The 109340-nt window shown below is 70.5% G+C and carries 125 protein-coding genes, 2 tRNA genes and 2 pseudogenes (2 of these 129 running past the window's edge); 85 read left to right on the top strand and 44 right to left on the bottom strand.

Features of this window, described 5'->3' with window-relative positions; translation table 11 throughout:
- The 3 genes in view from ABTX18_RS21365 to ABTX18_RS21355 are tightly spaced (at most 1 nt apart) and all read right to left on the bottom strand, a layout consistent with a single transcriptional unit that may run on beyond the window.
- Window positions 1–513, bottom strand: partial view of an energy-coupling factor ABC transporter ATP-binding protein gene (locus tag ABTX18_RS21365; RefSeq protein ID WP_352124291.1) — the 5' portion only. 267 nt of this gene lie to the left of the window's left edge; the window shows 513 of its 780 coding nt (coding positions 1–513); its start codon is at window positions 511–513; its stop codon lies off the left edge, out of view.
- A complete protein-coding gene (gene cbiQ / locus ABTX18_RS21360; protein ID WP_352124290.1) occupies window positions 510–1271 on the bottom strand; it encodes a cobalt ECF transporter T component CbiQ in 762 nt (253 codons plus the stop codon). Before cbiQ ends, ABTX18_RS21365 begins: the two co-directional genes overlap by 4 nt.
- 1 nt (window position 1272) lies before the next feature.
- Entirely contained in the window at window positions 1273–2340 is a 1068-nt protein-coding gene (locus tag ABTX18_RS21355) for an energy-coupling factor ABC transporter permease (protein ID WP_352124289.1), read from the bottom strand.
- Window positions 2341–2532: 192 nt separating this feature from the next.
- Between ABTX18_RS21355 and ABTX18_RS21350 the strand changes: the two genes are divergently transcribed.
- Window positions 2533–2883, top strand: coding sequence for an SsgA family sporulation/cell division regulator (locus tag ABTX18_RS21350; RefSeq protein ID WP_352124288.1), 351 nt, complete (start codon window positions 2533–2535; stop codon window positions 2881–2883).
- Window positions 2884–3091: 208 nt separating this feature from the next.
- Here the strand turns inward: ABTX18_RS21350 and ABTX18_RS21345 are convergent, their stop codons facing one another.
- Both ABTX18_RS21345 and ABTX18_RS21340 read right to left on the bottom strand, forming a co-directional pair.
- Window positions 3092–5326, bottom strand: a complete 2235-nt coding sequence (locus ABTX18_RS21345) for an MMPL family transporter (RefSeq protein ID WP_352124287.1) — start codon at window positions 5324–5326, stop codon at window positions 3092–3094.
- A gap of 127 nt (window positions 5327–5453) precedes the next feature.
- Window positions 5454–6026, bottom strand: a complete 573-nt coding sequence (locus ABTX18_RS21340; RefSeq protein ID WP_352124286.1) for a TetR/AcrR family transcriptional regulator — start codon at window positions 6024–6026, stop codon at window positions 5454–5456.
- 170 nt (window positions 6027–6196) lie between these two features.
- On the opposite strand from ABTX18_RS21340, the gene ABTX18_RS21335 reads away from it, so the two are divergent.
- Complete coding sequence (locus tag ABTX18_RS21335) at window positions 6197–9484, top strand: S41 family peptidase (protein WP_352124285.1); 3288 nt, start codon at window positions 6197–6199, stop codon at window positions 9482–9484.
- Window positions 9485–9833: 349 nt separating this feature from the next.
- On the opposite strand, the gene ABTX18_RS21330 is transcribed toward ABTX18_RS21335, so the two are convergent.
- Window positions 9834–10700, bottom strand: coding sequence for a DUF1963 domain-containing protein (locus tag ABTX18_RS21330; protein ID WP_352124284.1), 867 nt, complete (start codon window positions 10698–10700; stop codon window positions 9834–9836).
- Window positions 10701–11237: 537 nt separating this feature from the next.
- On the opposite strand from ABTX18_RS21330, the gene ABTX18_RS21325 reads away from it, so the two are divergent.
- The 5 genes from ABTX18_RS21325 (at window position 11238) to hemC (ending at window position 15800) form a co-directional block, all read left to right on the top strand.
- Window positions 11238–12239, top strand: coding sequence for a MarR family transcriptional regulator (locus tag ABTX18_RS21325; protein ID WP_352124283.1), 1002 nt, complete (start codon window positions 11238–11240; stop codon window positions 12237–12239).
- Between the two features lie 114 nt (window positions 12240–12353).
- Window positions 12354–12881, top strand: a complete 528-nt coding sequence (locus ABTX18_RS21320; RefSeq protein ID WP_352124282.1) for a DUF6584 family protein — start codon at window positions 12354–12356, stop codon at window positions 12879–12881.
- 416 nt (window positions 12882–13297) lie between these two features.
- Window positions 13298–14281, top strand: a complete 984-nt coding sequence (locus tag ABTX18_RS21315; RefSeq protein WP_352124281.1) for a porphobilinogen synthase — start codon at window positions 13298–13300, stop codon at window positions 14279–14281.
- Entirely contained in the window at window positions 14274–14849 is a 576-nt protein-coding gene (locus ABTX18_RS21310) for an O-methyltransferase (RefSeq protein ID WP_352124280.1), read from the top strand. The genes ABTX18_RS21315 and ABTX18_RS21310 overlap by 8 nt, the downstream gene beginning before the upstream one ends.
- Window positions 14850–14867: 18 nt before the next feature.
- The gene (gene hemC, locus ABTX18_RS21305) at window positions 14868–15800 is read left to right on the top strand and encodes a hydroxymethylbilane synthase (RefSeq protein ID WP_352124279.1); all 933 of its coding nucleotides are present in this window, start codon (window positions 14868–14870) and stop codon (window positions 15798–15800) included.
- A 66-nt stretch (window positions 15801–15866) separates the two neighbouring features.
- Here the strand turns inward: hemC and ABTX18_RS21300 are convergent.
- A pseudogene (locus tag ABTX18_RS21300) lies at window positions 15867–16193 on the bottom strand (ATP-binding protein); the annotation flags it as partial.
- 14 nt (window positions 16194–16207) lie between these two features.
- Window positions 16208–16426, bottom strand: a complete 219-nt coding sequence (locus tag ABTX18_RS21295; RefSeq protein WP_352124278.1) for a hypothetical protein — start codon at window positions 16424–16426, stop codon at window positions 16208–16210.
- Window positions 16427–16606: 180 nt separating this feature from the next.
- On the opposite strand from ABTX18_RS21295, the gene ABTX18_RS21290 reads away from it, so the two are divergent.
- Window positions 16607–17398 (top strand): helix-turn-helix domain-containing protein, encoded by a 792-nt coding sequence (locus tag ABTX18_RS21290; protein WP_352124277.1) that lies wholly within the window; start codon window positions 16607–16609, stop codon window positions 17396–17398.
- Entirely contained in the window at window positions 17379–17651 is a 273-nt protein-coding gene (locus ABTX18_RS21285; RefSeq protein ID WP_352124276.1) for a DUF397 domain-containing protein, read from the top strand. The genes ABTX18_RS21290 and ABTX18_RS21285 overlap by 20 nt, the downstream gene beginning before the upstream one ends.
- A 24-nt stretch (window positions 17652–17675) precedes the next feature.
- Here the strand turns inward: ABTX18_RS21285 and ABTX18_RS21280 are convergent, their stop codons facing one another.
- The 5 genes from ABTX18_RS21280 to ABTX18_RS21260 form a co-directional block, all read right to left on the bottom strand.
- A complete protein-coding gene (locus ABTX18_RS21280; protein WP_352124275.1) occupies window positions 17676–18326 on the bottom strand; it encodes a hypothetical protein in 651 nt (216 codons plus the stop codon).
- A 216-nt stretch (window positions 18327–18542) separates the two neighbouring features.
- Window positions 18543–18755, bottom strand: coding sequence for a hypothetical protein (locus ABTX18_RS21275; RefSeq protein ID WP_352124274.1), 213 nt, complete (start codon window positions 18753–18755; stop codon window positions 18543–18545).
- 86 nt (window positions 18756–18841) lie between these two features.
- Complete coding sequence (locus tag ABTX18_RS21270; protein WP_352124273.1) at window positions 18842–19750, bottom strand: SDR family oxidoreductase; 909 nt, start codon at window positions 19748–19750, stop codon at window positions 18842–18844.
- Entirely contained in the window at window positions 19747–20673 is a 927-nt protein-coding gene (locus ABTX18_RS21265; RefSeq protein WP_352124272.1) for an alpha/beta fold hydrolase, read from the bottom strand. The genes ABTX18_RS21270 and ABTX18_RS21265 overlap by 4 nt, the downstream gene beginning before the upstream one ends.
- Window positions 20670–22199, bottom strand: a complete 1530-nt coding sequence (locus ABTX18_RS21260; RefSeq protein WP_352124271.1) for a flavin-containing monooxygenase — start codon at window positions 22197–22199, stop codon at window positions 20670–20672. The genes ABTX18_RS21265 and ABTX18_RS21260 overlap by 4 nt, the downstream gene beginning before the upstream one ends.
- A 199-nt stretch (window positions 22200–22398) precedes the next feature.
- Between ABTX18_RS21260 and ABTX18_RS21255 the strand changes: the two genes are divergently transcribed.
- Window positions 22399–23040, top strand: a complete 642-nt coding sequence (locus ABTX18_RS21255) for a MerR family transcriptional regulator (protein ID WP_352124456.1) — start codon at window positions 22399–22401, stop codon at window positions 23038–23040.
- 6 nt (window positions 23041–23046) lie between these two features.
- On the opposite strand, the gene ABTX18_RS21250 is transcribed toward ABTX18_RS21255, so the two are convergent.
- The 4 genes from ABTX18_RS21250 to ABTX18_RS21235 are packed head-to-tail and all read right to left on the bottom strand — an operon-like array spanning window position 23047 to window position 26141.
- Complete coding sequence (locus tag ABTX18_RS21250) at window positions 23047–23862, bottom strand: exodeoxyribonuclease III (RefSeq protein ID WP_352124270.1); 816 nt, start codon at window positions 23860–23862, stop codon at window positions 23047–23049.
- Window positions 23863–23898: 36 nt separating this feature from the next.
- Window positions 23899–25530 (bottom strand): recombinase family protein, encoded by a 1632-nt coding sequence (locus ABTX18_RS21245; protein WP_352124269.1) that lies wholly within the window; start codon window positions 25528–25530, stop codon window positions 23899–23901.
- Complete coding sequence (locus ABTX18_RS21240) at window positions 25527–25730, bottom strand: hypothetical protein (RefSeq protein ID WP_352124268.1); 204 nt, start codon at window positions 25728–25730, stop codon at window positions 25527–25529. Before ABTX18_RS21240 ends, ABTX18_RS21245 begins: the two co-directional genes overlap by 4 nt.
- A gap of 15 nt (window positions 25731–25745) precedes the next feature.
- A complete protein-coding gene (locus ABTX18_RS21235; protein ID WP_352124267.1) occupies window positions 25746–26141 on the bottom strand; it encodes a helix-turn-helix domain-containing protein in 396 nt (131 codons plus the stop codon).
- Window positions 26142–26410: 269 nt separating this feature from the next.
- Between ABTX18_RS21235 and ABTX18_RS21230 the strand changes: the two genes are divergently transcribed.
- The 50 genes from ABTX18_RS21230 (at window position 26411) to ABTX18_RS20985 (ending at window position 61650) form a co-directional block, all read left to right on the top strand.
- Window positions 26411–26620, top strand: coding sequence for an XRE family transcriptional regulator (locus tag ABTX18_RS21230; protein ID WP_352124266.1), 210 nt, complete (start codon window positions 26411–26413; stop codon window positions 26618–26620).
- Window positions 26617–26811, top strand: a complete 195-nt coding sequence (locus tag ABTX18_RS21225; RefSeq protein WP_352124265.1) for a hypothetical protein — start codon at window positions 26617–26619, stop codon at window positions 26809–26811. Before ABTX18_RS21230 ends, ABTX18_RS21225 begins: the two co-directional genes overlap by 4 nt.
- Window positions 26812–26877: 66 nt before the next feature.
- Window positions 26878–27267, top strand: a complete 390-nt coding sequence (locus tag ABTX18_RS21220) for a hypothetical protein (protein ID WP_352124264.1) — start codon at window positions 26878–26880, stop codon at window positions 27265–27267.
- Window positions 27264–27641: a hypothetical protein gene (locus tag ABTX18_RS21215; RefSeq protein WP_352124263.1), complete on the top strand. Its 378-nt coding sequence runs from the start codon at window positions 27264–27266 to the stop codon at window positions 27639–27641. Before ABTX18_RS21220 ends, ABTX18_RS21215 begins: the two co-directional genes overlap by 4 nt.
- Window positions 27638–28726 carry an ERF family protein gene (locus ABTX18_RS21210; protein WP_352124262.1) on the top strand — a complete coding sequence of 363 codons (1089 nt, stop codon included), beginning with the start codon at window positions 27638–27640 and terminating at the stop codon, window positions 28724–28726. Before ABTX18_RS21215 ends, ABTX18_RS21210 begins: the two co-directional genes overlap by 4 nt.
- Window positions 28723–29484 (top strand): hypothetical protein, encoded by a 762-nt coding sequence (locus tag ABTX18_RS21205; protein ID WP_352124261.1) that lies wholly within the window; start codon window positions 28723–28725, stop codon window positions 29482–29484. The genes ABTX18_RS21210 and ABTX18_RS21205 overlap by 4 nt, the downstream gene beginning before the upstream one ends.
- A 54-nt stretch (window positions 29485–29538) precedes the next feature.
- Window positions 29539–29931 (top strand): hypothetical protein, encoded by a 393-nt coding sequence (locus ABTX18_RS21200; RefSeq protein ID WP_352124260.1) that lies wholly within the window; start codon window positions 29539–29541, stop codon window positions 29929–29931.
- Window positions 29928–30230, top strand: a complete 303-nt coding sequence (locus ABTX18_RS21195; RefSeq protein ID WP_352124259.1) for a WhiB family transcriptional regulator — start codon at window positions 29928–29930, stop codon at window positions 30228–30230. Before ABTX18_RS21200 ends, ABTX18_RS21195 begins: the two co-directional genes overlap by 4 nt.
- Window positions 30231–30450: 220 nt before the next feature.
- Entirely contained in the window at window positions 30451–31047 is a 597-nt protein-coding gene (locus ABTX18_RS21190; protein ID WP_352124258.1) for a hypothetical protein, read from the top strand.
- Between the two features lie 78 nt (window positions 31048–31125).
- Window positions 31126–32055, top strand: a complete 930-nt coding sequence (locus tag ABTX18_RS21185; protein ID WP_352124257.1) for a mucin-2 — start codon at window positions 31126–31128, stop codon at window positions 32053–32055.
- Window positions 32052–32741, top strand: coding sequence for a zinc finger domain-containing protein (locus tag ABTX18_RS21180; protein ID WP_352124256.1), 690 nt, complete (start codon window positions 32052–32054; stop codon window positions 32739–32741). Before ABTX18_RS21185 ends, ABTX18_RS21180 begins: the two co-directional genes overlap by 4 nt.
- Window positions 32738–33220, top strand: coding sequence for a hypothetical protein (locus tag ABTX18_RS21175; protein WP_352124255.1), 483 nt, complete (start codon window positions 32738–32740; stop codon window positions 33218–33220). The genes ABTX18_RS21180 and ABTX18_RS21175 overlap by 4 nt, the downstream gene beginning before the upstream one ends.
- Complete coding sequence (locus ABTX18_RS21170) at window positions 33217–33378, top strand: hypothetical protein (RefSeq protein WP_352124254.1); 162 nt, start codon at window positions 33217–33219, stop codon at window positions 33376–33378. The genes ABTX18_RS21175 and ABTX18_RS21170 overlap by 4 nt, the downstream gene beginning before the upstream one ends.
- A gap of 124 nt (window positions 33379–33502) precedes the next feature.
- Window positions 33503–33970: an HNH endonuclease signature motif containing protein gene (locus ABTX18_RS21165; RefSeq protein WP_352124253.1), complete on the top strand. Its 468-nt coding sequence runs from the start codon at window positions 33503–33505 to the stop codon at window positions 33968–33970.
- On the top strand, window positions 33970–34485 hold the full coding sequence (locus ABTX18_RS21160) for a single-stranded DNA-binding protein (protein ID WP_352124252.1): 516 nt from the start codon (window positions 33970–33972) through the stop codon (window positions 34483–34485). Before ABTX18_RS21165 ends, ABTX18_RS21160 begins: the two co-directional genes overlap by 1 nt.
- Window positions 34486–34575: 90 nt before the next feature.
- Window positions 34576–35544, top strand: coding sequence for a hypothetical protein (locus tag ABTX18_RS21155; RefSeq protein ID WP_352124251.1), 969 nt, complete (start codon window positions 34576–34578; stop codon window positions 35542–35544).
- 262 nt (window positions 35545–35806) lie between these two features.
- On the top strand, window positions 35807–35968 hold the full coding sequence (locus ABTX18_RS21150; protein WP_352124250.1) for a hypothetical protein: 162 nt from the start codon (window positions 35807–35809) through the stop codon (window positions 35966–35968).
- A complete protein-coding gene (locus tag ABTX18_RS21145) occupies window positions 35965–36114 on the top strand; it encodes a hypothetical protein (RefSeq protein WP_352124249.1) in 150 nt (49 codons plus the stop codon). Before ABTX18_RS21150 ends, ABTX18_RS21145 begins: the two co-directional genes overlap by 4 nt.
- A gap of 49 nt (window positions 36115–36163) precedes the next feature.
- Window positions 36164–36313 (top strand): hypothetical protein, encoded by a 150-nt coding sequence (locus ABTX18_RS21140; protein ID WP_352124248.1) that lies wholly within the window; start codon window positions 36164–36166, stop codon window positions 36311–36313.
- Window positions 36313–36801: a hypothetical protein gene (locus ABTX18_RS21135; RefSeq protein ID WP_352124247.1), complete on the top strand. Its 489-nt coding sequence runs from the start codon at window positions 36313–36315 to the stop codon at window positions 36799–36801. Before ABTX18_RS21140 ends, ABTX18_RS21135 begins: the two co-directional genes overlap by 1 nt.
- Entirely contained in the window at window positions 36801–37334 is a 534-nt protein-coding gene (locus ABTX18_RS21130; RefSeq protein WP_352124246.1) for a hypothetical protein, read from the top strand. The genes ABTX18_RS21135 and ABTX18_RS21130 overlap by 1 nt, the downstream gene beginning before the upstream one ends.
- Complete coding sequence (locus ABTX18_RS21125) at window positions 37331–38704, top strand: hypothetical protein (RefSeq protein WP_352124245.1); 1374 nt, start codon at window positions 37331–37333, stop codon at window positions 38702–38704. The genes ABTX18_RS21130 and ABTX18_RS21125 overlap by 4 nt, the downstream gene beginning before the upstream one ends.
- 2 nt (window positions 38705–38706) lie before the next feature.
- Window positions 38707–39549, top strand: a complete 843-nt coding sequence (locus tag ABTX18_RS21120; RefSeq protein ID WP_352124244.1) for a hypothetical protein — start codon at window positions 38707–38709, stop codon at window positions 39547–39549.
- Between the two features lie 146 nt (window positions 39550–39695).
- Window positions 39696–40427 (top strand): hypothetical protein, encoded by a 732-nt coding sequence (locus tag ABTX18_RS21115; protein WP_352124243.1) that lies wholly within the window; start codon window positions 39696–39698, stop codon window positions 40425–40427.
- A gap of 60 nt (window positions 40428–40487) precedes the next feature.
- On the top strand, window positions 40488–41183 hold the full coding sequence (locus ABTX18_RS21110) for a hypothetical protein (protein WP_352124242.1): 696 nt from the start codon (window positions 40488–40490) through the stop codon (window positions 41181–41183).
- A 77-nt stretch (window positions 41184–41260) separates the two neighbouring features.
- Window positions 41261–41626, top strand: coding sequence for a hypothetical protein (locus tag ABTX18_RS21105; RefSeq protein ID WP_352124241.1), 366 nt, complete (start codon window positions 41261–41263; stop codon window positions 41624–41626).
- 150 nt (window positions 41627–41776) lie between these two features.
- Entirely contained in the window at window positions 41777–42166 is a 390-nt protein-coding gene (locus ABTX18_RS21100) for a DUF732 domain-containing protein (protein WP_352124240.1), read from the top strand.
- A 136-nt stretch (window positions 42167–42302) separates the two neighbouring features.
- Window positions 42303–42518, top strand: a complete 216-nt coding sequence (locus tag ABTX18_RS35845) for an Acb2/Tad1 domain-containing protein (protein ID WP_503061188.1) — start codon at window positions 42303–42305, stop codon at window positions 42516–42518.
- Window positions 42519–42619: 101 nt separating this feature from the next.
- Window positions 42620–43081 carry a helix-turn-helix domain-containing protein gene (locus ABTX18_RS21090; protein WP_503061178.1) on the top strand — a complete coding sequence of 154 codons (462 nt, stop codon included), beginning with the start codon at window positions 42620–42622 and terminating at the stop codon, window positions 43079–43081.
- A gap of 3 nt (window positions 43082–43084) precedes the next feature.
- A complete protein-coding gene (locus ABTX18_RS21085) occupies window positions 43085–44341 on the top strand; it encodes a PBSX family phage terminase large subunit (protein ID WP_352124237.1) in 1257 nt (418 codons plus the stop codon).
- Window positions 44338–44541, top strand: coding sequence for a hypothetical protein (locus ABTX18_RS21080; protein WP_352124236.1), 204 nt, complete (start codon window positions 44338–44340; stop codon window positions 44539–44541). Before ABTX18_RS21085 ends, ABTX18_RS21080 begins: the two co-directional genes overlap by 4 nt.
- Window positions 44538–44759 carry a hypothetical protein gene (locus tag ABTX18_RS21075; RefSeq protein ID WP_352124235.1) on the top strand — a complete coding sequence of 74 codons (222 nt, stop codon included), beginning with the start codon at window positions 44538–44540 and terminating at the stop codon, window positions 44757–44759. The genes ABTX18_RS21080 and ABTX18_RS21075 overlap by 4 nt, the downstream gene beginning before the upstream one ends.
- A complete protein-coding gene (locus tag ABTX18_RS21070) occupies window positions 44756–46255 on the top strand; it encodes a phage capsid protein (RefSeq protein ID WP_352124234.1) in 1500 nt (499 codons plus the stop codon). The genes ABTX18_RS21075 and ABTX18_RS21070 overlap by 4 nt, the downstream gene beginning before the upstream one ends.
- A gap of 11 nt (window positions 46256–46266) precedes the next feature.
- Window positions 46267–48105, top strand: coding sequence for a phage minor capsid protein (locus ABTX18_RS21065; protein WP_352124233.1), 1839 nt, complete (start codon window positions 46267–46269; stop codon window positions 48103–48105).
- A gap of 4 nt (window positions 48106–48109) precedes the next feature.
- Window positions 48110–48280 carry an Rmf/CrpP fold protein gene (locus tag ABTX18_RS21060; RefSeq protein ID WP_352124232.1) on the top strand — a complete coding sequence of 57 codons (171 nt, stop codon included), beginning with the start codon at window positions 48110–48112 and terminating at the stop codon, window positions 48278–48280.
- Window positions 48281–48384: 104 nt separating this feature from the next.
- On the top strand, window positions 48385–49149 hold the full coding sequence (locus ABTX18_RS21055; RefSeq protein ID WP_352124231.1) for a hypothetical protein: 765 nt from the start codon (window positions 48385–48387) through the stop codon (window positions 49147–49149).
- Between the two features lie 21 nt (window positions 49150–49170).
- Entirely contained in the window at window positions 49171–50175 is a 1005-nt protein-coding gene (locus ABTX18_RS21050; RefSeq protein ID WP_352124230.1) for a major capsid protein, read from the top strand.
- 8 nt (window positions 50176–50183) lie between these two features.
- Window positions 50184–50405 carry a hypothetical protein gene (locus ABTX18_RS21045; protein WP_352124229.1) on the top strand — a complete coding sequence of 74 codons (222 nt, stop codon included), beginning with the start codon at window positions 50184–50186 and terminating at the stop codon, window positions 50403–50405.
- 6 nt (window positions 50406–50411) lie between these two features.
- A complete protein-coding gene (locus tag ABTX18_RS21040; protein ID WP_352124228.1) occupies window positions 50412–50801 on the top strand; it encodes a hypothetical protein in 390 nt (129 codons plus the stop codon).
- Entirely contained in the window at window positions 50798–51115 is a 318-nt protein-coding gene (locus ABTX18_RS21035) for a hypothetical protein (protein ID WP_352124227.1), read from the top strand. The genes ABTX18_RS21040 and ABTX18_RS21035 overlap by 4 nt, the downstream gene beginning before the upstream one ends.
- Window positions 51112–51462, top strand: coding sequence for a hypothetical protein (locus ABTX18_RS21030; RefSeq protein ID WP_352124226.1), 351 nt, complete (start codon window positions 51112–51114; stop codon window positions 51460–51462). Before ABTX18_RS21035 ends, ABTX18_RS21030 begins: the two co-directional genes overlap by 4 nt.
- A complete protein-coding gene (locus ABTX18_RS21025; protein ID WP_352124225.1) occupies window positions 51459–51890 on the top strand; it encodes a minor capsid protein in 432 nt (143 codons plus the stop codon). The genes ABTX18_RS21030 and ABTX18_RS21025 overlap by 4 nt, the downstream gene beginning before the upstream one ends.
- 10 nt (window positions 51891–51900) lie before the next feature.
- On the top strand, window positions 51901–52389 hold the full coding sequence (locus ABTX18_RS21020) for a phage tail tube protein (RefSeq protein ID WP_352124224.1): 489 nt from the start codon (window positions 51901–51903) through the stop codon (window positions 52387–52389).
- The gene (locus tag ABTX18_RS21015) at window positions 52389–52904 is read left to right on the top strand and encodes a DUF7426 family protein (RefSeq protein WP_352124223.1); all 516 of its coding nucleotides are present in this window, start codon (window positions 52389–52391) and stop codon (window positions 52902–52904) included. The genes ABTX18_RS21020 and ABTX18_RS21015 overlap by 1 nt, the downstream gene beginning before the upstream one ends.
- A gap of 199 nt (window positions 52905–53103) precedes the next feature.
- A complete protein-coding gene (locus ABTX18_RS21010; RefSeq protein WP_352124222.1) occupies window positions 53104–56325 on the top strand; it encodes a phage tail tape measure protein in 3222 nt (1073 codons plus the stop codon).
- A gap of 12 nt (window positions 56326–56337) precedes the next feature.
- A complete protein-coding gene (locus ABTX18_RS21005) occupies window positions 56338–59691 on the top strand; it encodes a hypothetical protein (protein ID WP_352124221.1) in 3354 nt (1117 codons plus the stop codon).
- Between the two features lie 12 nt (window positions 59692–59703).
- The gene (locus ABTX18_RS21000) at window positions 59704–60153 is read left to right on the top strand and encodes a hypothetical protein (RefSeq protein ID WP_352124220.1); all 450 of its coding nucleotides are present in this window, start codon (window positions 59704–59706) and stop codon (window positions 60151–60153) included.
- Between the two features lie 71 nt (window positions 60154–60224).
- Complete coding sequence (locus ABTX18_RS20995) at window positions 60225–61157, top strand: peptidoglycan recognition protein family protein (RefSeq protein ID WP_352124219.1); 933 nt, start codon at window positions 60225–60227, stop codon at window positions 61155–61157.
- A gap of 5 nt (window positions 61158–61162) precedes the next feature.
- Window positions 61163–61390, top strand: a complete 228-nt coding sequence (locus ABTX18_RS20990; RefSeq protein ID WP_352124218.1) for a hypothetical protein — start codon at window positions 61163–61165, stop codon at window positions 61388–61390.
- Entirely contained in the window at window positions 61387–61650 is a 264-nt protein-coding gene (locus ABTX18_RS20985; protein WP_352124217.1) for a hypothetical protein, read from the top strand. Before ABTX18_RS20990 ends, ABTX18_RS20985 begins: the two co-directional genes overlap by 4 nt.
- Before the next feature lie 56 nt (window positions 61651–61706).
- Here the strand turns inward: ABTX18_RS20985 and ABTX18_RS20980 are convergent, their stop codons facing one another.
- Window positions 61707–61907 carry a DUF397 domain-containing protein gene (locus ABTX18_RS20980; protein ID WP_352124216.1) on the bottom strand — a complete coding sequence of 67 codons (201 nt, stop codon included), beginning with the start codon at window positions 61905–61907 and terminating at the stop codon, window positions 61707–61709.
- Window positions 61904–62761: a helix-turn-helix domain-containing protein gene (locus tag ABTX18_RS20975; RefSeq protein ID WP_352124215.1), complete on the bottom strand. Its 858-nt coding sequence runs from the start codon at window positions 62759–62761 to the stop codon at window positions 61904–61906. The genes ABTX18_RS20980 and ABTX18_RS20975 overlap by 4 nt, the downstream gene beginning before the upstream one ends.
- Before the next feature lie 280 nt (window positions 62762–63041).
- Here ABTX18_RS20975 and ABTX18_RS20970 point away from each other — a divergent pair, with 280 nt between their 5' ends.
- The 3 genes from ABTX18_RS20970 to ABTX18_RS20960 all read left to right on the top strand — a co-directional run bounded on the left by ABTX18_RS20970 (window position 63042) and on the right by ABTX18_RS20960 (window position 64266).
- Window positions 63042–63425, top strand: coding sequence for an ATP-binding protein (locus tag ABTX18_RS20970; protein ID WP_352124214.1), 384 nt, complete (start codon window positions 63042–63044; stop codon window positions 63423–63425).
- On the top strand, window positions 63422–63580 hold the full coding sequence (locus ABTX18_RS20965) for a hypothetical protein (protein WP_352124213.1): 159 nt from the start codon (window positions 63422–63424) through the stop codon (window positions 63578–63580). The genes ABTX18_RS20970 and ABTX18_RS20965 overlap by 4 nt, the downstream gene beginning before the upstream one ends.
- Before the next feature lie 203 nt (window positions 63581–63783).
- A complete protein-coding gene (locus tag ABTX18_RS20960; protein WP_352124212.1) occupies window positions 63784–64266 on the top strand; it encodes a GNAT family N-acetyltransferase in 483 nt (160 codons plus the stop codon).
- Here ABTX18_RS20960 and ABTX18_RS20955 read toward each other — a convergent pair.
- From ABTX18_RS20955 to ABTX18_RS20945, 3 genes are all read right to left on the bottom strand, one after another.
- Window positions 64263–65090: an alpha/beta fold hydrolase gene (locus tag ABTX18_RS20955; protein WP_503061177.1), complete on the bottom strand. Its 828-nt coding sequence runs from the start codon at window positions 65088–65090 to the stop codon at window positions 64263–64265. The two genes, ABTX18_RS20960 and ABTX18_RS20955, sit on opposite strands and share 4 nt — an antisense overlap.
- Window positions 65087–65887, bottom strand: a complete 801-nt coding sequence (locus ABTX18_RS20950; protein ID WP_352124211.1) for an SAM-dependent methyltransferase — start codon at window positions 65885–65887, stop codon at window positions 65087–65089. The genes ABTX18_RS20955 and ABTX18_RS20950 overlap by 4 nt, the downstream gene beginning before the upstream one ends.
- 244 nt (window positions 65888–66131) lie before the next feature.
- The gene (locus ABTX18_RS20945) at window positions 66132–67565 is read right to left on the bottom strand and encodes an MFS transporter (protein WP_352124210.1); all 1434 of its coding nucleotides are present in this window, start codon (window positions 67563–67565) and stop codon (window positions 66132–66134) included.
- A 90-nt stretch (window positions 67566–67655) separates the two neighbouring features.
- Here ABTX18_RS20945 and ABTX18_RS20940 point away from each other — a divergent pair, with 90 nt between their 5' ends.
- Window positions 67656–68609 carry a LysR family transcriptional regulator gene (locus ABTX18_RS20940; RefSeq protein WP_352124209.1) on the top strand — a complete coding sequence of 318 codons (954 nt, stop codon included), beginning with the start codon at window positions 67656–67658 and terminating at the stop codon, window positions 68607–68609.
- Between the two features lie 83 nt (window positions 68610–68692).
- Here ABTX18_RS20940 and ABTX18_RS20935 read toward each other — a convergent pair whose 3' ends face one another.
- Window positions 68693–69310 carry a DUF2867 domain-containing protein gene (locus ABTX18_RS20935; RefSeq protein ID WP_352124208.1) on the bottom strand — a complete coding sequence of 206 codons (618 nt, stop codon included), beginning with the start codon at window positions 69308–69310 and terminating at the stop codon, window positions 68693–68695.
- Window positions 69311–69414: 104 nt separating this feature from the next.
- On the opposite strand from ABTX18_RS20935, the gene ABTX18_RS20930 reads away from it, so the two are divergent.
- Window positions 69415–69972: a TetR/AcrR family transcriptional regulator gene (locus tag ABTX18_RS20930; RefSeq protein WP_352124207.1), complete on the top strand. Its 558-nt coding sequence runs from the start codon at window positions 69415–69417 to the stop codon at window positions 69970–69972.
- A 135-nt stretch (window positions 69973–70107) separates the two neighbouring features.
- Here the strand turns inward: ABTX18_RS20930 and ABTX18_RS20925 are convergent.
- From ABTX18_RS20925 to galU, 7 genes are all read right to left on the bottom strand, one after another.
- Window positions 70108–70181, bottom strand: a tRNA-Ala gene (locus ABTX18_RS20925).
- Window positions 70182–70278: 97 nt separating this feature from the next.
- Window positions 70279–71448, bottom strand: a complete 1170-nt coding sequence (gene sepX / locus ABTX18_RS20920; RefSeq protein WP_352124206.1) for a divisome protein SepX/GlpR — start codon at window positions 71446–71448, stop codon at window positions 70279–70281.
- 163 nt (window positions 71449–71611) lie between these two features.
- Entirely contained in the window at window positions 71612–72229 is a 618-nt protein-coding gene (locus tag ABTX18_RS20915) for a GNAT family N-acetyltransferase (protein ID WP_352124205.1), read from the bottom strand.
- 17 nt (window positions 72230–72246) lie between these two features.
- A complete protein-coding gene (locus tag ABTX18_RS20910) occupies window positions 72247–72765 on the bottom strand; it encodes a MogA/MoaB family molybdenum cofactor biosynthesis protein (protein WP_352124204.1) in 519 nt (172 codons plus the stop codon).
- Window positions 72762–73268 carry a cyclic pyranopterin monophosphate synthase MoaC gene (gene moaC / locus ABTX18_RS20905; protein ID WP_352124203.1) on the bottom strand — a complete coding sequence of 169 codons (507 nt, stop codon included), beginning with the start codon at window positions 73266–73268 and terminating at the stop codon, window positions 72762–72764. Before moaC ends, ABTX18_RS20910 begins: the two co-directional genes overlap by 4 nt.
- Before the next feature lie 123 nt (window positions 73269–73391).
- Window positions 73392–74702, bottom strand: coding sequence for a molybdotransferase-like divisome protein Glp (gene glp / locus ABTX18_RS20900; RefSeq protein WP_352124202.1), 1311 nt, complete (start codon window positions 74700–74702; stop codon window positions 73392–73394).
- A gap of 4 nt (window positions 74703–74706) precedes the next feature.
- A complete protein-coding gene (gene galU, locus ABTX18_RS20895; RefSeq protein ID WP_352124201.1) occupies window positions 74707–75609 on the bottom strand; it encodes a UTP--glucose-1-phosphate uridylyltransferase GalU in 903 nt (300 codons plus the stop codon).
- 107 nt (window positions 75610–75716) lie between these two features.
- Between galU and ABTX18_RS20890 the strand changes: the two genes are divergently transcribed.
- Complete coding sequence (locus tag ABTX18_RS20890; protein ID WP_352124200.1) at window positions 75717–76301, top strand: 5-formyltetrahydrofolate cyclo-ligase; 585 nt, start codon at window positions 75717–75719, stop codon at window positions 76299–76301.
- A 5-nt stretch (window positions 76302–76306) separates the two neighbouring features.
- Here the strand turns inward: ABTX18_RS20890 and ABTX18_RS20885 are convergent, their stop codons facing one another.
- Window positions 76307–79057 carry a penicillin acylase family protein gene (locus tag ABTX18_RS20885; RefSeq protein WP_352124199.1) on the bottom strand — a complete coding sequence of 917 codons (2751 nt, stop codon included), beginning with the start codon at window positions 79055–79057 and terminating at the stop codon, window positions 76307–76309.
- Window positions 79058–79333: 276 nt separating this feature from the next.
- Between ABTX18_RS20885 and ABTX18_RS20880 the strand changes: the two genes are divergently transcribed.
- The 5 genes from ABTX18_RS20880 (at window position 79334) to ABTX18_RS20860 (ending at window position 84791) form a co-directional block, all read left to right on the top strand.
- Window positions 79334–80881 (top strand): potassium/proton antiporter, encoded by a 1548-nt coding sequence (locus ABTX18_RS20880; protein WP_352124198.1) that lies wholly within the window; start codon window positions 79334–79336, stop codon window positions 80879–80881.
- Window positions 80882–81197: 316 nt separating this feature from the next.
- Window positions 81198–82484, top strand: coding sequence for an MFS transporter (locus ABTX18_RS20875; RefSeq protein ID WP_352124197.1), 1287 nt, complete (start codon window positions 81198–81200; stop codon window positions 82482–82484).
- A gap of 203 nt (window positions 82485–82687) precedes the next feature.
- Window positions 82688–83047 carry an FmdB family zinc ribbon protein gene (locus ABTX18_RS20870; protein ID WP_352124196.1) on the top strand — a complete coding sequence of 120 codons (360 nt, stop codon included), beginning with the start codon at window positions 82688–82690 and terminating at the stop codon, window positions 83045–83047.
- A gap of 115 nt (window positions 83048–83162) precedes the next feature.
- Window positions 83163–83996, top strand: coding sequence for an S-methyl-5'-thioadenosine phosphorylase (locus ABTX18_RS20865; protein ID WP_352124195.1), 834 nt, complete (start codon window positions 83163–83165; stop codon window positions 83994–83996).
- A gap of 318 nt (window positions 83997–84314) precedes the next feature.
- Window positions 84315–84791, top strand: a complete 477-nt coding sequence (locus tag ABTX18_RS20860) for a hypothetical protein (RefSeq protein ID WP_503061176.1) — start codon at window positions 84315–84317, stop codon at window positions 84789–84791.
- A gap of 45 nt (window positions 84792–84836) precedes the next feature.
- Here the strand turns inward: ABTX18_RS20860 and ABTX18_RS20855 are convergent, their stop codons facing one another.
- From ABTX18_RS20855 to ABTX18_RS20830, 6 genes are all read right to left on the bottom strand, one after another.
- Complete coding sequence (locus ABTX18_RS20855) at window positions 84837–85046, bottom strand: hypothetical protein (RefSeq protein ID WP_352124193.1); 210 nt, start codon at window positions 85044–85046, stop codon at window positions 84837–84839.
- An 82-nt stretch (window positions 85047–85128) separates the two neighbouring features.
- The gene (locus tag ABTX18_RS20850; protein ID WP_352124192.1) at window positions 85129–85506 is read right to left on the bottom strand and encodes a hypothetical protein; all 378 of its coding nucleotides are present in this window, start codon (window positions 85504–85506) and stop codon (window positions 85129–85131) included.
- Window positions 85503–86342, bottom strand: a complete 840-nt coding sequence (locus tag ABTX18_RS20845; RefSeq protein ID WP_352124191.1) for a Rieske (2Fe-2S) protein — start codon at window positions 86340–86342, stop codon at window positions 85503–85505. The genes ABTX18_RS20850 and ABTX18_RS20845 overlap by 4 nt, the downstream gene beginning before the upstream one ends.
- Window positions 86339–86941: a 4Fe-4S dicluster domain-containing protein gene (locus tag ABTX18_RS20840; protein ID WP_352124190.1), complete on the bottom strand. Its 603-nt coding sequence runs from the start codon at window positions 86939–86941 to the stop codon at window positions 86339–86341. Before ABTX18_RS20840 ends, ABTX18_RS20845 begins: the two co-directional genes overlap by 4 nt.
- 7 nt (window positions 86942–86948) lie before the next feature.
- A complete protein-coding gene (locus ABTX18_RS20835) occupies window positions 86949–89273 on the bottom strand; it encodes a molybdopterin oxidoreductase family protein (protein WP_352124189.1) in 2325 nt (774 codons plus the stop codon).
- Complete coding sequence (locus ABTX18_RS20830) at window positions 89270–90421, bottom strand: MFS transporter (RefSeq protein WP_352124188.1); 1152 nt, start codon at window positions 90419–90421, stop codon at window positions 89270–89272. The genes ABTX18_RS20835 and ABTX18_RS20830 overlap by 4 nt, the downstream gene beginning before the upstream one ends.
- 228 nt (window positions 90422–90649) lie before the next feature.
- Between ABTX18_RS20830 and ABTX18_RS20825 the strand changes: the two genes are divergently transcribed.
- Both ABTX18_RS20825 and ABTX18_RS20820 read left to right on the top strand, forming a co-directional pair.
- The gene (locus ABTX18_RS20825) at window positions 90650–91777 is read left to right on the top strand and encodes a P1 family peptidase (protein WP_352124187.1); all 1128 of its coding nucleotides are present in this window, start codon (window positions 90650–90652) and stop codon (window positions 91775–91777) included.
- A 147-nt stretch (window positions 91778–91924) separates the two neighbouring features.
- Window positions 91925–92752: a DUF6227 family protein gene (locus ABTX18_RS20820; protein ID WP_352124186.1), complete on the top strand. Its 828-nt coding sequence runs from the start codon at window positions 91925–91927 to the stop codon at window positions 92750–92752.
- 122 nt (window positions 92753–92874) lie between these two features.
- On the opposite strand, the gene ABTX18_RS20815 is transcribed toward ABTX18_RS20820, so the two are convergent.
- Complete coding sequence (locus tag ABTX18_RS20815; protein WP_352124185.1) at window positions 92875–94413, bottom strand: MFS transporter; 1539 nt, start codon at window positions 94411–94413, stop codon at window positions 92875–92877.
- Between the two features lie 62 nt (window positions 94414–94475).
- Between ABTX18_RS20815 and ABTX18_RS20810 the strand changes: the two genes are divergently transcribed.
- A complete protein-coding gene (locus ABTX18_RS20810) occupies window positions 94476–95480 on the top strand; it encodes a helix-turn-helix transcriptional regulator (RefSeq protein ID WP_352124184.1) in 1005 nt (334 codons plus the stop codon).
- A 153-nt stretch (window positions 95481–95633) separates the two neighbouring features.
- On the opposite strand, the gene ABTX18_RS20805 is transcribed toward ABTX18_RS20810, so the two are convergent.
- The gene (locus ABTX18_RS20805; protein WP_352124183.1) at window positions 95634–96632 is read right to left on the bottom strand and encodes a sigma-70 family RNA polymerase sigma factor; all 999 of its coding nucleotides are present in this window, start codon (window positions 96630–96632) and stop codon (window positions 95634–95636) included.
- Between the two features lie 147 nt (window positions 96633–96779).
- Between ABTX18_RS20805 and ABTX18_RS20800 the strand changes: the two genes are divergently transcribed.
- Together ABTX18_RS20800 and ABTX18_RS20795 are read left to right on the top strand one after the other, a co-directional pair.
- Window positions 96780–97334 (top strand): GNAT family N-acetyltransferase, encoded by a 555-nt coding sequence (locus ABTX18_RS20800; RefSeq protein WP_352124182.1) that lies wholly within the window; start codon window positions 96780–96782, stop codon window positions 97332–97334.
- A 71-nt stretch (window positions 97335–97405) separates the two neighbouring features.
- Complete coding sequence (locus tag ABTX18_RS20795) at window positions 97406–98446, top strand: questin oxidase family protein (RefSeq protein ID WP_352124181.1); 1041 nt, start codon at window positions 97406–97408, stop codon at window positions 98444–98446.
- A 16-nt stretch (window positions 98447–98462) separates the two neighbouring features.
- On the opposite strand, the gene ABTX18_RS20790 is transcribed toward ABTX18_RS20795, so the two are convergent.
- The gene (locus ABTX18_RS20790) at window positions 98463–99245 is read right to left on the bottom strand and encodes a dioxygenase family protein (RefSeq protein ID WP_352124180.1); all 783 of its coding nucleotides are present in this window, start codon (window positions 99243–99245) and stop codon (window positions 98463–98465) included.
- Between the two features lie 134 nt (window positions 99246–99379).
- Here ABTX18_RS20790 and ABTX18_RS20785 point away from each other — a divergent pair, with 134 nt between their 5' ends.
- Window positions 99380–99892, top strand: coding sequence for a MarR family winged helix-turn-helix transcriptional regulator (locus ABTX18_RS20785; RefSeq protein ID WP_352124179.1), 513 nt, complete (start codon window positions 99380–99382; stop codon window positions 99890–99892).
- 109 nt (window positions 99893–100001) lie between these two features.
- Here ABTX18_RS20785 and ABTX18_RS20780 read toward each other — a convergent pair whose 3' ends face one another.
- Window positions 100002–101534 (bottom strand): MFS transporter, encoded by a 1533-nt coding sequence (locus ABTX18_RS20780; RefSeq protein ID WP_352124178.1) that lies wholly within the window; start codon window positions 101532–101534, stop codon window positions 100002–100004.
- Between the two features lie 199 nt (window positions 101535–101733).
- Window positions 101734–102396: a TetR/AcrR family transcriptional regulator gene (locus tag ABTX18_RS20775; protein WP_352124177.1), complete on the bottom strand. Its 663-nt coding sequence runs from the start codon at window positions 102394–102396 to the stop codon at window positions 101734–101736.
- Window positions 102397–102667: 271 nt separating this feature from the next.
- Here ABTX18_RS20775 and ABTX18_RS20770 point away from each other — a divergent pair, with 271 nt between their 5' ends.
- From ABTX18_RS20770 to ABTX18_RS20755, 4 genes are all read left to right on the top strand, one after another.
- Entirely contained in the window at window positions 102668–103945 is a 1278-nt protein-coding gene (locus ABTX18_RS20770) for a M6 family metalloprotease domain-containing protein (RefSeq protein WP_352124176.1), read from the top strand.
- An 88-nt stretch (window positions 103946–104033) separates the two neighbouring features.
- Window positions 104034–104657 (top strand): glyoxalase, encoded by a 624-nt coding sequence (locus ABTX18_RS20765; RefSeq protein WP_352124175.1) that lies wholly within the window; start codon window positions 104034–104036, stop codon window positions 104655–104657.
- A 324-nt stretch (window positions 104658–104981) separates the two neighbouring features.
- Window positions 104982–105054, top strand: a tRNA-Arg gene (locus ABTX18_RS20760).
- Window positions 105055–105378: 324 nt separating this feature from the next.
- Window positions 105379–105756: an RDD family protein gene (locus tag ABTX18_RS20755; RefSeq protein ID WP_352124174.1), complete on the top strand. Its 378-nt coding sequence runs from the start codon at window positions 105379–105381 to the stop codon at window positions 105754–105756.
- Between the two features lie 252 nt (window positions 105757–106008).
- On the opposite strand, the gene ABTX18_RS20750 is transcribed toward ABTX18_RS20755, so the two are convergent.
- The gene (locus ABTX18_RS20750) at window positions 106009–106431 is read right to left on the bottom strand and encodes an arsenate reductase ArsC (RefSeq protein ID WP_352124173.1); all 423 of its coding nucleotides are present in this window, start codon (window positions 106429–106431) and stop codon (window positions 106009–106011) included.
- Window positions 106432–106526: 95 nt separating this feature from the next.
- Between ABTX18_RS20750 and ABTX18_RS20745 the strand changes: the two genes are divergently transcribed.
- From ABTX18_RS20745 to ABTX18_RS20735, 3 genes and pseudogenes are all read left to right on the top strand, one after another.
- Entirely contained in the window at window positions 106527–106835 is a 309-nt protein-coding gene (locus ABTX18_RS20745) for an ArsR/SmtB family transcription factor (protein WP_352124172.1), read from the top strand.
- The gene (arsB, locus tag ABTX18_RS20740; RefSeq protein ID WP_352124171.1) at window positions 106832–107962 is read left to right on the top strand and encodes an ACR3 family arsenite efflux transporter; all 1131 of its coding nucleotides are present in this window, start codon (window positions 106832–106834) and stop codon (window positions 107960–107962) included. Before ABTX18_RS20745 ends, arsB begins: the two co-directional genes overlap by 4 nt.
- A gap of 18 nt (window positions 107963–107980) precedes the next feature.
- Window positions 107981–108055 (top strand): annotated as a pseudogene (locus ABTX18_RS20735) (transcriptional regulator); the annotation flags it as partial.
- Window positions 108056–108202: 147 nt separating this feature from the next.
- Here ABTX18_RS20735 and ABTX18_RS20730 read toward each other — a convergent pair.
- Window positions 108203–108568, bottom strand: a complete 366-nt coding sequence (locus ABTX18_RS20730) for an ArsR/SmtB family transcription factor (RefSeq protein WP_352124170.1) — start codon at window positions 108566–108568, stop codon at window positions 108203–108205.
- A 104-nt stretch (window positions 108569–108672) separates the two neighbouring features.
- On the opposite strand from ABTX18_RS20730, the gene ABTX18_RS20725 reads away from it, so the two are divergent.
- Window positions 108673–109340, top strand: the start of a protein-coding gene (locus ABTX18_RS20725) for an FAD-dependent oxidoreductase (protein ID WP_352124169.1). Its footprint extends 733 nt past the window's final position; 668 of the gene's 1401 nt are visible here — the first part of the coding sequence; the start codon lies at window positions 108673–108675; its stop codon lies beyond the right edge, outside the window.

Raw genomic sequence — 109340 nt, 5'->3', positions numbered from 1 at the left:
CAGGACGAGGATCTCCGGCCGCATGGCGAGGACCGTGGCGACGGCGACGCGTCGGCGCTGGCCGAAGGAGAGGTGGTGCGGCGGCCGGGCCGCGTACTCCTCCATGCCGACCTGCCCCAGCGCCTCGGTAACGCGCTCCTCCAGCTCGGCGCCGCGCAGTCCGGCGGACGCCGGTCCGAAGGCGACGTCCTCGCGGACGGTCGGCATGAACAGCTGATCGTCGGGGTCCTGGAAGACGATGCCGACGCGGCGGCGGATCTCGGCGAGGTTCCGCTTCTCGACGGGGAGCCCGGCGACGCGGACACTGCCGGCGCCGGCGTCGAGGATGCCGTTGAGGTGCAGGACGAGGGTGGTCTTGCCGGCGCCGTTCGGGCCGAGCAGGGCGACGCGCTCGCCGCGCGCGACGGTCAGGTCGACGCCGAAGAGCGCCTGGTGGCCGTCGGGGTAGGCGTAGGCGAGACCGCTGACCTCCAGGGACGGCGGCGGTACGGAAGCGGCGGGGGGCTGGCTCATAGGGTCCATCCCAGCAGACACACGGCGAGGGCGAGCACGGGGAGTGCCGCTGCGTACGCCCACTGGGTCCGCGAGGCCGTCACCTCGTCGATGACGGGCATGGAGCCGGTGTAGCCGCGGCTGACCATCGCGAGGTGGACGCGCTCGCCGCGCTCGTACGACCGGATGAAGAGCGCGCCCGCCGACTTGCCGAGGACACCCCATTGCCGGATTCCGCGCGCCTCGAATCCGCGCGAGCGGCGGGCGATGGACATCCGGCGCATCTCGTCGGTGATCACATCGCCGTACCTGATCATGAACGAGGCGATCTGGACGAGCAGCGGCGGAAGCCTCAGCCGCTGGAGGCCGAGCAGCAGGGAGCGCAGCTCGGTGGTGGAGGCGAGGAGCACGGAGGCGGCGACGCCGAGGGTGCCCTTGGCGAGGACGTTCCAGGCGCCCCAGAGCCCGGGGACGCTGACGGAGAGCCCGAGGACCTGCGTCTGCCCGCCGGGCACGACGAACGGCATGAGCAGCGCGAACGCGACGAACGGCACCTCGATCAGCAGCCGCTTGAGGAGGAAGCCGGCCGGGACGCGGGCCGCGGCGGTGGCGCCCGCGATCAGCAGCGCGTACAGCCCGAAGGCCCACACCGCCTCGCGCGGGGTGGTGACGACGACCACGACGAAGCAGAAGACCGCGGCGAGCTTGCAGTGCGGCGGCAGATCGTGGACCGGCGAGTGCCCGTGCCGGTAGAGCTTGTGGGCGTGGCCCGCGCCCATGTCAGACCTTCTCTTCGGTACGGGAGGTGACAGCCGCGTCCTCGTCGTTCGTACGGCGACGGCGGCTGACCACGTAGAACGCACCGCTGCCGACGACGAGCGTGGCTCCCACCCCGATCGTTCCGGCCAGTCCGCCGGAGAGCCGGGCGTCGGAGACGTCCTTGACTCCGTAGTCGGCGAGCGGGGAGTCCTTGGCCGCGTGGTCCTTGGCCTCCTTGTCGATGCCCTGGTCGGTGGCGACCTTCTCCAGGCCGTCCGGGTTCGCGGAGGCGTAGAACGAGACGAAGCCGGCCAGGACGAGAGCGGTGACCAGTCCGGTGGCCCACAGGCCCCGGTTGGAGCGGTGGGCGGCGGCGACGGGCTCGCGGGCGGGCGCGGGGGCGTCGACGAGCTCACCGTCGATACGGAGCTTGAGCGGGGCGGTGAGCCCGCGGGCGCCGTGGACCAGGTCGGGGCGGACGGCGATGACGGCGCCGACGGTGAGCGCGGTGATCGCGGCCTCACCGAGGCCGATCAGGACGTGGACGCCCACCATCGCGGTGAAGACCTTGCCGATCGGGATGTCGGTCGTCCCGCCGATCCAGTACATCAGCGTGAAGGCGGCGGCAGCGGCCGGTACGGAGACGAGCGCGGCGACGAAGGACGCGGCGGTCATGGAGCGGCGGGTGCGCGGCAGCACGCCGACCAGGCCGCGGAAGAGGGCGTAGGCGACGACGGTGGTCACGACGCCCATGTCGAGCACGTTCACGCCGAGCGCGGTCAGCCCGCCGTCGGCGAAGAGGATGCCCTGCATCAGCAGGACGACGGATATGCAGAGGACCCCGGTGTACGGCCCGACCAGGATCGCGGCCAGCGCCCCGCCGAGCAGATGGCCGCTGGTGCCCGCCGCGACGGGGAAGTTCAGCATCTGCACGGCGAAGATGAAGGCGGCGACCAGCCCGGCCAGCGGCGCGGTGCGCTCATCGAGTTCACGCCTGGCCCCCTTCAGACTGACGGCCACCGCACCGGCGGCCACGACTCCGGCGACGGCGGACACGGGTGCGTTGATGAATCCGTCGGGTACATGCATGGAAAGGGCTCCGCTTCCTGCGTTTCTGCATTGCTGCGCGGGGTCGTGAACCTCCTCATGATAGGGCCTTGTTGCGAACCATTCGCAAGAGCGCGTCTTCCACAACTGCCAAGAGCTCACACAGTGCCCTTTTACGAAAATATGGGACATTAGATGACGAAGAACACGCATCACCAGGAGGAGCCGAGGCCCATGTCCCCCGTGATCACCGAACATGCCCGTGCCCGGCTCGTCACCGACGCCCGCGACCTGCCCGTCGTGCACGTGGAGCTGCGCTACGACCCCGCCGATGACTCGCACACGGTCCACATCGCTTTCCCCGGCGGCCCGGTGTGGGTCGTCGCCCGCGATCTGCTGGAGCGCGGGCTGCGCGCCCCCGTCGAGCACGACAGCCTGCGGATCTGGCCGTGCGGCCGGGCGCAGCTGGTCCTCGAACGCCACACGGCGGACGGCCTGGAGGTGGTGCAGTTCGACAGCGCGCCGCTGATCCGCTTCCTGCGCCGCACGCACCGCCGCGCCAGAACGGAGACCGCGCCCGCCTGATCCACGAGGACGCGAGGACCTGAGGACATGGCGAGAGCCCCCGTGCACAAGTGCACGGGGGCTCTCGTCGCCCCGGCCCCCCGTCCCCACAGGTAACCGGCGCTTCCGGGGCCGCGCTCCGCTCAGGCGCGGCCCCGGGGGTTCAGCGGCTCATCGGCCGGCTCGCCGGGTCGGCTTGCGCCCGCGCCCTAGCCGGCTCACGCCCGCCTCAGACGCGGGTCAGCTCGCGCTCGCCCGCGTCCGGACCGGCGTCGCCCGCGTCGTCGGCCGAGGTGGCGGCGAGTTGCTTGCGCAGGTTCTCGCCCTCGACGTCCACGTTGGGCAGCGCGCGGTCCAGCCAGCGCGGCAGCCACCAGGCACGCTTCCCGAGCAGCGCGAGGACCGCGGGCACGATGGCCATGCGGACGACGAACGCGTCGAAGAAGACGGCGATGGCGAGCGAGAAGCCGATCATCTTGATCATCGACTCGCTGGAGCCGATGAATCCGGAGAAGACCGCGATCATGATCACGGCCGCGGCCGTGACGACCCGGGCCCCGTGCTTGAAGCCGGTGACGACGGCCTGGCCGGGCGACTCGCCGTGGACGTGCGCCTCACGCATCCGGGTGACGAGGAAGACCTCGTAGTCCATCGCGAGACCGAAGACGACGCCCACCATGAAGATCGGCATCATCGACATGATCGGACCGGTCTGCTCGACCCCGAAGAGCGAGCCGAGCCAGCCCCACTGGAAGACCGCGACGACCGCGCCCAGGGCCGCGACGACCGAGAGCAGGAAGCCGAGCGCCGCCTTCAGCGGCACCAGCACCGACCGGAAGACCACCATCAGCAGCAGGAAGGCCAGGCCCACGACGAGCGCCAGGTACGGCAGCAGCGCGTCGTTCATCTTCTCCGAGAAGTCGATGTTCATCGCGGTGGCGCCGGTGACCAGGACCTCGGCGCCGGTGTCGGACTTGATGCCCGTGCCCGCGTCGCGGATCGCGTGGACCACGTTCTCCGTCTCGACGGAGCTCGGCCGGTCCTTGGGGACGACCGTGATCATCGCCGCGTCGCCGGCCTTGTTGAAGGTGGCCGGGCTGACGGCGACGACGCCCTTCAGTTCGGAGATCTCGTCGGTGACCTGCTTGGCGGCGGCCTTGCCGTCCGAGCTGTTCGCCGTGTCGACGACGACCATCAGCGGCCCGTTGAACCCGGGGCCGAAACCGTCCGACAGAAGGTCGTAGGCGCGACGCTGGGTGGTGCTGGTGGGCTGGGAGCCGTCGTCCGGCAGGCCCATCTCCAGCGACGCGGCCGGTACGGCGATGGTGCCCAGGCCGATGACACCGACCAGCAGCACCCACACCGGCTTGCGCAGCACGAACCGCGCCCAGCGGGTGCCCATGTTCGGCTTGGTCTCGGGCTTGTTCTCCGCCTGGGCGGCCTTGCGCGCCTTGCGTCCCAGGACCCGCTTGCCCACGAAGCCCAGCATGGCCGGGACGAGGGTGAGGGCGATGAGGACGGCGATCGCGACGGTGCCGGCCGCGGCGAAGCCCATCTTCGACAGCATCGGGATGTTGACGACGGCCAGGCCGACCAGGGCGATGACCACGGTGAGCCCGGCGAAGACGACCGCGGAGCCCGCGGTGCCGACGGCGCGTCCGACCGCTTCCTCGCGCTCCCTGCCCTCGGCCAGTTCGGCGCGGTAGCGGGAGACGATGAAGAGGGCGTAGTCGATGCCGACCGCGAGGCCGATCATCATCGCGAGGGTGGAGGTGGTCGAACCCAGGTCCAGCACATTGGCCAGCGCGGTGATCGACGAGACGCCGATACCGACACCGATCAGGGCGGTGAGCAGCGGCAGCCCCGCCGCGATGAGCGAGCCGAAGGTGATGACGAGCACCACGGCGGCCAGGGCGATGCCGATGATCTCGGTGGAGCCCGTCTCCGGCATCACCTGTAGCGCGTCACCGCCGATCTCCACGGTCATCCCGGTCTTCTGCGCGGACTCGCCCGCGTCCTCCAGGGCCTCCCGGGTGGCGTCGGTCAGCTCCATCGAGTTGACCTTGTAGGTCACCGAGACGTACGCGGTCGAGCCGTTCTTGGAGACGGCGTCGCCGGTGTACGGGTCGACGACCGAGGCGATCTGGTCCGAGCCGGACTTCAGCTCGCCGGTGATCTTCCTGACGTCGGCCTTGTTGGCCGGGTCCGTCATCTTCTCGCCCTCGGGGGCCTTGAAGACGATGCGCGCGGTCGCGCCGTCGGCGCTGGCCGCGGGGAATCGCTGTTCCAGCAGGTCAAAGGCCTTCTGGGCCTCCGTACCCGGGATCGAGAAGGAGCTGGAGGTGGGCGTGGACGCGGTGGCCGCGCCGAATCCGGCGAGCGCCAGCAGAGCCACCCAGATCAGGGCAACATAGCGGCGGCGCCGGAAGGCGAGCCGTCCGAGTTTGTAGAGAAAAGTGGCCACGGAGGTGTACTCCCGGTCAGGTCGTTGAGTGGAAATGGGCGTGAGGAACCACCCCGACGACGAGAGCGGCGTGTCAGGTGGAGCTTTGGGGAGAGGGCCGTGCGGGGATGCCGTGGGGACGGCAGTGTCAGACGCCGAGAGCGGGGAGGATCACGGAGTCGACGTAATCGGAGAGGAACGCCTGGTCGACGGGGCGGTCCTCGACCAGTTGCCGGGCGGCGACGGCGCCGATCAGCATGTGCGGTACGTACTTCAGCGCCGGGTTGTCCTGGCGCAGTTCCCCGCGGTCCACCGCTCGGCGCAGCAGCGTGTCGAGACCGGTCATCTCCGGTTCGATGAGCAGCTCGCGCAGGGCCTGGAGGAGATCGGGGTTGTCGTGGACGGCATGGCTCAGACCCCGCATGAGCGCGGCGTCCTTCTCCATCTGACAGTCGTCGCTGCGGCCCAGGACGGCGTGGAAGTCACCGCGGAGCGAGCCGGTGTCGACCTGGCCGAGGTGCACGGGCTTGTTGTGCCGCAGCGCCGTGACGACGAGCTCGGGCTTGCTCCCCCACTGGCGGTAGAGGGTGGCCTTGCTGGAACGGGTGCGGGCGGCGACGGCGTCCATCGTGAGGGCGTCGTAGCCGACCTCGCGGAGCAGGTCGAGCACGGCGGCGTACAGCTCGCTCTCACGCTCGGGCGTGAGCCGTGTGCGTGCCATGGGTCGACCTCCTGTTCCTGAGCTCGCGCATCATTCGTACGTCAGTCAATCGAACGAAACTGTTTCGTACACATCGACGGTACCTCGCACGCCGAGCGAAACGAAATCGTTTCGCTTGTGTTCCGCACCACAAGTTGCCGCGTCCCCCTCGCCCGGAAAGCATGGGAAACGTGAGTGACGACGTCTCGTATCTCCGGTTCCCGCACCTCCACGAGGATCTGCTCTGCTTCGCAGCCGAGGACGATCTCTGGGTGGCCCCCCTCGCCCCCGAGGGCGAGACGCCGGGGCGCGCGTGGCGGGTGACCGTCGACCGCACCCGGGTGAGCCATCCGCGTTTCTCGCCCGGCGGCACCCGGATCGCCTACACCACGTGGCGCAGCCTCGACCCGGAGATCCATCTGGCCCCGGTCGACGGCGGCCCGGCCCGCCGGCTCACCTACTGGGGGTCGACCGACGCCCGCGTCTGCGGCTGGACCCCGCCCTGCGCGGACAGCGCGGCGCAGATCCTCGCCGTCTCCTCGCACCGGCAGCCGTTCTCGTACTTCTCCTGGGCCTACAGCGTGTCCACGGACGGCAGCCCCGGCGGCCGGCTCCCGTGGGGCCCGGTATCCGACATCGCGGTCGGCGAGATCGACGGCGAGCGCCGCACCCTGCTGCTCACCGGAAAGCCGCCGCACGAGCCGGCCGCCTGGAAGCGCTACCGGGGCGGCGCGATGGGGCGGCTGTGGCTGCACGGCGAGCGGCTGCTCGCGGACATCGGCGGGCACCTCGAGTCACCGATGTTCGTCGGGGGCCGCATCGCGTTCCTCTCCGACCACGAGGGCGTCGGCAACCTCTACTCCTGCCGCCCCGACGGCGGCGGTCTGCGCCGCCACACGGACCATGACGCGTTCTACGCCCGGCACGCCTCCAGCGACGGCCGCCGCGTCGTCTACCAGTGCGCGGGCGAGCTGTGGCTGGTCGACGACCTCCTGTCGCCCACCGCGGTCCCCCGGAAGCTGGAGGTCCGGCTCGGCGGGCCGCGCGCCGGCCGGCGCTCGTACCAGGTACCGGCCGCCACCAACGTCGACTCGCTCTCCGTGGACGAGACGGGCCGCGCCAGCGCCGTCTCCGTGCGCGGCAGCCTCTACTGGCTCACCCACCGCGACGGACCCGCCCGCACCATCACCGACACCCCCGGCGTCCGCGTCCGGCTGCCGGAGATGCTCGGCAGCGGCGGCAAGGTCGCGTACGTCACCGACGCGGACGGCGAGGACGCGATCGAGATCGCCTACCTGCCGCGCGCCAGCGGCGACCGCCCACCGCTCCGCCTCGCCTCCGGCCTGCTCGGCCGGGTCCAGGAACTCATCTCCGACCCGGACGGCGAACGGCTCGCCATCGCCTCGCACGACGGCCGGCTGCTCCTGCTGGAAACCGACGAGGAGACGTCCACCGGCGAGCCCACCGAACTGATCCGCTCCGTCAACGGCCCGGTCCGCGACCTGGCCTTCTCCCCGGACGGCGCCTGGCTGACCTGGTCGCACCCCGGCATCGGCCGCTCGCTGCGCAAGATCAAGCTCGCCCGCATCCTGGGCGCCGGCTCCCCCGTGATCGTCGACGTCACCAACGGCCGCTTCGAGGACGAGAACCCCGTCTTCACGGGCGACGGGCGCTATCTCGCCTTCCTCTCCTGGCGCGGCTTCGACCCGGTGTACGACGTCCACACCGGCGACCTCTCCTTCCCGCTCGGCTGCCGCCCGTACCTCGTCCCGCTGTCCTCCGCGACCCCGTCCCCCTTCGCCCTCCTGCCCGACGGCCGGCCGGCGGCGGGCGGCCTCGACCCTGTCGACACGGCCGAGGCCGGTGCGGCCGAGGGGTCCACGGTCACCGTCGAGTTCGAGGGCCTGGAGAGCCGGGTCACGCCGTTCCCGGTCTCCGCCTCCAAGTACTCGGCGCTGTCCCCGGTCAGCGGCGGCGGGCTGGTGTGGCTGCGCTGGCCGATCTCCGGCGCGCTCGGCGAGACGTTCGCCAACCCGGCGGACATGTCGGGCCGGCCGACACTGGAGCACTTCAACATCGCCAAGGCGAAGAAGACCGAGCTCGTCGACCACCTCGACTGGTTCGCCGTCAGCGGCGACGCGTCCCGCCTCGTCGTCATGGACGACGGCGAACTGCGCGCCGTCCCCGCCACCGAGCCCGGCGACAACGACTCCACGGTCTACCTCGATCTGCGTCGCATCCTGCACGAGGTCGACCCGGCGGCGGAGTGGCGGCAGGCGTACGACGAGGCGGGCCGCATCATCCGCTCCTACTTCTGGGAGCCGGACATGTGCGGCATCGACTGGCCGGCCGTCCTCGACCAGTACCGCCCCCTGGTCGAACGGGTCGCCACACCCGACGAGTTCGCCGACCTCCTGCGCGAGGTCCTGGGCGAACTGGGCACGTCCCACGCCTATGTCTCCCCCGCCCGCCGCAACGAGGGCCCGCCGCACTACCAGCGGGCGATCGGCCTGCTCGGTGTCAACTTCACCTGCCGTGACGGCGAATGGGTCATCGGCCGCATCCTGCCCGGCGACTCCTCGGACTCCAAGGCCCGCTCCCCGCTGGCCGGTACGGGCATCCGCGAGGGCGCGGTCCTCACCCACGTCGACGGCCGCCCGGTCGACCCGGTCGCCGGCCCCTACGCCCTCCTGTCCGCGGCGGGCGGCACCACGGTCGAGCTGACCTTCAGGCCCGCCGAGGGCGAGGGCCGCTCCCGCCGCGTCGCGATCATGCCCCTGGTGGACGAACGCCCGCTGCGCTACCAGGACTGGGTCGCCAAGCGCCGCGAGGTGGTCCGCGAACTGAGCGGCGGCCGCTGCGGCTACCTCCACATCCCCGACATGGGCGGCTCGGGCTGGGCCCAGTTCAACCGGGACCTGCGCCTGGAGGTCTCCCGCCCGGCCCTCATCGTCGACGTACGCGGCAACGCGGGCGGTCACATCAGCGAACTGGTCGTCGAGAAGCTCACCCGCACGATCCTCGGCTGGGACCTCACCCGCGACGCCCAGCCCGTCAGTTACGCCTCCAACGCCCCCCGCGGCCCGGTCGTCGCCCTGGCCGACGAGGCGACGTCCTCCGACGGCGACATGATCACAGCCGCGTTCCGCCTGCTGAAGCTCGGCCCCGTGGTCGGCCAGCGCACCTGGGGCGGCGTCGTCGGCATGACGGGCCGCCACCGCCTGGGCGACGGCACGGTGATCACGGTCCCGATGAACGCGGCCTGGTTCGACACGTACGGCTGGTCGGTGGAGAACCACGGCGTGGAACCGGACCTGGAGGCCCTGCGCACCCCCCTCGACTGGGCAGAGGGCCGCCACGCGGTGCTGGACGACGCGGTCCGGGTAGCCCTGGACCTCCTGGCGGCCCACCCACCGGCGACCCCGCCGACGTACGACACGGCCCCGGACAAGAGGCGGCCTCCGTTGCCGCCGCGGTAGGGGCGGGGCGGCGGCTTGCCCGGGACGCGGGTCAGGGCGTAGCCCACGTGCAAGGGTGATGGTCATGCCGCAGCTTGATCGTCACCTCCGGTCCCTCAGGTTCACACTCGGGCTTGCCCCCACGAACTTCACGGCATGCCTGGAGACAGGCGCCCCGGCTCTGTGGCACGCCTTGACGGCGGACAAGGTGACGCTCTGCGGTATCTCCAAGCGCCAAGTGACGGTCTATCGGGGTCTGTTCATCGCGAAGAGGTCCGGGACGTGCTCGGGCTGCCGGGCGAAGGCAGTCGACGCCTCGTCCTACAAGAAATAAGGACGGGCGTGGATGCAGCCCGTTGCATGGACCTGGTCACGGGGCCTCGAAGTAGGTCACGGTTAGCGCCGTGTCCCACCGAGCGGCGGCCAGGTCGTCGTGGCGGATCATGAATTTCGTGTAGTAGTCCTCGTAAATCCGTCCTTGATTGGCGAGCGGTATCCATTCGCTCGCCAGCCGGAGCGCGTCCTCGTCCAGATAGGGCAACACTTCTCCATTCGCGAGGGTCTTCGCTGTGACACTGCCGACCGTCGCCTCGTCATCGGCGTACCCACCAATGACGAGGTAGGCGCCGGACGACCAGAGGCCGTGGGCCAGCGACCGTAGTTCGTCCAGGTGAGGCAGTTCGCGCTCCATGTACCGGGCCAACTGCTGCTGGAAGGGCGACATGTCCTCCCACTCGAGATCCTCCCAGAACTCGTGCCAGTCCTCGTCCTCGCCCTCCTCCAGCCAAAGGGGCAGATCGGCCCTGAGCTCGGCACAGACGTCGATCCGCTCGTCGACGCACACGGAGCTGGGTGGTTCCGCGACCACGGTTTCGGTGCCGGCCGGTATATGCACGAGTCGCGCGTACTGCCCCGGATTGGCCCGCAATTCGCGGAAGTCCCTCTCTTGGTGAACGAAGAAGAGCAGCGTCCCGTCCACCGGCAGGTCGAAGCCGTCGACCCTCGGCAGCGCCCCACAATCGACGGAGAGGAGCAACGGCAACGGGATGTCCCCGGCAGACGGCCACTTCATGCCCACCGGCAGCCGCGGCAACCCACCGATGTGCCCGACCGGAGAACCATCGCCACGCCCTGACAGGCCGATCGCCAAGCGAAGGTGCTCACTGAACCTGCTGATCTCATCGTCCGGGATGCCCAGCTCAAGCGCTGCCCGACGAAACTGTCCTTGATGATCCATGCCCGAAAAGATAGGCCCCACCCAACTCAGCCTGGTTCCACGGGCCGGATGCCTGTGGATCCAGGCTGAGGAGCCGAGCAGCCCTCGGCGCGATGCCTGCACCCCCCACCCCCGACTCACCATGGAGCGTGCCGGTGTACACGCTCGCCGGGTGATCGACGCGGCCCTCTCCGCCCGGGTCTCGGGTCTCGGGGCTCGAGTGTCGGGATCCGAGGGCCGAGCTTCGAGCGTCGGGATTTGAGTCTCGAAGGCCTGTTCATTCTTTCGTGGGTACGCGGCGGGGGGCCCGGCCCGAGTCTCGAACCCCGGGATCCAAGCGTCGAGATTCGAGCGATGTCTGACAACCGGTAGGTAGAAGAAAGAGGTTGGGGAAACCTCCCCACCTCCCTGACCTGTGACGGCGAGCGAGTGTGACTATTTGTGACCGACTTGCGGCGCAGCGTCATGGCTGCTTACGGTGCCCCCAATGAAGCGACCCCGACACGGTGTTGAAAGCACCGGCCGGGGTCTCACCCCAAGATCGGAAGGAACGATCTCGTGGCTACCGAGAACTTTAGCTTCGCCCTGCCGACGCCCGTGGCTCCCTCCCCGAAGGCCCGGCCCGGGTACGGCAAGCGTTCCGTCCCGGACCAGCCCCCGCCCGGTCCCGATGACTTCGCGTTTCTGCCGGAGCGTGAGCGGTACATCGCCGGATACGTCGACACGTTGCCCGAGGGCGCGGCGATGAACATCAAGTCACTCGCCAAGTGCCAGCCCCTGTACGGGCAGATGGCCGTCGGCAGCGCGCTGCGGGCCCTGGGCGTGGCCGGACACCTGCGCCATGCACGGATTGCGGTCGGTGAGGGCGACCTGGTCCGCTGGGTCACCCTCACCTTCTGGTCGCGCACCGCCCGCGACAACGAATGGTGGAACACCTACCTCACCACCGAGGCCCGCCACCGCGTGACGCAGCCCGTCGTCGCCTCCGTCGTTACGTCCGCAGCGCCCCCGCCGCCGTGGGTCCCGGCCGAGCCCGAAGCTCCCGAAGCACCCCCGGCCGCGTCGGCCGTTCCGCAACAGCGCGCCACTTCGCCCGACTCCTCACCCGCGTACCTCGCCCTGACCCAACTCGGCCTCAAAGACAACCGCCTGGGGCTATCCGACGACGACTGCCGACAGTTGGAAGAGCTGGCCGCCGAGTGGTTCACCCGGGGTGTGGACGCCGACTACTTCATCCACACCCTCACCGCAGGGCTCCCGCCGGCCGTCGACTCACCCCGCGGCTTCGTCAAGAAGCGCCTCATCACCAAGCTCCCGCCCCGCCAACAAGCCACCCCGACACCTCCCGCACCAGGCGTCCCCGCGCCCCGCCTGATGATCGAATGCACCGACTGCGGCGCCCCCGGCAAAGCCGAAGCATTCCGCGACGGCCTCTGCGCCCCCTGCCGCCAACCCGCCCAGACACCGCCCACCGATCAGGCACCCGCCGACGGGCCCGGCATCGAGCGCGACATCCAGCTCCAGGTAAAGCGACTCCGCGAACAGCTCAAGCTGCGCTGACGGTCTCCCACGACCGCCCACGGCACCCGCGCCACCTGGGCCTCGTTGGCGCGCAGTTATAGCAAGCGACAAACCAAGTCGACGTAGATCAGCGCGGTACCCGATCATGCGTACATGCCCCTGCGAGAGACCCTTGCCCGAGCCGATGCAGACCTGGCCGCCGGCCGGGTTCCCGTCGCGCGCCAGCGACTGCGCGGTCTCATCTCGTCCTTCCCGCACGACCTGACGCTCCGATGTCGCCTGGCGGACGTGTACCGGCTCTACGGCGACGCCGCTGAGGCTGGACGCTGGATGTACCTCGAAGAGGACCGGAATGCCGACGAGACCGCCGCCTTCGAGACGCGGTATGGGTCTCCCGGGTGGCGGATGAAGGCCCTCGCCTGGCACGGCCCCGAAGCGAAGGCCGCCACCACCTTCGCGGAGGCGCAGCTGGTCGCGGTGCGGACCGCCTGCGCCGAGAAGTTGGGGCACCCCGTCGACTGGGACGACCCCGCCTCCTACCGGGACGACCTGGAAGGTGAGCACGAGGCGCCCTCCGAGCCGTGGACGGTCGGCGGTGTGCTGGCGGGCGCCGGTTGCCTGGTGGCGGCCCTTGCGTTCCTCGCGATCTGGGTGAATGGACTCGTTGCCCTCTTCGACTGACAGTGACGATGTGTGCGGTGGTTCTGCTGATGTGTCGGCACCCGCTTCGTCAACTGCTGCAGCAGCCCGCCCTCACCGGTCAGAAACGGACGGGCGCCAAGGGCATGTACACGTCGTGCTGCCACTTCGGCCACCGCTCCGAGCCGGTTGCCAGCACCGCACAGCGGACCAGATCGGCGGTGATCACGACCGGCCGCTTGTACTGATGAAAGTCCTGCCCGAGCGTGCCCCGCCGCACCAACCCAACCTCCGAAGTGTGAAGCCGCTCAGCACATACCGGGTCCGCCCGCCACCCCAATATCAAGCCGTCACGGGTGCACCTCAGAGCGGAGGTCCCAAGCCGCAACGGCGCATGCTCCGGAGTGTGATCCGGTGCGCCCTCCCTTGCCGACAACCCGTCGGTATCTACTCTCCGCATGACCGCACCCACCAGGCCGCGCGCCCCCGGATCCGCCCCGCAAGGGGTCAATCCGAGCCGTGCCCGACAGGCCGTACGCGACCTGTACGCCCGGCCCGCACTCGTCCCCGCGGACCTCAGCGCTCCCCTGCTCGTCCTGCCCGGCTCACCGCACCCGGGAAACGGCCTGCTGCCCGGCGCGGTGCCGCTGGGCGACGTCCCGCGGACCGTGGAGCGGTGGGCCCGGCTCGGGATCCTGGGTGTGAAGGTGTTCGCGTACGGACACGACCGCGACGCCAAGGGCTCCGCCGCCTGCGCCCCCGGCAACCGCATGGTCCGCGCCATCGCCGCGGTCAAGGACCGCGTCCCGGGCATGGCCCTGACGACCGAAGTGTGCGGTTGTTCCTGGACCGACCACGGCCAATGCGTCCTACGGGCCCCCGGCGGCGACATCGACCTGCCCTCGACCTTCCGCCTCATGAAGCGGATGGCCGTGCTCCACGCCGACGCCGGCGCCGACGTGGTGTCACCGACGGCGATGCTCGACGGCTCGGTCCGCGCCGTACGCACCGCACTGGACGAGGCCGGGCACCGGGACGTCGGGGTGAACCCCAACCTCGCCCTCCACACCACCCTGTACGGGCCGTTCAAGGAGCTGATGGGCACCGACCCCGCCGCCGGAAACCGTCGCGGCCTCCAGCTCGAACCCGCCCGCGCCGACCGCGACACGCTCGTCCAGGCCCACCGCTGGGTCGGCGAGGGCGCCGACTCGCTCACCCTCCAGCCGGTGATGACGGCCGTCGACGTCCTCACCCGGCTCCATGACAGCCAGCACGTCCCGATCGTCGCCTACTCGACATCGGGCGAATGGTCCGCCCTGCGCGCCCTCGGCACCGAAGGCGCGGCGGAGTACACAGCGATGCTCAAGCGGGCGGGTGCCGACAACGTCCTCACCTTCGCCGCCGAGCAGGTGGCCGCCTATCTGGAGGCAAGCCGTGGATGACAGCCCGTACTTCCGGCCCGCAGCGCTCGACGACATCCTGATGGACGCAGCCGAGCTCGGCTTCACCCTGTCCTGCGAGGACCGGACCGGCTCACTCCTCGCCACGCTCGCCGCGTCCAAGCCCGGCGGCCACCTCGCCGAACTCGGAACCGGTGTCGGCGCCGGGGCGGCCTGGCTGCTCCACGGCATGCGGCCCGACGCTCACCTGATCAGCGCCGAGACGGACACCGTCCGCCAGGCCATCGCCGCCAAACATCTCGGCCACGATCCCCGCGTCGCCTTCGAGACCGTAGATGCCGACACCTGGCTCGACACCTACAGCGGCCCGCCTCTCGCTCTCGCGTACGTCGACTGCCGGCCCGGGAAGTTCCACCGCCTCGACGACCTCCTCGACCTGCTGGAGCCGGGCGGACTGTACGTCGTCGACGACCTGCTGCCGCAACCCACATGGCCCAGCGACCACCAGCCGCGCGTCGCCGGATTCCTCGCGCAACTGCCCGCCCGCGCCAACTTGGTGGGTGCGGTGGTGACATGGGCATCGGGGCTCTTCGTCGGGGTCCGCACCTGACGGGCTATCGTGGACGGCATGGCCACTGCCCTGATCCGCATCGTGTCCCGTGATTCGCCCATGGCACTCGCCCAGGTGGAGCGCGTACGAGCCGAGCTGGGCGCGCTGCACCCCGGCATCCACACCGAGGTCGTCCCCGTCAAGACGACCGGCGACAAGTGGATGGGCGACCTCAGCGCCGTCGAGGGCAAAGGCGCGTTCACCAAGGAAGTCGACCAGGCGCTCCTCGCCGGTGAGGCCGACCTGGCCGTCCACTGCGTCAAGGACATCCCCGCCGACCGGCCGCTGCCCGCAGGCACGACGTTCGCCGCGTTCCTCAAGCGCGACGACATCCGCGACGCTCTCATCCACCCGGCCGGCCTCCCCCTCGACCAGCTCCCGCCCGGCACCCGGGTCGGCACTTCGTCCGTACGGCGCATCGCCCAGCTCGCCGCCTCGCACCCGCACCTGGTCTGCGTCCCGATGCGCGGCAACGCGAACCGGCGCCTGGAGAAGCTCGCGGCCGATGAGGCCGACGCGCTGCTCCTGGCCGCCTCCGGCCTGGAACGCATCGGCCGCACGGACGTGATCACCGAGGTCCTGTCGCCCGAGACGATGTGCCCGCCGATCGGCGCCGGCGTCCTGGCCCTCCAGTGCCGCGAGGGCGACAGCGACCTCATCGACCTCGTGAGCGAACTCGGCGACCCAGCCACCCACCGCGAGACGACGGCCGAGCGCATGTTCCTGCACGTCCTGCAGGGCCACTGCAACAGCCCCATCGCCGGGTACGCCCAGACGGAGGGCAACGGTGAACTCTCCCTGCGGGCCAAGGTGTTCACGCCCGACGGGAAGACCGTCCTCAACGCCCACGAGTGGGCCGGCCGCCTCGACCCCGCCACCCTCGGCACCTCGGTCGCCGTCGCCCTCCTGCGCCAGGGCGCGCGCGAACTGATCGACGGCATCGCCCACTGATTCACCGCCTCCGACGCGGAATCCCTGACCCCGGCCAGGGGCCGGCAGCTCGCACCACACGGTCTTGCCGTACGGCCCCTGCGTCACGCCCCACCGCAGCGCCAGCGCATCCACCAGCAGCAGTCCCCGACCGGACGTGTGGTCGGACGTGGCGGACCGAAGCGTCGGCCAAAGGGCGGGCGCGGGATCACTCAGCCCGACGTGGATGTGGCCCCTGCGTGTACCGCTGACTCGAAGCGTGACCTCCGTCCCCTCGCCGACGTGCGCGATCACGTTCGACAGCAACTCTCCGACGCACAACACCAGATCATCCGTGTCCGCGCCCGCGAACCACGCGCGCAGTATCCGCCGCGCCTCCGGTACTGCCTTCGGCACGGCGAGCAGGTCCACCATGAGCGGCAGCGCCGTCATCCTCCGGCCGCCGGACGCAGCGCCTCGGCCAGCCGGCGCGCGGTGGCCGCGTTGCAGTTGCCGAGCGCGATCAGCGGCGGCCGGGTCGTGCGCGCGGCAAGAGTGAGCGGATCGACGCCGAGCGAGGGGAGGGTGATGCCGTGCGCGATGAGTGCAGCGCGGAGGGCGTCGATCTCTGTGCGGATGTCGTACGTCTCGTGCTGTGGGTCGTCCATGAGGAGCCGCACACCTTTCGTTGCTGTCTGTGACGAACACCTCACACGTTGCCGCACCGGCCTCTACCGTGAAAAGAGATGCCCGCTCCACAGAGCACAGCGCGAAAGGCGGTCGGCAGAGTGGCCACACGCAAGGAGATCGACGGATCGGCGGGCGTTCCGCAGTTCTACGGGTAGGAGTTGCGCTTCAAGAGAGAGGAAGCGGGCCTGACCCTGGAGAGGCTGGCGGACGGCAGCTTCTTCGGCATCACGTACCTGAGCGAGATCGAGCACGGGCATCGGCGGATGCCGGTCGAGCTGGCGCAACACGTGGACCGGGTGCTGGGGACGGACGGGTTCTTCCAACGGCGTTGTGAAGATGTGCGGAAGGCCAGGCAGGGGGCCCATGCGGCGTATTTCGCCGGGGTCACGGAGGCCGAGACGCGGGCCCGGGCCATTAGCGAATGGTCCGGCACCCTGATCCCAGGTCTGCTACAGACCAGGACGTACGCCCAAGCCGTCGTTCGCTCCGCGCACTCACTGGACACACCGGAGGAAGTCGAGGCCAAGATCGACGGTCGACTACGACGTGCCGGACTGTTCGACGACCCGAAGAAGCCCGAGTACTGGGTGATCCTGCACGAGTCCCTGGTGGACCAGTCCATCGTCACGCCTGTGGAAATGGCGGAGCAGCTGGACCACATCGCCGCACTGGTGCAGCGCGGCCGCGTCGTTACACAGATTCTTCCGTGGAACGGGCCGACCCGTGCTCTCGCCGAGCTGCCCCTCTTCTTCATGGACTTTGATGACGAGCCACCGCTGCTCTACACAGAGGGCCCGTACCACGGCCAGACCATCGATGATCCAACTCTCGTGATGCGGTACCGCAAGGCCTACGATCGCCTGAGGGCCGCCGCGTTGCCGCCGGAGGCGTCCCTCACTCGGATCGAACGAGCGGCTGAGGAGTACCGGCATGGCCAGCACCCATCTTGATCTCAGCGCCGCTACCTGGCACAAGAGCAGCTACAGCAACGGCGATGGCGGCAACTGCCTCGAAGTGGCGCAGGACTTCGCCCGCTGGCGTAAGAGCAGCTACAGCAACGGCAGCGGCGCCGACTGCCTGGAGGTCGCCGACGACCACCCCGGCCTCGTCCCCGTCCGCGACTCCAAGCGCCCCCGCGGTCCCGTGCTCATCGTGAATGCCGCCGCCTGGGCGCCGTTCGTCGAGGCCGTCAAGGCGGGCTGACCCGAGCGACCGTATCGGGCAGGCTCAGGGCTCCCGACGGTCGATCCCGAACGCGTCGTCGAACAGGGCCACGGTCGCGGCCACATCCGCGACGAACCGGGTGACCTCCCGCTGCGCCTGCCCGGCCCGCTCCTCCGAGGCCGACGTCAGCGCGGCGGCCCGGCTGTCGAGTGCCGCTGCCCGCTGCTCCAGCCGCCCCCTGCCCCAGCCGGTACGGGCCCGGCCGGCCCGGCTCCGTAGCTCTACGGCCCGGCCGGGCAGGGCCGCCAGCTCGGAGGCGGCGGAATCCGCGCTGTTCACCGCGTTGACGGCCGCCGTCTGCGCCCGGTACAGGGTCGACCGCACCGGACCGACCGCCAGCAGGAACGCGTCGCTCCCGAGCTGGTGACCCTGCGCCCGGGAGTCGCGGGCGATCCGTACGTCCTGCTCGAAGGAGGTGATGTGCGGGTTGCGGTTGTTCTCGAACGTCAGCTTCGTCCGCAGGATCCGCCCGGCCAGCTCGATGTCGGGTGGAGTGGCGGCGACCGCGTCGGCGACCAGGTCCCAGTTCCGGGATCCGATCCGCAGGATCTCGGCGAACGTCCGGACGCCGCTCTCGTCCGCCAGCACCGCCGGATCGTAGCCCTGCCGCCGTATGTCGGCGATCGCCGCTTCCAAGAGCTCGGCCACGGACATCAAGGGCCTCCAGGGTGCAGCACGGGTGCGACGGACCGCGAGCCTATCGGCTCTGCGCCGCGTACGGCACCGGGCCCACGCCACCCCAACAGCCGATCAGCCAGCGTGACTTGCCGCGTCGCGTCGCGCCACTGAGGGCCCGCGAAGGGGCGCGCGAAAGGGCGCACCCGGAAAGATCCGGGCACGCCCTCAGTACGCAACGCTCAGAGCGCGACGTCAGCGGTCGAAGCGCTCCTGCACGTCGTCCGCCGCACCCTGGGCGCGGTCGCGACCCTGCTCGGAGGCCTGGCGGGCCCGGTCGGACGCGTCCTGGCGACGGTCCTGGCTCTGGCCCTGGCGCTGGTTGTCGCCCTTGGCGCCCTTCATCTTCTTCTGGCCCTGGTCGGCGAGGTCCTGCGCCTTGTCCTTGAACTGGTCGGCGATGCCCATGCTGTTCACTCCTATGTGGGTGCTTGGGGATGGCCCCGTCGGGGCCTCGACCAGACTTACACGACCGGACATTCAGCGCATTTCGATCACTTACGCTCCGTGTCCGATGCCCGGCGCGCCGCCCGTTCGTCCTGGTCAGCCGCACCTCCGGCGCCCACGAGCCCCTTGCCGACGCCCTCCAGACGGGGGCCGAAGCGCTTCATCTCCCGCTGGCCGACCGCGCCGATCAGGCTCGGCAGGTAGCCGCGTACCGACTGCATTCCGCGCAGCCACCACTGGGCGTACACATGCGCCGAGCGCCGCTCGATGCCGGCCACGATGCGGTCGACGGCCGGGCCCAGCGGGTACGTGCGGTTGGACGGCCACGGCAGCCGCTGACGCAGCTCACGCATCACGTCGTCCTCGTCCGCGCCGCGCACCATGTCGGTGTCGGTCCAGGAGAGGTAGCCGACGCCGACCTTCACGCCCCGGTAGCCGACCTCGGCCCGCAGGCTGTGCGCGAACGCCTCGACGCCCGACTTGGACGCGCAGTACGCGGTCATCATCGGCGCGGGCGTTATCGCGGCGAGCGAGGCGATCTGGAGGAAGTAGCCCCGGCTCTCCATCAGGACCGGCAGGAACGCCCGGCCGGTGACCGCGCCGCCGATCAGGTTGACCTCGATGACCCGGCGCCAGGCCACCGGATCGGAGTCGACGAACGGTCCGCCGGAGGCGACGCCCGCGTTGGCGACGACGATGTCGACCTTCCCGAAGCGCTCCTTGACCTCCTGCGCGACCCGCTCCATCGCCTCGTGGTCGGTGACGTCCGCGTGCCAGTGGTCGCTCTCCCCGTGCAGCCGCTCGGAGACCTTCTTCAGCTCGTCCGGCTCCAGGCCGACCAGCGCCAGCTTCGCCCCGCGCGCCGAGAGCTTGCGCGCCAGCAGCTCACCCACGCCGCGCGCCGCGCCTGTGACGACGACGACCTGTCCATCCAGACTGCGACTGCCGCTGCTCATACGACCTCCTCCTTGCCCGAGACGCCCTCGACGTCGGTCGTGCCCCGCACCGGGAGGTACGTGGTCACCAGTTCCCGGATCTTCGCCGTGACGATCTCCGGCGCCTCGACCGGCGTCATGTGGCCCATGCCCGTCAGCTCGGTGAGGCCGAGGCAGTCGGGCAGCGCTGCCGCGAGCACCCGGGCGTGGACGGGCGGGGTCAACCGGTCGTCCGTACCCGCGATCACCGCGGTGGGCACCCGCAACTCCCGTACGCCCTCGTCGAGATCGAGGTCCGCGAGCACGTGCCCCCAGGCGACCCGGGCCGCCCGCGGGCAGTCGTGCACGATCCGTGCGCAGGCGTCGACCCGGTCCGGGGCCGAACCCGCCCCCATCGTCCCGTACTTGAGGATCCGCCGGGAGACCGGTGTCACCGGTCCGAGCGGCGCCCGCGCCCCGAGGATCGCACGCGTCAACCGGGTCCGCACGGCGCCGGGCCGTATCGGCACGACGAGGGACTCAGCGAGCAGCCGGGAACTGCCCGTGCTGCACAGCAGGACGGCCGCCGCGTGCTCGCGCAGCCCGGGGCGCCGCGAGGCAGACATGATCGTCATGCCGCCCATGGAGTGCCCGGCCAGCACGGCCTTCTCGCCCGGGGCGAGCGTGGCGGCGAGGACCGCTTCGAGGTCGTCGGCCAGCGCGTCGGTGCTGTAGCCCGCGCGCCCCACCTTGGGAGAGGTGCCGTGGCCGCGCTGGTCATAGGCGATGACGCGGTGGTCCACGGCGAGGTCGCGTATCTGCGCGTCCCAGAAGCGGGTGTTGCAGGTCCAGCCGTGGGAGAGGACCACGGCGGGCGCGCCGTCCTGTCCGTGCACCTCGACGTGGATGCGGGAGCCGTCGGCGGAGACGGCCATCAGTTCCCGTACGGGAAGGAGCCGGCTCATCCCGCCACCTCCTCGGCGACGGCCTTCGCGGCCTGCTTCGCGTCCCGTTGTGCGGGGACGCGTACGACCTCGTACTCGGCGAGGTCGACGTTCCGCGTCGCTTTGCGGAACTCGGCGGTGGTGCCGGGCCAGACCGTGGTGTTGCGGCCGTTGGCATCCAGGTACCAGCTGGTGCAGCCGCCGGTGTTCCAGACCGTGCGCTTCATGCGCTCCTGGACACGGCGGTTCCAGGCGCCGACGGACGAGGGGCGCGCGTCGAGGGCGACGCGGCCGCCCAGCACGTTCAGCTGGCGCAGGTAGTCGGCCATGTAGTTCAGCTGGGACTCGATCATCAGGATCATGGACGAGTTGCCGAGCCCGGTGTTGGGGCCGATGATCGTCATCCAGTTGGGGAATCCGGCCGCGCTCGCGCCGCGCAGCGCCTGCATGCCGTCCTTCCAGGCTTCGGTGAGCGTGATGCCGTCCGCGCCCACCACCCGCTCCGCGATCGGCATGTCGGTGACGTGGAAGCCGGTCCCGAAGATGATCGCGTCGACCTCGGTCTCCGTACCGTCGGAGGCGACGACCGTGGAGCCGCGCACCTCGGCGAGGCCGGAGGCGACCACGTCGACGTTGGGCTGCGCGAGCGCCGGGTAGTAGGCGCTGGAGAGCAGGATGCGCTTGCAGCCGATGCGGTACGACGGAGTCAGCTTGGCCCGCAGCGCCGGGTCCTTGATCGCCCGGGCCATGTTGGCCTTGGCGATCCGCTCGACCAGGCCGAGCTGGTCCGGGTGCTTGGTGAAGGCGCTGACCTGCAACTCCCGTATGCCCCAGAGCAGTCCGCGGCGGGCGGTGCCGGTGACGGGGAGTGCGCGGTGCAGCCAGCGCTCGGCGCCGCTGATGGCGCGGTCCATGCGGGGCATGACCCACGGCGGGGTGCGCTGGAAGAGCGTCAGCTTGCCGACCTTGGGCTGGATCGAGGGCACGATCTGGATCGCGGAGGCGCCGGTGCCGATCATCGCGACGCGCTTGCCGGTCAGATCGGCGTCGTGGTCCCAGCGGGCGGAGTGGAAGACCTTGCCGGGGAAGTCGGCGAGCCCCGGTATGTCGGGCATCTTCGGGTCGGAGAGCGGTCCGGACGCGGAGACGACGACGTCGGCGAGCACCGTGGTGCCGTTCGCGCACTCGATGACCCAGTGCAGCTCGTCGTTGTCCCAGCGCATCACGGTCACCTCGTGGTTCAGCCTGAGATGCGGCCGCAGGCCGAAGGTGTCCGCGACATGCTCCAGGTAGGCGCGGATGTGCTCCTGCCCGGAGAAGGTGCGCGGCCACTCGGGGTTGGGCGCGAAGGAGAACGAGTAGAGGTGGGACGGTACGTCGCAGGCGCAGCCCGGATAGTTGTTGTCGCGCCAGGTTCCGCCGACCGAACCGGCCCGTTCCAGGACCACGAAGTCGGTGACGCCTTCGCGGCGCAGCCGCACGGCGGCCCCCAGACCCCCGAACCCGGATCCGATCACCGCCACGCGTACATGCTCGTGCTGGGCCATGCTGCCGCCTCCCGCGTAAACGTACGTGCCACGACTCTGCCAGCAATCACTGGCATTGTTGGGAGAGTAGAGCAGCTTCGTACCGATGGGTAGGGGTGCGGCGAGGGAAAGTTACCGGCAGTACAACCAGCGGCTCCGGTCACGGAGAGGCCGGTAGGGTGCGGGGGTGGCAGAAGGACGCGAACACCGCGAATACCGCATGGAGGAGCTGGCGAAGGAAGCCGGCATCCCCGTCCGGACCCTGCGTTTCTACCGGGAACGCGGCCTGATCTCGCCACCCCGGCGCGAGGGCCGCATCGCCTGGTACGACGACCACCACCTGGCCCGCCTGCGCACCATCACCGGCCTCCTGGAGCGCGGCCACACCCTCACCGGCATCGCCGACCTGGCCCGCACCTTCGACAGCGGCCGCGATGTCGCCGAGGTGCTGGGTCTGGGCGAACCGACCGAGGAGACCCCGGTCCGGCTCACACCGGAGCAACTGGCGGACTACTTCCAGGACGAGTCCACGCCGGAAAACCTGGCGACGGCCATGGAGCTGGGCTACCTCGGCACGGACGGCGACGAGATCGTGCACATCAGCCGCCGCCTCCTGGAGGTGTCGGCCGAGCTCGTACGCGAAGGGGTCCCGCTCGCCGAGGTGCTCGCCTCCGGCCGCCGCGTCCGCGAGCACGCGGACGCCCTGGCCGACCTCTTCGTCACCACCCTGCGCGCCCACAGCACCGAACCGGAACCACCCCAACTGCGCCCCCTGGCCCGCGCGGTGGTGGACGCGGAGCTCTCCATGGCCCTGGACCGGCGGTTGCGCCGCGAGGCGGACGCGCCGCAGTCGCCGGCGTAACAGCGCCTACCGCTCGTACACCACCGTCACCGGTGCGTGGTCGCTCCACCGCTCCCCATGCGTGGCGGCCCGCTCGACCAGGGCCTTCACGGCGCGTGCGGCGAGGCCGGGCGTCGCCACCTGGTAGTCGATGCGCCACCCCGTGTCCGTATCGAAGGCGCGCCCGCGGTAGGACCACCACGAGTACGGCCCCTCCACGTCCGGATGCATGGCGCGGACGACGTCGACGTACGCGGCCTCCTCGAAGACCCGCGTCAGCCATTCCCGCTCCTCGGGGAGGAAGCCGGAGCTCTTCCGGTTGGCCTTCCAGTTCTTGAGGTCGGCCTCCTGATGGGCGATGTTCCAGTCCCCGCACACCACGACCTCGCGGCCCTCGGCGGCGGCCCGCGCCTTCAGACCGACGAGGTAGGGCAGGAAGGCCGCCATGAAGCGCTCCTTCTCGTCCTGCCTCTCCGTGCCGACCTCGCCGGAGGGCAGGTACAGGCTCGCGACCGTGACACCCGGCAGGTCGATCTCGACATACCGGCCGCTCGCGTCGAACTCCTCGCATCCGGCGTCACCGAAGGCCCCGAACCCGATCTGTACGCGCTCCGGCGCCCGCCGGGAGTAGAGCGAGACCCCGGCGCGGCCCTTGGCGGCGGCCGGCGCGTGGACGGTGTGCCAGCCCTCGGGCTCACGTACCTCGTCGGGCAGCTGCTGCGGCTCGGCGCGTACCTCCTGGAGGCAGATCACATCGGCGTCGGTCTGCGCCAGCCACTCGACGAAGCCCTTCTTCGCGGCGGCGCGGAGACCGTTAACGTTTACGGAGGTAATTGTGTGCAAAACATGCTCCTGAAGCTCAGGGCGGAACGGGACTGCTTATGCGTCGGGCGTGGCCCACGGGTCAGGCTCCCACACCGGATGCACCTCAACGAGCGCCTCCCCGCCCTCAACCCTGGTGAGCGCGACGCGACGCACCAGCTGCCGGAGCAACGCGTTTTGCTCCGGCTCGGTCATGTCCTGCCAGGCGTCCGCCAGCGCGATAAGCAAGGGCTCATAGTCGCTGCGCGCGGGGGTCGCCTCCATTGTCGCCACGCGTTCCATGGCGGCCAGGTTCACGGCCTGCTGCTGGCGGATGCGGTCGCGGGCTGCCTCGTACTCGCCTGGGCCGAAATCGTCCGGGTCTACGGCCCGCTGCGTGCGGAGGTTCACAAGGCCGGCGCGCAGTTTCTCGGCCTCGACTTCCAGCCGGGCGCGCTCTCGCGCAGCGGCAATGCGCGGGTCGGCTTCGGCGGGGCGCTGGACGGGGATGCTGGGGGCGTCGTCTATGTCGTCCGCCACGTTGTCGCGGACCCACGCCCGGATCTTCTTGTTGATACGGCTGCGCATCGCCCATACGCCTGGGCATCCCTTGGTGCCGGTGATCCCGCGCCGGCCACACGATACGCAGTACCCCTGAACGTTGACGGCCTGGCCGTCGATGATGCGCTGCGCGGAGCCTACGGGTGCAGTACCGCGGCACCCGCTGCACCGGAGCAGGCCGGTTGTTGTGTAGATCGGGCGGCGGGCGCGGGGTGGGGTCTTCTTCATCTCTGTGCGGCGCCCGGTATAGAGCTGCCACAGTTCAAGGTCGATCAGTTCTTCCTGAGCGCCGGGAATGAAGAGGTGTGGCGCGGTGCATTTGCCGCGGTTCTCTGGGGGGCAACGGCATGCGGGGTCGTGGATGCGGAGCAGGCCCGCGCAGAATCCGCTGTCCATGTACCGGCTGAGGGTCTGTACGGTCCATAGGCCGCCGCGTACGGTGCGGTGTCCGGAGTCGTTCAGGCGGGCGACAAGGCTGTAAAACGCCTCGCCGTCGACATAGGCGCGGTAGGCGTCGGACATGACTGGTCCGGACTTGGGATCGGCCTTGTACGACTCCTCTTGAAGGCGCACGCCGGTGGGTGACGTGGGGTCGGGCACTCGGCGCGGTGTCCAGATGTAGCCGAACCGCCGCTTGCCGGTGGCGGGCAGGTGCAGTTTGTACCGGCGGTGGTCGTGGGTCTCTTTCCACTGTTCGCCGCGGACGTCGGATTCGTAGGCGGCGAACTCGAACAGGATGCCGCGCTGTAGGCGGCCGGTCGCGGTCCGGGCGTCGACTTCCTCCGTGGCGGATGCCAGCTGCCCGCCGGCGTCTTCGAGTCGCTTGAGGTTGATGGGCACACCGTCGCGGGTCCGGCCAAAGCGGCTGTACTTCCATACGACGATGCCGCGGGCCTCGCCTGCCTCGACTCGTTTGATGCCGCCCATGATCCGGCGCTTGAAGTTGCGGCCGGTCATGTCGAGGTCGACGATGAGCGGTTCCAGTAGGCGCCGGCCGGTGCGGGCTGCCCATGCTCGCAGGGCGGTTTCCTGTAGCTCTGGGCTGATCTTCTCTTCTTTCCAGGTGCTGACTCGGATGTAACCGAGCCAGGGCTCGCCGTCCTCTTCGGATGGCGAGCCCCGGAAGGTGGCGGGAACGGGTGTGGTCACGGTTCCTCCGGTGCGGCCGTGAGCAGGCCGCGGGATACGTGGGTGAGTGCGAGGGCGTATCCGGCGCGGTGGGCGTCGGTGAGCTGCTGGGGGGTCGGCTGCGTGCGCTGGGGGGATCGGTACGCGGTCAGGAGGGACGCGCAGAGTGCCAGTCCGGCCGCGACGGCGGTGGCGGTCGGCGTAATGGTCATGTAGCGCATGTGCCCTCCGTGGTGCTATCCGGCGTCGGTGCCGGACGGTTTCAGTGAGTCGACGACCCCGCGGAACACAGTTCGTTTGGTGGGGTCTGTGATGCCTAGTTCGTCTGCTGCCTCGTCTGCCGTCATTTGGCCGCGAGGTCGTTGGGTGGCGCCGAGTTCGTCGGGCTTGATGACGCCGGCCTCTACGAGGACCGTGCCGAGCCCTACGCCGAGTGCGTCGGCGATGCGTTCCAGGACGGTGATGTCTGTGGAGCCCTCGCCGCGCAGTATGCGGCTGATGGTGGCTGTGCTGACCTGCGCGGCCGAGGCGAACCGCTTCTGTCCGCCTCCGCGTGGGGTGAGGCTGTAGCCGCGGGCGAGCAGCTGATCATGCAGCCAGGCGGCGAACTCTTGGGGGGTGCGTCGTCTCATGAGTGAAACGTATCTCGCGTGAAACGACCGGGCCACACGGACGCACGAGATGGCCAGAAGTTGTACACAGAATTGCCACAGGGCCCCCCTCGGCGTGCAAATTTACTCGAACAGGTGACCGATCGTCTCTCTCGCGGCACGCGGAGTCAAGCGCTTCCGTTCGTGAAGAGACTGTAAACCCTGTTTCACACCACCTGCTTGACCTCCCTCCGCATCGTGTTACGTTTCTCTCGTGAAACATACGTTTCGCCGCCGAGAGGAACGCATCCATGGCTTACGACCGCTCACGCCTGCTGAACGCCGCCCACCAGCGCGGCGACCAGCACTGGACCGACCTGATCACCCGCCTCGGCGTCAGCCGCGCCACCGCGTATCGGCTGTGGACCGGACGCGGCGAGCCGAAAGCGACCATTGCCGCCGCTGTCGAGCGCGAATACGGCGTCACTGCCCGGCAGTTGGTCGAACGGACCGCCGCGTGAACGCCGCCGACACCATCCCCCGCGAACAGGCCATCGCTGGCGCCCGACGCGTTTTGGACACGGCCCTCGCCCGCATCGCCCGCGACCGCGCCGCCGGCCTTCTCGCCCCGGAAGCCGTTAGCCGCCTCCGGCTGGCCGAAGCCCGCTACTCCCGCCGCCACCCTCAGCCCGCCGCCGACCGCGCCGCCTGAAGGAAAGAAAAAGCCGCCCGGATGCGACCCGGACGGCCCGAACACGACACGTAGGAGACACGCACCGTGAACACCCCGCAGCCTACCGGCCCCCGGATTGAGACCGTCCCGTCCGCTTTCACCGCCGGGACCCGCGCCGCCCGCCGCCACCTCGCCCGTACCGGCGTCATCGCCCGCCAGCTCGACCAGATCGCCCCCGGAACCGCCGAGGCCCGCACGGTCCCCGTCACCATCGACGGCGAGCCCCGCACGTGGGTGACGCTGCTCAACCACCTGGGCCAGCCGATCGGCGACGCCGCCGCCCGCCGGGCCGCTATCGGCCTGCTCGACCGCGCATTCCCGGGCACCGACTGGTCGACCCCCCGGCGCTACGACATCCGCACCGGCCACCTCACCGAGGACGTGCCCATGTTCCCGGCCTCGCTGGGCATCAACACCGCGCTGGCCGCCCGATGATGCGCCCGGGCCTCAACGCCGCCGGTGACCGCGTCCGCCTGCCCGTAGGCGATGACCTGCTCGCCCCGCTGCTCGACGCGCTCGCCGTCGCCTACGCGGAGAACCCCGTCGAGGTGGGACACCTGCTCGGCGGACACGCCGCCCGAGTGCTGCGCCTGGACTACGCGCAGGCCGCCGACGACATGCCGGAGTACGAGCGATCGATCCGGGCCGCTGAGGCGTGCGGCTCCCGCGAGGCCCTGCTTGCCGAGCTGCCGGAGGACGTGTCCGCCGACCCGCTGCTGACCGCGGACGCCGCGATCACCGCCAGCACTCGCCTGCTCAAGCTCGCCGCCCACATCCGCCACACTCCCGACAGGAGCCCCCGCCCGTGACCGTCACCGCGCTGCACCCGGCAGCCCACACCGCCCCCGCCGAACCGATGCCGGCCGTGTTCCACGCGGCCGAGACGACCTACGAGCCCGCCCCGACTGGTACCCCTGCTGATGCTCCCCGGGTGTTCGCTGCAATCAACGGCGTGATGCGCGACGCCATGCCCGTGGGCAAGGACCAGACGAACACGCACCAGAACTACAAGTTCCGCGGCATTGACGACGTCATGTCTGCCATGGCTGGACCGATGCGGACGCACGGCGTGTTCATCCTGCCGAGCATCGCCGCCCAAAAGCAGGACCGGGACGGGAAGATCACGCGCACGCTGATCAAGATGCGGTACCGCATCTACGGGCCCGCGGGTGACTGCCTGGTCGCTGAGATCCCGGGCGAGGCGTTCGACACGGCCGACAAGTCCATGAACAAGGCGCAGGCCGCCGCACTGAAGTACCTCCTGTTCACCCTGTTCATGCTGCCGGTGGACGGCCGTTCCATCGACGATGGCGACCGCGACCACCCGCAGCCGACAGAACAGCACCGCGCCGAGCGCCAGCAGAACCGGCAGGGCCGCCAGCAGCGTGCCCAGCAGCGCCAGCAGCAGAGCGGGCAGGCCCGCCGCAGCGACCGGGCCGAGCCGGGCCCGTGGGAGCAGCAGCAGGCCCCGCAGCAGGCGACGCGACGCGACTACCTCGCAGAGGCTCACCGCGCCGACAACCCCCACCAGTTCGCCAAGATCCGGGCCGCCGCCGCCGAGAACGGCGCGCCGCCCGACTTCCTCGCCCGCCTCGACGCGGTCGCCGAGGAGAAGCGCCAGGCCGCCCAGCAGGCGACCCCCGCCCCGGGGAACGCGGCCGACGACGGCAGCCGGCACGACAACGACAACCACCGCGACGCCCTGAGCCCGGACGAGCAGGCCGCCATCGAGGCCGAACAGGCGCTGCGCCTCGCCGCCAGCCGCGCCAACCTCCCCACCCTGGACGCCGATTTCCAGATGGTCTACGGCATCCCGGTCGAGCAGGCCACCGCGCAGCAGCTCAACACGTTCCGCGAGCGCATCGAGATCGCCGCCGCCGGTGGTGCCCGGTGACCGCGCAGCAGACGGCCGAGCAGCCGTTGACGGAGATCGAGCAGCACCACTACGACACGATCACCGAGCGGATCGGCATGAACCGCCTCGCCGCCGAGGAGGCCGCCGCAAAGGCCGAGGAGGCCCCGGTGCCGGCCGCGACCGCGCCGACCGTGCCGGACCCGACCGCGATCCGCGACGCCGTCACCCACCAGGCCGTGTTGGGCGCCCTGCTCGACGAGGTCAAGGCCGCGTACGCCGAGGCCCGGACCGATGCCGAGTACCTGCTCACCCAGCAGTACAAGGCGACCGGCTCGACGAAGGTCGACGCGATGCTGCCGGACGGCACGAAGGTGGGATCGATCACCCGCACCCCTGGTGAGACCGCGGCGAAGGTCATCGACGAGGACGCGTTCCGGGCGTGGGTCCGCGACACGTACCCGACCGAACACGTCGTCGAGGCGATCCCCATGCGGATTGTGGCCAAGGTGCAGCCCGGGTTCGCCGCGAAGTTGCTCGCCGAGATGACCGCGGCCGGTCGTGCGCAGATCGCCGACCCGACCACGGGCGAGATTCACGACGTGCCTGGCGTCGCCATCGCTCCGGCCCGGGCCGCGTCCACCCGAATCACGTACGGGCGGAAGTCCAAGGGGCAGCCGCTCACGGGCCGCGAGCTGGTCGCCATCGCGTGGCGAACCACTGACCTCCCCGCCCGCATTCTTCCGGCCCTCGCCCCTGCCGCGCTCACCGCCGCCGAGGCCGAGCCCGCCGCCCAGTAACCGCCGTACGGGCCGCCCCACCGCCGGGGCGGCCCCCGCGAGGAGACCTATCCCATGCGAATCACCCTCATGACCCCCGACGAGCGCGCTGAGCTCGCCGACCTGCTCGGCCAGCAGAACCCCGCCGCGCCCGAGCTGGTCACCTCGACCACCCGCGCCGCACTGCTCGCCAACGCCTACCCCGCCGGGCCGGTAGCGAACAGCCGAGCCCGCACCACGCTGCTCGCCACCCCGGCCGTCGCCGCCCGCCTGCTCGCCGCCGAGCAGGAACTCACCACCACCCGCGACACCCTCGCCCGCATCCTCGCCGCACAGGAGGCAGGGGACTACTACAGCCCGGACGACGTGCTGCACGAGCTGGACCAGGCCGGTATCCACCTGCGCGCCGATGTCGAGGCCGCCGGGAACGCGGCCGACGCCGAGGCCGCGAAGGAGGCGCAGCGATGACCAGAGCCAACGAGACCACACCTTGGTACCGCGCCGCCGCCTGCAACGGCATGGAACTGAACGACTTCTTCCCCGACCGGCACGACAGGTTCGCAGTCGCCGACGCCAAGGCACTCTGCCGGGCCTGCCCCGTCCGCTTCGACTGCCTCGATGACGCTCTCGCGGAGGAGAACGGCCGGAACGTCAACGGCCGATTCGGTATCCGTGGCGGGTGCGACCCAACCGAGCGGCACCGCGAGTACCGCCGCCGCCGCGATATCGCCAAGCGGGCCGCTGCCGCCGCCCAGGCCGCCGCGTGACACCGCGCGCCCGCCTCGACCGGGCCCGCCAACTGCTCGAGACCCCACCGCCCCCGCCCGTCCCCGGGCAACTGGCCGTCGATGCCCCGCCGGTCGTCTGCAAGCACGGGAACCCGCGCTGCGGAGCGACCCCCACCCGTCCGTACGTCCAGGGCCCGCGCTGCAAAGAGCACCAACCCAGCATCACCCGCCCGTACTTCCAGCTGGAGAGGACGCAGCCGTGACCGTGCCCCTGTTCCCGCCGATCACGTACGGGATCGGCAGCATGCGTGCCGAACCCCTCGACCAGGGCCCGCGGTTCGTCCGGACCGGCGGCATGTCGCGCTGGCACCGGCCCCGTTCCGGCGTGCTCATGCCGAGCAACCGCACCATCTACGCAGTGTGGTGCGGGCAGCAGGTTGGGGGCCTCCATCGCGCCGCCGGAATGCTCACGGCCGAGACGATCCCCGACAGCCTGCCCGTGTGCGCCACGTGCGACGGCCGCGCCGTCGGGGCCGGGCAGGAGCAGGACGGGCCCGCCGGCCGAACCCTGCTGTACGGGCCGCGAGGCCTCACCCCGCCCCGGTTCTGCCCGGCATCCCGCGCGGACCTGTTCGACGCCCTGCCCGGCGGCACGACCGGCCGGTGTCTCGCGTGCCAGGACACGCACCCGATCCGGGCCATGGGCGGTCCGTACGCCTCCCGCGTCGGAATCGTCCAGCACCCGCCCGGCGCCCGGTTGTTCGCCCCGTGCCCGTTCCACCGCTGGCGCCACCCGCGCCGCCAGGGCGACCGCCTCGCCTGCATCTGCGGGCGCCCCCTCACTGCCTCGCAGTAGCCCCAGAACGGCCCCGGGGCGAGGCAGGACCCGCACCCCTCGCCCCGGGCGCCACACCCCGAACAGGAGCACCACCCGATGTCATGGTTCAGGATCGACGACACGGCCTATGGGCACCCGAAGGTGCTCAAGGCCAAAAACCCGGCGTATGGCCTGTGGTCACGATGCGGTTCGTACGCGGCCCAGCAGCTCACCGACGGCATGATCCCGGGCGTCGTCGCCGAGCTGTACGGCACCGCCCCGCAGGTACGGAAACTGGTCGCGGCCGGCCTGTGGCACGAGCACGGCCACACCTGCTCGCACCCGAGGTGTGCCCAGCCCGCCCCGGGTGACTACTACATGCACGACTACTTGGACTACAACCCGTCGAGGGCCAACGTCGAGCAGGGCCGTGACCGCGCCGCCGACCGACAGAAGCGGGCCCGTGAGAAGGCCACGGAGCAGCGCAACCAGACGCGTAATCACTCCGATTCGTCGCACGAAACGAACTCTTTCGCGGGTGAACGATCGGCCGAAAATCCGGAAAGCGTCTCGGAAAACATCGCGTTTCCGAAGCTCTTCGCAGGTCAGGAGGGGTTGTCACAGCGTGACGGTATGGACCCGTCACGATCCCCCCGACCCGACCCGTCCCCTACTACCTCCTTCGGAGGTAGTAACCCCCCTAACCCCCAAGGGGGGAAGGCAGCGGCGGGCAGCCTGGTCGAGGCGTGGTGGACGACGTACGGCCGCGGCACGGCCCAGTCCCGGACCACGGTCCGCCGGGCCGTCGAGGACGCCCTCGCCAACGGGCTGGACGCGCAGCTGCTCGCCGCCGCGATGGACCGGCTCGGCCAGACGTCGAAACCGGTCACAGGCGGAACGTTGCAGTTCGCGTTGTCGGACATCCGCCGCACCTCGCCCGGGGCCGACGTGATCCCCCTCGACCCGAACGCCCCCCGCCGCCTCGGCCGCGCCGCCCAGGCCGCCGCCGTCATGGCCCAGATCCTCGCCGAGGAGAACGCCCAGTGATCCGCAACGAAGTCGCCGCACTGCTCGCCTACGTCGACAGCCTCGACCCCACCCGCGCGCCCCTCGACCGGCCCGCCATCGCGGAACGGCTCACCCAGTGGTGCGCCGTCCTGGTCGACGTCGCAGCGACCGCCCCGCACCCCGAGGGGCGGCACTGGGACGCCTCACAGGCCGCGTTCCGCCACATCACCACGTCGCCCTACCCGATCAAGCCGAGCGACATCAGCCGCCCGTGGGCCGACTTCCGCCGCGACGTCCTCAGCCGCCACTCCGACCCCGTGCCGAACGTCGACCCCGACGACGAGACCGCCTACCGCGCCGCCCTCGCCAGCCACCGCCGCGCCATCGAGACCGGGCAGACCGTTGCCACGCCCCGCGCCCTGATGCCCGCAGGCAGCCGCGAGGAACGCGACCAGGCCGCCGCCGCACGGCTCAAGCAGTTCGGCAGCTACGTGCCCCGCAGCGTCGTTGCCGCCCTCGCCTCGACCCGCCCCGGCATGACCGAACGCCGTCGCCTCGCCGTCGCCGGGCAGCCCGACCCGTTCAACGTCCCGTGCCCGTGGGAGGCGTGCCGCGCCGCAAAGGGTCAGCGCTGCGTCACGGCCGGCCACCCCCGCACGGATTTCCACGACGCCCGACTCACTGCCGCCGCAACCGCCCACGCCCGCCAGGAGCAGCCCGCATGAACCGCCAGAAGCACCCCGGCAAGCCGCACAAGCGCAAGGCCCAAACCGGCGACCGCACCCGCGGCGGCCGCACGTGGCGGATCACGGCATCGTGGGACGTCCGCCCCGACCGGCCCGCCGTCCGCACCACGACCGACCGCAAGGCCCGCGACCGCATGGTGTCCGAGTTCGCTGCGCAGGGCGGATACGTCGTGATTGAGGAGGCCCGCGGGAACGGGTGGCGCACGGTCCGGGAGATCAACGGGGCCGAGCTGGTGGCCGAGGCCGACGCCGAGGCGGACGAGCGGAACCGCCGTGACCGGGCCGAGGCCGCGCAGCGCGCGCAGCGCCACGCCGCCGACTACGCCGCGCAGGCCGCCCGCAACACCCTCGCCGCGCACCTCGACGACACCGCCGCCCGCGACCGCCTCGCCCGCCTCATGGCCCAGCCCCCGTCCGCCCGCGACCAGCGCGCCCGACACACGGCCGGCGGCCGATGATCCCGGACGCCGTCGCCGCCGTCATCGCCGCGACCATCCGAGACCACCCCGGCAGCACCCCCGAGGCCATCGCCAGGGCCGCCGTAGCCGCCCTCGACCGCGAGGGGTGGCACATCGCCGCCCCCGACACCATCGCGGCGTTTCTACGGGCCGCCTGACCCCACGCCAGGGGGGTGCGCAGCCCCGTACCACCGCACCCCCCTCCGTGTTACGTTTCTCTCTGGAAACGTACGTACGTCTCCGCGAACTGCGAGCCGCAGCGCTCAGACCGGAAGGACCGCCATGCCACACCACCGCGCAACCTCCGCATGGCGGTACTGGTCCAAGGTCGCGTTCGACGGCCCCATCCCGCTCGTACGCGGCGTTACCGGCCGCTGCCACGTCTGGACCCGAGCCACGAACGAGAAGGGCTACGGAACGTTCTGGCTCGGCCGCACCGTCAAGGCGTACCGCTACGGCTACGAGTTGGCGTTCGGCCCGATCCCCGCCGGCCTCGATGTTGACCACCGCTGCCGCAACCGCGCCTGTGTCCGCCCCAGCCACCTGCGGGCCGTCACCCACCGCGTGAACCTGCTCGCCTCGACGAATCACGCCGCGCTGCGAGCAGCCCAAACCCACTGCATGCGCGGCCACGCATTCGACGCCGAAAACACCATCCGCGCGAAGAACAACACCCGGAAGTGCCGCACCTGCAAGCGCGCGGCCGACCGCGCCGCCCGCACCACCACCCCCGAAAGGACCGCTGCCTGATGGCCGGCGAAACCGTCGTCACCCTCGTTGGCAACCTCGTCGACGACCCCGAGCTGAAGTTCACCCCCAGCGGCCACGCCGTTGCGAAGTTCCGCGTCGCGTCCACCCCCCGCACGTTCGACAAGAGCACCAACGAATGGCGCGACGGAGACAGCCTTTTTCTGACCGTCAGCGCATGGCGAACCCTCGCCCAGAACTGCGCCGACAGCCTCACCCGCGGCACCCGCGTCATCGTTCAGGGCGCGCTCAAGCAGCGGTCGTACGAGGACCGCGAAGGCGTCAAGCGCACCGTGTACGAGATCGAGGCCGAGGACGTCGCCCCGTCGCTCAAGTCCGCTACCGCGCAGGTCACCAAGACCACCGGTATCGGCCAGGGCCAGCAGCGCCAGCAGCCCCAGACCGGCGGCTACGCAGCCCAGCAGCAGGCCCAGCCCGACCCCTGGAACACCGGCCAGCAGCAGCCCCAGCAGAACGGCGGATGGGGCCAGCAACGCCAGCAGGAACCCCCGTTCTGACCCGCCGCGTCCGCCGTCCGGTCGCGGCCAGCGCCGCGCGCGTGAGCACACCACGCACCTCCCACTCCACACCCTGAGAGGCCCCACCCCATGGCTGACACCCAGCCCACCCCGTCCGACGCCGAGCTGATCGAGCATGCCCGCACCGCCGGTTGGCACGAGCCGGAGAAGGCCCCGGAGTTCGTTGCCGCGTACCGGGCCCACGTCGAGCAGCAGTCCGCAGCCGTCGCAGCCCTCACCGCCGAGGAGGCCACGGCGAACGCCACCGCGAACGCCGCCACCGTCAGCATCGTCGCCGACGTGCACGCCCCGGCCGCCTGCAAGTGCGGCCACCCTCAGGACCGGCACGCCCTTCTCAGCGGCACCTACGCCCAGTGCCGGACGAAGTACGCCGAGGCTGGCCGCCCCAAGTGCCCCTGCGGCATGTTCCGTCCCCAGGCCGACCCCACCACCGTCGAAGATCAGTCCACGGGCGACGTGTTCACCGAGGCCGCCGTCAGCCGCAACGCGCTGCTCGCCGGAATCACCGCCATCGAGAACCTGCCCCAGGACTTCGAATGCGACCCCGGCCGCGGCGACGCAGTCAAGGTGCTGCACCGCCTCGCCGACCACTACACCACCAACGAGCAGCCCGCCGGGCTCACGTGGGAGGCCCGCACCGCGCACGCCGTACGCCTGTATGCCACGACCGCCATCGAGCGCGACGACGCGCGTACCGAGGCCGCCAAGCTGCGCGAGCAGCTGCACGGCGGCGCCGAGCTGGAGCAGCCCACCGACGGCACCGAGCGCGCCGAGGACACCGCCCGCCGGTTCGCCCGCCGCCTCGCCGCCGTCGAGCAGCTGTGCAACGGCCGCCCCGGATACCACCAGTTCACCGTCAAGGCCCTGCTCACCGCCATGAGCGACGCCGACGACGGCCCCGAGCCCGTCTCGGACGACGTACTCACCGAGCGCATGTCGACCGCCATCGTCCAGTACCTCAACGACGTTGACGAGGACCCCGACACCGACGACCTCGCCGACAACCTGCTGACCGTCATCAAGCAGGCCGGCCGATGATCCGCGGCCACTGGTTCCGAGCCGACTACGCCGACGAACCGTGCCTGTTCGCCGGATGCGGCCGGCCGCAGTCCGCGCACGTCGAGTCGTGCGGCGAATGGACAGACCCCCGCCACCTGTTCCGGCCCACGCTGCGCCACCTCGCACGCTGCAACCGGTGCGGCCGACACCCCGCCCACTCGACCCACCACGGCAGCCGCAAGAACCGCTCTCTGTGGCATCACGACCACCTCGCCCGCCTCGCCCGGAAGGTGCGCCGCCGATGACCCTCTCCCCGCGCCTGTACGGCCGCCGCAACGCCGCCCGCGAGGCAGCCGACCAACTCGCCGCCCAGGGCCACCACGTCCACTACGCCGCCCACGGAGAAGCCCGATGCATCACCGGCCACTGCACCACCGAGACCACGAAGGACCCGCGCCGATGACGTACCGCGCCCGCCTCGCCGCCCGCCGCAACCGCCGCATCCTCGCCAGCCTCCCCCCGGTCCCCGTCCCCAACGACGACGAGGACCGCGACCCCTCGTACTGCTACACGTGCGGCCGCCGCTGCGGCTCCCAGCCCCACTCCTGACCCGCCCGGGGCCCGCCACCACGGCGGGCCCCCACCCCCCGGAGACACCGTGCTGTACTTCCGCCTCAGCCTCGCCGCCATTTTCACCGGCCTCGCCATCGCCGCCGCCGTGACCGGCGACCACATCCGCGCCGCCTGCTACGCCGGGGCCGCCGTGCTCTGGATCACCCTGGCCATCCTCGACGAGGACCGCAGCTGATGACACGCCGCCCGCTGCGCTACCTCGCCCACCGAACCGGGCTGGTCTGCTCCCCCTCACTCCTGTACGCCGACGTGCCGTTCTCGAACCGATGGCACCGCCGCCGCATCCTCGCCCGAAAGGCGCGCCCCATGGGATTCGACCACTCCACCTACTTCGCCTACGGCGTGCACGTCGAGAGCCCCGACGAATACGCCCAGCCCCGCGCCGATCGCATCAACAAGGCCCTGACCGAGCACCCCGACCGGCACCAGTTCCCCAACGTCGGCACCCTCACCGCCGGGGACTACGACGCAGACATGCTGTTCCTCGTTACGGAGTGCAAGGAAACCGCGTTGGGCACGTTTGCCCACGTCACTCCGCAGACGCGCACGGTCGAGCAGGCCGCCGAATGGACGCGCCAGCTCACCGCAGCCGCCGCCGCACTCGGCATCCCCTCAGCCGATCACAGCGAGGCCGGGTGGCTGAGCATTCCGGACGTCAGCTGATGACCCGCCGTACGCGCCCGAACCGGGAGCGCCGCGCCCTCGCCGCCCGTGCCCGCGACGAACGCCGCGCCCGACTCCGCAACCTCATCGACCGCGCCGGCCGCGTCACCCTCACCACCCAGGAAGCCGATGCACTCCGCGGCCTCGCCGAGGCCGAGTTCGCCGAGTCCGACGCACTGCGCGCCACCGTGGGCGGGCAGCAGTCCGCAGCCAACCGCCACGGGGCGCAGCTCGACGCCGCGCACGCTGCGATCCGGGAGGCCGAGCAGGCCGCCGCGGAGTGGAAGAAGACCGCGGCCACGTACTCCGGTCTCTACAGCAGCGCGGAGCAGGACGTCACCAACTACCACGAGCGCCAGGCCGCCGAGGAGCACCGGCGCCGTGTAGTCGCCGCCGGAACGATCAGCGCCGCGTGCTGTGTCTGTGGCCGCGGCCCCGTCACCTACCGCAACTACCGCGAGCAGCCGTTCTGTGCGCCGTGCGCCGACGGCCAGCCCGCCCCCACCACCACGACCCCGGAGCCGCAGCCGTGAACACCCCGACCACGCCGACCGACACCGCCCGCCTCACCCTCGACGCCATGGCCGCCAACCTCGACCAGCTGCGTACCGCGCTCGCCGACGCCTACGGCCGGGCCGGGGCCGCCCTCACCCAGGCCGGAACTAGCGTGGCCGCCGCCGAGCACCGCGCCACGATCGCCGAGGAGCGGGCCGCCGCGTGGAAGCGGCTCATGGAGCGCCGTACGACCACGCTGCGCAAGCGCGCCCAGGAGGCCGAGGCAGCCACCGCTGAGGCACGGGAGGCAACCGCCGTCGAGGAGGAGCGCACCGCCCGCCACTCCCAGTGGCTCGCCGAGACCGCCGCCGCGTGCGACGCCCCCGACTGGCCGCGCCTTGCCGACACCGTCGCCGAACTGGCCGCCCGCACCGAGCAGGCCGAGCAGGACGCCGAGCGTTTCAAGGCCGACCACCTCGCCGCCTGCACGACGATCGCCGACATGCACGAGGCAGCCACCGGCCGCACCGGCATGGGACCGATCCGCGGAGTCGTCGAGGACGTCGCCGACGTACGGGCGCGCGCCGAGAAGGCCGAGAAGCGCGGCGACCATTGGAAGCGCGTAGCCCAGGAGATCGAGGCCGACCGCGAACGCCTGCTCGCCACGAAGTACGACGCCGAGCGCACCGCCGCCACGTTGCAGCGCGTACGGGACGCCGAGAGCCTGGCCGACGCCCTCGCCGCCGTAGCCGAGCACGACGGGTTGCCGCCCGAGGCCGCCCGAGCCGCCGCGAACATCGCCGCCGCAGCCGAGCAGCCGGCCGCCATCGACGCCGAACGCGAACGCGATCACGCCCTGCGCCTGGCCGCAGCCGAGCACAGCAAGCGCGAGGCTCAGCGCGACGCAGAGCGCGCCACGCAGACCCTGCTCCGGGTCAAGCACGCTTCGACGGCCGCCGACGCCTGGACCGTGATCGGCGCGCACTTCCACATGCCCGCCACCGAGGCCGGCCGAGGCGCCCGCAGGTGGCGCAGCGCGGCCGAGACCATCGCCGAGCGCCACGCCCAGCGCGCCGAGGCCGACGTGCAGGAGATCGCGAAGCAGCTGCGCGCCGTCGAGGAGGAACACGGCCTGACGTGCGAGCAGTTCAACGAGGCCGCAGCCGCCCGCGACCGGTTCGAGGCCGCCTGGCAGAACGCCCGCCAGCGCGCCCAGCACGCCACCCACCGAGCGGAAATGGTCAGCGCCCGCGCCGAGCGGAACCGCCAGAGCCGCAACCGTTGGACCCGACAGGCCCTCGACGCCGCGGACACCATCAAGCGCGTACGCGCACTGCTCGATACGCACTTTGGGCCGCTGGACCCCGCATCTGTTCGCGCCGCCCTCGACACCCCCACGGAGCGCTGACCATGGCGACCACCGCCCCGATCGCCGCCCAGGCCGCCGAGGATCTGCGCGCCGTACGCGAGCAGTGGGGCGACCTGCTCGCCGCGATCGAGCGCGCGCCGGCAGCCGAGTGGCCGCCCCGCGACTCCCGCGCGCTCGGCGTGGTGCCTGAGGCCGACGAGCCCAGCATCGGCCGCCTGCCGCTCACGCTGCGCGAGCACCCCGCCCCGCTCAACCTCGCCGCCCTCGACGCCGCCCTGTCGGTCGAGCGGGACCTCTTCCACCTCGCCGACGTCATCGCCGACGCCGTACAGCGCCCCGTCCGGTACACGGCGACCGACCGACACGGCCGACACCGATACCAGCCGGACGCGGCCGACCGTGACGACCCGGCCCGCTGGCACCTGCCCACGCACAGCGCAACCGTCACCGGCCGCACCGCGTCGGCCGGCAGCCGCGCGTACGGGCTGCACTGGGCCGCAGTGTGGATCGAGGGCCGCGCGCTCGGTGAGGACGTCACCGCGCCCCGGCCGAGCAACACCGTGCACCTCCCCCTGTTCAGCCCCGTGCGGCCCGTCCTGCTCGACCAGATCGCCGCCACCGCCCGCCGCGCCCGCCGGACCGTTGAGCAGGCACTCGGCCGCGACGGACGCCCCACCGCCCTTGACCAGCCGTGCCCGTACTGCCGGGGCCCGCTCACCGCGCACACCCGCAGCGGCGACCCTGCGGCCGCCACGGTGGTCTGTGCGACCGGGTCGGCATGCACCGCGCCTGTGCTGCTCGACCGGGGCCGCCGGATGTGGCGCGGGGCCGAACTGGTCACGCTGTACGTGGCGATGGAGGCCGCGGCGCAGCGCAGCGCGTGAACCAGCGCAGGGGCGCCGGGAGTTGACCGGCGCCCCTTCCCCCGAACCTTGCGCAACCTAGTTCCGCCGCGTACGGTACTCAGTACCGCAGAGCTCCACACTCAGCGGCCCGAGCTCCACACTCGGCAACCACGGGAGTACACCCCATGAAGACCTACACCACCGGCCGTAGCCGCACTGGCCACTACCGCCGCCCCGGCGAAGTCATGACCTACTGCGGCCGGCACGGCATGGCCGAAACCACCACACACACCAGCCTCTGCCGCCCCTGCGTCAAGGCCGAAGCCCACGACCGCGCCGCCGCCGAGGCCGTCGCCGCTGAGCACGCCGCACCACTTGCCGAGCGGGAACGTGAACTGCTTGCGTCAGACGCCGTGCCGGCCGCCATCGAAGCCGAGTCCGAGCAGCCCGCCGCCGAGGTGATGATCTGCGTGCACGGCGAGGACTGCCCCCAGGACCCCCAGTACAACGACCACTACCAGCGCCCCGCGATCTCCCGAGCCCCCTACTCCATTGAGTCCTACCGCACGTACTACTGCGGGCAGCACGGCGAGCACTACCCGTGCCCCGGCCCGGCGCGCAGCCACGACTACATGACCTGCGTGGTCGGCTGGCGAGACCTTGCCGCCGTCCACGCCGGAGACGTGCCCCCGTGGTGCTATTCCAGCGCCGACCCCACCGCCCCTCAGTACCACCCCACCGCCGAGGGCGCGGCCCGCATCACGGTCGCCACGGAGATGCGCTACGCGGCTGAGCTGGTCACCGAGGCCGAGGCCACGGACGGCACGTGGCGCGGCGAGTGGATCGGCGAGCAGACCACCACCAGCACCCCCGGCCTGTTCATCCTCGACCGCGAGCAGGGAGCCCTGTTCGCCTGACCACCACCGGCCCGGCCCCTCCCGAGGACGGGCCACCTCGACCCACAGGAGTAACCCGACATGGACACCAACGACGACCAGACCACCGATGACCAGACCGGCAGGTCATACACCTCAGCGGAGATTAGCCGGACGATCAAAAAGGATCAGCAGGCCACCGCCATGGGCCGATTTCACGAAGCCCTACACACCGTCGCAGCGGAGTACGAGCACGCCCAGGCCGCCGCCCGGAACGCCGTCACGTCCTCGGCTCTTGCCGCCCTCGCCGAGAACTTCACCCGCGCCACCACAGACGCTCACCGACGCGACCTCGCCGCCGAGGTAGCTCAGGAACTCACCCTCGCCGAGGCCGGCACAATCCGCCGGGCCGCCGAGGCTGTCCGGCTCGGCACCCCCGGAATCATCCTCCGCGCCGCTGCCAACGACATGACCCCCAACGAGATCGCCCGCGAACTCGGCGCCACCGGCAGCTACGTCCGCCGCATCCTCCGCGAAAACCGCGTGTTTTCGTGGCGCCTCGACCTGTTCAACAGCCAGGCCGGCCCCGGGTGGCAGTCGTGGGAGTCCGGTACCGACGTGATGCCCTACAGCGAAGACCACAACGTCATGGACGAACTGGCCGCCCAAATCCTGACCCAGGCCGGCAGGGGCGCCCGCAAGTACGTGGCCCGCGTGACCGTCTGGCAGGGGTCAGAAGACCAGGCAGACGACGCCTCGATTTACAGCACCGAGTTCCACCCGCGCACCACCGACTGACCCACCACATGCCACGGGCCCGCCCACGACTCCACATCGCAGACGGGCCCCACAACCACCACGGGAGTACCCCCGCCATGGCCACGAAGAAGACTACCCAGCCCCGCACGCCCGCCGTCCCCCAGCCCGGCAGCCGGCCGAGTATCCGAGTCGACGCCCAGCTGTCCGACGACTTCGCCACCATCATGCGCGCCGGAGGCAACGCGACCGACGCCATCCGTACGGCCGTCGAACAGCTTGCCGACATGTACCGCACCGCATGGGCCCACGGCGTCATCCCCGACGGCCAGCCCGCCCAGCTGCTCGCCTACCAGCTCGGCCGCCTGCCGACGGGCGCACCGACCCCGACCAGGCCGTATGACGCCACGTCCGACCGGCCGAGCATCCCGCGCGTGCATCGCCGCATCCCCGGCCCCTACCCCGTCCGACAGCGCTCCGCGTAGCGCCCCAGCCGTCCGACACCGCGCCCCCGCGAGCCACACAGCGGGGGCGCAGCCGCATGACCGGACGCGCCGCCCGCCGCGCGCCCGCGCACAACCATCCACCCGCCTCGCAGGTCTCACGCACACCAGACCTACGTACGGAGTGCCATCGTGAGACCCGCCGCTGTCCTGCTCGCCGCTGCCGCCCTGCTCGCCCTCACCGCCTGCTCGGCCGAGGACGACGCGAAGCCCGCCGCGTCGTCGAGCGCCCCGACCGTGGACCATGCCGCCGCCGAGAAGGCAGCCGGTATTCCGCCGGCCCCGACCGGGTCGGACCGTGCCGCGTACCTCGCCGCGATCAAGGCCGTGGACCCGCGGATCGTCGAGGACGAAGAGAAGGCGATCGATGCCGGCCGGAACCAGTGCAGCAGCCTCGCAGGTGGCGGGCAGAAACTCGACTGGGCCGCGGCGCAGCGCTTCGGCAACGACGCCCGCCCGCTCACGGACGCGCAGGGCAAGCAGCTGAACGCCGCGTTGCGGGCGACGCTCTGCCCGAAGTGACGTTGCCGCCCGTTATGGATCTGTGATCTAATCAGGCCGACCCCGGCGTGCCCGAAAACGGCCGCCGCGAACGCCCCGCCGCCCACCGCGCCGGGGCGTTTCGCATGCCCGGACACCGACCGCCGAGGAGACCGCCATCGCCACGCCCGCCGACATCGAGCACCGATTCGCGTTCCACGCCGCGACCACGCAGGAGAAGCGCGACGACCACACGAGCGTGCGCCAGGCATGCCGCCACCTCGCCGACCAGATCAACGAGCAGGTACCCGCCGGCCGCGAACAGGCCCTCGCCCTGACGAAGGTCGAAGAGGCCATGTTCTGGGCGAACGCCGCCATTGCCCGCGCCACGTAGGCACACCACAGACCGCCGCGGCGAGGAGGTGACGCGTACCCATGGGCCGACCCATCACTGAGACAGACCGGCGAGCAGTACGCCGCCACCACGCCGCGGGCATGACCCGCAACGCCATCGCGAAGAAGATCAAGCGCAGCCCCTCGACCGTCAGCAACATCGCCAAGGAACTTGGGCTGACGTTCGAGCGAGGGGCCGAGGTAGTCGCCGCCACCGAGGCGCGCCGCATCGACCTTGCCGCCCGCCGCGTCACCCTCGCCGAGACCCTGCACGAGGACGCCGAGAAACTGCGCGCCCAGCTCTGGGAGCCGTGCACCGTCGGCGAGTTCGCGGGCAAAGAGGGCGACTGGCAAACGGCCGACCTCCCTCGTCCGCGCTTCGGTGACCAGCGCGCCATCCTCGGCGCCGCCGGCATCGCCATCGACCGCAGCCTGAAACTCCAACCCGCCGTGGGTGGCCAGCAGGCCGACCAGGTCACATCCATGCTCGGCCAGCTCGGCGCAGCGCTCACGACCGCGTTCAGCGACCAGGACGACGCCGGCGGAGGCGACGACGGGGGGTGAGCTATGCAGCTCCCCCCCGATCTCCCCCTGTCCCGCAAACAGTTGCGGAGCATCGGCCGTGCGACGGCCCGTATCAACCTGTGGCATGGCTCGGTCCGGTCCGGCAAGACGATCGCGAGCCTGTTGGCGTTCGTGATCGCGGTTGCCACGGCGGGGCCGTCCGGCCTGATCATCATCTGTGGCCGGTCGCTACAGACGATCGAGCGCAACGTGTTCGAGCCGTTGATGGACCGGGCTCTGTTCGGTCCGCTCGCCGGCCACATCCACCACACCCGCGGCGCCACAACAGCCGTGATCCTCGGCCGGACCGTGCACCTGGTCGGCGCTGCCGACACCCGCGCCGAGGGCCGGTTGCGTGGTCTCACGGCGCAGCTGGCGTACGTCGACGAGGCCACCCTCGTGCCTGAGGGCTTCTGGACGCAGCTGCTCGCCCGGTTGTCTGTTCCTGGCGCGCGCCTGTTCGCGACGACTAACCCGGACTCGCCGAGGCACTGGCTCAAGGTCGGATACATCGACCGTGCGGCCGAGTTGAATCTCAGACACTGGCACTTCCGCCTCGCCGACAACCCGTCGCTGTCCCCGGACTACGTTGCCTCACTCACCGCCGAGTATGTGGGCCTGTGGCGCAAACGCATGATCGATGGTGCGTGGTGCGTCGCCGAGGGCGCGATCTACGACATGTGGGACGAGGCCCGCCACGTCGTCACGACGCTTCCCGAGATGCGCCGCCACTGGGTCGGAGTCGACTACGGCACGACCAACCCGTTCGCCGCGCTGCTGCTCGGCCAGGGCACCGACGATCGCCTGTACATCGCATCCGAGTGGCGCCACGACGGCCGCACCACGCGCCGGCAGATGACCGATGCGCAGTACAGCGCCGCCGTCCGAGCCTGGATTGCCAAGCTCGGCGTATCACCAGAGTGGACGTTCGTAGACCCGTCGGCCGCCTCGTTCAGCCTGCAACTGTGGCAGGACGGGCACCCCGGATTGGCCAAGGCCGCCAACGATGTTGCCGACGGCATCCGGTCCGTGTCCAGCCTGCTCGCCGCCGACCGGCTACGCATCCACGCATCGTGCGAAGGGCTGCTCTCCGAACTCCCCGGCTACAGCTGGGACCCGAAAGCGACCGCCCGCGGCGAGGACAAGCCGCTGAAAATCGACGACCACAGTGCGGACGCGCTGCGGTACGTCGTGCACAGCACCGCGCACGAGTGGCGCCACCTGCTCACCCTGCCCACCGCCGAGGAGGCCCCAGCATGACAACCGCGCCCCTCGCGGTACCCCTGCCGCCCATCACCCTGCCCATCACGATCACCGTCGGAGACCTGCCGTGCCGGGCCGGGACGATCACGATCGAGCCGGGCGACGTGGCCGGCAGCATCCGCAGCGAAATCGCAGCGTTCCTGCGCGAGGCAGCCGACATCTGCGAGCAGTCCGCCGAGGAGGTGACCGACACGTGACGACCATCCCCACATCGGTCACCCTCGACCAGCGCCGCGCCGCCTGCCGTGCGCTGGGACTGCCGCCCGCCCTGGTGCAGTCCCTCACCGTTCGAGGCGACGGGGCAACCGCCGCTCTGTACGTCCTCGACCGCGAGGGCCGGCGGATCAGCCACAGCGGCGCACCGCTCACCGCCACCGTTTCCATCCCGCTGGCCGAGGAGGTGAGCAGCACATGAGCCTGCCCGCGAACGGCACCGCGTGGCCGCCCGCCTCGATGGCCGCCGCGTACCGTGAGATGGAACGCGATGCGATGTGGTACGCGGGCGACCCGCACCGCCTGGCCCACGTCGCCGACCGGCGCGAGCACGCCCCGCGCCGCGCCGACCGTGGCGCCAGACGCCTGCTGACCGGCCGCCGCGACGAGCCGGCCGACTACCCCCGCAAGCAGGAGCGCCGCCTACACGTGCCGCTGCCGGGCGACATCGCCACCGTGGCCAGCGATCTCCTGTTCGCGGACATGCCGACGATCACCGCCTCCACAACGGCCGGCACGGAGTTTCTGGTCAACGCCATCGACACCGCGCACCTTCACCAGCTGCTGTTGGGCGCGGCCGAGCAGGCATCCGCCATGTCCGGCATCTTTCTGCGGCTGACGTGGGACCGAGACGTCGTGCCGGACCGGCCGATCCCGACGACCGTGCAGCCGGACAACGCTGTACCCGAGTACGTGTTCGGCATGCTTCGGGCCGTCACCTTCTGGCGCAAGCTGGACGGGGGAGACGCGCAGACCGTCTACCGGCACCTGGAGCGCCACGAGCCGGGCCACATCGTCCACGGCCTCTACGAGGGCACACCCGACAACCTCGGCCGCGCCGTGCCGCTCACCGAGCACCACGAAACCGCAGCCCTCGCCGGATCACTGTCCGAGAATGGCGTGTCCGTCGAGACCGGCATCCCGATGCTGACGGCCGTCTACGTGCCGAACATGACCCCGAACCGGCTGCACCGCGCCTCGCCGATGGGGCGCAGCGACTACGCCGCCCCGATCTACGATCAGTTCGCCGCTCTCGACGACGTGTGGACGTCGTGGATGCGTGACATCCGCCTCGCCCGCGCCCGCCTCATGGTCCCTGCCGCGTACCTGACCAGCAACGGCCCCGGGCAGGGCGCATCGTTCGACGACGACCGCGAGGTCTACAGCAGCCTGAACATGCCGCCCACGGAGGGCGCAGGTATCACGCTGGCGCAGTTCAAAATCCGCGTCGAGGAGCACCAGCGCACCAGCGAGGCCATCACCCGCAAGGCCGTTGAGTCTGCCGGATATTCCGCGCAGAGCTTCGGGTTGGAGGGTGGTGGCGAGGCGATGACCGCGACCGAGGTCGAGGACCGCGCCGGACGCTCGACGACTACGACGAAGAAGAAGGCCGGCCACTGGCGAGGCCAGCTGGCCGACTTCCTGCACGCCTACCAGCTGCTTGCCGTCGCCCAGTTCACTGCCCGGATCACTCCGGAGCGGCCCACGGTTGAGTTCCGGCTCGGCGCCACCGAGTCCGAGCAGTCCAAGGCCACCACCTTGGAGCTGCTGACCCGAGCCCAGGCCGTCAGCACCGCGACCAAGGTCAAGGCGCTGCACCCCGAGTGGGACGACACCGCCGTACAGGCCGAGGTCGCGGCGATCCTCGCCGAGACCGACATAGGTGCACCGGACCCGGGCGGCACCTACCCCATGTAGGAGGTGGCCGCGTGCCGATTCACCCGGGCATGGTCGAGGGCCTGGCCGCCGGTACGCGGGACCTGTACCAGCAGGCTGAAGAACGGCTACTGCGGATCATCGCCCGGCAGTTGGCCGAGGGGTACGACGCGCCGAACTGGGCCGAGCGGAAACTCGGCGCCGTGCAGGCGCTGCGCCGCGCGGCTCAGGGCGTTGTCGACCAGCTCGGCCAGGCCGTCACCCTGGAGATTTTCGAGGTGACGGCCGAGGCGTACAACACCGGGCACCGTGCCGGAGTCGCCGAACTCGGCGCACTGTCGGACGACGCCCGCCGCCTGACCGACGACATCACCCCGCAGGCACAGGCCGTTGACCGCCTCGCAGCCGAGACCGTCGACAGGGTTACCGCCACCCACCGCAGCATTCTGCGGGCCGTAGATGACCGCTACCGGGCGATCGTCGCGCAGGTCAACGCGACGCCCCTGATCGGCACCGGGACCCGCCGCCAGGCCACGCAGGACGCGATGACGCGGTTTGCGGACGAGGGCATCACGGCGTTTCGCGACCGCGCCGGCCGCCGCTGGAAACTCACCTCGTACGCGGAGATGGCGGTCCGTACCGGTGTTGCCCGGGCCGCGACCGAGGGCCACACGCGGACGCTGGAGAGCGCCGGGGTTGAGCTGGTCATCGTGTCCAACGCGCCGCGCGAGTGCCCGCTCTGCCGCCGCTGGGAGGGCCGCGTCTTGACGATCAGCGGCCCGTCCGGGGCCCGCACGATCGAGGTAGAGCACGCCACGCAGGATGACCGCATGGTGTCCGTGGACGTGGCCGGCAGCCTCGACGAGGCGCGCCAGGCCGGGCTGCAACATCCCAACTGCCGTCACAGCGTGTCCGCGTACACGGCAGGGATCACCCGGGCCGAGACTGCCGAGGCGGACCCGGAGGGGTACGAGGCCGGGCAGCGGCAGCGCGCCATCGAGCGGAAAATCAGGCAGTACAAGAGCCGCGAGGCCGCCGCCACCACCCCCGAAGGGGAGCGCGCCGCCCGCGCGAAAACCCGCCAGTGGCAAGGCGCCATGCGCGACCACCTTGCCGCACACCCCGATCTCCGCCGACTGCGGGCCCGCGAGCAGCACGGGGCCAGCAACCTCCCGCCCGAGCAGCGACCGCGCCGCCAGGGACAGCCAGGACCGCCCACCGCGCCGCCGAGCCAGTACGCCCAGGCCGCCCGCGTCCGGTCCGGCGACAGCGGCACCATGCGCGAGATGACCGACACCGAACTCGGTACGGCCATGCGCGCCACGTCGCTGGACGCCCGCGACCGCGCCCGGATCGCGACCGAGCTGGACCGCCGGTATCCGCCGGCCGACCTGCCCGCCCCCGCGACGACCGGTGACGCCGTCGAGGACCTGCTCGCCGACCGTGCAGCGCTCGACGACGTCACCGCGCCGCTGCCACCCGCCGAGGAGTGGGGAGCGCTCGCCACCGATGCCAAGTTCGCCGACGACCTCGCGGCCGCGGTCAAGGCCGCCGCCGAGAAGGCTGGCGGCGAGGCGGTCGAGCGCATGACCCGGGCACAGGCACGGGAGATGTACGCCGAGTACGTCTACCGGCAGTACCTTGACGCCGAGGACGCATGCCGCGGCTACCTGCTCAACAAGAAGGCGCAGACCGACGGCATCGACCCCATGTCGCTGTTTTCCGGCCCGGCCCGTATCGCCCACGCACGCGCTTCGGATGAACTGCGCGAATGGTGGGCGAAACACGGCCGGTTGACGCAAGCTGAGTTCATCGAGAAGGCCACCGGGCAGCGTCAGCGCTGGGCCGAGGGCGCCCGTCAGAACGAGTCGGACCACCAGAACAAGAGGTGATGCAGTGGCGGCGCGAGAGGACATCACGCGGGCAGTCGACGAGGGGGCCGAGGCCGGGCGCCGCGGCGCCCCTCCGACCGTCTGCCCGTACCCGCGTACGTCGCTGCTTCGTGGCGCGTGGGTGCGCGGTTACGCCCGCGCCCGCCCGCTCGCCACCGAGGACCGCGCCGAGTAGGCGCAGCACCACCGCACCACCCCGAGGGGCCCGCCAGGCGCGGGCCCCTTTTGCATGCCCACACGGTCCGCCAGGCGCGGGCCCGAGCGCACCAGGAGTGCACGATGAAGACCGCCCGCCCGTTCCGTCACCCGCTCGCCACCCACGCCGCCGGTACCGTCCTCGGCCACCGCCGAGACGGCCGCCCCATCTACGCCATCGCAGGAGGCGACGGCACCGGAGAGGGCGGGCAGGGAGGCGGGGGAGGCCAGCAGGGCGGGACCGGTGACGGCACCGGCCAGCAGGGCGGAGGCGAGCCACAGCAGGGTGCGGGCGGGCAGGACCCGGCCGGCCAGCAGGGCGCCGCAGACGGTGACGTGTCGACGCTCCCCGCATGGGCACAGAAGGCGATCACCGACGCCCGCGCCGAAGCCGGGAAGTCCCGCACGGTCGCGAAGGCCAACGCCGCGCAGGCCGCAGAGCAGGCCCTCGCACAGAAGATCGGGCAGGCGCTCGGCCTGGTCCAGGGCGACCAGCAGGCCACCCCGGAGCAGCTGACGCAGCAGCTCGCCGAGTCGCAGAAGGCCGCGCGGGAAACCGCGGTGCACCTCGCCGCGTACAAGGCCGCCCAGGCCGAGAACGCCCGCGCGGACCGGCTGCTGAACTCCCGCTCGTTCACCGACCGCCTCGCCCAGCTCGACCCGGCCGCGGCCGACTTCGGCGAGCAGGTCAAGGCCGCCATCACGGCCGAGGTCGCCACCGACCCCGACCTGTACAAGGCCCGCCCCGGCGGGGCCGTCAAGGGCGGCGCCGACTTCAGCGGCGGCGGCCCTGCCGACAAGAAGCCGGCCAACCTCAACGACGCCGTAGCCGCGCGACTGCGCGGCTGACCAGACAGGAGCAACACCCCCATGGCCGTGACCCTCGCAGAGGCGAAGAACAACACGCAGGACGACATCGACGTCATGGTGATTGACGAGTTCCGCAAGGAATCCGCGGTCCTCGACGCGCTGACGTTCGACGACGTCGTGAACCCGGCGGGTGGGGGCGCGACCCTCACCTACGGCTACCGGCGACTCGTCACCCAGCCCACCGCCGCGTTCAGGAAGCTGAACGAGGAGTACACCCCGAGCAACGTCACGACCGAGAAGCACTCGGTGGACCTCGCCGTGCTCGGTGGCTCGTTCGAGATCGACCGCGTGATCGCGAAGCTCGGCCCCGGTGCGTCCGGTGCCGTGACGCTGAACATGCAGCAGAAGATCAAGGCGGCCCGCACCAAGTTCCAGGACGCCGTCATCAACGGCGACACGGCCGTGGACGAGGACGGTTTCGACGGCCTCGACAAGGCCCTGTCCGGCAGCTCGACCGAGTTCCGGCTCGGCGAGGTCACCGACTGGACGGATTTCGACACCGACCCGCGCGCCGAACAGAAGGCGCTCGACCTGCTCGACGAGTGGCTGAGCATGCTCGACGGCGCGCCGTCGATGGTGTTCGGCAACTCCAAGGCCCTGGCCCGTGTGCGGGCCCTCGCCCGCCGCGCCGGCCAGTACACGAAGGACCCCGTGGACGGGCTGATCGGCGCCAACGGCCGCCCCATCGTCCGCGAGTCCTACGGCGGTGTGACCTTCGTGGACCCGGGCGAGCAGGCCGGCAGCAACAACCCGATCATTCCCGTGGAGACGCGCACCGTCGCAACGGTCTCGACCACCGGCCTGACCGACCTCTACGCGGTCCGTATGGGTCTCGATGGGTTCCACGGCGTGAGCACCGTGGGCGGCGAGCTGGTCAGCACGTGGCTCCCCGACTTCACCGGCGCTGGCGCCGTCAAGAAGGGCGAGGTCGAGATGGGGCCGATCGGCGTCGTGCTCAAGGCCACCAAGGCCGCCAGCGTCTTCCGCAACATCAAGGTCAAGTGAGGCCACCCATGAGCACCTTCAAGATCAGCACTCCCGTCCCCGAGTTCCACGGCAAGGTGGCCGGCGTGTGGTTCGCCAACGGTGAGGCCGAAACCGACTCGGAGGGCGCAGTTGCGTACTTCCGGCGGCACGGCTACACCGTCGAGGCGGTCAAGGCCGACCCGAACGAACAGGCGCCCGCCGAGACCGACGCCAAGGCGAAGGCCCCGGCCCGAGCCGCCAAGGGGTGACCGCCGGTGCCCCGTGTGTACGCCACTCCTGAGCAGCTGGCGGAGCAGACGGGGCAACCGGCCCCCGACGACGCCGAACGGCTGCTGCGGCGCGCGTCCGAGGACATTGACGACGCGTGCCGCACCGCGATCTACGACACCGACGCGGCCGGCATGCCGACCGATCCGGCCGTGGTCGAGGCGCTGGCCGCCGCCACGGTCGCGCAGGCCGAGTACGTGATCGGCCAGGGCGGCGACGACACCGGCGCGGCCGGGCGTTGGGACTCCGTCAGCATCGGCCCGGTCTCCATGTCCGGCCGCCGCGACGGACCCACCACCCCGGACGCCGTCGACGTCGGCCCGCGGGCGCTGCGTGCGCTCACCCGGGCCGGACTGCTGCCGGGGGTGATCTGGTGAGAGTGCCCACGTGGCTGCTGCCGCACCGCATCACCATCGAGCCGTACCTCGGTGACGGCAGCTTCGGGAAGATCTACGGCCCGCCCGTCACCAACGTGCGGGCCCTGGTCGCCGAGACGGTCCGCACCGTGCGGGACCGGACCGGCCGCGAGGTCACCTCGACCGCGCAGATCATCGCCGCGCCGGGCCTCGACTGTCCGGCCGAGTCGCGGATCACTTTGCCATCCGGCCGGATCACGACCGCGATCAATGCCGCCTCGCACACCGCGCCGGGCCTGCCCGTGCCCCAGTCCTCGGAGGTGAGCTGCGAGTGACACAGCGCGCGCGTCTGCGATGGGACGGGGAGGCCGTTATCAGGGGTACCCGTGAGGCCGCTGTTCGGGGTCTGCGTCTCGGCACTGAACACGTCCTGCAGGTGTCCCGCGGCCGCGTCCCGATCGAAGAGGCGACTCTCGAACGGTCGGGCACAGCCACAGTCGACGAGGAACAGCTCACGGGCGCCGTCGCCTACGACACCCTGTACGCGGTCCGGCAGCACGAGGACATGTCGCTACGCCACGACGCCGGCCGAACCGCCAAATTCCTGGAACAGCCCCTTGCCGAGGAGGCTGACACGGTCCGCGACATCATCGCCGCGCAGCTGCGGCGGTCGCTGAGATGACTTACACCGTCAACATCCTGGAGGGCCTGGCCGAGCTTCTTACCGGCCAGGCCCTCGGCGTATACCGGCCCGACAGCGTGTTTCAGCCGGGCGAGACGGCCATCACGACGTACGTCATGCCGCCGTCCCCGGACCGCGCTATCTGCCTGACGCCGTACCCCATCGAGGACACCGCGCACACGGACGCGATCACCGCCGTGCAGGTCCGCATGCGGGCCGGCCTCGACCCGCGCGACGTCGCACGCATCGCCGACGAGGTGTTCGCCGTGCTGCACGGCCGCGAGGGATTCGCGCTCCGCGGTGTGCCGGTGGCCCTGATGTGGCGCCAGTCCGAGGCCGTCCTAGGCGCCGACGCGAACAGGCGACTGGAGATCACCGCCAACTACTACGCCCGGACCACGCGCCCGGGCCCCAACGCATACGAGTAGGAGCACCGCCATGAGTACCCCCGTGCCGGACATCACTGCCCTCGCCCGCCGCTGGCGGCTGGAGGTCAACACCGGAACCAGCGCAACACCCGTATGGGCCCTGTGCCCGGGCGTGACCGAGTTCCAGCCGGCCGCAGAGCCGAACATCGAGGACAGCTCCGACTACGAGGGCGAGGGCTGGGCCGGGAACACCAAGACCGGCCAGAGCTGGGAGCTTTCCGCAACGATCAACCGGAAGGTGCAGGAGACCGCCAAGGTGTACAACCCGGTGCACGAGGCGCTGCGCCTGGCCTCGTTCGCATACGGGTCCGCCTCGTACGTGCACGTCCGGTACATGGACCGCTCCGGCCTGCCGGAGGCGTACGAGGGCCGCGCCCTGGTGACGTGGGCGCCGTCCGGCGGCGAGGCCACGGCCCTGGATCAGGTCGAGGTGACGCTTACCGGTGACGGCCCGCTGCTCCCGATCGAGAACCCGCTCGCGGTCGGCGGTGGCGCCTGATGGCATTCGAAGCACTCGAGGATTTCCTCGACGACTACCTCGAACTGCCCATCGCCGGGGCGGACGGGGAGACGCGCACGTACCGGATTGACGGCCCGTCTGCCCTGGACGGTCTCCAGGTGGAACGGATCACCACGTTGGCCGCCCGCCTTGCCGCGGGCGGCAGCGCAGTCGACGCCCCAGCACTCGACGACGGGCAGGAGCTGGACCTGTACCGCATGTGCCTGGGCGAGGCATATGAGGAACTGCTCGCCGATCTCAAGTGGCAGGCGTTTCGGCACGTGGCCCTCACGGCCATGATGTGGATCACTGCCGATCGTGAGACCGCCGAGGCGTACTGGAACACCGGCAACATGCCGGGAAAAGCGGAGCCGAACCGGGCGACCAGGCGCCAGGCGTCGCGCGGCTCCTCGGCGTCGGCCGCGGCGAGTACGACCCGGAAACCGGCCTCTACGAGTGGTACGAGGGCGGCCTCACCTCGACGCGCCAAGGCGGCGGCGGCGGCCCCGCACTGACGTGGGATGCCCTGCTCGATCAGTGGCCGCTCATCGAATGTGACCTGCACCAGGTGTACGGCATCGACGCGTCCAGCGGCGTTCTGCGCGAGCGGTCGTGGCGTTGGCTCCGCGCCCGCATCACGGGCCTGCTCTCCACTGAGTGCCGCATTAACCGCCACTTCTCACCGCCCGACACCGGGCAGAAACGGGGGCGGTAATGGCGCTCACCATCGGTGAACTCACCGGCTACATCACCCTCGACGATGGGGAGGTGGCGCCCGCGCTGCGGCGCGCTGAGGGCGACCTGCGGGCATCCGGTAGCCGGATGACGTCGGACGCTGACCGTGCAGGGCAGAACGCCGGTGACGCGCTCGGCGATGGGCTGCGCGAGGGTGCCAGCGATGGCGCGGCCGACGCCGAGCGCGCTGCCGGCGGCGCGTTCTCCAAGATCAAAATGCTGGCGGCGGGGGCTGGTGTCGCGGCTGGCGCGGTGCTCATGCAGGGCATCGCGACCGCCCTCGAGCAGAGCCGCATCACCGGGCGCCTGCAAGCGCAGCTGGGAGCGACGCCGGCCGTCGCAAAGCAGTACGGAAAGATTGCCGGGCAGATGTACGCCGACGGCGTGACCGAGGATTTCCAGACTGCGGCCGATTCCATTTCGGCGACGATGCGGGCGGGACTCCTCCCGGCGGGTGCCACGAACGCCCAGATCAAGGGCATTGCGACCAACGTAAGTGACCTCGCGAGCACCTTCGAATTGGACCTGGGCCAGTCCGCGAACGCGGTTGGACAGATCATGAAGACGGGCCTGGCACCGAATGCGAAAACGGCGCTGGACGTCATCACTAAGGGCATGCAACAGATGGGCCCGCGAGCCGACGATATCGCCGATACGTTCAATGAGTATTCAGTTATTTTTCAGCGGCTCGGACTGAATGCGCAAACGGCAACGGGTCTTATGTCGCAGGGCATGAAGGCGGGTGCCCGTGATACGGATGTGGTTGCTGACGCGCTCAAGGAATTCACGATCGAGGGTGTTCAGGGCTCGAAGAAGATCGTTTCCGGCTTCAAGAGTATCGGTCTGAAGTCCGGCGAGATGGTGAAGATGATCGGGGCGGGCGGACCGCAGGCCACGAAGGCGTTGCAAATGACGCTGGACAAGCTGCGCGAAATGGAAGATCCCGTCAAGCGGGACGCTGCCGCAACCGAACTGTTCGGCACCAAAAGCGAGGACGTACAGAAAGCGCTTCTGGCGCTTGACCCGTCGAAGGCGGTCGCGTCGCTGGGGAACTTTTCCGGCGCTGCGGACAAGGCCGGAACGGCGCTCAGAGACAACGCTGGCACTCGCGTCGAGGCGTTCAAGCGGACGCTGCAACAGGGTGTCGTCGAGGTAATCGGATCGCGGGTAATTCCCGCACTCGTTCGGTTCGGGAAGTGGGCGGCGAAGAACGGGGACACACTTAAGACCGTTGCCAAGGTCGTGGCCGCCGTACTGGTGCCCGCTCTCGTGCTGATGGGCGTTACTGCCACCGTGTCGGCCGCTCGCGTCGTCGCTGGGTGGGTGACGTCCGGTGCCGCCTCGCTCCGGTCTGCGGGCCGGCAGGCCGCGTCTGCGGCGCGCACGGTCGGGGGTTGGCTGGCCATGGCCGCGACCGCGACCGTGTCGGCTGCCCGCGTCGTGGCGGGTTGGGTGATGACCGGTGTGTCCGCGGGGGTGGCAGCCGGCCGCCAGGTTCTGGCTGCGGCCCGCGTGGTCGGGGGCTGGATTCTCATGGGCACCCAGTCGCTGATTCAGGGCGCCCGCATGGCCGCCGCGTGGGTCATCGCCATGGGCCCCGTCGGCTGGGTTATCGCCGCAATCGTGGGCCTGGGCCTGCTCATCTGGGCGAACTGGGACAAGGTCAAGGGGTGGACCGCCTCCGCCTGGGACTGGATCTGGGAAAAAATCAAGGGCATCGGGCAATTGCTGCTCGACCTGTTCCTGAATTTCACCCTAGTTGGAATCATCATTAAGCATTGGGACTCAATCAAAAGCGGTACAGCAACCGCTTGGAATTCCATCGTGAAATGGGTTTCCAAAATTCCGGGGATGCTTGTTGGATTCTTCCTCAAGTGGACCCTCGTTGGGCTCATCATCCGGCATTGGCAGTCCATCAAGGACGGCTCGATAAAGAAAGCAACCGAACTCGTAACCTGGGTTCGAGGGCTACCCGGCCGAATTGCACGCGGAATCGGCAGCCTGAATACCCTCCTTGCCGAAAAGGGGCGCAACGTAGTTCAAGGGCTCTGGAACGGCATCAAGGGGATGGGAAGCTGGATCAAGGGGAAGCTGATCGCCTGGGCCAAGGATATGATCCCCGGGCCTATCGCTAAGGCACTCGGAATCCATTCCCCGTCGAAGGTCACAAAAGAGCAGGGGCGTTGGGTCGCCCGGGGCCTGATTGACGGGCTCACTGGCTCGGCTGCTCAGGTTCGCTCCGCTGCCGCGAAACTCGCGGCGATGGTGACCGACGGAATGAAGCCGGGCAAGAAGCGGTCGAAGGCTCTCGGCAGAATCAGCGCGGACAGTAAGCGGCTGGTTGCCCTGGCCAATAGGGAAGCGGCGGTTGCCGGGCGTCTCAAGGCCGCACAGAAGCGACTCAGCGACCAGATAGCGGCGCGGGACAAACTGGCCGCGGACGTCAAGAAGGGCGTTCTTGACTCGGCGAATATCACGGCTAACGCCGAAGGTCCGGTCAGTGCCGCGTCAATTCTGGCGACGCTCACCGCGAAGATGAAGCAGGCCCGGCAGTTCGCCCAGCAGCTCGCGGCCCTCCGTAAGAAGGGCGTTCGCGCGGATCTCATTGCGCAGATCGCACAGGCCGGTGTCGAGCAGGGCTCCGGCGCGGCGGCAGCACTCGCGACCGCGTCGGCGTCTCAGATCACACAGATCAACGCCACGCAGGGGCAGCTGGTCACCGCAGCCGGCCAGGCCGGAAGCACTGCGGGAAACGCCATGTACGGGGCTGGGATTCAGGCCGCTAAGGGGCTCGTTAAGGGACTCCAGGCGGAACAGAAGTCGATCGAAAAGCAGATGTTGACGATCGCCCTCGCCATGCAGAAGGCCATCAAAAAGGCGCTCGGCATTCACAGCCCCAGCCGCGTCATGGCGGCGCTGGGCCAGTACATCCCGCAGGGCCTGGCCCGCGGTATCGACGGCGGCCGCGCTGCGGTCGACCGCTCGATGTCGGCGCTTGTCGACCCGTCCGCCGTGCCGGTCTCGGCCGGTTCGATGGCGGCCCCGGCTGGCAGTGCCGGGGCCGGATCTACGGGCCGCACGGTCATCGAAATCCGGTCGTCCGGCTCCCGCCGTGATGACGCTCTGGTTGAGGAGCTGCGGCACGCGATCCGCGTGCGTGGCAATGACGTTCAGCTCGTGCTCACGGGCAAGAGGAAGTAAGGGGGTAGGCGCGTGGCGTTTCCGGAAGACGCGATCGGCCTGCGGGCCGAGCTGCTGCTCGGCGGCGCCTGGACGGACATCACGCCGGACCTGTACACCCGTGATCCGGTCCGCATCACTCATGGGGCAGCGAGCGAGGGCACTACGGCAGACCCTGCGTCCTGCTCGCTGCTCCTGAACAACACCGGGGGGAAATACTCCCCGCGGAATGCTCTGGGCCCGTTCTACGGGCTGCTGGGCCGCAATACTCCGGTGCGGGTCACCGTGCCGGGGAATGAGACCTACCTCGCCCTGGACGGGACTACGGCCGGTGCTGCTGCAACCCCGGACGTCGCCGCTCTCGACATCGTCGGGGATCTGGACATTCGGGCGGAGGTTACTGCGGACTGGCGCGCGCCCGGGGTGCAAACCCTCGTGGGGAAATGGGTCAGCGCCACGAACCAACGGTCGTACATGCTGCGGCTGGAAAACGGGCTGCTCACGCTGAATTGGTCCCCCGACGGTGCCAGCATCTACTTCGTATCGCAGCTACTGCCCACGCTGCCGCTCCGCGCCGCACTGCGTGCCACGCTCGACGTCGACAACGGGGCCGGCGGGATGACCGCTGTTCTGTACTGGGCCGAGTCACTGGCCGGGCCCTGGACAGCTCTTGGTCCGCCGCTGGTGTTCGCCGGCGTGGTGAGTGTCTACGCGGGTACTGCGCCGCTGGAAATTGCGCCCGTAGCCGCGACCGGTTGGGGCCCGCTGCATGGCCGGGCCCACCGGGCCGAGGTTCGTAGCGGGATCGGCGGCGCGGTCGTGGCCGCCCCGGATTTCCGGGCCCTGGCCCCGGGTACGACCAGCGTCACCGACAGCGCGGGCCGTGTGTGGTCGGTGACCGGGACGGCGGAACTCAGCGACCGGGAGGGCCTGTTCGCGGGCGAGGTGTCGGAGTGGCCGCCGCGCTGGGAACCGGGCGGGCACAGTGCCTGGGTGCCGGTCGAGGCCGCCGGTATCCTGCGCCGCCTCGGCCAGGGCCGCCGCCCCTTGCAGTCGACGCTACGCCGCCGCATCCCGTCGGATCCGACGCTGCTCGCGTACTGGCCGATGGAGGATGGGGAGCTGGCCACACAGATCTACTCGCCGATCGATGGCGTGCAGCCCCTGAAGTGGTCCGGCCTCGACCTGGCCGCAGACTCGAGTCTGGCCGGGTCGGCTCCGCTGCCCACCCTCGGCGACGTCGCAACTTTCTCCGGCACGGTCCCGCCCGCACCGGTTCAGGGCTGGCAGGTCGAATTGGTGTACCGGCTGCCGACCATGCCAACGATCTCCACGGAGATCCTGCGCGTGACGGTGGCCGGGTCTGTGATGCGCACCGCCCACGTCTACGCGGGCGGCGGCGCGGTCCGAATCGAGGCACGCAACGCAGAGGGGGAAGTCGTTGCGTTCTTCCAGTTCAGCGACGCAACCGCCCTTTCCGATTTCACCGGCGCATGGAACCGTCTGACGGTCTACGTGTCGGACGCCGGCGGCGGACAGACTCGCGTGGCCGCGTGCTGGCGGGACATCGCCAACGGGGCATGGTGGAAAGCGTCCACGGTCTACACCGGCGCGATGGGCACGGCCACCGGCGTGCGAGGTGACTACGGGTCGGCCACGTCAGGCATGTCCCTCGGCCACCTCGCTGTTTTCGCACTGGCAGGGACTCAGGCCGCGCCCGGCGCCAACATTTTCGCCGGCGCAGACCGCGCGTTCCTCGGCGAGAGTGCCCTCGACCGGTTGGTTCGCCTCAGCGTCGAGGAACCGGCGCTACGTCTGGTCACGGTGGACGGCGATACGACCGTGGGGGCCGCCCGCATGGGGCCGCAGGGGCAGGACGAGCTGATGACCCTCGTCAGCGAGGTGGCCGACACAGACCGCGGAATCCTGTACGAGCGCATGGACCGGCTCGGCCTCGTCTACCGGGACCGGACGAGCCTCTACAACCAGACACCAGCCCTTGTCCTCGACTACGCGGCCGGGCAGGTTGCACCGCCGCTGGAGCCGACCGACGATGACGCCACCCTCCGCAACGACGTTACGGTCTCGCGGGATGGCGGATCGTCGGGCCGCGCGGTGCTGGAAACGGGCCCGCTGTCGATCCTGCCGCCCGAGCAGGGCGGCGTTGGAACGTACGAGGAATCAGTCACCTTGTCGCTCGCCGACGACAACCAGACACAGCCGATCGCCGGATGGCTCATGCACCTCGGCACATGGGATGAGGCACGCTATCCGTCGGTGCGCGTCCTGCTGCACCGACGGCCCGAGCTGATCCCGGCGGTGCTCGCGCTGCGCCCGGGGGATCTCCTGCGGATCATCAACCCGCCCATGTTCACCGGGCCGGGCCCGCTGGATCTCCTCATCCGGCAGATTGATCACCAGCCGCTGCCGCGTACGTGGGAGGTGACGTTCAGCTGCGTTCCGGCCGGCCCGTACCGGGTCGGGGTCGCCAACGATCCTGCACGCGCCCGCGCCGATACGGCCGGCTCAGAACTGGCCGCCGCAGTATCGGAGACAGCAACCGCCTGGCCGGTCGTGACAACCGCGGGCCGGCCGTGGGTATCGACCGCCGACTATCCTGCTGAGTTTCCGTTCGACGTGATCGCCGGGGGCGAGGTGGCCACGGTCACCGGCATTACCGGCGTTGCCGAAGACAGGTTCGGGCGGACCGTGCTCGGCGGATGGGGTACCGCAGACTCTGGGCAGGCGTGGACAGTCGCGGACGGGCCCGCGGGTGACTGGTCGGTGTCAGGGGGGACCGGACGGTGCGCCATATCAACAGCGAACGCGTTTCGCATCATGGCCGCCGCAGTCACGACACCGGACGTTGACCTGCGATTTGATTTCGCACTCTCCGCGCTGCCCGTCGGTGACTCCGCGTACGTTTTCCCAACGATCCGTTACCTGGACGGCACCCATATGTACATGGGGCGAGTCCAGATCACCGCCGCGGGCGCCATGCTCTTCAGCCTGCGGCGCCGCTCCGGGGCCGAATCCCAGCTAGGAAGTGCGTATACCACCGGATTCACCTACGTTCCCGGGGTCTGGTACACGGTTCGTGTCGCCATGGCCGGTAGCACCCTTACCGGGAAAATCTGGCCGCGAGGCTCAGCGGAACCAGCGTGGCAGGCGACGGTAGTTGACACGGCGCTGACCGCCCCTGGGTCTGTTGCCGTCCGCGCCCTGCTCGGCGCGTCAGTCAGCAACGCGCCGCTCACTATCCAGTTCGACACCCTGTACGCCGGCCCGCAGCAGATGGCCGTGACGCGGGCCGTCAACGGCATCAGTAAATCTCAGCTGGCGGGCGCGGATCTCCGTCTCGCCCACCCCACAATCGCCGCCCTGTAGGAGGACCACACCATGCCGATCCTTCCCGGAATGCGGCTGACCGACGAACGACTCAATCGGCTGCGGCCGGAAATCTACTCGGCGACAAGCACCGCACCGCTGACCGTGACCGGGACCACGACCACGATCCCCGGGTGCGAACTGACGTTCACCGTGGGCGCGAACGCCCGGATCATGGTGGACGGCGCCGCGAACTTCCTGATCGAAACGGCCCCGCCGGCATCCTCGTTCTGCTCGGTTCAGCTCACCCTCGACGGCGCCGCGGTCCCCGGTTTCGGCCGGTGGGGCGACGTCGTCGTGGGCGCGCAGGGCACCCCCTCGCAGCGGTGGGACATCACCGGCCTGGCCGCCGGCACGCACACGCTGCGCCTCGCTGCGGCCCGCACTGGCGGCACGGGCACGGTCACCGCTGTTCCGTCTCACTGCCGCATCATCGCCGAGGTCTACGAACAGATCACTTGACCGCCCCACCCTCCCCGCTTTCCGCTCCGAGCCGATCCGGCCGGGGCCTTTTTCATGTCTGGAGTCATCCCATGGCAACACCACTCACCGCGGGCGCGTTCCTGTCGGCCCTGCGCGCCGAGGGCGTGGCCGTCGTCGAGGTCGGCGACTGGCGCACCCACAACCGCGCCGGACATGGCGCGTGGGGTCCGATGCACGGCGTGATGATCCACCACACCGTGACGACCGGCACCGATCGGTCGGTGACCATCTGCCGCGACGGTCACAGCACTCTGCCGGGGCCGCTGTGCCACGGCGTCATCGCCAAGGACGGCCGCGTGCACCTGGTCGGCTACGGCCGGGCGAACCATGCGGGGCTCGGAGACGATGACGTCCTCCAGGCCGTCATCGATGAGCGGCCGCTGCCCGCCGACAACGAGGCCAACACCGACGGCAACCGGCACTTCTACGGGTTCGAGTGCGTCAACCTCGGCGACAACAAGGACCCGTGGCCGGCCGTGCAAGTCGAGGCCATCGCCCGGGCCGCCGCCGGTATCTGCCGTGCGCACGGGTGGGACGAGCGCTCCGTGATCGGCCACAGCGAGTGGCAGCCGGGCAAGGTCGACCCGCGCGGCCCGATCGGCACGAAGGACGGGCCCGCACTCACCATGGCGCGCATCCGGGCCCGCGTCGCCGAGCTGCTGCGCCTCGACGACAAGCCGAGCAAACCCACCGCGCCGAAGCCGAAGCCGAAGCCGTACGCGCCGCCGAAGTTCCCCGCCGGCCTCGCCCCGGGCCGCAAGTCGCCCTCGGCACGCGGCCTACAGCGGGCGCTTAAGGCCGCCAGCTACATGGCCAAGCCCATTCCGGAGGCGGACACCTACGGGCCCGCCACTCAGGCCGCCGTCGCTCGCTTCCACCAGGCGCACCCCGCCTACCGCGCCGCCGGCCTCCACTACGACCCCGCGATCGGCCCGCGCGGATGGGCCGCGCTCCACACCCTCGCCTACGGAAAGAAGAAGTGACCGCCATGCAGAAGACCACCGCGCGCAGCATCCGTACCGCGATTCAGGCCGCGGCCGGCCTGGCCGTCGCCCTGCCCGCCATCGTCGCCGCGTCCGGCATCCCGCAGTCCCTTCCGTGGGTGGCGGGCGCCCTGGCCGTGGCCGGCGGACTCGCCCGGGTGATGGCGCTCCCCTCCGTCGAGCAGCTGCTCGCCCGCGTCGGCCTCGGTACCGGTGAGGAGGGCAGCGGGTGACGATCCCGACCCCGTCCGATCCTGCCGCGGTGGCGGTCGAGCTCGAGCGCATGCGCGGCACGATGGCCGAGGGGTTCGCGACGGTCAACGGCAGCCTGGCCCTGCTCGCGCAGCGCACCGACCAGACCGACCGACGGTTGGAGGACCACGAGCAGCGTCTCGACGCCCTCGAACGGGCTCGGTGGCCGCTCCCGTCGCTGGCCGCCCTGGTCGGCGTCGTCAGCCTCGCCCTGGCCCTGTGGCAGATGTCCCAGAACTGACCGCGCCCCCTCCCGCAAAGTGCGGGAGGGGGCGGTTTCGTCGTGTCCGGAGCGGGTTACAGAGTGCCGGCCGCAACCGCGCCGACCATCGCCGCCATGGCCTGCCGGCTGAACACTATCGCCGGGCCGGTCGGCCGTTTCGAGTCGCGTACAACCACTGCACTCGCATCGACGATGCCGCACTCCACGCAATTGCCCGTGTCCGTGTACGACGATTTCCACCAGGTCACGGGGAGGGTCGAGGCATCACGAATCATTTGTTGTTCCTTATCTCTGTGATCAATTCCGTCGAGTCCCTGGTCGACAGAGCGGCCGCTCGCAGACGCTCCGTCGCGTCCTGGTAGACGGCTACGTCGTCACGGTCCTCCACGTACAGGCTCGACGTCAGCGACTCGATGTGGGCTACCGCCAGGCCCGAGTACGCGCCGTATCCAAGCAGAGAAAACGCGCCCATTTGCCCTACGTGTGGTGCCGAACTGGACGGGAGTACCTGGATGACGATGTTGGGCCGCCGGGAGAGGGACAGCAGGCGGTCGAGTTGGTCGGTCATGATCCGTTGGTCGGAGCAGCGGCCCCGAAGTGCCGCCTCTCCGATGATGGCCCACAGGTGGAGGGGGTTTTCTCGGGTGAGTACGCCCTGCCGGGCGAGGCGGACGTCAACCAGGGCGTCAACCTTCTCCTCAGCTGCCGCATTCATGGCCGTGGCAGTGATGATCTCCCGGGCGTACTCCGCAGTGTGGAGCAGCCCCGGAATGGCGCTCGGTTGCCACGTGCTGATGTGGTCCGCCTCGCTCTCCAAACTGATCAGGTCTTCGTAGGCGGGCGAGAGTACGGACCGGTAGCTCTGCCACCATCCGCGGCGGGTTCCCTCACGGGTCAGCTTGAGGAGACTAGAGCGCAGTTCTTCGTCCGTGACGCCGATACCGTCGAGAATCGCCGCTACGTCCTTGGCGGTGGCCGCGGTTTTCACGGTCTCAACACGGGAGATTTTGGCCCCGTTCATGATCCCTTGAGACCGGGCCGCGACCTCTTCCTGCCTGAGGCCCGCCGCCTCGCGGAGAGCACGGAGCGTACGGCCAAGCTGCCGCCGTCTGACCGTGGGTGCCGACACGTACCCTCCCGACGCTGTCTGATCACGTCCAGTCTGCCGCGCGCTGCGCTGCCCTGTCACCTTGGCCGCCTCTCACTACAGGGATTCTCTCGGGCATATGTAAATTTACATTTCAAGGGTGACAGGCTTGCACAGCCGCGCTGGCAAGGAGCATTCTGTTGGGGAGAAATTTCATGGCCGCCGGGTTGTGATCTTTTGCCCGGCCACAGTCGAAGGGGGCCGCACGATGACCGTGCGCCAGCCCGCATTACTGCCAGCGCCCCGACCGGGACCGCCGGCCGTGCCTCCACAGCTGATCTGCGTAGCCGCACCCGAGTCAGTTCGCCCGGCCCGCCGCTTCGTCCGCGAGGCTGTTACGTATCAGGCGCCGGACGCGCCGGATGACGCTCTCGACACGCTCGAACTACTGGCGTCCGAACTGGTCACCAACGCCGTGCGCTACGGGTCCGAGCCGGGAGATTCGCTGCGCGTCGCCGTCCAGGCCGAACCGGGCCGCTGTCGAATCGAGGTACACGACACCCGGCGCAAACGCCCGGCCATGAAGCCGGCATCGGACGAACGCGGACGCGGGCGCGGCCTCCACCTCGTGACGCTGCTCGCGGCGTCGTGGGGCACTGCGGAGCGGCCCATGGGCAAGATCGTGTGGGCGGTGGTCACGTGGTGACTCCGACCGCAGACCAGCTGTCCGACGCGACCGTGCTGCATCGTGCGGTGCTCGACCACACGCAGCTGTGCGAGGTGTGCAAGCGGGCGAGTGGTCCGTGTGCGTACCTGGCCAGACTCAACGCAATGAGCCTGGCCGCACGCGAGGCAGAATAGGCGGACAGCACAAAGCGGGCCCCGGGGTGGTGTGTACCCCGGGGCCCGCTCGTTTGTACGGTACCTCTCCCGACGCGAAGGCGGAGCGCATCCCGATTCCCGCAGGTCAGAGGGGTAATGTTTTACACACGTTTACGGAGGTCACAGTGAGCATCCCGGCACGATACCGAGCCGACCGCTCGCATACATGTACCATCATTCGCATGATTATCCAGCAGCGCCCTTACGATCACCCCGACGCCGTCAAACTCAACGATCTCGTGCAGCTCGAGTACGCCGAGCGTTACGGGGACGAGGGCGACATCACACCGCTGGACGCCACGATGTTCGACCCGCCGCACGGCCTGTACCTGCTCGCCTACGACGCGGCGGGCCGTCCCGTCGCCACCGGCGGCTGGCGCTCGCAGGAGCGCAACGAAGAGGGCTACTCGGACGGGGACGCCGAGCTCAAGCGGATGTTCGTGATAGCCGAGGGCCGCGGACAGGGCCTCGCCCGCCGCATCCTGGCCGCCCTGGAGGCCGACGCCCGCGCGGCGGGCCGCACCCGCATGGTGCTGGAGACCGGCGACAAGCAGCCCGAGGCGATCGCGCTGTACCTCTCCAGCGGCTACACGCCGTGCGAGAAGTTCGGCCACTACCGGACGTACGAGAACAGCCGCTGCTTCGCGAAGCCGCTCCAGTCCTAGACTCCGCCGCCTTGCGCGAGGGCCAGGAACCCCACCACCGCGTCGTTGAACGGCTCGGGCCGCTCCAGACCCGGCAGGTGCCCCGCGCCCTCGACCACGACGAGCTCCGCGTCCGGGATGAGCCCGTGCAGGGCCCGGGCCTCGGCGACCGGCGTGTAGACGTCGTCCGCACCGACGAGGACGAGCACCGGCACCCGGGCCCCGGCGAGCGAGTCACGGTAGTCGGGCCGCTCCGCCCGTCCCCGCAACGCGGCGGCCGCCCCTTCGGGAGCGGTGGTGCGCATCATCCGGAGCACCTGCTCGGCGACGTCGGGCAGCCCGGTGACGTTGTACGGGGCCAGCATCTTGTCGATGACCTCGGTCGCGTACCCGCCCATCCCCTCGGCGAGCAGCCGGTCGGCGAGGCGGTTACGGAACGCCTTGCCGTCCTCGGTCTCGGCGACCGGTGAGGTGTCGGACAGGACCAGCGCAGCCACCCGGGCCGGGTACGCGCGGTGGAACTCCATGGCGATCTGCCCGCCCATCGACACCCCGCCGACGACGGCCCGCGCGATGCCCAGATGGTCCAGCAGCGCGGCGATGTCACCGGCGAACTCCGCGAACAACGTCCGTCCCGGGACGACGCCGCTCTCCCCGTAACCCCGCAGATCTGGCAGGATCACCCGGTGCCCGGCCGCGACGAGCGCGGTCGCCTGCGGCTGCCACATGGTCCGGTTGAACGGATGCCCGTGGACGAGGACGACGGGCGGCCGGTCCGCGTCTGCCGCCCCCAGATCGTCGTACGCGAGGACGGTGCCGTCCGCCGCCGTGAACCGGGCACTCACCGGACCACCCGCCCCACACCCACGTAGAAGCCACTGCGCTCGACGACCGGTGCCGGCTCCTCCTGGTACCACTCGGTCGCGGGGACGAGCCCGGGCTCGACGAGCTCCAGCCCCGCGAAGAACGGCTCGACCTCGGCGCGCGTACGTATCTGCAGCGGGATGGCGCCCTTCTTGTACGCCGCCTCCATGTCCTGCCTCAGCTCCGGGTGCTGGTCGGCGGTGCCGTGCGAGAGGACGAGGTAACTGCCGTTGGGCAGCGCGTCGACGAGGGTGCGGGTGATGTCGTACGGATGCTGGTCGTCCGGCAGGAAGTGCATCAGCGCGATCAGCGACAGGGCGATGGGCCGCTCGAAGTCCAGCTGCCTCCTTGCTCGTTCGAGGATCACCTCGGGCTCCCGCACATCGGCGTGGAGGTAGTCGGTGGCCCCTGCGGGCGTGCTGACGAGGAGCGCTTCCGCGTGGCGCAGGACGATCGGGTCGTGGTCCGCGTAGACGACCCGGGCCGTCGGCGTGATCGCCTGGACGATCTGGTGGAGGTTGGGCTCCGTGGGGATCCCGGTGCCGATGTCCAGGAACTGGTCGATCCCGCGACGCGCCAGCCAGGCGGAGGCCCGGTGCATGAACGCCCGGTTCCGCGCGGCGTTCCCCCGCGTCTCCTTCGGCAGCGTCCGCGCGAACTCCCGGTCCGCCGGGTAGTTTTCCCTGCCGCCCAGGAACCAGTCGTAGACGCGCGCGGGGTGAGGCCTGCTGGTGTCGATCGGGGGCTGGGGCTGGGACTCGGGTATTCCTGCCGTCACAGGGCGCTCCTCGGTGCGCAGAACTTCACGAGTGCGTAAGGGATTTCAGCGTAGACGAGGGTGATCGACGGCCCGACGACTCAACCCTCGGTTCTTCCTCGGAGAATCCGGCAGTGAGCCGCGGGAGCGGCCGGGACCCGTAGGTTCTGCCTTGACCTCAATGACCTGACCAGTCAACTGAGCAACCACGAGGGGGAATCGAATGCGAGCCACGATCCTGAGACGCGCTCTCGTACCAACCGAGCTACCTCGTGAACGGCCTCGCGGCGGCGGGCGTCCTCCCCCGTAGCCCCGTGCCGGTGATCAGAGCTCCGGCCAGCAGGGCCACGCCGGCTGCGACGAGGGCCCATCGGGTCCCCCCGGCGTTGGTCGAGGCGAGGTTGAGGAGCACGCCGAAGGCGGCGACACCCAGCGAGGCGCCCACCTGGCGCGCGGAGTTGAGAGCCCCCGCGCCGATGCCCGCGAGGTCGACCGGGATCGAGCTCGCCATCCCGGCCACCAGGGCGGGCAGAGCGAAGGAGATCCCGAACCCGAAAGCGAGCAGGCCCACCACGGTGACGGCGAGATCGACGCCGGAGTTGCCGGTGAACGGCGCCTGGAGCAGCGCCCCGATCCCCATCAGGACGAAGCCGGTCGTGGCGGGGCGGCGCGGGCCGATGCGGCCGACCAGCCGGCCGGTGTAGATCGGGTTGAACGCGGTCGGCAGCGTCAGCGGCAGGAAGGCGAGGCCGGCACTGAAGGAGGAGTAGCCGCGGCTGTCCTGGAAGAACAGCGACAGGACGAACAGGAGCCCGGACAGACCGAAGTTGGCCAGCAGACCCGCCCCCAGCGCGGCCGAGAAGCCACGGCTGCGGAACATCCGCAGGGGAAGCATGGCCGCGTCACCGGCGCGCGACTCGGCGACGAGGAAGGCCACCACCGCGAGCGCCGCCAGCGCGAAGGCGATCAGCACGCCACCGTCCGACCAGCCCTTGGAGGGGCCCTCGATCAGGGCGTACACCAGTGCCGCCAGGGCGGTCACGCCGCTGAGCTGCCCGGTCAGGTCGAGGCCGCTGCGCTGCTTGCGCGCGGTCTCCGGGGCCAGCCGCAGGGTGATGACGAGGCTGACCGCGGCCAGCGGCACGTTGATCAGGAAGATGGCGCGCCACCCGACCGTATCGGTCAGCACACCGCCCACCAGCGGCCCGGCGGCGAGCGCGGCGCCCGTGATGGCGGCCCAGGAGCCGACCGCACGGGCTCGCTCCGAGGCGTCGGTGTACGCGTGGGTGATCACGGCCAGCGACGCCGGGAGCAGCAGCGCTCCCGCCACGCCGAGGGCCAGGCGCAACGCCACGAGCGCGTGGAGCGTCGTCGCCGCGGCCGAGACGCCGGAGAGCACTCCGAACGCCACGAGCCCCCAGAGGAAGATCCGGCGGCCGCCGTACCGGTCCGACAGCCAGCCCGCCGTGAGGAGCAGCGCGGCGAAGGTGATGGTGTAGCCGTTGGTGACCCACTGCAGCCCGCTCAGCCCGATGTGCAGGTCACGGGAGATGGCGGGGAGCGCGACCGAGACGATCGTCGTGTCCAGCAGGACCATGAAGTAGCCGAGCGAGAGTCCCACCAGCAGAGTGCGGGATGGTTTACGGGCCGGTTCGTTGCCGGTGGCGGGGGCCCGCTGCGGTTCCGCCTGTGTTGCCATGTGTTTCCTCTCGGTCCGGAATCGGTCTTTCCGTCGCCGGGAGCGTTTCGTGGGAGACGGAGCATTCATCCAAGCCGACACGGGAGGGGAATGGACGGCGGCGAAGAAGGGAATACCCTGTGGTCGCCATCGGTTCAGCCGATGGGTCCGCAACTAGGGGGTCTGCGCATGGAGTTGCGCCATCTCAGGACGTTCGAAACGGTGGCACGGACCCTCAGCTTCACGCAGGCGGCCCGTGAACTGCACTATGCGCAGTCCAGCGTGAGCGACCAGATCCAGTCACTGGAACGTGAATTGGGTGTCGACCTGCTCGACAGGTCACAGCGCAAAGTGCGGCTCACTCCGCAGGGAGCGGTGCTGTCCGAGTACACCGACCGCATCCTCACACTTCTGGAGGAGACACGGTGGGCGGTCGCGCGACCTGCTGCGGAACTGGCCATCGGCACGCTGGAGACGGTGGGACGTTACCTGCTGCCGGCTGTTCTCTCGTCCTACCGCTCGATCAATCCGCAGGCCCGGGTGCGGGTGGGGCAGGACAGCCGCGGTGAGCTGTACAAGGCGGTGCGCCGGGGCGATCTGGACCTCTGCCTGACCTTCGGTGACCCGCCCGCCGATGCGGGGCTGCGCTTCGAGTCCTTGGCCGAACACCCACTGGTCGTCATCGTGCCTCCCGGCCACCACCTCGCCGAACGAGGCCGGGCGGACCTGCGTGCCCTGGCGGCGGAGCCCTTTCTCGCCACCGAGCGGGGATGCGGATTCCGCGAGATGTACGACAACACCTTCCGGTCCGTGCCGTCGAAGGAACCGATCGCGGAGGTCTCCGGCCTCGGCACCCTGGGCGCGTGCGTGGCCGCCGGGATGGGCTGCGCACTGCTCCCTTTGATCTCGGTGCGCGAACAGGCCGACCGGGGCGAGGTGGCCGTCGTCGAGATCGGCGATACAGACCTGCGGACCAGGGTGACCATGACATGGCTGGACCGTAATTCCACGAATCCCAGCCTGAAGGGCTTCCAGGCGGTGCTGCGCGAGCACTTGGGTGGCTGACAGCCAGCCTTACCCGGTCACGGCCGCGCGTCCTGCGACTGAAGCGGGAGCGCCGCCGACTGCGCGTGCCGGCCCGGAGGGCGTCAGTGAGCCGACCGGCGCGCCGCGCCCTCACGCCACTCCTGGCTGATCGAGCGGATCAGCGCCGGATACACGCCCAGATACCGGAAGGGCTTGATGCCCAGCATGTACAGGGAGCCGAGGCGGCCGTTAGGTTTCACCAGGATGGCCATCTGCCCGCGGTAGCCGCCGTTTCCGTCGGGGACCCAGCCGATGTGCAGCACTCCGTGCATCGTCTTGTTCGCGTACTCGGCGGCCCACTCGTCATGGGTCTGGAAGACCGACGTGAAGCGCGCCCCGGCGAAGGCGGGGCCGCGCGGCCCCTCGCGCAGGTCGTCCGGCAGCCGGTCCCGGAGCGTCGCCACCCGGCCGCCGACGCCCGAGTCCTGCTTGTCCCAGCCGAGCAGTGCGCCGAGCTTCCAGCGCACCGCGAAGAGGAAGCGGCCCACGGGGTTGCCGCCGTCCGGGCTGCCCTTGTCGTCCTTGCCGTCCGCCATCTGCTGAGCCAGGTGGTGCAGATCGTCGGGGCCGCCCGGCGTCGGCAGCTCCCACACGTCCTCGAGGCGGAAGTCGCCGGCGACCTCATGGATCCGCCAGGGACGGGAGGTGTGTTCGGTCGGTCGAAGGCGCAGACGGCTCATGGCGGGCTCCTGTCCCTACGATTTATACGGTGCCGTATAGATCGAGCATAGCCCTGTCTATACGGCTGCGTATACTCGCGGCGACAAGCGAGGGAGAAAACGGCATGGGCGCGATCCGCACGCCGCGGGACAAGTGGGTCGAGGAAGGGCTGCGGGCGCTCGCCGCCGGTGGTCCGGAGGCCGTCCGGGTCGAGGTCCTCGCCCAGGCCCTCGGCGTCAGCAAGGGCGGCTTCTACGGCTACTTCCGCAACCGCGCCGCCCTGCTGGACGAGATGCTCGAAACCTGGGAGCGCGGGGTCACCGAGGGCGTCATCGAGCGCATCGAACGCGACGGGGGCGACGCCCGCGAGCGGCTCGGCCGCCTCTTCGACTTCGTGGGCGCGGGCGCGGACCCCGTGACCAACACCGGGGTCGAGCTCGCGATCCGCGAGTGGGCCCGGCGCGACGAAGGCGTCGCGCGCTGCCTCCGCCGCGCCGACAACCGGCGCATGGACTATCTGCGCGAGCTCTACGCGGCGTTCTGCCCCGACGAGGGCGATGTCGAGGCGCGCTGCCTGATCACCTTCTCGCTGCGCATCGGCGACCACCTCATCGCCGCCGACAACGGTCCACGCAGCCGCGCGGAAGTCCTCGGCGCGGTCAGGAAACGGCTGTTGGACTGAACGGCCCGGAGCCACCTCAGGCTGTGGACCTGCCGCACTGGGCACACAAGATCAGATCCCAGTTGCTGTACTTCGCTGCTGTACGACGCCAAAGAGCCCCTACCGGGTTTCCCCGGTAGGGGCTCTGAGCTGCGGTGGACCTGTGGGGATTTGAACCCCAGACCCCCTCGATGCGAACGAGGTGCGCTACCAGACTGCGCCACAGGCCCTTGCAACGAGTGAAACTTTAGCACCCCGATCGGGGTGGTCGGTAATCCGTTCCGCGCTGGTCAGCCGAGTCGCAGTCGCAGCGGGCGGGGCCGGGTCTCACTCGTTGGCCGCACGGGGGCGGTCGTCCTCGTCGTACTGGTCGAAGAGCGGGGTGCGGCCCCGCTCGCGGGCGCGGCGGGACTGGGCCGAGCGCTGGCGCGGGGCCGGGTCCACGGATGGGGTCGCGGTCCGGGGCGTCGCCGGGTGGGCGGGTTCGGCGGCGGAGGAGCGGGCCGCGCTCCAGGTCTCCGGGTTGCCGACCTCGATGCCGCCCGTGGCGCGCGGGGCGACCGGAGCGGTGACGTAGGTCGGCAGCGGGACCGGGACGGGCTCCCAGCTGTCGCCCTGGACCCGGCCGCGCTCGCGCTGCTGGTCGACCCACTCCGCGTGGTCCGTCTGCTCGACCAGGGCGCGGCGGCCGGCCTCCTGCGGGGAGACCGTGGGGGTGGGCTCGGGGGCGGGGTGGCGGGCTTCGGAGTCCTCGTCGGACTCGGCGGGGGCCGTCGCGGCCGACTGGTGGCGGCGGGGGCGGTTCTCGCGGAGCCGCTGCGCCGCGACCTCCGCCCGGCGCCGGTCCATGGTGAAGGCGAACCTGCGTCGCTCCTGGGCGCGCAGATGCACGATGTACGTGCTCAGCAGCACGGCGGGGACCGCCGGTGCCCACAGGAAGCGGAGGCCGCCGACCGCCGCGACGACCGCGCCGAGCGTGAACCCGAGGAAGAGGACGACGGTGGTGCGCCGGCGGCGCGCGAGCACCTGGAGGCGCTGCGCACGCCGGGCGCGCTCCGCGTCGATTCCGCCGGGGCGCGGGCGCCGGGCGGGGGCGGGGAGCGAGACGGATGATTCGGAGTCGGAGGACACGGATTCGGGGCGCTCTCGCGACCGGCGCTCCCGGGCGGAGTGCTCCGGCGTACGGGCCGGGTCGTGCACCCGGGCCTCGGTGTGCGCCGGAGGCGCGGAAAAGGCCCGGACGTCGACGGAATCCATTCGGTCCGTGACCGCGTCCGGGTCGGCGTCGGGCGCCGCCTCCTCGTCGGTGCGCTCCCGCAGCTCCTTGGCGTACCGGCGCTCCATCGCCGCCCGTCCGGACAGCAGCCGGATGGCGGTGCTGAAGCGTTCCGTCGGACGGGCTTCGTTGAGCTCGTCCTGCCTGCGGAGCCACATCGGCACCAAGTAGGCGGCCCAGGCCCCGACGATGACTGCGTAGATGAGGCCGCTGCTGCTCACATCTCACACCGTAGAGGGGTTTGCATGGAGGCATCCGCCAATTGGCGCGGTGTGTCGCACGATCCGGCTGATATCACGGACTTTTTTTGTGATTGTTCGGATCAACAGTCGGTGTTTGCGTGTTCGTTAGCGGTCATCGCCCGATCAATTTCGAACATACATTTCATTTCGAGTGGTGTCCCGGGGGTTGCTGCGCACGCGCCCGGTGCCACCTCCGGAGCAGTCCGTCGGGCACCTCCTCAGCGGTCAGCGCGTAGATCAGATGGTCGCGCCAGGCGCCGTCGATGTGGAGATAGCGGGGCCGCAGTCCTTCCTCGCGGAATCCGAGTTTCTCCACGACCCGCCGACTGGGCCCGTTCTCCGGGCGAATGCACACCTCGATGCGATGGAGCCCGACCACCCCGAAACAGTGGTCGACGGCGAGGGCGACCGCGGTCGGCATCACGCCGCGGCCCGCCACCTCCTGGTCCACCCAGTAACCGACGTGGCCCGAACACATCGAGCCCCAGGTGATCCCGGCCACCGTCAGCTGGCCGACCAGCCGGCCCTGGTACTCGATCGCGAAGGGCAGCATCCGGCCCGCGTTGGCCTCGCTGCGCAGGTGGCGGACCATCTGGCGGTACGTGGGGCGCTGGGCCACCGGTCCGCCGGGGGCGGGCGGGGGCACGGTCGCCTCCCAGGGGCGCAGCCAGTCCCGGTTGCGCCGGTTCACCTCGCGCCACATGCCCTGGTCGCGCACCTTTATCGGCCGGAGGGCGACGTCGCCGTCCACCAGGGTCACCGGCCACGTGGGGACGTTCAGCTCGGGCTCCCCGGTCGGGGGTGATCGCCGCCGCGGAGCTGGTCGACGGCGTGCACCAGGAGTCGGGTCAGGACCGCGAGCCCGTCACGCGCCCCGCCGGTGGACCCGGGCAGATTGACGACGAGCGTACGCCCGGCGACGCCCGCCAGTCCGCGCGAGAGCGCGGCCGTGGGCACCTTGTCCCGGCCCTCGGCGCGGATCGCCTCGGGGATGCCGGGCACCTCGTGGTCCAGGACGCGGCGGGTGACCTCGGGGGTGCGGTCGGTGGGCGAGATGCCCGTACCGCCGGTGGTCACGATGACGTCGTACGCGGCGGCCACCCCCGCCCGCAGGGCCTGCTCGACCGGGTCGCCGTCGGGGACGACCTGCGGCCCGTCGACCGTGAAGCCGAGCCCGGCCAGCGCGTCGGCGATCAGCGGGCCGCCCTTGTCCTCGTAGACCCCGGCGGCGGCGCGGTTCGAGGCCGTCACCACGAGGGCGCGGTAGCCGGCGGGCGCTGTCTCCTGGGCGCTCATGCGTCCGCCGCCCCGTCCGGCGTCGTGGTGCGCCGGTAGTCGCCGGACTTGCCGCCGGACTTGGCCTCGACCCGGACGTCCGTGATGACCGCGGACTTGTCGACGGCCTTGACCATGTCGATGACGGTGAGCGCGGCGACCGAGACCGCGGTCAGGGCCTCCATCTCCACGCCGGTGCGGTCCGTCGTCTTCACGGTGGCCGTGATCTCCACCGCGTCGTCGGCCACCGCGAGGTCCACCGTGACGCCGGAGACGGCGAGGGGGTGGCAGAGAGGGATCAGGTCCGGGGTGCGCTTGGCGCCCATGATCCCGGCGATGCGCGCGGTGGCGAGGGCGTCGCCCTTGGGGACCCCCTCGCCCCGGAGCAGCTCGATGACACGCGGCGAGACGAGGACCCGGCCGCTGGCGCGGGCGACGCGCGCGGTGACGTCCTTCGCGGAGACGTCGACCATGCGGGCGGCCCCCGCCTCGTCGATGTGCGTCAGCCTGTTCTGCGTACTCAACTAACTCCGCCTAGCGGTAGGGCGCCGGTTGCCCCGGTGCTGCACCGGGGTGCAGGGTCCGGGGTCCGGGGGGTGTCCCCCGGAAGGCACAGCGGCAGATACCGTACCGCCACCGGGCGGCGGTCAGCGGAGCAGGATCACCTCGGTGTCCGCGCCGGGCTCGGCGGAGGTGACGTCCTCGGGCAGCACGATCAGCGCGTCCGCCTGCGCGAGGGCGGCGATCAGATGCGATCCGGAACCGCCGACGGGCGTGACGGTGCCCGCCTGCGCGTCGTACGTCCCGCGCAGGAACTGCCGTTTGCCGGCCGGGGAGGACAGCGCCTTGTCGGTGACGAGCGAGGCCCTGACGGTCGGGCGGTGCACGTCGGGCAGGCCCATCAGCGTGCGGATCGCGGGCCGTACGAACAGTTCGAAGGAGACGTAACTGGACACCGGGTTGCCCGGCAGGGCCAGCAGCGGGGTGTGGTCCGGCCCGATGGAGCCGAAGCCCTGCGGCTTGCCCGGCTGCATGGCGAGCTTGCGGAAATCGACGCCGCCGCCCGGCTCGTCCTCGTCGCCGACCGGAGACAGGGCCTCCTTGACGACGTCGTACGCGCCGACGCTGACGCCGCCGGTCGTGACGACGATGTCGGCCCGGATCAGCTGGTCCTCGATCGTGGCCCGGAGTGTCTCGGCGTCGTCGGTGACGGCGCCGACCCGGTAGGCGATCGCTCCGGCCTCGCGCGCGGCGGCGGTCAGCGCGAAGCTGTTGGAGTCGTAGATCTGGCCGCCGGTCAGCTCCTCGCCGGGCTGGACCAGTTCGCTGCCGGTGGAGATGACGACGACGCGCGGGCGGGGCCGCACCTTCACCGTCGAGCGGCCGATCGCGGCGAGCAGGCCGATCTGGGGCGGCCCCACGACCGAACCGGCGCGCAGCGCCAGATCGCCCGGCCGCACGTCGCTGCCGCGGGCGCGCACATGGGCGCGGGCCTCGGCCGGGCGGTGGACGCGGACCTCGCCGCGCGCGCCCTCGGGGGCGCCGCTGTGGGCGCGCATGGTGGCGGCGGGCCCGCCGCCCGTGCCGCCGTCGGTCCACTCGACCGGGATCACGGTCTCGGCGCCGGCGGGGAGCGGAGCGCCCGTCATGATGCGGGCGGCCTCACCCGGGCCCACGCGCTGGTCGCCGAGCAGGCCGGCGTCGCCCGCCGCGACGTCCCCGATGACGGTGAGGACGGCCGGGAACTCCTCGGTGGCGCCCTCCACATCGGCGACGCGGACCGCGTACCCGTCCATCGAGCTGTTGTCGAAGGGCGGCAGGGCGATCTCCACCATGACGTCCTCGACCAGGACGCAGCCCTGGGCCTCGGGCAGTTGCAGCTCGATGGGTTCGAGCGGCCTCACCGCGGCGAGGATGTCTTCCAGGTGCTCGTCCACCGACCAGATCGTGCTGCTCAAGGTGCTACATCTCCTCGGTGACAAAACTGCGGAGCCAGGTCCGGAACTCCGGGCCAAGATCTTCACGTTCGCACGCGAGTCTGACAATGGCACGCAGGTAGTCGCTCCGGTCACCGGTGTCATAGCGGCGGCCCTTGAAGACGACGCCGTGCACCGGGCCGCCGGCCTTCTCGTCCTCGGCCAGGAGCTGGAGGGCGTCGGTCAGCTGGATCTCGTCGCCGCGGCCCGGCTCGGTCCTGCGCAGTATGGCGAAGACCTCGGGGTCCAGGACGTAGCGGCCGATGATGGCGAGATTGCTGGGCGCGTCGGCCCGTTCGGGCTTCTCGACCAGGCCGGTGATCCGCACGACGTCGCCTTCGACGGTCGGCTCGACGGCCGCGCAGCCGTACTGGTGGATCAGTTCCGGCGCGACCTCCATGAGCGCGATGACGCTGCCGCCCTCGCGCTCCTGGATCTCCACCATGCGCGCGAGGAGCGGGTCGCGCGGGTCGATCAGGTCGTCACCGAGGAGGACGGCGAACGGCTGATCGCCCACGTGCGGAGCCGCGCACAGCACCGCGTGGCCGAGCCCCCTCGGGTCGCCCTGGCGGACGTAGTGCAGGGAGGCGAGGTCGCTCGACTCCTGGACCTTGCGCAGCCGTTCGCCGTCGCCCTTGCGGGTCAGCGCCGACTCAAGCTCGTAATTGCGGTCGAAGTGGTCCTCCAAGGGACGTTTGTTCCGACCGGTGACCATAAGGATGTCGGAGAGTCCGGCGGCGACCGCCTCCTCGACGACGTACTGGATGGCAGGCTTGTCGACGACAGGAAGCATCTCCTTGGGAGTGGCTTTGGTGGCCGGCAGGAAGCGGGTGCCCAGGCCCGCCGCCGGGATGACGGCCTTGGTGATCCTGAGGTTCGACTGAGTCATGCGCAGAACCCTAACCGGCGCACATGGGCGGAAGATGAGTCTCCGGTTAAGTTTGCCCTCAAATGCGTCAATACAGGAGATCTGTAGGTGCCCCGTTGAACACCGACATGTCCGCAAAGGCACTGTTGCGGCGCGAACTGCTCGCCGCACGGCGCCTCCTGACGGCCGAGGACATCGAGCAGGCAGCCACGCTCCTCGCCCGCCGCGCACTCGAACTGCCCGAGATCGCCGGGGCCGGCACGGTCGCCGCGTACGTCTCGGTGGGGAGCGAACCGGGGACCCGCGCGCTGCTCGACGCGCTGCGCGCGCGGGGCGTACGCGTCCTGCTGCCGGTGCTCCTAGCGGACAACGACCTGGACTGGGCGCCGTACGAGGGAGCGGAAGGCCTCAGGAAGGCCGGCCGCGGGCTGCTGGAGCCCGCCGGGGAGCGGCTCGGGCCCGATGCCGTGCTGGACGCGGAGGCGGTGCTCCTGCCGGGCCTCGCCGTGGACACGCGCGGGATGCGGCTCGGCCGCGGCGGCGGCAGCTACGACCGGGTGCTGGCGCGCCTCGCGGCGGCCGGGGCGCACCCCGCGCTGGTCGTTCTGCTGTACGACGACGAGGTGGCCGCGCGGGTCCCGGAGGAACCGCACGACCACCCCGTGGACGCCGTGGTGACACCCGTCGGCCCGCGGCGCTTCGGCAAGAGCTGAAGGCCCTACGGCTTCAGCGTCAGCGTGTCCTTCGTCGCCCCGGCCACCGCGTTCGTCCCGTAGGACCAGTCGAGCAGCTCGCCGTTGACCCACTTGTCGGTCTGGTCGGTGTAGTGCGCGCTGAACGCGTGCCCCGAGGCGCCCGTGAGGTTGACCCAGCGGGACCTGTCCCAGTCCCCCACGTTGACGACCATCCGCATCGACGGAACCCAGACGACCTCGTAGCCGCCGGCCGCGTTCCATCCGGTGGCGTTCACCGCGGCCTCGCCGCCGCCCAGGTTCCAGGGGCCCCGGTTGAGCGCCCGCTGGAGCAGTCCGGGCCCTTCCGTACCGAGGGTCTGGTTCTTCAGGGTCAGCTGGTGCAGCCGGCCCCAGCTCCACGTGGTGATGTCCTTGCCGAGCTTGGCCGTCAGCTCCCAGCGGGCGTCCTCCATGGCGCGGGCGAAGAGCTCCTCGCGGTTCTCGGTCGCCTTGTCCTTGCGGTTCGCCGGCGCCTTCCACCACGCGCTGTCCGGCTTGTCCATGAGGTTGGCGACGACCTGGTACCAGCGGTCGCCGCCGTCCGGCTGCGCCGAGTCCGGGTCGCGCTGACCGCATTCGCGTACCAGCCTGTCCTGCTCGTCGAGCGGGCCCGAGCTCTTGGCCGGGGGCACGTTCAGGCACTCGCCCTCGACGCGCATCTCCTTGGGCAGCTTGTCGCCGAAGGCCAGCTTGAGGATGTTGCGCCAGACCGCGTTGAAGTACGCGGCGGCCGCCGAGTCGGCCTCCTGGGTGTAGTCCCAGCCCTCCAGCAGCTTCTGCGCCTCGCGGATGTCCTTGTCCGAGATGTTGATCTTCATCAGCTCGGGCACCAGCAGCGCGGCGATCTCGCTGGTGTTGTCCATCTGCATCTTCTGCATGTCTTCGGTCGAGATCTTCCCGCCGCCCTTGGTCTTCGACTCGATGAGGTCGTTGATCCGCTGGCTGCGGCTGCCGTAGCCCCAGTCCTTGGTGAGCATGTACGGGTACGTGTCCTCGTCGATCACGGCCTGGTTGGCGGTGACGATGTAGCCGCGCTTCGGGTCGTACTCGTACGGCAGCTCGTCGAACGGGACCGGGTCCTTCTTCCAGCCGTACGACGACGACCAGCCGGGGCTGGGCAGCGTGCCGTCACCGGACTTGCGGACCGGGATCTTCCCGGGCGCCTGGTAGCCGATGTGGCCCTTGGTGTCGGCGTAGATGAGGTTCTGCGAGGGAACCTCGAAGTGCTCGGCCGCCTTGCGGAAGGTGGTGAAGTCCTTGGCCCGGTTCAGCTCGAAGACGGCGTCCATGGAGTGGCCCGGTTCCAGCGCGGTCCATTTCAGCGCCACGCCGTAGCCGTCCGCCCGGTCGGGGGCGGAGTTGCTGACGGGGGCCTTCTGGCCGACCTTCTCCAGCTCGCTGCTGCGGTCGGAGACCAGCGGGCCGTTGTTGGTCTCGCGCACGGTGATGTGCCGGCTCTTGCCGCCCGCGACCTTGAGGGTCTCCTCGCGGACGGTGAAGGGCTTCACCTTGCCGTCGTACAAGTAGCCGTCGCCCGAGACCTTCTCCAGGAAGAGGTCGGTGACGTCGGCGCCGAGGTTGGTGAAGCCCCAGGCGACGTCCTGGTTGTGGCCGATGATCACGCCGGGCATCCCCGAGAAGGTGTAGCCGGCGGTGTCGTACTTGCAGGTCGCCGAGACGGCGCGGCAGTGCAGCCCCATCTGGTACCAGAGCGAGGGCAGCTGCGGAGCCAGATGCGGGTCGTTGGCGAGCAGCGGCTTGCCGGTGGTCGTGTACTTGCCCGCGACGACCCAGGAGTTCGACCCGATGCCGTTGCCGTTGGGGCCCAGCAGCGCGGGGATCTCGTCGAGGGTGTCGGAGAGCGCGCCGAGCTGGGAGGTGAGGCCCTGGGTGGCGCCCTCGGCGGTCGCGGAGCCGGTGCCCTCGGACGGCGGCGCTTGCGGGTCGTACTTCCCCGTGACCGGGGAAATGGCGCCCTCGCTGACGATCGGCTTGTGCTTCTCGTACGGGTAGGGCGGGTACAGGTCCTCGATCTGCTTCGCGTCGAGCCGGCTCGTCATCAGCGAACGGTCGATCTCGTCCTGCATGTTGCCGCGCAGGTCCCAGGCCATGGCCTTCAGCCAGGCCACCGAGTCGACGGGGGTCCACTCGGTGGGCTTGTAGTCGTTGGTGAAGCCGAGGGCCGCGTACTCGACGGAGATGTCCGCGCCGTCGCGGTCCTTGAGGTAGGCGTTCACCCCGTCCGCGTACGCCTGGAGGTTCTTCTTCGTCTCATCCGACAGGACGTTGTCGTACTCCTCCTGGGCCACCTTGCGCCAGCCCAGCGTGCGCAGGAAGGAGTCCGTCTCGACCTGGCCGGAGCCGAACATCTCGGAGAGCCGGCCGGCCGTCATGTGACGGCGGACGTCCATCTCCCAGAAGCGGTCCTGCGCCTGCACGAAGCCCTGGGCGCGGAAGAGGTCGGCGTCGGAGTCCGCGTAGATCTGCGGGATTCCGTAACTGTCGCGCTTGACGTCGACGTTGCTGTCGAGCCCGGCGAGGTGGATCGTCCCGTTGGTCTGGGGGTACGAGGCACGCACGGTCGATACGGACCAGTACGTTCCGTAACCGACGCCTGCGACGAGCGCCAGCACCAGGACGATCACGAGCAGGCGGGCACGTCGCCCCTTCTTCTTGCGCGGCCCACCGCCGACGGTGGCCGTGGAGGCGGCAGAGGCGGTTGTTGTGGCGGGCATCGCTGTCCTTCGAGGGGCAGGGCGGTCCTGGGAGTGCAGGAGCAACCATAGGCGCAGCGTCGATGCCGGTCGGACGCGGTATCGGGATGGTTCGAATTGAGTAGCGATCGTACGAATACTCGAACGCATCAAGAAAACGTTAAAGATTAGGTAAGGTAATGAAGTACCGGCCACCGGAAGCCGATCCGGCAGGCGTACGCAGGGAAGGACCGGCCACTGACTGTCCACGCGCTCAACGAACTTCTGCTCGTCTGCTCGCTCGTCCTGCTCGTCGCCGTGGCGGCCGTACGCGTCTCGTCACGCAGCGGGCTCCCCAGTCTGCTCCTGTATCTCGGCATCGGGATCGCCCTGGGGCAGGACGGGTTCTTCGACGTCAAGTTCGACAACGCGGAACTGACGCAGGTCATCGGCTACGCGGCCCTGGTCGTGATCCTCGCCGAGGGCGGTCTCGGCACGAAGTGGAAAGAGATCAAACCGGCGCTGCCCGCGGCCGTCGTCCTCTCCCTCGTCGGCGTCGGCGTGAGCGTGGGCGTGACCGCCGCCGGAGCGCACTACCTGGTCGGTCTGGAATGGCGGCAGGCGCTGATCATCGGCGCGGTCGTCTCCTCCACGGACGCCGCCGCGGTCTTCTCCGTCCTGCGCAAGGTGCCCCTGCCCGCCCGGATCACCGGCGTCCTGGAGGCCGAATCCGGCTTCAACGACGCCCCCGTGGTGATCCTGGTCGTCGCCTTCTCGACCGTGGGGCCCGTCGACAGCTGGTACGTACTGGTCGGCGAGATAGCCCTGGAGCTGGCGATCGGCGCCACGCTCGGCATCGCCGTCGGCTGGCTCGGCTCGTACGGACTGAGGCATGTGGCCCTGCCCGCCTCGGGCCTCTACCCGATCGCCGTGATGGCCATCGCGGTGTCCGCGTACGCGGCGGGCGCGATGCTCCACGGAAGCGGATTCCTCGCTGTCTACCTCGCCGCGATGATCCTCGGCAACGCCAAGCTGCCGCACTGGCCCGCCACCCGCGGCTTCGCCGACGGACTCGGCTGGCTGGCCCAGATCGGCATGTTCGTCCTGCTCGGACTGCTGGTCACCCCACACGACCTGGTCGACGACTTCTGGCCCGCCGTCGTCGTCGGGCTGGTGCTGACCGTGGTGGCCCGGCCGCTGGAGGTCTTCATCTCACTCGCGCCCTTCCGGCTGCCCTGGCAGGAGAAGGCCCTCATGTCCTGGGCCGGGCTGCGCGGCGCGGTGCCCATCATCCTGGCGACCATTCCCATGGTGTCCGGAATCGAGGGCTCCACCCGGGTCTTCAACATCGTCTTCGTGCTCGTCGTCGTCTACACCCTCATCCAGGGACCGACGCTGCCCTGGCTCGCCAAGGCTCTCAAGATCGCCGACGACCCGTCCGAAGCGGCCGACCTGGGCATCGAGTCGGCGCCCCTGGAGCGGCTGCGCGGGCATCTGCTCTCTGTGGTCATCCCCGCGAAGTCGAAGATGCACGGCGTCGAGGTCGGCGAGCTGCGTCTGCCCGCCGGAGCGGCGGTGACGCTGGTCGTCCGGGACGGCACGAGCTTCGTACCCGGGCCCACGACCGTGCTGCGCCGCGGCGACGAACTGCTGGTCGTGACGACCGACCCCGTACGCGACGCGACCGAGGCCCGGCTGCACGCGATCGGCGAGGGCGGCAAGCTGGCCGGCTGGCTGGGGACCGGCACGAACGCCGCCGACGAGAGCCTCACCGGGCCGCATGTGGCCAACGCGCTCAAGGCCGTGAAGAAGCTGGGCAGGGCGGACGACCGGCCCGGTGCCCGGAACACCAAGGCGCATCGCTGAGCCACATCACGGAGGACGCGCTTGCGTTTACAGGTGACAGGGGTCGGGTTGGACACAATCACAGGTGCCTCAGGCCTTTTGCCTGTAGCATAAAGGAAACCCAGATCGACTTATTTGATCCACCAACTCTGCCTGACGCAGAGCTGGCGCGACCGTATGGCGGTCGTGGCGTCCTCCGCCTCTGTTGCGAGCGCCCGGCATCTACCGCAGTTCCGCGCGAAGAGGACAGCTCTCGGCAGCTCCTGACCGGGTCCGCACCCCTGTGCCGGCCCGCCTCGCAGGGGCACGGCCACCAGGCGGCAGAAAGGCATGGACCGTGGCGTCCACGGTCTCCGACCGCCCCGGATACGGGCAGTTGCTGCGCACCCCGGGTGCGTGGACCTTCCTCCTGCCGGGCTTCGCCGCACGGCAGCCCTTCGCGATGCTGACGATCGGCATCGTCCTGCTCGTCCAGCACACCACCGGTTCATACGGCAGCGCGGGATCCGTCGCCGCCGTCACCGGGGTCTCCATGGCCCTGTTCGCCCCGCAGACCGGCAAGCTCGCCGACCGCTTCGGCCAGCGCGCCGTGCTGCTGCCGGGCGTCCTCGTCCACACGGCGTCCGTCTCGGGCCTGACCGCCCTCGCGCTGGCGGACGCCCCGATGTGGGCGCTGTTCGCCGCCGCCGTCCCGACGGGTGCCTCGGTCCCGCAGGTCGGCCCGATGGTGCGCGCCCGCTGGGCGGCCGTGCTCGGAGCGGCGCCGGGGCGCGAGGCCTCCCCGCTCATGTCGACGGCGGCGGCCTTCGAATCGGTGACGGACGAGTTCACCTTCGTCATCGGCCCCGTCCTCGCCACCGCGCTCTGCACCGGAGTGCACCCGGCGGCGGGGCTGATCGCCGAAGCCGCCCTGACCCTGTGCGGCGGCCTGTTCTTCGCCGCCCAGCGCGCCACCGAGCCCGCCGTACGCAACACCGGTTCCACCGGAACGCAGCGGCACGCCTCCGCACTGTCCATCCCCGGCGTACGCGTGCTCGCGGTGGCCTTTCTCGGGATCGGCGCGGTCTTCGGCGGCATGCAGGTCTCGCTGACCGCCTTCGCCGAGGAGATCGGCAGCCCCGGTGCGAACGGTCTGCTGTACGGGATCTTCGCGGCCGGCAACATGCTGGCCGGCATCGCCTGCGGCGCCATCGCCTGGAAGACCGGGCCGCGGCGCCGGCTGATCGCCGGATACGCGGCCCTGACCCTCACCGCGTCGGGCCTGTGGGCGGTGCACTCCGTGCCGCTGCTGGCCGGGCTCGGCCTGCTGGTCGGCCTCTCCATCGCCCCCGCGCTGATCAGTGGCTACACGCTGGTCGAGGCGCTCGTCCCGGGCTCCGCCCGGACCGAGGCGTTCACCTGGCTCACGGGCGCCGTCGCCCTCGGCCAGGCGGGCGCGGTGACGGTGGCCGGACGCCTCGCGGACGCCCACGGCGCGAGCACCGGATTCCTGGTGCCGCTGGTGGGCACGGTGCTGGCGCTGGTGACGCTGGTGGCGCTGCGTTCGCGGCTGGCACCAGCCCGCGCGACGATTACAGCCGCACGCGGCACGGTTCACCGCGACTGTGTCGCGGCCAGAGAATGACGATCCAATCCGAGGAATACGTCAGTGTGACTCCTCCGCCACGAGTAATGGCGGCTTCTCACTCGGGCAGCAAACCCTCATGACGGCCAAGCCCTGACCGCTGCCTTCGGCAGGTGACAGACATTACTGCAAGCAGCAGCCTGCAGGAGCTACTATGGACGACTGTTAGCACTCATCCAGTGAGAGTGCCAGGAGGAAGACAAGTGCCGACCTATCAGTACCAGTGCACCGAGTGTGGCGAGGGCCTCGAAGCGGTGCAGAAGTTCACCGATGACGCCCTTACGGTGTGCCCGAGCTGCGATGGACGCCTGAAGAAGGTGTTCTCGGCGGTCGGCATCGTCTTCAAGGGTTCCGGTTTCTACCGGAACGACAGCCGCGGATCCTCGTCGAGCAGCACGCCGGCCCCGGCCGCTGCGAAGGCCTCCGGTTCCGGATCGTCGTCCTCGACGGGATCGGACGCGAAGTCGTCGACCTCTTCGTCGACGTCCTCCTCCGGTTCGTCCGGCTCTTCGGCGGCGTCTTCCTCGTCGTCGTCCTCGTCGAGCGGTTCATCGGCCGCCTGAGGCGCCTGTCCGACCGTTTCACGCTTCACCAGGACCCCGCCGATTCACTCGGCGGGGTCCTCGGCGTTCTGCGCCCGGCTGCGTAGCGCGCCGGGCGACCGCCTACTGTGACCGCATGGTGAACGCAGAGATCGGTGTGATCGGCGGTTCGGGGCTGTACTCCTTCCTGGAGGACGTCACCGAGGTGCGGGTGGAGACCCCTTACGGAGCGCCGAGCGACTCCGTCTTCCTCGGCGAGGTCGGCGGCCGCCGCGTCGCCTTCCTCCCCCGCCACGGCCGCGGCCACCATGTGCCGCCGCACCGCATCAACTACCGCGCCAATCTGTGGGCGCTGCGCTCGGTCGGCGTACGCCAGGTGCTGGGCCCGTGCGCGGTGGGCGGGCTGCGGCCGGAGTACGGGCCGGGGACGCTGCTCGTGCCGGACCAGTTGGTCGACCGTACGAAGACCCGCGTCCAGACGTTCTACGACGGGGAGACCCGGGCGGACGGGGTGGCGCCGAAGGTGGTGCATCTCGGTTTCGCCGACCCGTACTGCCCCGAGGGCCGCAAGGTCGCCCTCGCGGCGGCCCGCGCAGGGGACTGGGAAGCGGTGGACGGCGGAACGCTGGTGGTCGTGGAGGGGCCGCGCTTCTCGACCCGGGCGGAATCGCGCTGGCATGCGGCGATGGGCTGGTCGGTGGTCGGGATGACCGGGCACCCCGAGGCGGTGCTCGCCCGTGAGCTGGGCCTCTGCTACACCACGTTGACGCTGGTGACGGACCTGGACGCGGGCGCGGAGGCCGGCGAGGCCGTCTCCCACGAGGAGGTGCTCAGGGTCTTCGCGGCCAATGTGGACCGGTTGCGTTCGGTGCTCTTCGAAGCGGTGGTCGCGCTGCCCGCGGAGGCGGACCGCGCCTGCCTGTGTGCGCATGCGCTGGACGGGATCGACACGGGGATCGTGCTGCCGTAGGCGGGTTCGGCCCCTTGTTTCCCTCAGGCGGGTGAGGGAGTTTTCCACATCGTGTGGGCCGTCCACAGGGCGCGGCGGGAATCTCGTGGGTGGGGCATCGTGAGGGCTGTCCGGTCGGTCGTCTCCGGCCGGATCGCCCGGTCCGATTCTCACTCCCCTGTTCTCTGAACTCCCTCATCGCAGGCGGTGTTTGGCATGCCTCCGTACGGCCCCCTCCCCAGCTCTCCGCAGCCCTCGGCCCCCTCTCCCTCCGCTTCCCCGCCTCTGTCCGCCCCCGTGCCGCCGCCCGGCGGGGTGCCTCCATTTCCGCCGCTGCGGGTGCGCGGGGGCAGTGCGCACCGGCTGCGGCGCGCGGTGTGGCGGCAGCGGCGGGCGATGGCCGCGGGGCTGGCGCTGACGGCTGCCGCGCTGGCCGCTTCGGGGTTCGGCGGGAGTGGGGCCGAGGGAGGCGTCGGTGCCGGGCACGGGGCGGCCGGGGCGCCCGACGCCGCCAGGGCGGCCCCCCATCGGGCGCCGCCGCCGGTGCGTCTGGTGTCCGCGCCCGTCCGGATCGCCGACGCGGCGACCGTACGGCTGCTGCGGCCGGGCGACCGGGTCGACGTGATCGCGTCCGAGCGGAGCGGAAGCGGCTCCCGGGTGCTGGCGAAGGGCGCCCGGGTGGCCCAGGTGCCTCCCGCGTCGGCGGAGGGCTCCACGGAGTACGGGGCCCTGATCGTGCTCTCCGTGCCACGGGCGACGGCCGCGACGCTGGCCGGTGCGGGAATCTCGGCCGGGTTTGCGGTGATCCTGTGTTGATTCGGGCGGTCGGCAGAGTAGTGCCGGCGACCGGGCCGGGCACGCTCAGATGTGGTGGGGCGGCTTCTCGTCGAGGAAACGGGCCAGGTCGGTGGCGCCGCCGCCGGAGGGGGCCCGCTCACCCCACCCCCGGTCCGTGTCGTCCGCGGACTGCTGGTCCAGCGGATCGTCGAAGATCAGCGCCGGCTTGGGCTTCGGCCGGTCCGGCGAGTTCGGCTTCGCATCGCGCGGTCCGGGGGCGGGGGCGGTACTCATGCCTCCAGGGTACGGCCGCCCCGCGGAGCGCGGGAGCGTCCCGGCACGCCCGCCTTCCGGCCGGGCCGGGGCGGGCGGCCGGTCAGCGGTCCTTGGGGTCGAGCCACCAGAGTCCGAGTACGACGAGGAACGACAGGCAGAGGAATCCGGCCCCCCACCAGGCGGTCCCGGTGTGGCCCTCCATGTACTCGTCGACGATGACGGTGAGTCCCCAGAGCTGCCCGATGACCACGGTCATCGCCAGGGTCAGCCGGGCCGTGAGCTTCGAGGACCGCTCCGGTTCCTGGTCGGTGCCCGCTCCCGGTCCCGGTCCGGTGCGGCTGACGCGGGGATCGCCGTAGCCGCTGGTGGGCCGGATCTGCGGGTAGCGCTCATGGACGGGCCGGTTGAGTTCGGGCCGTGCGCTGCCCGGGTGGTATTCCGGATAGCGGGGGCCGGTGGGCTCCTGGGCGTCGCTCATGCTCGCCTGCCGGTGGTGCCGGGCACGGTGGCCTCCGTGCGGGAGGCGGCGGCGGTACGGGAAGCGGCCTTCGTACGGGAGGCGGCGGCGGTACGGGAAGCGGCCTTCGTACGGGAAGCGGCGGCGGCCTCGGGGGCTTCGGCGCCACCGCCGAATCCGGGGCAGCCGATCCGGGAGGCGAGGTCCGGGCGGTCGTCGCCGAGCTGGCGGCACAGGCCCTTCTCGATGCTCTCGCCGGAGCGGGTGGTGCCGACGGCCCAGATGCTGCCGTCCGTCTGCTCGGTGAGGACCACCTTGGGCAGTCCGCGCGGCGGCGGGCCGGCGGTGACCTCGCCGGTGCGGGCGTCGAAGACGCCCTCGTGGCAGGGGCAGTACAGCTCGCCCTCGGAGCCCCGGTCCTTCCGCCACAGCACGGCGCAGGCGAGGTGGGTGCAGATCGCCGAGTAGCCGACGAGGGTGCCGTCGTCGAGCCGGACCGCGACCGCCTTGTCCTCCTCCTCCGGGTAGCTGAAGGCGAGCGACTCCCCGGGCAGCAGCTGGGAGCTGACCCTCATCGGCGCGGGCGCCTTGTCGTCCTCGGGGTCGCCGTGGCGCGGGAGCATGCCACCCGCGACGCCGAGGCCGCCGATCGCGAGGCCGCCGGAGACGGTCGCGACGATGCGGAGGTAGTCGCGGCGGGTGGTGAGGGAGTCCGCGGCGATCCGGTCGTGCAGGGCTTCGCGCGCGTCCCCCGAGGGCGGGTCCCCGCCGCGCGATGCCGGGCCGCGAGATGCTCCGGAGCGTGCTTCTCCGTGGGGCGGTTCCCCGGAGGGCGGCGGCTGTTGCGTGACGCTCATCGGCGGACGTCCTTCCCGTTGATCTCCACGACGGGCAGGCCGCCCGGCACCGGCCACTGGACCCTCTCCGCGGGGACGACCATGGCCACGCCCGTACGGACCTCGGTCTCGCCGAAGACGAAGGTGTCGGCGACCTGGACGCCGGGGCGTTCGGCCTGGAGCTCCTCCACGGTTCCGTAGAAGAGCGCTCCGGTCGGGCACACGGTGGCGCACATCGGAGCGAGCCCGTAGGCGGTGCGGTCGTAGCAGAGGTTGCACTTCAGCTGCAGCTTCGCCTGGAGGTCGATCTTCGGTACGCCGAAGGGGCAGGCGTTGACGCAGTTGGCGCAGCCGATGCAGCGGGTGGTGTCGGCCTGCTGCACCACTCCGTCCGCGGTCACCAGGATCGCGTCGGCGGGACAGACCTCGGCGCAGGGGGCGACGGGGTCCTCGCAGTGCATGCAGACCGTGGGAAGGGAGGCGACGGACTGGCCCTCGTCGGTGTAGTCGAGGTGGATCATCGACTTGCCGCGGTGCGAATCGCATTCCCGGCAGGCGGAGACGCAGGCCTGGCAGCCGATGCAGCGCCCCGGGTCGATGAAGATCGTTCTGCCCATCATGCGGGGATCAGCTCCTTTCCGAGGTGCCGCGGCCCTGCGGGGCGGTGGGCGGCAGCGGGTCGGTGCGGGAGACCTGGGTCTCCGGGTAGGCGACGTGGCCGGGTGCTACAGGAGGCGCGGGCACGTCGTCGACGGAGTCGGCATGCTCGATGCGGCAGGCGCACACCTTGTACTCCGGGATCTTCGACCGGGGATCGAGGGCGTCGATGGTGAGCACGTTGGCCGAGGTGGGGACCGGCCAGTGGTACGGGATGAAGACGGTGTCGGGGCGGATCGCCTCGGTGACCAGCGCCGGGTAGGAGGCGCTGCCGCGCCGGGTGGTGACGCGGACCGGTTCGCCGTTGCGGAAACCGTGGGAGGGGTGGATCTCGGCCCAGGGGCGCGGGGTCTGTTCGACGAGGGCGCCCAGGCGGCGGGTCTGGTTGCCGGAGAGGAAGTGCGCGACGGTGCGTCCGGTCGTGAGTGACATGGGGAATTCGTCGCTGTACGGGTCCATGGGCGGGTGCCATTCGACGACCTGCATATGGATCTTGCCGTCGGGGTGGTACGTCCTGCCGTCCTCGAAGAGCCGGGGGGTGCCCGGGTGGTCCGTGGACGGGCAGGGCCAGGAGATGCCGCCGGTCTCCTCGAGCCGCTCGTAGGTGATGCCCGAGTAGTCGATGACGGTGCCGGCGGACGCGGTGCGGAGTTCGTCGAAGACCTCGCGGGAACCGCTGAAGCCGAATTTGTCGCCGGCGCCGAGGCGCCGGGCGAGTTCGCACAGCACCCAGGTGTCGGTGCGCACACCGGGGGGCGGGTCCTGGGCCTTGTTGTGCTTGACCACCCTGGCTTCCGCGTTGGCCATCACCCCTTCGTCCTCGGCCCAGGTGGTGACGGGCAGGACGACATGCGCGTTGGCGGCGGACTCGGAGAGGAAGAAGTCGAACTGGACGTGGAATTCGGTGGCGTCGTACCCCTCCTTGACCACCGGGTAGTTCGGCAGGGAGATGATGGGGTTGTTGCAGATGCCCATCAGCCCGCGGATCTCGCCGCGTTGCATCTGCCAGATCATTTCCATCATCGAGGTCCCCGCGAGCGGGAGTTCCGATGCGTCGATGCCCCAGATCTCGCAGATCTGGCGGCGGTGTTCCTCGTTGTTGATGGAGCGGCCGCCCGGCAGGAGGTCGGACTTCTGGCCGTGTTCGCGGCCGCCCTGCCCGTTGCCCTGGCCGGTGAGCGTGCCGTAGCCCGCACCGGGCTTGCCGATGTGTCCGGTGGCTGTGCAGAGGTTGATGACCGAGAGGCAGTTCTCGACACCCTGGGACTGGTGCTCGATGCCTCTGGCGTGCCAGGCCATGGCCTTGGGGGCGCGGGCGAAGGTGCGGGCGACCTGGACGATCTGCTCGGCCGGGACTCCGCAGATGTCCGCGGCGCGGGACGGCGGGTACTCGAGCGCCTTGGCCCGTACCTCGTCCCACCCGGTGGCGTGGGCGGCGAGGTAGTTCTCGTCGGTCAGGCCCTCCTCGATGACGACGCAGAGCAGGGAGTTGAAGAGGGCCGAGTCGGTTCCGGGTTTCAACGCGACGTGGATGTCGGCGGTGCGCGCGACGGCCGTCTCGCGGGGGTCGATGACGATGAGGCTCGCGCCGCGGTCCCGCGCTCCCCATACGTACTGGGACAGGACGGGGAAGCATTCGCCGACGTTGGAGCCCGCGATCAGCAGGCAGTCGGTGAGCAGCATGTCGGCGAAGGGGTTGCCGGCCCGGTCGATGTTGAAGGCGAGCTTGTTGGCGGCGGCGGCGCTGACCATGCAGAGGCGGCCGTTGTAGTCGACGTGCCGGGTCCGCAGGGCGACCCGGGCGAACTTTCCGACCAGGTACGTCTTCTCGGAGAAGAGGCTGGCGCCGCCGAAGAGCCCGAAGGCGTCCTTCCCGTACTGGGCCTGGATGCGCTGGATCTCGGAGACCGTGAAGTCGAGTGCCTCCTCCCACGACGTCTCACGGAAGGGCTCGTCGCGGGAGCGGCGCATGAGCGGGGCGGTGAGCCGGTCGGGGTGGTTGACCTGCTGGTAGGCGTTGATGCCCTTGGGGCACAGGCGCATCCGGTTGATGTCGTGGTTGCGGGGTTCGACCCCGAAGACCTTGCCGCCGCGGTCGACGCGCAGATACATCCCGCACTGGATGCCGCAGAAGCAGCAGTGGGTGGGGACGAGCTTCTCGCCGTTCTGGTCGGCGTGCCACTGGTCGGCGGGGATACCGCCGGCGTCCCGGAAGGCGCGGGTGCCGGGCGGGGCGAGGGAAGGGTCGAGGGGGACGACCGCACGGGTGTCGGCTGCTCGCGGGTCCGCGGTCACTTGAAGCCCTTCTTCACCTGGGAGAGATAGGCGCTGCCGCGCAGCACCCGCTTGCAGCGCGGGCAGTATTCGGCCCACTCGTCGAAGCCGAGGCCGAGGTCGCGCATGGTGCCGCGGAGGTTCTCGACGTACGGGGCCGTGTCGATGGGTTCCTCGCAGCGCCGGCAGCTGAAGACCTCCTGGTCCTGCCGGCCGGTGTACTTGAACAGCTGCATGCCGACGGCGGCGGGGCGCTGGACGATGTGGAAGAACTTCCCGAACGGGATGTAGATGAGGGTGAAGACCACCGACACCATGTGCAGGATCGCCAGGAACTCGTAGCCGCCGCCGTGCAGGAAGATCGACGAGAAGGTGAGGAGCAGGCCTGTCACGGAGATGACGATCAAGGCGATGAGCGGCACCAGGTCGTAGCCGAAGCGCTGGCCGGTGATGGCGCCGCGGTCCTTCATCCGGCGCCACAGGAAGTAGCAGGCGCCGGGGATGACGAGGACGGCGGCGATGTCCAGGCCGTGAAACATCAGCCAGCCGAGGAAGTCCAGGGAGTCGAAACCGATGATCTTGAAGCCCCAGATGCGCATCTCGTAACCGGGCCCGGATCCGGTGTGCGAGGTGAAGGTGAACCAGCCCCAGGTCAGCGGGAAGGTGATCAGGGCGGCGAGGATACAGCCCCAGAAGATCAGCTGGTGGGCGGCCCAGCGGGCGTGGGAGCGGGCGCCGAGGAACTTCTGGAAGCCGAGGTAGGTGGCGATCATCCTCGGCAGGGCGGTGGGCGCCTTGCGGAAGTTGGCGGCCGAGAAGAGACTTCCCCAGCCCTTCTGGAACAGTCGCCGGGCTCCTGGCGCGGAGACCCAGACCGTGTAGCGGTAGGCGACGCCGAAGGCCAGGAAGACGGTGGCCACGGCGTACGGGAGGAGTGCGGAGTCGAAGTTCTCCAGGAGCCTGCTGCCGAGCACGATGGCCGCGACCAGCAGGAGGGAGACGATCACACCCGCCGCCGTCGCGCGGGCGGTGACGGACCGGAGGACGGCGGCGCCGGAACGGCCGTGCCCGCCGGCGGGCGGCGGCGTGGCGGTCACGCCGGTCGTACCGGCAGTGGCTCCGGGGGCGGGGCGCGCATCTGCGGCGGAGGCTTCTGGTGGCTCGGTCACCCCGTCAGCGTAGGACCGGAAAGTGATATTGGTCCTGTTTTATACCTCTATGGGTGGCGCGTCGCGGGAGGTGCGGATGAGCGCGTTCGCGGGAGTTATGGGTAAGCGCGTCGCGAGAGGTACGGGTGGCGCGTCGCGGCATGTCGGTGCGCGCCGCCCGCCGGGTACGTTCACGGTGCACGGCCCCGCCGCGGCGCAGTCAGCCACCCGCACCCCGAGGAGCACCGGATGACCGGCCAGGACACCGCAGCCCCCACCGCCTCGTCGGCCCGCCGGAGGGACGCGCTGACCGATGTCGCCGGGGTGCGCGTGGGACACGCGCGGGTCGCGGGCGAGGGTGCGCTCAGCGGCACCACCGTGGTGCTCGCGCCCGAGGGCGGTGCGGTCGCGGCCGTCGACGTACGCGGCGGCGGCCCGGGCACCCGCGAGACGGACGCGCTGGATCCGCGCAATCTGGTGCAGCGCATCGACGCCGTGGTCCTCACCGGCGGCAGCGCGTACGGACTCGACGCGGCGTCAGGGGTGATGGCCTGGCTGGAGGAGCAGGGGCGCGGTGTGCGGGTCGGCACCGATCCGTCCCAAGTGGTCCCGGTCGTCCCCGCGGCCTGCGTCTTCGACCTGGGGCGGGGCGGCGACTGGCGGGCCCGGCCGGACGCCTCGACCGGCCGGGCGGCGGCGGAGGACGCGGCCGCGACGGAGCCCGGGGCCGCGGTCGCCGAGGGCTGCGTCGGCGCGGGCACGGGTGCGGTGGCCGGCTTGCTGAAGGGCGGGGTGGGCACGGCGAGCATCCTGCTGCCGTCGGGGACCACCGTGGCCGCGCTGGTGGTCGTGAACGCCGCGGGGGCGGTGCTCGACCCCCGTACCGGGGTGCTGTACGGGGAGTACGGCGGCGCCGAGCCGGCTGTCGCACCCGCGGCGGAGGTCCACCGGGTGGCGCACCAGCGCCTGGCGCAGGCGCACGACGCGAACACGCGCCCCCCGCTCAACACCACGCTCGCCGTCGTCGCCACGGACGCCGAACTGGGCCGCGCCCAGGCGCAGAAGCTCGCGGGGACGGCACACGACGGGCTGGCGCGCGCCATCCGTCCCGTCCATCTGCTGAATGACGGGGACACCGTTTTCGCCCTGGCCACCGGCGCGCACGCGCTGAATCCGGCGAACCCGCTCGCGCTCAACGACCTGCTGGCGGCGGGTGCGGACGCAGTGACCCGGGCCGTCGTGAAGGCGGTGCGGGCGGCCACGGGGGTCACCGGCCGCACCGGCGGCGCCACCTACCTCGCGTACAGCGATCTCTACGGCCCGCAGCGCCCCTCGGCACAGTCCCCGGACGACGCCACCGACTCACCGTCGGCGTAGGGAGGTTCGGGCGCGGGGCAGCCCTCAGGGAGCGGGAACCTTCTGCGTGCGTCGTACGTTTTTCTCAACCCCGGTCACGATGTCAGACCCAGGGACTACGTTGAGCACGCACCAAGTCACACGCGGCGACGGCCTGGAGACAGCACCTTGAGCGATGCGTACGAGACAACCGAGCAGCACCTCGAGCGAATCCTGCGACGGGCTCTCAACTCGTTCGACCTCCCCGACAGTACGGTCGAGCGGCTGGGCACCGCGCTCACCCACAGCAGTTCCCTGCACTCCTCGCACCACAGTTCCGCCCTGCACCGCGAGACCTACCGGCACACATACCTGCTGGCCGACGGCACTCCCCTGACCCTGTGGGAGCTGGTGCACTCCGGCCCGCGCGACGCGCAGCCGCGCCACCAGCAGCACGAGCTGTACGACGACGAGGCCGACGCCCGCATCGCGGCGGCCCGGCTGACCGGCGGCACCGGCGACGGCCCGGTCTTCGGGCAGGACGGACCGGCCTTCGGGGATGACGTCTTCTTCGGGCACGACGGACCGGTCTTCGGCTACGACGGCGTCTTCGGGCACGACGGCCCGCAGCCCGGCCTGGAGATCCTCGACGCCCTGATGGCGGTGCCACCGGCCCCGCTGCCCCGGACGTACGCCCCGGACAACTCCGCGGACCACGCCCGCCGGGTGCTGCGCCGGGCGGAGAACCGGGACGCGCCGGGCGAGGAGACGGCCCTGCGGCTGCGGGCGGCCTTCGCTCACCACATCACCCAGGTCTTCGGCCGGCAGTGCCAGGTGGACGGGCTGGACGCGCGTTTCACGCTCTACGAGCACGCCTTCCTGCTCCTCGACGGCAGCGAGACGAGCCTGTGGGAGGTCGAGCACACGGCGACGCCCGACGGCCGCCACATGTGCGAGGTGTACGGCGACGAGGACGCCGCACGCTGCGCGATGGAGAGCCGCACCCGCATCTGCTGACGCGACCCGCCCTGGCCCTGGCCCTGGCCCTGGCCCTGGCCCTGGCATGACAGTGCCCGCACCCCCGGCGAGGGTGCGGGCACTGTCGGTTCCTGCCTCTTCCGCTTCCGCGTGACGCCCGGTCAGTGCGTCAGCACCGGCTCCTTCACGGGCTCCTCGAAGGAGCCGGCGCTCTCGTCGCCGCCCTCCACGTGCTGCTTCGGCCGGGCCGGCAGGGCGAACATCACCAGGAAGATCACCGCGAGCACGCCTGCCACCCACCACAGCGACTGCTCGAAGGCGTCGGCGAACGCCGGACCGATCTGCGGCGGCGTCAGCCGGTCACCCATCGCCCCGAAGAAGACGACCGAGACGAGCGCGAGCCCCAGCGCGTTACCCATCTGCTGCACGGTGTTGAACAGCCCGGAGGCCGACCCCGCGTGCTCCTTGGGCACCTCGGACAGCACCGCGTCGGCCAGCGGAGCCACGATCAGCCCCATGCCGACGCCCATGACCACCAGGGGCAGCGCCATCTGCCAGGACGTGATCGCCATGCCGTAGCGGCCGGACTCCCAGATGTAGAGCAGCAGACCGGCGATCATGAGCAGCGCCCCGGCCTGGAGCACCTTGCGCCCGAAGCGCGGCACCAGCTTCTGTACGGAGATACCGGCGGCGAGCGAGACGGCGACCGAGAACGGGATACCGGTCGTACCGGCCCGCAGCGCGCTCCAGCCGAGCCCCTCCTGCATGTACAGCGTCCAGACCAGGAAGAAGATGCCGAGGCCGATGCCGAAGGTCAGCTGGACGGCGATGCCCGCGGCGAAGCTCTTGACCCGGAACAGCGACAGCTCGACCAGCGGCGAACCGTCCCGGCGCGCCTTCACCCGCTCGAACAGCACGAGGGCGGCGAAGACGACGATGCTGCCGGCCATCGAGAGGTAGCCCCAGAGCGGCCAGCCCAACTCCTCGCCGCGGGTCAGCGGGTAGATGAGCATGAGCATCCCCAGCGTCACCAGCACCACGCCGACCAGGTCGAGGCGGAGCGCCTTCGGCGCCTTGGACTCGGTGATGAACTTGCGCCCCAGGATCAGACCCGCGATGCCGACCGGCAGGTTGATCAGGAAGATCGGGCGCCACTCGAGACCGGCGATGTTCCACTCGGTGAGCAGTGCGCCGAGCAGCGGGCCGGACACGGCCCCGAGGCCGACGATCGCGCCGAAGAGGCCGAAGACCTTGCCGCGCTCGTGCGCGGGGAAGGTGGCGTGCACGATCGACAGCACCTGCGGCACCATCAGCGCGGCCGTGCCGCCCTGCAGGATGCGCGAGGCGACGAGCATCTCCGGGTTGGCGGCGAATCCGCAGAGGGCGGAGGCGAGGGTGAAGCCGCCGATCCCGACGAGGAAGAGCCGCTTGCGGCCGTAGATGTCACCGAGCCGGCCGCCGGTGATCAGACCGGCGGCGAAGGCCAGGGCGTACCCGGCGGTGATCCACTGGATCGAGCTGAACGAGGCGCCGGTGTCCGCCTTGATGCTCGGGATGGCGATGTTGACGATCGTGACGTCTACCAGGTCCATGAAGGCCGCGGTCATCACGATGGCCAGGGCGAACCACCGGCGGCGGTCCGACGGGTCCGGGGCCGCGGGGGCGTCCACCGGCGACGGCAGGGGTGCGGAAGAAGTCATATGAATAAGTTAAAGGTTGATTAGGTCAGGTCGTGACCCAATGGGCGGGCATCCTGAGTGGCATGACCGACACCCCGGCACGACTGCTGAATCTGCTGTCACTGCTCCAGACGCCGCGCGAGTGGCCGGGCAGTGAACTCGCCGACCGGCTCGACGTCAGCCCGCGCACCATCCGCCGCGACATCGACCGCCTCCGTGACCTGGGCTATCCCGTCGAGGCGTCACGCGGCTCGGTCGGCGGCTACCGCCTCGTGGCCGGTACGGCGATGCCGCCGCTCCTGCTGGACGACGAGGAGGCGGTGGCCATCGCGGTGGGCCTGCGGGCGGGGGCCGGCCACGCCATCGAGGGCGTGGACGAGGCCGCCGTACGGGCGCTGGCCAAGCTCGAACAGGTGCTGCCCTCACGGCTGCGCCACCGGGTCTCCACCCTGCAGAACGCCACGATGCCGCTGGCCCGGGGCGACGGCTCGACGATCGACCCGCAGACGCTGACCGTGATGGCGTCGGCCGTCACCGGGCGGGAGCGGCTGCGGTTCGCGTACCGCGCGGGGGACGGCGCCGAGACGCGGCGGCAGGTGGAGCCGTACCGGCTGGTGAGCACCGGGTGGCGCTGGTACCTCGTCGCGTACGACCTGGAGCGGGAGGACTGGCGCACCTTCCGCGTCGACCGGGTGAGCAACCCGTTCGCGACAGGCGCCCGTTTCACGCCGCGCGAGCTGCCGACCGGCGATGCGGCGGAGTTTCTCAGCAGTTCGATGGCCCGCAGGCAGCCGGAGATGGCGGTCGACGTGAGCTTCGCGGCCCCCGCCGAGTTCGTGGCCTCGCGGCTACCCGCCTCGATCGGACCGCTGGAGCAGACCGGGGAGCACGGCTGCCGGCTGCGGACGGTGCTGAAGGACTCACTGGAATGGGTGGCACTGCGCCTCGCGCTGGTGGACTGCGAGTTCACCGCGCACCAGCCGCCGCAACTGGTGTCGTACCTGCACGACCTCGGCGGCAGACTCACCCGCGCCGCGGCGTCGTCGTCGTCGGAGGCGGCGGCCTCGTCGGAGGCGGGGGCTTCGTAGGCCCGGGACTCCGGCCGGGCCCATTGAGGCCGGGCTCGAGGCCCCGCCGGACAAAAGGATGAGCCCCGGCGCCAGGGGGGGTGGGCGCCGGGACTCAGCTCTAGGGGGCCGCCGAAGTGAAGCGGCCCAATTCGGAGGTTACTGGACGCGGGCTCATGCCGCAGCGTCAAAGCCCGTGTCGTGAGCCATTCGCTTCAGTTCGAGCAGTGCGTGCTTCTCGATCTGGCGGATCCGCTCGCGGGTGAGCCCGTGCTGCTTGCCCACCTCGGTCAGGGTCCGCTCGCGGCCGTCCTCGATGCCGTACCGCATGCGGATGATCGACGCGGTGCGGTTGTCGAGCTTGCCGATCAGCTCCTCCAGCTCCTCGCTGCGCAGCAGCGTCATGACGGACTGCTCGGGTGACACCGCGGAGGTGTCCTCCAGGAGGTCACCGAACTGGGTGTCGCCCGCGTCGTCCACCGACATGTTCAGGCTGACCGGGTCGCGGGCCCAGTCCAGGACGTCACTGACCCTGGACGTGGTCGAGTCGAGCTCGGCGGCGATCTCCGCGTGCTCCGGGTCGCGCCCGTGCTCACGGTTGAATTCGCGCTGGACACGGCGGATCCGGCCGAGCTCCTCCACCAGGTGGACGGGGAGCCGGATCGTGCGTGACTGGTCGGCTATGGAACGGGTGATGGCCTGCCGGATCCACCACGTCGCGTACGTGGAGAACTTGAAGCCCTTGGCGTAGTCGAACTTCTCGACCGCGCGCACCAGGCCCGCGTTGCCCTCCTGGATCAGGTCGAGCAGGGGCAGCCCCGCGCGCGGATAGCGGCGGGCGACGGCAACGACGAGTCGGAGGTTGGAACGGATGAATATGTCCTTGGCGCGCTCACCCTCGGCGACCAGCGCCTCCAGCTCCTCGCGCGATGCTCCGGCCGCTTCGCTCTCCACCGCGCCGTCGAGGACCTGCTGTGCGAAAACGCCTGCTTCCAGGGTCTGCGACAGCTCGACCTCCTTGGCGGCGTCGAGCAGCGGCGTGCGCGCGATCTCGTCCAGGTACATGCCGACCAGGTCGCGATCGGCGATCTCCCCGCCCACGGCGCGAACACTGCTTGCCCGGTTGGTCCCGCCGGTGGCGGACGAACGACGGGCGACGGCACGGGTTGCCATGCGTGCTCCCTTGCTGAGTAGGTCGCGACACCCTCTCGGGTGCCCTGCATCCGATGGAAACAACGACTGGAATGTGGACAGAATTCCCATGCCTGGCATTCAATTTCGCGATCATGCAGTACCCTGTCGCGCCACCAGGGAGGGCACATGACACAGCCGGACACAGAAGTGCAGGTCAGAGCAGGCGCGGAAAGCGATCTGCAGGCACTCACGGACATCTACAACCATTACGTACGTGAGACCGCCCTCACATTTGACGTAGTCCCCTTCACCCCCGAGCAGCGCCTGCCCTGGTTGCGCTCCCACCCCGAAGACGGCCCGCACCGGCTTCTGGTTGCTCAGGATGTCCGTAATGTCGACGAAACGACCGGGGCCGGCCCCCGGATCCTGGGCTACGCCACCAGCAGCGCCTTCCGCCCCAAGGCCGCGTACTCCACCTCCGTCGAGGTGAGCGTCTATTGCTCCCCGGACGCCACGGGCCGGGGCGTGGGCACCCTCCTCTATTCGGCGCTCTTCGAGGCCCTCGCCGGTGAGGACCTGCGCCGCGCGTACGCGGGCATCGCCCAGCCCAACGTGTCCTCGGTCCGGCTGCACGAGCGCTTCGGCTTCGGCCACATCGGCACGTACACGGACGTCGGCCGGAAGTTCGACCGGTACTGGGACGTCGCCTGGTACGAGAAACAACTGGGACCGCGGACCTAGTCCCGGCGCCCGTCCCACCCGGGACCGCAGCCCGTTACCCGGTGCCACCCCGGCACCTAGCGTGATTCCGCATGGACCTCACGACGCACACGCCGTCCGGCACCCCCGGCACGCTCGACGAAGCACTGGAACGGCTCCACACCTTCGGCCCCGAGCGCGGCGGATGGCTGAGCAACCACGCCCCGATGGCCGTCGAGGCGCTGGTGCGCCACGGCCAGGCGCCGGGGGTGCACCGATGGCTGGACCACTACCGGAACAGGCTGGAGGACATGCCGGACACGGCGGCCGAGGTGACTCCGGACAACTGGCGGGAGGCGCTCGGCGATCCCCGGCGCATCGCCGACTGGACCGTCCACTTCGCACGCGAGACCGCCGGCCGGCCCTGGCGCGGGGTCCTGGCGGAGTGGTGGCCGCGCCTGCTGCCCGGCATCGCGGCCGGCGCCACGCACCCGGTGATCCGGGTCGGCCACAGCGTGCGCACGCTGTTGGAAGGGCCGGAGACCGCACCCCGGGTGACCGAACTGGCCCACGCGCTCGGTTACTGGGCGGCTCGCCACCAGCCGCTGCCCCCGCTGTCCTCGCTCGGCCCGGCAGCCGACGCCGCCACGGCCCTGGACGCCGTGGCGCCCGTACCCGACCAGAACGGCGGCATCCGGGACCGGCTGGGGCAGCTGACCGCGTTCCCTCAGTGGCCGGCCCGGTCCGTGACCGGCCCCGACGACGCCCGCGCCCGGCTGGCGGAACTGGTGAGGGCCGCCACCCATCGCTATGCGGCGTACGGATACGGCGAGCCGTTCATGCTGGTGCACGCCGCCACCGCGCCCAACGCCGTGCTGCGCACCCTGCCCGCGCTCCCCCGCGAGCTGTGGGCGCCGAGCCTCGAGGCCGCCTGGGCGGCGAGCGCGGCGGTCATCGCCGCGTACTCCCCGGCACGGCCCGCCGAGCGCGCGGCCGCGCCCGGCGGACTCTCTCCCGAAGAGGTTTTCGCGCAGGCCGCCGCGCACGGCGACGACCACACCATCAAGTTCACCGACACCGCGCTGGACGTCGGCGACGCGACCGCGCTGGCCGCCGCGCTCCAGTCGGTCGCGCTGAACCCTCCGGTCTTCTGATCACCTGCCGAAGACCTCAGCCGAACTGCACCGAGCGCTTGGCCAGCCCCAGCCAGAATCCGTCGATCACACTGCGCCCCTGCCCAAGTTCCTGCTCAGCGGCCCCGAGCGTGACGAAGAGGGGGGCGAAGTGCTCGGTGCGCGGGTGGGCGAGGCGGCCGGCCGGGGACTTGTGCTCGAAGTCCAGCAGCGCGTCGATGTCCTGTGCCTGGAGCGCGCGGTGCCCCCAGTCGTCGAACTCCGCGGACCAGCCGGGCACGCCGCCGCCCGGGTGCCGCAGCGCGGCCAGGTTGTGCGTGAAGAAGCCGCTGCCGACGATCAGGACGCCTTCGTCGCGCAGCGGTGCGAGCTTGCGCCCGATGTCCATCAGCTTCTGCGGGTCCAGCGTCGGCATGGAGATCTGCAGCACCGGGATGTCCGCCTCCGGGAACATCTCCACCAGCGGTACGTACGCCCCGTGGTCGAGGCCCCGGTCCGGGATGTCCTGGACCGGCGTACCGGCGCCGCGCAGCAGCTTGCGGACGCTCTCGGCCAGTGCGGGAGCGCCCGGCGCGGCGTACCGGACCTGGTAGTAGTGCTCGGGGAAGCCCCAGAAGTCGTAGACCAGCGGGACCGTCTCCGTGGCGCCGAGCGCGAGGGGGGCCTCTTCCCAGTGGGCGGAGACCATGAGGATGGCGGTGGGGCGCGGCAGCCCGGCGGACCAGGCGGCCAGTTCGCCGGGCCAGACGGGGTCGTCGGCCAGCGGCGGCGCGCCATGGGAGAGATAGAGGGCGGGCATGCGCTCCGCGGTGACTGTCATGACACTCCCCATCCACTGCTGCTCAAGGTAAGTCTTCTACCGGGACTTCGACAGGAACTTTCCTTTAAACTTCAAGTTCCTATCCCTGGAGACCTTAGCTCTATCTAGTTCAACTTTCAAGAAAAGGTCGTACAGTGGAGTACATGACCACGGCATCCACCAGCGGGCCGCGCTGGCTCACCGACGAAGAACAGAGCGTCTGGCGTGCGTATCTGCATGCCACGACGCTGCTGGAGGATCACCTCGACCGCCAGTTGCAGCGCGATGCCGGCATGCCGCACATGTACTACGGACTGCTCGTCCAGCTCTCCCAGGCGCCCCGCCACCAGCTGCGGATGACGGAACTGGCCAAGCACGCCAAGATCACCCGCTCCCGGCTCTCGCACGCCGTCGCCCGGCTGGAGAAGAGCGGCTGGGTGCGCCGCGAGGACTGCCCGTCCGACAAGCGCGGCCAGAACGCGGTCCTCACAGAGGAGGGCTACGAGATGCTCCGCCGCTCGGCCCCCGGCCATGTCAGCGCCGTACGCCAGGCGATGTTCGACCGGCTCACCCCTGAGCAGGTGCACTCACTCGGCGAGATCATGCAGGTCATGGCTGCCGGACTCCAGCCGGAGGGGACGGACGCGGACCTGCCCTGGCTCCGCTGACCACGCCTCGCACACCCCGCACACGCCGCTGCCCCGGTTCCGTAGAGACGGAACCGGGGCAGCGCTCACTTCTCACCCATCACCGAGGTCACGGGTTTCCCGAACGGGATCAGTGCGCGACGACCGGCACCCTGAACTCGTCCTCGACGCCCTCGGCGTCACCGGAACCGGTGCCTCCGGCCGTCGTGGTGGCCGAGGGACGGCCGGCGTTGATGAAGGTCCCCGCGATCGCGGCGGCCACCACCAGGATGCCGACGGCCCACCAGATGGCGCCGGTGAAGCCGTGCACCATCGACTGGAGCTTGAGCAGTTCCGGGTCGGTGGCGCCGAGCGCGGCGTGCGAGGTGGCGTACGCCGTGGCGGCCGAGGCGGCGATGGTGTTGAGCAGCGCCGTACCGATCGCACCGCCGACCTGCTGCGAGGTGTTGACCATCGCGGAGGCGACACCCGCGTCACGCGGCTCGATGCCGTGCGTGGCGAGCGACATGGCGGGCATGAACGCCGTGCCCATGCCGAGACCCAGCAGGAGCTGGCCCGGCAGGATGACCGCCGCGTAGGACGAGTCGATCTCCAGCTGCGTGAGCAGCAGCATGCCGATGCCGGCGGTCAGGAAGCCGGGGGCCATCAGCAGGCGGGCCGGAACCCGGGTCATCAGCCGGGCGCCGATCTGCGTCGACCCGGTGATCATGCCGACGATCATCGGCATGAAGGCGAAGCCCGTCTTGATCGGCGAGTAGCCCTTGACGACCTGGAGGTAGTACGTGAGGAACAGGAACAGGCCGAACATCGCGATGATGGCCAGACCCAGCGAGAGGTAGACGCCACCGCGGTTGCGGTCCATCACGACGCGCAGCGGGAGCAGCGGCGACTTGACCTTGGCCTCGGTCAGGACGAACGCAAGCAGCAGCACGGCGGAGGCGACGAACGTACCGATGGTCAGCGTGTCCGACCAGCCGCTGGACTCGGCGCGGGTGAAGCCGTACACCAGCGAGACCAGACCCAGCGCTGAAAGCACGACGCCGGGGATGTCGAGCGACGAACGGTTGCGGCTGCCGGCCGGCTCGCGGATCACGAAGTACGCGCCCAGGGCCGCGACGATCGCGAACGGGATGTTGACGAAGAACGTCCAGCGCCAGTTCAGCGTCTGGGTGAGGAGGCCGCCGAGGATCAGACCGACAGCGCCACCGCCACCGGCGATCGCACCGTAGATGCCGAACGCCTTGGCGCGCTCCTTGGCGTCGGTGAACATCACCGCGAGCAGCGAGAGGGCCGCCGGTGCGAGCAGCGCGCCGAACACGCCCTGCAGCGCGCGGGAGCCGAACAGCATGCCCTGGTTCTGCGCCGCGCCGCCGAGTGCGGAGGCCAGCGCGAAGCCGATCAGGCCGACGACGAAGGTGCGCTTACGTCCCCAGAGGTCGGCGATCCGGCCTCCGAAGAGCAGCAGTCCGCCGAAGGCGAGGGCGTAGGCCGTGATGACCCACTGCTTGTTGGCGTCGGTGATGCCGAGGTCCGTCTGGGCGTGCGGCAGCGCGATGTTCACGATGGTGGCGTCGAGCACGACCATCAACTGCGCGAGGGCGATGAACGCCAGCGCTTTCCAGCGGCTGGGGTCCGGGAGTCGGATATCAGCTGTTTTTGACATGGGGGTAGCCACCTAAGGACGCGCGAGAGCGCGCGAAGTCGTGAACCGTGCGTTCGGTGAGGGCCGGTGAACCCGGTGAAAGCCGGTCGGGGCGGAAGCGAGGGTCGGGCGGTGAATCGTTTCTGATCAGGCAAAAAGGGATGGTCGGGGCGTGACGGACACGCTGCCGGGCGTCCGGTTCAGGAACCCGGCGCCGTGGTCAGATCCGGCGCCGCAGGTCCTCCAAGGTCGCCGGCGTTCCAGGCAGCCTGGACCGGGCCGGGGCCTCCAGTCCGTCCAGGAACAGCTGGATGTGGCGGTGGGTGTACCGGTCGATGTTCGGACAGGCGATGCCTGGCAGTGGCCGGGTGAGCTGGGAGAGGGCGACCAGCACGTCACCGACGGCGATGTCGGTACGCAGGCGCCCCGCGGACATGGCGCGCTCGACGAGCCCTTCGACGGCCTCTTCGAGGCGCTGGAGCTCGGCGAGCAGTTCGGGATGGTTCTTGTCGAAGCCGCCGGACAGCATGGGGCACAGGGCCCCGATCCGTTCGTCGGCCGCCGCGTGCACGAAGCGGCTGAGCGCGAGGAAGGAGTCCTGCTCCTCGTTCGCAGCCTCTTCGGCGCGGTCGGTCGTGCGGGAGGTGACCGCGAGGACGACCTCACGGGTCAGTGCGGCCCGGTCGGGGAAGTTCCGGTAGAGGGTGGCGTTGCCGACGCCTGCGCGGCGGGCGACCTCGTCGAGCGGCACCTCTGGGCCGAACTCGACGAACATCTCGCGCGCGGCCGTCACGATCCGCTCCCGGTTACGCAGTGCGTCGGCCCTCGGTCGGGACGTACGCGGCTGCGCGGTTCCGGCTTCGGTGCGGGTGACGGTGTCCACGGCGGCGCTCCTTCTCTTCCAGTGTTCGTAACTTCGGCGACCCCTCCGCGTAACCGGGGACCGCCTCCCCGTTTCAGCGGGGACACCGGTGCAAACGGGGAAAGGATCCCCGGTTATTTCCCCGCCACTTGTGACCTGTGCCACAACGTCTGAACAGAGAAAAAACCAGCCGATCGGCGCACCCAACGCGCGGCTCCGCACGGCGCGGCCGAGGCTGATCGGCAGAGCGCAGTCAGGGTCGGCCGACTGCCGCGGACCCGAAGGCGCCTCTATGCAGCAGCCCCGCCACCGGATACGCAAGCACCGCCACCCGGTCGCACTCGGCGCGGCAACAGCCCTGGTCATCGCGGCCCTGGCCTCGGCCAGCAGCACCCTCCCCGTACCCAGCCGGGCCTCCGCCGGACCGATGACCACCACCCGGTCGGCCGGCGTCGCCCCCTGCCGGATATCGGCGACCATGGGCGTCCAGATGTCGGAAGGCCTGCCCACCCAGCCGGGCTACGCGCGCTCCACCGGCCAGATCCACGCGTTGAACCTGATGATCGACTTCCCCGACGCGCCGGGGAAGGAACCGGCCATGGACCGGCTCGCGGAGTTCTTCCCGCAGACCACGGACTGGTTCCGCACCAGTTCCTACGGCCGGCTCACCTATGTCCCCGCAGCCCCGGTGAAGACCTGGCTGCGGATGCCGCTGCCGTTCTCGGAGTACGGGATCGAGCGCGGATCACCGTACGAACCGGGCTACCGCCACCTCGTCCAGGACATCGCCGCCGCCGCCGACCCGAAGGTGGACTTCACCGCCTACGACCTGGTGAACATCCTGGTCACTCCGAACGCCGGGCCCTCGGCCCTGGACACCGTGCTGTCCGTGACCTTCTCGGGCAACGACGACGCCCCCTACGCGGACGGCGTCCCGCTCTCCAACACGTCCTTCGTCTACAGCCGCCAGGACGACGGCTCGGGCTCGTACCCCCAGACCGGCTACCGCGTCCTCCCGCACGAGAACGGCCATGTCTTCGGCCTGCCCGACCTCTACACGATGGAGGGCGGGGGCTCGGTCGGGCACTGGGACATCATGTCGGAGGACTGGGGCGCCAACAACGACCTGCTGGGCTGGCACAAGTGGAAGCTCGGCTGGCTGGACAACAGCCAGATCAGCTGCGCCTCCCGGCCCGGCACCAGCGACCACGTCCTGGAACCGCTGGCCACCCGCGGTGGGACCAAGCTGGCGTTCGTACCGCTGACGGCCGAATCCGGCTATGCGGTGGAGGTGCGGACCCAGGCGGGCAACGACCAGGAGGTGTGCCGGCCGGGCGTGCTGATCTACAAGGTGAGCACGGATGTCGACACCGGCCAGGGGCCCGTGTCCGTCACGGACAGCACGAAGGACAGCAGCGGCTGCACCCGGCTGCCCAACGTGCACGCCGAACTCTCCGACGCCCCGTTCCAGCCCGGCCAGTCCTTCACCGACCGGGCCAACGGGATCCGCATCGCGGTACTCGACAAGGACTCCCAGGGGAACTACCAGGTACGCATCACTCGCCTCTGACGCCGCCTCCGGCATACCGGAGGCGGACGGTCGGGAACGGTCAGGAATCGAGAAGCACCCGCGGCCCGCCGCACCTAGCGTGAAGCACATGACCTCCATCGAAGCCCTCACCCTCGAAGTGGCCGACACCACCGCCGCCCACCGCTTCTACACCGCGTTCGGCCTGGACGATCGCGTACGCCTGCGGGCCTCGGACGCGCCCACCACGGGATTCCGTGGATTCTCGCTGTCGCTCACGGTCTCCCAGCCCGCCGATGTCCGCGGCTTCGTCGACGCCGCCCTCGCCGCCGGCGCGACCGCGCTGAAGCCCGCCGCGAAGTCCTTCTGGGGCTACGGCGGCGTCGTCCAGGCCCCGGACGGAACGATCTGGAAGATCGCCACCTCCACGAAGAAGGACACCGCCCCGGCCACCGGGCAGATCGACCAGTTGGTACTCCTCCTGGGCACCGCGAGCGTGACCGCGAGCAAGCGCTTCTACGTCGAGCACGGCCTCACCGTGGGCAAGAGCTTCGGCAGCAAGTACGTCGAGTTCGACACCCAGGGCAGCCCCGTCAAGCTGGCCCTGTACGGACGCCGTGCCCTCGCCAAGGACGTCGGCGTCCCCATCGACGGCACCGGCTCGCACCGCCTCGCGCTCGTGGGCGGCACCGCCGCCTTCACCGACCCGGACGGATTCGCCTGGGAGGCCGCGTCGCTGACGCCCGCGCCTTGATCCGCCCGGTTCAGGAGAACGGCCGCGGGGGGACGCCCCTGTCGCGCCGCATCGCGCCGCAGGGCACTCCGCCGCCCAGCCCTCGTTTCCGCAGGCCATCCGGCCATCCGTACCGGCACCGAGGGCCGACCCATACAGGGGCGCGCCCGCGGAGCACGATCCGCTAGGCTGTCAGCGGTCAGCCCGCTACCAGGTCGCACGCCCGGGAAGTGTCCGCGAGGATTCCGCCCAAGCGCTACCGGTAGAGCCGCTGACCAGGAGGTTTGCGGTACCGGCTGAGGATCCCGTTCCCCGGGGCTTTCAGCAGGATCACCTGCAGACCCCGCCTTCGTAGCTCAGGGGATAGAGCACCGCTCTCCTAAAGCGGGTGTCGCAGGTTCGAATCCTGCCGGGGGCACAGCACCAAGGGCCAGTTCGGAGGCTTGACCCTCTCGAACTGGCCCTTCCGCATGACCACGCCCATACCGGGCACATCCCCGACACCGCCGCGTCGCCCCGCGAGCGGCCGTCAATGACCAGCCGCCCCAACGCACCTCGAAGCACCAATACCGGACCTGCGGAGCAGCGGGCTGTTACAAGTTCCTCTGCCCCGGCATGACTCCTCGCTCCGCTCGTCGCGCGCTCCCCCTGGTGGAGTCCGGTCCGAGCGGCACCATCGTGCTCAACGCCGGCGACGGCCTCGGGCTGGAGGAGCACCCCGACATCGCGATGCGCCGCGGCTATGGCTGCGGGATGGACGGCGAATGGGGGCCCGCTGATCGCCCTCGACCGGATCCTCGTGGCGGCCTCGGTGGATGACGTCTGGTTGCCCTCGGCCGCGGCGTGGTCGCTCGCCTTCCTGCTGCTGTACTCGCCACTGAGCGTGTCGCGGTGGGGCGGCGCGGTGGGCAAGCGGCTCCTCGGCATGGAGGTCGTTCGAGACGCCGACGGCGGACGGCTCTCCTACGGCGCCGCACTGGTACGCCACCTGAGCAACCTCGTGATGGTCGCGGTCCCGGTGTTCGTGGTCGCCAACGCGACGGCGACCACCCTCAGCGAGAAGAAGCAGAGCCTGCACGACCGGCTCGTCGGTAGCAGGGTGGTCATGCGGGGTCGGTGACGGGGCAGCCATGACGGGGGCATATCGAGCCGCAACCCGGGCCGGCCGCAATCAATCACGGCCAGGTGTGTTTGGCGCCGGCCGCGAGCTGATCGACCGTAAGGTGACCGGTCTGCCCGGCTCCGCCACGGAACTGCTCGCGGACTTCGACTCGCCTTCAGGCACCGGGCCGTAGCTGGGCGCGGGCGGTCTAGAGGGCGGCGGTGTGGCCGGCGGGGCCGGGCTCGATGATGACGACGTCACGTATCTCGCTCACGCCGTGGCCTCCGGCACGATCTCCTTGATCAGGCCCTCGATCAGGGTCTTGATCTCGTCGCGGATGGGGCGGACGGCTTCCACGCCCTGGCCGGCCGGGTCGTCGAGCTTCCAGTCGAGGTAGCGCTTGCCGGGGAAGACGGGGCAGGTGTCGCCGCAGCCCATCCTGATGCACACGTCGGACTCGCGGACCGCGTCGGCAGTGAGGATCTTCGGGGTCTCGGCGGAGATGTCGATGCCGACCTCGGCCATCGCCTCGACAGCGGCGGGGTTGACGGAGGCACCCGGACTCGAGCCGGCGGAGCGGACCTCGACGCGGTCCCCTGCCAGATGGGTCAGCCAGGCAGCCGCCATCTGGGAGCGGCCCGCATTGTGGACACAGACGAACAGGACGGACGGCTTGCCGGAAGAGTCGGCCATGATGATCGTTCTCTCTCGTCGCACGGCGGAACTCACCCGCCAATGACTTCAGCCCCCGCTGATGTCAGCGGGTGATGACGTGAAAGTATCAGCGCATGCTGACTTCAGTCGATCCTGATCTGATCCGGGTGCTGGGCGATCCGCTCCGCCTCCAGATCGTGACCCTGCTGGCGCGCGAGACGCTCTGTACGACGCACCTGGTCGAGGAGACCGGCGCGAAGCAGACCAACCTCTCCAACCACATGAAGGTCCTGCGCGAGGCCGGAGTGGTGGAGACCGAGCCCTGCGGCCGCTTCACCTACTACAAGCTCAAGCCCGAGGTCCTGGCCGGCCTCTCCGAGCAGTTCGCCGCACTGGCCGACTCCGCCCGTACCGCTGCCGGGAACAAGAGGGCCTGCCCGTGACCTCCACCGAGCCCACCACCTCTCCCGCTCGGGTCGGCGGCGGGGACGACTCGATCGTCAAGAAGCTCTCCACCCTCGACCGCTATCTCGCGGTGTGGATCCTGCTCGCCATGGCCGTCGGGCTCGGCCTGGGCCGCCTGATCCCGGGGATGAATGACGCGCTCGCGAAGATCGAGGTCGGCGGGGTCTCGCTGCCGATCGCGCTCGGCCTGTTGGTCATGATGTATCCGGTGCTGGCCAAGGTCCGCTACGACAAGCTCGACACGGTCACCGGCGACCGGAAACTAATGGTGTCCTCGCTGGTCATCAACTGGCTCGTCGGCCCCGCGGTCATGTTCGCCCTGGCGTGGATCCTCCTGCCGGACCTGCCCGAGTACCGCACGGGCCTGATCATCGTCGGCCTGGCCCGCTGCATCGCCATGGTCATCATCTGGAACGACCTCGCCTGCGGCGACCGCGAAGCCGCGGCCGTCCTCGTCGCCCTGAACTCGGTGTTCCAGGTCTTCGCGTTCGGCCTGCTGGGCTGGTTCTACCTCGACCTGCTGCCGCGCTGGATGAACCTCGGCGACGGCCAGGGCCTGGACGTGTCCGTCTGGCACATCGCGCTGAACGTCATCATCTTCCTCGGCATCCCGCTGCTGGCCGGCTTCCTCACCCGCCGCATCGGCGAGCAGAGGATGGGCCGCGACACGTACGAGCAGAAGTTCCTGCCGAAGATCGGCCCGTGGGCGCTGTACGGACTGCTGTTCACGATCGTCATCCTCTTCGCACTCCAGGGGAAGACCATCACCTCCCAGCCGCTCGACGTCGTACGGATCGCGCTCCCGCTCCTGGTCTACTTCGCGATCATGTTCTTCGGGACCTTCCTGCTGGGCAAGGGCCTCGGCCTCGCGTACGACCGCACCACCACGCTCGCGTTCACCGCCGCGGGCAACAACTTCGAGCTGGCCATCGCCGTCGCCATCGCCACCTTCGGAGTGACCTCCGGCCAGGCACTCTCCGGTGTCGTCGGCCCGCTCATCGAGGTCCCCGTCCTGATCGGCCTGGTGTACGTCGCACTCGCCTGGCGCGAGAAGTTCACCCCCTCAGTCCTCGCCACCCCCGCCACCACGGAAAAGGACACCTGAGGCGGGATCGAGCTGTCGGTGGGCGAGATCGCCGACCGCTGCGCACTGAAGCCGTCGACCGCCTCGGAGCACCTGCGCCTGCTGCGCCGCGGCGGCCTGGTGATCTCCCGCGAGGAAGGCAAACAGGTCGACTACGGGGCCGACGGCGCCACGATGAACCAGCGCGCCTCCGCACTCCGGGCATACCTGGCCCGCTGCCCGCCCGACTGCACCAGCTGGCCGGCGGGCGCGAACCGGAGGTCAGGTGCGCAGGTCGAGCATGGCGGACATGGCCGCCACGACGGGCGGGGCGACCTTGTAGTACACCCAGGTCCCGCGCCGTTCCGAAGTCAGCAGGCCGGCCTCGCGCAGCTTCTTCAGGTGGTGGGACACCGTCGGCTGGGAGACACCGACGTCGGAGATGTCGCACACGCACGCCTCGCCCCCCGCATGCGAGGCGACCTTGGAGAACAGGCGCAGCCGCACCGGGTCGGACAGCGCCTTGAACATGGCGGCCATCTTCTCCGCGTCCTCCTGTGACAGCTCTCCCGCGGTGATCGGCGGGCAGCACGGCACCACGGCATCCGGGCCCAGGACCGGCAGCTCCACAACCTTTGAATTCGACATGCGTCTATGTTGACACTCATCAATGCCGGTGGCAATCTTCGGACATAGACAGCAATCGAAACAGCGACCGGGAACGGTCGACCATCCCGGAGGACATCACCGCCATGACCACCACCACTGCAGAGCTTCCTGTTGTCGTCGTCGGCGCCGGTCCCGCCGGGCTGGCGGCGGCCGCCCACCTTGTCGAGCGCGGCATCGAACCGCTGGTCCTGGAGGCCGGTCCGACCGCCGCCACCGCGGTGCGGGGCTGGTCGCACGTGCGGCTGTTCTCGACCTGGAGCGAGCTCGTCGACCCGGTCGCCGAGAAGCTCCTGGCGCCGACCGGCTGGGTCAAGCCCGCCGCGGACACGTATCCCACCGGCGGGGACTGGGCCGAGCAGTACCTCCAGCCCTTCGCCGACCTCCTGGGCGACCGGGTCCGCTACGGCGCCACCGTCACCGGCGTCTCCCGCCTCGGCCGCGACCGGATCGTCGACGCGGACCGCGAGCAGCAGCCCTTCACCCTTCGCGTCACGCGCGCTGACGGCTCCGAGGAGCGGATCCTGGGCCGGGCCGTGATCGACGCGTCCGGCACCTGGTCCACACCCGCCCCGATCGGCGCCGACGGCCTCCCCGCCCTGGGCGAACACGCCGCCTCCGCCCGGATCTCCTACCGCGTCCCCGACCTCACGGACCCGGCGGTCCGCGCCCGGTACGCAGGCAGGCGCACCGCCGTCATCGGCTCCGGGGCCTCCGCGTTCACCGCCCTTGCCGCTCTCGCCGGCCTCGCGAA

The organism is Streptomyces sp. NPDC096323 (genome assembly GCF_040302845.1).
Classification (GTDB): Bacteria; Actinomycetota; Actinomycetes; order Streptomycetales; family Streptomycetaceae; genus Streptomyces.
The sequence above is the reverse complement of the archived record's forward strand: the minus strand, read 5'-3'. Positions and strand labels throughout refer to the sequence as shown.

What these genes read in the sequence shown, in the direction of transcription:
- ABTX18_RS21280 (WP_352124275.1), bottom strand. Translation starts at nt 18,326, where the DNA reads ATGTCCGTGGCCGAGCTCTTGGAAGCGGCGATCGCCGACATACGGCGG.
- ABTX18_RS20840 (WP_352124190.1), bottom strand. Translation starts at nt 86,941, where the DNA reads ATGATGGGCAGAACGATCTTCATCGACCCGGGGCGCTGCATCGGCTGC.
- ABTX18_RS20795 (WP_352124181.1), top strand. Translation starts at nt 97,406, where the DNA reads ATGGACCTCACGACGCACACGCCGTCCGGCACCCCCGGCACGCTCGAC.
- ABTX18_RS21150 (WP_352124250.1), top strand. Translation starts at nt 35,807, where the DNA reads ATGACCCTCTCCCCGCGCCTGTACGGCCGCCGCAACGCCGCCCGCGAG.
- ABTX18_RS21340 (WP_352124286.1), bottom strand. Translation starts at nt 6,026, where the DNA reads ATGGCACGCACACGGCTCACGCCCGAGCGTGAGAGCGAGCTGTACGCC.
- cbiQ (WP_352124290.1), bottom strand. Translation starts at nt 1,271, where the DNA reads ATGGGCGCGGGCCACGCCCACAAGCTCTACCGGCACGGGCACTCGCCG.
- ABTX18_RS20885 (WP_352124199.1), bottom strand. Translation starts at nt 79,057, where the DNA reads ATGCCCGCCACAACAACCGCCTCTGCCGCCTCCACGGCCACCGTCGGC.
- ABTX18_RS21155 (WP_352124251.1), top strand. Translation starts at nt 34,576, where the DNA reads ATGGCTGACACCCAGCCCACCCCGTCCGACGCCGAGCTGATCGAGCAT.
- galU (WP_352124201.1), bottom strand. Translation starts at nt 75,609, where the DNA reads ATGACTCAGTCGAACCTCAGGATCACCAAGGCCGTCATCCCGGCGGCG.
- ABTX18_RS21130 (WP_352124246.1), top strand. Translation starts at nt 36,801, where the DNA reads ATGACCCGCCGTACGCGCCCGAACCGGGAGCGCCGCGCCCTCGCCGCC.
- ABTX18_RS20960 (WP_352124212.1), top strand. Translation starts at nt 63,784, where the DNA reads ATGATTATCCAGCAGCGCCCTTACGATCACCCCGACGCCGTCAAACTC.
- ABTX18_RS21160 (WP_352124252.1), top strand. Translation starts at nt 33,970, where the DNA reads ATGGCCGGCGAAACCGTCGTCACCCTCGTTGGCAACCTCGTCGACGAC.
- ABTX18_RS20750 (WP_352124173.1), bottom strand. Translation starts at nt 106,431, where the DNA reads ATGGCCGACTCTTCCGGCAAGCCGTCCGTCCTGTTCGTCTGTGTCCAC.
- ABTX18_RS21315 (WP_352124281.1), top strand. Translation starts at nt 13,298, where the DNA reads ATGACCGCACCCACCAGGCCGCGCGCCCCCGGATCCGCCCCGCAAGGG.
- ABTX18_RS21170 (WP_352124254.1), top strand. Translation starts at nt 33,217, where the DNA reads ATGATCCCGGACGCCGTCGCCGCCGTCATCGCCGCGACCATCCGAGAC.
- ABTX18_RS20770 (WP_352124176.1), top strand. Translation starts at nt 102,668, where the DNA reads ATGCAGCAGCCCCGCCACCGGATACGCAAGCACCGCCACCCGGTCGCA.
- ABTX18_RS21105 (WP_352124241.1), top strand. Translation starts at nt 41,261, where the DNA reads ATGGCCACGAAGAAGACTACCCAGCCCCGCACGCCCGCCGTCCCCCAG.
- ABTX18_RS21275 (WP_352124274.1), bottom strand. Translation starts at nt 18,755, where the DNA reads ATGGGCATCGCCGACCAGTTCAAGGACAAGGCGCAGGACCTCGCCGAC.
- ABTX18_RS21260 (WP_352124271.1), bottom strand. Translation starts at nt 22,199, where the DNA reads ATGGCCCAGCACGAGCATGTACGCGTGGCGGTGATCGGATCCGGGTTC.
- ABTX18_RS21090 (WP_503061178.1), top strand. Translation starts at nt 42,620, where the DNA reads ATGACCCGCAACGCCATCGCGAAGAAGATCAAGCGCAGCCCCTCGACC.
- ABTX18_RS21120 (WP_352124244.1), top strand. Translation starts at nt 38,707, where the DNA reads ATGGCGACCACCGCCCCGATCGCCGCCCAGGCCGCCGAGGATCTGCGC.
- ABTX18_RS21085 (WP_352124237.1), top strand. Translation starts at nt 43,085, where the DNA reads ATGCAGCTCCCCCCCGATCTCCCCCTGTCCCGCAAACAGTTGCGGAGC.
- ABTX18_RS20890 (WP_352124200.1), top strand. Translation starts at nt 75,717, where the DNA reads ATGTCCGCAAAGGCACTGTTGCGGCGCGAACTGCTCGCCGCACGGCGC.
- ABTX18_RS21320 (WP_352124282.1), top strand. Translation starts at nt 12,354, where the DNA reads ATGCCCCTGCGAGAGACCCTTGCCCGAGCCGATGCAGACCTGGCCGCC.
- ABTX18_RS20800 (WP_352124182.1), top strand. Translation starts at nt 96,780, where the DNA reads ATGACACAGCCGGACACAGAAGTGCAGGTCAGAGCAGGCGCGGAAAGC.
- ABTX18_RS20865 (WP_352124195.1), top strand. Translation starts at nt 83,163, where the DNA reads ATGGTGAACGCAGAGATCGGTGTGATCGGCGGTTCGGGGCTGTACTCC.
- ABTX18_RS21185 (WP_352124257.1), top strand. Translation starts at nt 31,126, where the DNA reads ATGTCATGGTTCAGGATCGACGACACGGCCTATGGGCACCCGAAGGTG.
- ABTX18_RS20995 (WP_352124219.1), top strand. Translation starts at nt 60,225, where the DNA reads ATGGCAACACCACTCACCGCGGGCGCGTTCCTGTCGGCCCTGCGCGCC.
- ABTX18_RS21200 (WP_352124260.1), top strand. Translation starts at nt 29,539, where the DNA reads ATGCGAATCACCCTCATGACCCCCGACGAGCGCGCTGAGCTCGCCGAC.
- ABTX18_RS21080 (WP_352124236.1), top strand. Translation starts at nt 44,338, where the DNA reads ATGACAACCGCGCCCCTCGCGGTACCCCTGCCGCCCATCACCCTGCCC.
- ABTX18_RS21050 (WP_352124230.1), top strand. Translation starts at nt 49,171, where the DNA reads ATGGCCGTGACCCTCGCAGAGGCGAAGAACAACACGCAGGACGACATC.
- ABTX18_RS20765 (WP_352124175.1), top strand. Translation starts at nt 104,034, where the DNA reads ATGACCTCCATCGAAGCCCTCACCCTCGAAGTGGCCGACACCACCGCC.
- ABTX18_RS20810 (WP_352124184.1), top strand. Translation starts at nt 94,476, where the DNA reads ATGACCGACACCCCGGCACGACTGCTGAATCTGCTGTCACTGCTCCAG.
- ABTX18_RS21255 (WP_352124456.1), top strand. Translation starts at nt 22,399, where the DNA reads ATGGAGGAGCTGGCGAAGGAAGCCGGCATCCCCGTCCGGACCCTGCGT.
- ABTX18_RS21145 (WP_352124249.1), top strand. Translation starts at nt 35,965, where the DNA reads ATGACGTACCGCGCCCGCCTCGCCGCCCGCCGCAACCGCCGCATCCTC.
- ABTX18_RS21020 (WP_352124224.1), top strand. Translation starts at nt 51,901, where the DNA reads ATGAGTACCCCCGTGCCGGACATCACTGCCCTCGCCCGCCGCTGGCGG.
- ABTX18_RS20845 (WP_352124191.1), bottom strand. Translation starts at nt 86,342, where the DNA reads ATGAGCGTCACGCAACAGCCGCCGCCCTCCGGGGAACCGCCCCACGGA.
- ABTX18_RS21295 (WP_352124278.1), bottom strand. Translation starts at nt 16,426, where the DNA reads ATGGACGACCCACAGCACGAGACGTACGACATCCGCACAGAGATCGAC.
- ABTX18_RS20910 (WP_352124204.1), bottom strand. Translation starts at nt 72,765, where the DNA reads ATGAGCGCCCAGGAGACAGCGCCCGCCGGCTACCGCGCCCTCGTGGTG.
- ABTX18_RS21110 (WP_352124242.1), top strand. Translation starts at nt 40,488, where the DNA reads ATGGACACCAACGACGACCAGACCACCGATGACCAGACCGGCAGGTCA.
- ABTX18_RS21025 (WP_352124225.1), top strand. Translation starts at nt 51,459, where the DNA reads ATGACTTACACCGTCAACATCCTGGAGGGCCTGGCCGAGCTTCTTACC.
- ABTX18_RS21015 (WP_352124223.1), top strand. Translation starts at nt 52,389, where the DNA reads ATGGCATTCGAAGCACTCGAGGATTTCCTCGACGACTACCTCGAACTG.
- ABTX18_RS21330 (WP_352124284.1), bottom strand. Translation starts at nt 10,700, where the DNA reads ATGGATCATCAAGGACAGTTTCGTCGGGCAGCGCTTGAGCTGGGCATC.
- ABTX18_RS21045 (WP_352124229.1), top strand. Translation starts at nt 50,184, where the DNA reads ATGAGCACCTTCAAGATCAGCACTCCCGTCCCCGAGTTCCACGGCAAG.
- ABTX18_RS20805 (WP_352124183.1), bottom strand. Translation starts at nt 96,632, where the DNA reads ATGGCAACCCGTGCCGTCGCCCGTCGTTCGTCCGCCACCGGCGGGACC.
- ABTX18_RS20755 (WP_352124174.1), top strand. Translation starts at nt 105,379, where the DNA reads ATGGCTGCGGGATGGACGGCGAATGGGGGCCCGCTGATCGCCCTCGAC.
- ABTX18_RS20980 (WP_352124216.1), bottom strand. Translation starts at nt 61,907, where the DNA reads ATGATTCGTGATGCCTCGACCCTCCCCGTGACCTGGTGGAAATCGTCG.
- ABTX18_RS20990 (WP_352124218.1), top strand. Translation starts at nt 61,163, where the DNA reads ATGCAGAAGACCACCGCGCGCAGCATCCGTACCGCGATTCAGGCCGCG.
- ABTX18_RS20945 (WP_352124210.1), bottom strand. Translation starts at nt 67,565, where the DNA reads ATGGCAACACAGGCGGAACCGCAGCGGGCCCCCGCCACCGGCAACGAA.
- ABTX18_RS21070 (WP_352124234.1), top strand. Translation starts at nt 44,756, where the DNA reads ATGAGCCTGCCCGCGAACGGCACCGCGTGGCCGCCCGCCTCGATGGCC.
- ABTX18_RS20815 (WP_352124185.1), bottom strand. Translation starts at nt 94,413, where the DNA reads ATGACTTCTTCCGCACCCCTGCCGTCGCCGGTGGACGCCCCCGCGGCC.
- hemC (WP_352124279.1), top strand. Translation starts at nt 14,868, where the DNA reads ATGGCCACTGCCCTGATCCGCATCGTGTCCCGTGATTCGCCCATGGCA.
- ABTX18_RS21055 (WP_352124231.1), top strand. Translation starts at nt 48,385, where the DNA reads ATGAAGACCGCCCGCCCGTTCCGTCACCCGCTCGCCACCCACGCCGCC.
- ABTX18_RS21175 (WP_352124255.1), top strand. Translation starts at nt 32,738, where the DNA reads ATGAACCGCCAGAAGCACCCCGGCAAGCCGCACAAGCGCAAGGCCCAA.
- ABTX18_RS21265 (WP_352124272.1), bottom strand. Translation starts at nt 20,673, where the DNA reads ATGAGCCGGCTCCTTCCCGTACGGGAACTGATGGCCGTCTCCGCCGAC.
- ABTX18_RS21115 (WP_352124243.1), top strand. Translation starts at nt 39,696, where the DNA reads ATGAAGACCTACACCACCGGCCGTAGCCGCACTGGCCACTACCGCCGC.
- ABTX18_RS21215 (WP_352124263.1), top strand. Translation starts at nt 27,264, where the DNA reads ATGATGCGCCCGGGCCTCAACGCCGCCGGTGACCGCGTCCGCCTGCCC.
- ABTX18_RS20940 (WP_352124209.1), top strand. Translation starts at nt 67,656, where the DNA reads ATGGACGGCGGCGAAGAAGGGAATACCCTGTGGTCGCCATCGGTTCAG.
- ABTX18_RS20855 (WP_352124193.1), bottom strand. Translation starts at nt 85,046, where the DNA reads ATGAGTACCGCCCCCGCCCCCGGACCGCGCGATGCGAAGCCGAACTCG.
- ABTX18_RS20825 (WP_352124187.1), top strand. Translation starts at nt 90,650, where the DNA reads ATGACCGGCCAGGACACCGCAGCCCCCACCGCCTCGTCGGCCCGCCGG.
- ABTX18_RS21240 (WP_352124268.1), bottom strand. Translation starts at nt 25,730, where the DNA reads ATGCGCTACATGACCATTACGCCGACCGCCACCGCCGTCGCGGCCGGA.
- ABTX18_RS21000 (WP_352124220.1), top strand. Translation starts at nt 59,704, where the DNA reads ATGCCGATCCTTCCCGGAATGCGGCTGACCGACGAACGACTCAATCGG.
- ABTX18_RS20850 (WP_352124192.1), bottom strand. Translation starts at nt 85,506, where the DNA reads ATGAGCGACGCCCAGGAGCCCACCGGCCCCCGCTATCCGGAATACCAC.
- ABTX18_RS21165 (WP_352124253.1), top strand. Translation starts at nt 33,503, where the DNA reads ATGCCACACCACCGCGCAACCTCCGCATGGCGGTACTGGTCCAAGGTC.
- ABTX18_RS20935 (WP_352124208.1), bottom strand. Translation starts at nt 69,310, where the DNA reads ATGAGCCGTCTGCGCCTTCGACCGACCGAACACACCTCCCGTCCCTGG.
- ABTX18_RS20730 (WP_352124170.1), bottom strand. Translation starts at nt 108,568, where the DNA reads ATGTCGAATTCAAAGGTTGTGGAGCTGCCGGTCCTGGGCCCGGATGCC.
- ABTX18_RS21235 (WP_352124267.1), bottom strand. Translation starts at nt 26,141, where the DNA reads ATGAGACGACGCACCCCCCAAGAGTTCGCCGCCTGGCTGCATGATCAG.
- ABTX18_RS21350 (WP_352124288.1), top strand. Translation starts at nt 2,533, where the DNA reads ATGTCCCCCGTGATCACCGAACATGCCCGTGCCCGGCTCGTCACCGAC.
- ABTX18_RS21230 (WP_352124266.1), top strand. Translation starts at nt 26,411, where the DNA reads ATGGCTTACGACCGCTCACGCCTGCTGAACGCCGCCCACCAGCGCGGC.
- ABTX18_RS21270 (WP_352124273.1), bottom strand. Translation starts at nt 19,750, where the DNA reads ATGAGCAGCGGCAGTCGCAGTCTGGATGGACAGGTCGTCGTCGTCACA.
- ABTX18_RS20930 (WP_352124207.1), top strand. Translation starts at nt 69,415, where the DNA reads ATGGGCGCGATCCGCACGCCGCGGGACAAGTGGGTCGAGGAAGGGCTG.
- ABTX18_RS21285 (WP_352124276.1), top strand. Translation starts at nt 17,379, where the DNA reads ATGGCCAGCACCCATCTTGATCTCAGCGCCGCTACCTGGCACAAGAGC.
- ABTX18_RS20780 (WP_352124178.1), bottom strand. Translation starts at nt 101,534, where the DNA reads ATGTCAAAAACAGCTGATATCCGACTCCCGGACCCCAGCCGCTGGAAA.
- ABTX18_RS20745 (WP_352124172.1), top strand. Translation starts at nt 106,527, where the DNA reads ATGCTGACTTCAGTCGATCCTGATCTGATCCGGGTGCTGGGCGATCCG.
- ABTX18_RS21135 (WP_352124247.1), top strand. Translation starts at nt 36,313, where the DNA reads ATGACACGCCGCCCGCTGCGCTACCTCGCCCACCGAACCGGGCTGGTC.
- ABTX18_RS21355 (WP_352124289.1), bottom strand. Translation starts at nt 2,340, where the DNA reads ATGCATGTACCCGACGGATTCATCAACGCACCCGTGTCCGCCGTCGCC.
- ABTX18_RS20790 (WP_352124180.1), bottom strand. Translation starts at nt 99,245, where the DNA reads ATGACAGTCACCGCGGAGCGCATGCCCGCCCTCTATCTCTCCCATGGC.
- ABTX18_RS21195 (WP_352124259.1), top strand. Translation starts at nt 29,928, where the DNA reads ATGACCAGAGCCAACGAGACCACACCTTGGTACCGCGCCGCCGCCTGC.
- ABTX18_RS21010 (WP_352124222.1), top strand. Translation starts at nt 53,104, where the DNA reads ATGGCGCTCACCATCGGTGAACTCACCGGCTACATCACCCTCGACGAT.